The sequence below is a fragment of the Pseudomonas sp. DW-iso17 genome (assembly GCF_058725345.1).
This window is the reverse complement of record NZ_JBZXEA010000048.1, coordinates 1-110,230: the sequence shown is the minus strand read 5'-3', so window position 1 is coordinate 110,230 and position 110,230 is coordinate 1. Positions and strand designations below refer to the sequence as shown.

The following is a 110,230-nucleotide window of genomic DNA, read 5'->3' as shown; positions in this document are numbered from 1 at the left end:
GTGCCGGCACATAATGCCTGTCTTCGTAAGACAACTCAGCCATTTCGAGTAATGCCCGTGGCTGGCGACTGTTCAGGTGCAGGGCTTTTTCCAACTGCTGGCGAGCGCTGTCGCGCTGACCGAGGCGCATCGAGGTCACACCAAGGTTCTCGAACACCCGCGAACGCTGCGGGTAGAGAGTATCGGTGGCGGCTTGCTGGAAATAACGTGACGCCAGGTCATACCGTTTCTGCTCGAACAGGAAACTGCCGTAGTTATTCAGCAGCCGCGGATCGGCAGGGCGGGAGGCCAGGGCCTTGTGAAAATAGCGGTCGGCCAGCTCGGGCTCAGCCTGAGCCTGAAACACCAGGGCCAGCGCGGCGTTGGCATCGGCATCATCAGCGTCCAGCTCAAGGGCCTTTTTCAACGGCACCTTGGCCTGCTCGCTCATGCCTTGGCGCAGGTACCCCAAACCCAGTTGCACATAGGCAACCCGCGCCTCATCACGGCCTTTATCAGTGCGCAACGGGCTGTCATGGCCCGATGAAACGCAACCGGCCACGAGGCCGGTAAACAGTAAAAGCAGCGCAAGGCGCAAGGGCATAGAGATCCTCTCAGATTCGATTCACAGCGATTTGCGGCAAATCTTCAGCGGCGTTAAGTTCGCGCACGGCGATATAACGTTCACTGCGGCGGGTGCGGTCCATCACCTGCCCTACCAATTGGCCACAGGCGGCATCGATGTCTTCACCACGAGTGGTTCGCACAGTGACGTTATAGCCGGCCTGGTGCAGTTGATCCTGGAAACGACGGATGGCGTTGTTGCTCGGCCGCTCGTAACCAGAATGAGGAAACGGGTTGAACGGGATCAAGTTGATCTTGCACGGGGTGTCCTTGAGCAATTCGATCATCTCGACCGCGTGCTCCAGCTTGTCGTTGACGTCCTTGAGCATGGTGTACTCAATGGTCAGCACACGCTTCTCACCCAGGGTCGCCATATAACGCTGGCACGATTCGAGCAGCATCTTAAGCGGATACTTCTTGTTGATCGGCACCAATTGGTTACGCAATGCGTCATTAGGTGCGTGCAGCGACAACGCGAGGGAGACGTCGATGTGCTTGGCCAGCTCATCGATCATCGGTACCACGCCGGAGGTCGACAGGGTCACACGGCGCTTGGAGATGCCGTAGCCCAGGTCGTCCATCATCAAATGCATGGCCGCAATCACGTTGTCGAAATTCAGCAGCGGCTCACCCATGCCCATCATCACCACGTTGGTGATGGCACGGTCGACGGTCGCCGGGACGCTGCCAAAGGATTTGTTGGCAATCCACACTTGGCCGATGACTTCGGCGGCGGTGAGGTTGCTATTGAAGCCTTGCTTGCCGGTGGAGCAGAAACTGCAGTCCAGGGCACAGCCTGCCTGGGACGAAACGCACAATGTGCCGCGCTTGCCCTGGGGAATGTACACGGTCTCGACACAGCTACCGGACGCCACGCGCACCACCCATTTACGGGTACCGTCGCTGGAAATGTCCTCGCTGACCACTTCGGGACCACGCACCTCGGCAATGGCCTTGAGCTTGTCGCGCAGGGCCTTGCTGACGTTCGTCATGGCGTCGAAATCGTCGACGCCAAAGTGGTGAATCCACTTCATTACCTGACCGGCACGGAAACGCTTCTCCCCGATTGAGTCGAAGAATTTCTCCATTTCCGGCTGAGTCAGACCCAGCAGGTTGGTTTTAACAGTCGATGTAGTCATGGATTCACCCTCACTCTTTAAGCCGATGCTTAGCGAGCGGTTACTTCAGTAGCAGCGAAAAAGTACGAGATTTCGCGAGCCGCGGCAGCTTCGGAGTCCGAGCCGTGAACAGCGTTGGCGTCGATGGATTCAGCGAAGTCAGCACGGATGGTGCCGGCAGCAGCTTCTTTAGGGTTGGTAGCGCCCATCAGCTCACGGTTCAGAGCGATAGCGTTTTCGCCTTCCAGAACCTGAACAACAACAGGACCGGAGATCATGAAGGCAACCAGGTCGCCGAAGAAGCCACGAGCGCTGTGCTCAGCGTAGAAGCCTTCAGCTTCAGCCTTGGACAGTTGCTTGAGTTTCGAAGCTACAACCTTCAGGCCGGCTTTTTCGAAACGAGTGGTGATCTCGCCGATGACGTTTTTTGCAACAGCGTCAGGCTTGATGATGGAGAAAGTACGTTGAACAGCCATGGTGTAACTCCAGAAACGGTAATTTACGAAAAATTAAACCCGCGAATTATACGCGGGTTATTGGGTATTGCCTAACTGCGTAAAAAGGCGGCTCAGTCTGCTTCTTCGATCCACAGGCCTTGAATCGCCTCAAGGACCTTTTCGCCACCCCGGTCAGGGATGTCGTCAAAATCCGGCAGTGCCATTACGAGGTCGCGCAGCTTGACGAAGTTCACGGTAAGAGGATTGACCTCAGGATGAGCTTGCGCAAGTTGTATAGCGATTTCTTGTACATCAACCCATTTCAGGCTCATGACATTTCCTTGAATCAATGCGGCGCTTCGGCTGCATGGTTGAGCGAATATTTCGGGATTTCGACGGTGAGGTCTTCAGTCCCCACTTTCGCCTGACAACTCAGGCGCGACGTCGGCTCCAGGCCCCACGCCCGATCAAGATAGTCTTCTTCCAGGTCGTCAGCCTCATTGAGGCTGTCGAAACCTTTACGAATGACGCAGTGACACGTGGTGCAGGCATTCACGCCGCCACAAGCACTTTCGATCTCGATGTGGTTGTCATGGGCGACGTCAAGCAGGGACTTGCCGGTCTCAGCCTCCACGACCATGCCGTCAGGGCAATGTTCGGCGTGCGGTAGAAAAGTGACCTGCGGCATCAGTTATTCCTCAATTTCATTCAGGTTGCGGCCCGCCAGCGCGGCTTTAACCGTCTGATCCATACGGCGGGCAGCAAAGGCATCAGTGACTTGCGACAGGCGCTTGGTCTGTTGCTCGATGGCGTAACCATCGTTGCCTTTCATCAGTTCGGCCAGTTCCTGCATCTGCAGGTCAATGACCATGCGCTCTTCGGCATCCAGCAAGCGCTCGCCGTCGGCTTCAAGGGCGCCCTGCACCGCTTCGAGCAGGCGCTGGGCATCCACTTGTTGCTCGCGCAATACGCGGGCGACCTTGTCGTCACCGGCATACTGGAATGAATCCTTGAGCATCTTGGCGATTTCGCCATCGGTGAGGCCGTAGGACGGCTTGACCTGGATGCTGGCTTCAACGCCAGACGCCAGTTCGCGCGCAGCGACACTGAGCAGGCCATCGGCATCGACCTGGAAGGTCACGCGAATTTTCGCCGCGCCCGCGACCATCGCCGGAATGCCACGCAATTCAAAGCGCGCCAGGGAACGGCAGTCGCTGATCAGCTCGCGCTCACCTTGCAGCACATGAATCATCATGGCTGTCTGACCGTCTTTGTAGGTGGTGAAGTCCTGGGCGCGCGCGACGGGGATGGTGGTGTTACGCGGAATCACCTTCTCCATCAGGCCGCCCATGGTTTCCAGGCCTAGCGACAGCGGAATCACGTCGAGCAACAGCAATTCGCCGCCATCACGCTTGTTACCAGCCAGGGTATCGGCCTGGATGGCAGCGCCGATGGCGACGACTTGATCCGGGTCGATTTCGGTCAGTGGTTGGCGCCCAAAGGCTTCGGCTACCGCTTCACGCACGCGCGGAACGCGGGTGGAACCGCCCACCATGACCACTGCGCCAACGTCCTCCAACTCGATACCGGAATCACGCACAGCACGACGGCAGGCCTTGAGGCTGCGGGCGACCATCGGCTCGATCAGCGCATCAAAGGCTTCGCGAGTCAGTGGGGCCGACCAATTACCGTAGCAAACGTCAACAGAAGCAGCGTCAGTCAGCGCCTCTTTGGCCGCGCAGGCAGTTTGCAGCAGGTTGCGCTGCGCGCCTGGGTCCAGATCAGCCGACAAGCCGGCACTGCTGATGATCCAGCCAGCAATGGCGTGATCAAAATCATCGCCACCCAGGGCGCTGTCGCCGCCGGTCGCGAGCACTTCGAACACACCGCCGGTCAGGCGCAGGATCGAAATATCGAAGGTACCGCCGCCCAGGTCATAAATAGCGACCAGGCCTTCAGCGTGCTGATCGAGGCCGTAGGCCACAGCTGCCGCAGTCGGCTCGTTGAGCAAGCGCAGCACGTTCAGGCCGGCAAGTTTCGCCGCGTCCTTGGTGGCTTGACGCTGGGCGTCATCGAAATACGCCGGAACGGTGATAACCGCCCCTACCAGCTCACCACCCAAGGTATTTTCCGCACGCTGGCGCAGCACCTTGAGGATATCGGCCGACACTTCGACCGGGCTCTTGGGCCCCTGGACGGTGTCGATGAACGGCATATGGGACTCGCCGCCGACAAAGCGGTACGGCAGTTGGTCACCCAATTGCTTGACGTCGGACAACCCACGACCCATCAAGCGCTTGACCGACAACACCGTGTTCAAGGGGTCTGCGGACGCGGCGAGCTTGGCCGACTCGCCCACTTCAGTGCGATCTGCGTGATAACGCACAGCGGACGGCAGGATCACCTGCCCATCGGCGTCAGGCAGTGGCTCGGACAGGCCGCTGCGCAAGGCAGCAACCAGGGAATTGGTGGTGCCCAGGTCAATCCCGACCGCCAGGCGACGCTGGTGCGGTTGAGGGCTTTGGCCGGGTTCGGCGATTTGCAGTAGAGCCATGGTAATCAGGTCTTATCTGTCTATCAGGCGTGCATCACGGGCAGCACTGGGTTAATCGTCGAGGCGCTCTTCTAGCTGGCGCACTTCGTAGGTGAGCTTGTCGAGAAACTGCATGCGCCGCATCAGGCGTTCGGCCTGTTCGCGTTGCGCCGCATCATCCCAACAGGCTGCGAAGCTTTCGTTGAGCTCATCCTGGGCGGTTTTCAGACGACGCTTGAAGACCGCGACACCCGCCACATCGGCTTCGTCCTGCAGTTCTTCGAGTTCTTCACGCCATTGCATCTGCTGCATCAGGAAGTCCGGATCATGCACGGTGACTTCCATCGGCAACTCACCGCCCTTCATCGCCAGCAAATAGCGCGCGCGTTTGGGGGGGCTTTTGAGCGTCTGATAGGCTTCGTTGAGGCTGGCCGATTGCTCAAGGGCCAAGCGCTGCTCACGCTCGGAAGCGTCAGCGAAGCGGTCCGGATGCACCCCACGCGCCAATTCACGGTAGCGCGTGGCGAGCTGCTCAAGGTCCAGCCGAAAGCTCGGCTGCAGCTCGAATAAAGCGAAATGACAAGGAGTACCCACGAGTAGCCTCAGATGTTGAAGCTTTCGCCGCAGCCACATTCACCGCGCACGTTAGGGTTGTTGAACTTGAAACCTTCGTTCAACCCTTCCTTGACGAAATCGAGTTCGGTGCCGTCCAGGTAGGTCAGGCTCTTGGGGTCGATGATCACTTTCTCGCCGTGACTTTCGAACACTTGATCCTCTTCAACCACCTCGTCGACAAACTCCAGCACGTAGGCAAGGCCGGAACAGCCCGTGGTGCGTACACCCAGACGAATCCCCTCACCTTTACCGCGCCCATTCAGGGAGCGGCGAATGTGCTGCGCAGCCGCTTCTGTCATGCTGATAGCCATCGTTGACTCCTTACTCGTCGCCAAATGCTTAGATCAAGCCTTTCTTCTGCTTGTAGTCGCGAACAGCTGCCTTGATGGCATCTTCAGCGAGTACGGAGCAGTGGATTTTCACTGGCGGCAACGCCAGTTCTTCGGCCAGCTGGGTGTTGCTGATGGTGACAGCCTCATCCAGGGTCTTGCCTTTCATCCATTCGGTCGCCAGGGAGCTGGAGGCGATGGCCGAACCGCAGCCGTAAGTCTTGAATTTGGCGTCTTCGATAACACCGGCATCATTGACCTTGATCTGCAGGCGCATTACATCGCCGCACGCCGGGGCGCCGACCATGCCGGTGCCGACATCTGGATCTTCCGCGTTCATCTTGCCGACGTTGCGCGGGTTTTCGTAGTGGTCGATGACCTTTTCGCTGTAAGCCATGGTACTGAATCCTCACTCATCAGGGCCGCTCTGGAACCCTGTAGAAACGCCTGCGTTTTCCGCCACGTTCCTACAGAGCTTGGGTGGCGGCTTCTATAGTTAGTGTGCCGCCCACTCGATCTTGGAAATATCGACACCGTCTTTGTACATGTCCCACAGTGGCGACAGAACGCGCAGCTTGTTGACGGCTTCGCAGACCTTCTGCGCGGCGTAGTCGACTTGCTCTTCGGTGGTGAAGCGGCCGAACGTAAAGCGGATAGAGCTGTGGGCCAGTTCGTCGTTGCGGCCCAGGGCGCGCAGTACGTACGAAGGCTCAAGGGACGCCGAGGTGCAGGCCGAACCGGACGATACCGCCAGGTCCTTGAGCGCCATGATCAGCGACTCGCCTTCGACGTAGTTGAAGCTCAAATTCAGGTTGTGCGGTACACGAGCGGTCATGCTGCCGTTGATGTACAGCTCTTCAAGGTTTTCGACCTGCTTGTAGAAGCGATCGCTCAGGGCCTTGATGCGCACGTTTTCGGCAGCCATGTCTTCCTTGGCCACACGGAAAGCTTCGCCCATGCCGACGATCTGGTGGGTCGCCAGGGTGCCCGAACGCATGCCGCGCTCGTGACCGCCGCCATGCATGGTGGCCTCGATACGTACGCGCGGCTTGCGGCTTACGTAGAGAGCACCGATGCCTTTAGGGCCGTAAGTCTTGTGGGCCGAGAACGACATCAGGTCGACTTTCAGCTTGGACAGGTCGATATCGACCTTGCCAGTGGACTGAGCAGCGTCGACGTGGAGCAACACGCCCTTGGAGCGAGTCAGCTCGCCGATGGCGGCGATGTCGTTGATAGTGCCGATTTCGTTGTTCACGTGGATCACCGAAACCAGGATGGTGTCTTCACGCATCGCGGCTTCGATCATGGCCGGGGTGACGATACCGTCGGTGGTTGGCTCAAGGTAGGTAACCTCGAAACCTTCACGCTCCAGTTGGCGCATGGTGTCCAGGACAGCCTTGTGCTCAATCTTGGTGGTGATCAGGTGCTTGCCTTTGGTCGCGTAGAAATGCGCCGCGCCCTTGATAGCCAGGTTGTCGGACTCGGTGGCACCAGAGGTCCAGACGATTTCGCGCGGGTCGGCATTGACCAGGTCAGCGACTTGGCGACGAGCGTTCTCGACCGCTTCCTCGGCTTTCCAGCCGAATACGTGGGAACGGGAGGCCGGGTTGCCGAAGTTTCCGTCGACCAGCAGGCATTCGCTCATTTTTTGCGCGACACGCGGATCAACCGGGGTGGTCGCTGAGTAATCAAGGTAAATCGGCAATTTCATGGACTTTCTCCTAAATCAGGCTGGCTGGCGTGCCGTTAGCTCTTCGGCTGTCACTCGACGGCGGACGCTTCAATCTTGTCCAGACGCGGCGCCTTGGTGTTGCAACGGCGCTGGTCCTGACGCTGGGCTACTTCTTGCACCTCACGGCGAGTCACAAGATCAGCCAAGCTGATACCACTCAAAAACTCATGGATCTGCAGGCTCAAGTCACACCACAAGTGGTGCGTCAGGCAGGTGTCACCGGCATGGCAGTCACCCAAACCCTGGCATTTGGTGGCATCGACGGATTCGTTGACCGCGTCGATCACCTGGGCCACCTGAATGCCCTGCATGTCGCGGGACAACTGATAGCCACCACCCGGACCGCGAACGCTGGAAACCAGATTGCTACGGCGCAATTTGGCGAACAACTGCTCGAGATAGGACAGGGAAATGCCTTGGCGCTCGGAGATATCGGCCAGGGACACCGGCCCAGTTTGCGCGTGCAAGGCCAAGTCGAGCATGGCGGTCACCGCGTATCGGCCTTTTGTAGTCAGTCTCATGGACAAGTACCAAGGTGTTTCAGAATGGGAGCAAGTATGCGATTCCCGAGTATTTAAGTCAACTATAAGACCTAGTACTTTAGTCAGGAATACCCGTAAAAAGGGCGCGCGAATCATAGCAGGATGGGGTGGGATCGAACAGCGCAACCAGGCCTGCTGCAAGACCACCGAGCCAATGGAGATCAAATGTGGGAGCTGGCTTGCCTGCGATTGCGGTGGGCCAGCAACCTATAAGCAAGCTGATAGACAGCTATCGCAGGCAAGCCAGCTCCCACAAGAGTCCGCATTCAGCCCGCCTTGGTGGTAGCGGCCTCGTCCTTGATCTCAGCAAAATCCTCTTCACGCAGTTCAGGCAGGTCTTTGGCGCAGTACGGGCTGCCCAGCTCCTTCAGCGCCCCGCACATGCCCTCCAGCTTGCCATCCACCGCCTGCAGATGATCAAGCAATTGACCAATAGCACGAGCCACTGGATCGGGCATGTCTTCACTAACGCCATAGGCATCGAAACCAATCTTTTCGGCCATCGCCTTGCGCTTGGCCTCTTGCTCATCACCGTCTTGCGGCTTGACGATGATGCGGCCTGGAATACCCACAACCGTGGCACCCGGCGGCACAGCCTTGGTCACTACCGCGTTGGAGCCAACCTTCGCGCCCGCACCCACGGTAAACGGCCCGAGCACCTTGGCGCCCGCCCCTACTACCACCCCATCGCCCAGCGTTGGGTGGCGCTTACCCTTATTCCAGGTGGTGCCGCCCAGGGTCACGCCTTGATAGAGGGTGACGTCATCGCCGATCTCGGCTGTCTCGCCAATCACGATGCCCATGCCGTGATCGATAAAGAACCGACGGCCCACCTTGGCACCCGGGTGGATCTCGATACCGGTCAACCAGCGCCCGAAGTTCGATACCAGCCGCGCCAGCCATTTCCAGCCCATGCCCCACAGGGCGCCGGACAGGCGGTGGATCCAGATCGCGTGCATGCCCGGGTAGCAGGTCAGCACTTCAAAGGCATTGCGCGCCGCCGGGTCACGGTGGAAAACACTCTGGATATCTTCTCGCAAACGCTCGAACATTTTTAATCCTTCCGCTTAAGAAGCTCACCACGGGCCGCTTTCTGGGTTTCCGTGAGGATGCCACGCAATATGTTCATTTCAGCCCGGCTCACCGAGCTGCGGCCGTACAAACGACGCAGGCGCGCCATCAAGTGCCGTGGCTTTTCAGGGTCGAGGAATTCGATGGCGACCAGGGTTTGCTCCAGGTGCTCATAGAACCGTTCCAGCTCGTCCATGGTGGCCAACTCGCCACTTTTGGTCGATGCAACCTCTTCCTTTTCCACCTTGCTCGGCTGGCCGGCAGCGGCCAGCCAGGCCATGCGCACTTCGTAAGTCAGCACCTGCACCGCAGCCCCGAGGTTCAGCGAGCTGAACTCAGGGTCTGATGGGATATGCACGTGGTAATGACATCGCTGCAGCTCTTCGTTGGTCAGGCCGGAGTCCTCACGGCCGAATACCAAGGCGATTTCAGCACCGCCAGCAGCCTCCTCCACCACTTTAGTGCCGCATTCGCGCGGATCCAGCAGCGGCCAAGGGATACGACGGTCACGGGCGCTGGTGCCGAGCACCAGATTGCAGCCGACCAAGGCGTCCTCCAAGGTGGCGACCACCTGGGCATTTTCAAGCAAGTCATTGGCGCCGGACGCACGGGCATCCGCCTCGTGGTGCGGGAATACCCGCGGTTCGACCAGCACCAGGCGCGTCAGCCCCATGTTTTTCATGGCTCGCGCCACCCCGCCGATGTTGCCGGGATGACTGGTATTGACCAAGACGACACGAATGTTTTGCAGCAAGGGAGGCGCTCGCGGACACAGGAAAGGGGAGCAAATCTTACAGAACCGCCTAAGGTTATGCCATGAAAGCGAACGTCGTCCTTCACCTGAGGAAAGTTTCTGCTAGAATGCTCGGCTTTCTTTAACAACCTTAGGTGACCTATCCATGCAGCCCATGCTGAATATCGCGCTGCGCGCCGCCCGCAGCGCCAGTGAATTGATCTTCCGCTCCATCGAGCGCCTGGATACCATCAAGGTCGACGAAAAAGACGCCAAGGATTATGTATCCGAGGTGGATCGCGCCGCCGAACAGAAAATCATCGACGCTCTGCGCAAGGCCTACCCTACCCACGGTATCCTCGGTGAAGAAACCGGCCTGCACAAAGGCAGCGGTGAAGGCGAAGACTACCTGTGGATCATCGACCCACTGGATGGCACCACCAACTTCCTGCGCGGCATCCCGCACTTTGCCGTGAGCATCGCTTGCAAATACCGTGGCCGCCTGGAACACGCCGTCGTGCTGGACCCGGTTCGCCAGGAAGAATTCACCGCCAGCCGTGGTCGTGGCGCCCAACTGAACGGTCGTCGCCTGCGTGTCAGCGGCCGCACCAGCCTGGAAGGCGCTCTGCTGGGTACCGGCTTCCCATTCCGTGACGACCAGATGGACAATCTGGAAAACTACCTGGGTATGTTCCGCGCCCTGGTTGGCCAGACCGCCGGCATCCGCCGCGCCGGTGCAGCCAGCCTGGACCTGGCGTATGTAGCCGCCGGTCGCTTTGATGCGTTCTGGGAGTCGGGCCTGTCCGAATGGGACATGGCAGCAGGCGCCCTGCTGATTCAGGAAGCGGGCGGCCTGGTGAGCGACTTCACCGGTGGTCATGACTTCCTGGAGAAAGGCCACGTCGTGGCTGGCAACACCAAATGCTTCAAGGCAGTACTGACGGCGATCCAGCCGCACCTGCCGGCTTCGCTGAAGCGCTAAGCGAGCGAGCGAGCACAAAAAAAGCACCCCTCGGGGTGCTTTTTTTATGCCTGGGATTTAGCAAAAAACCAATTCCAACTGACTCAATACAAGCCAATGTGGGAGCTGGCTTGCCTGCGATAACAGCCTGCCAGCCAACTCACGGGTTACTGACCCACCGCCATCGCAGGCAAGCCAGCTCCCACACTTGAACCTTGCAAGGCTTGGGATTACTGCTGGTTCTGACCTAGGATCAGACGACCTTCCTTATCCACCGGGATCTGGCTGCCAGGGTCGCGCTCCATACGCACGGTACCTTCCTTGCCGTCCAGGTTGTAACGCACGTCATAACCGACCACCTTGTCACTGATGTCGTTAACGGTGTTACAGCGAGTTTGCGTAGTGGTGTAGGTATCGCGGTTCTGCATACCTTCCTGAACCTTGTTACCGGCGTAGCCACCACCGACCGCACCGGCCACGGTGGCCAGCTTCTTACCGTTACCGCCACCAATCTGGTTGCCCAGCAGGCCACCCGCAAGGGCGCCCACCACGGTACCGGCGATTTGATGTTGGTCCTGCACCGGACGCTGTCGGGTCACGGTGACGTCCTTGCAGACCTCACGCGGGGTTTTGATCTGGGTTTTCACCGGCTGTACCGCCAGTACTTGCGCATACTCAGGGCCGCTTTTTACCAGGCTGTAGGTGGCAACAGCGCCTCCGGCAGTCACACCGACAGCACCCAATACCGCACCAACCAGCAACGACTTGTTCACATGAACCTCCTGACCATCACAAGCGGACCGAAAGATCCGCGCTATACCCAGCCTTGGAGCAAAAAAAAAGGCGCGAGTTCAATACTCGCGCCTTTCTTGTAACAGCGGATCAACAAACGCCCATCAAGGACGGTCGTCGACCTCCTTGTCGGTAGCGGCAGGAGGGATCAAGTCTTCGCTGTTGAGGTTCAGCCAGATCAGCACCACGTTGGCGATGTAGATCGACGAGTAGGTACCCGCCAGAACGCCGATAAACAGCGCCAGGGAGAAGCCCCACAGGTTATCGCCACCGAAGATCATCAGCGCAGCAATCGCCAGCAAGGTGGAGATCGACGTCGCCATGGTCCGCAGCAGGGTCTGCGTGGTGGAGATATTGATGTTCTCGATCAACGTCGCCTTGCGCAGCACCCGGAAGTTCTCACGAACCCGGTCGAAGACCACGATGGTGTCGTTGAGCGAATAACCAATGATCGCCAGCACAGCTGCCAATACGGTCAGATCGAAGGTGATCTGGAAGTAGGCCAGGATACCCACGGTCACGATCACGTCGTGGATCAGCGACACAATGGCGCCGACACCGAACTTCCACTGAAAGCGGAATGCCAGGTAGATCATGATGCCGACCAGCGCCATCAGCATGCCGAGGCCGCCCTGATCGCGCAGTTCTTCACCCACTTGCGGGCCGACGAACTCGACGCGCTTGACCGACGCCGGGTTATCGCCGCCGACCTTCTGCAAGGCCTCGGCTACCTGATGACCCAGTTGCGGGTCTTCACCAGGCATGCGTACCAGCAGGTCGGTGGTGGCACCAAAGCTCTGCACCACGGCTTCGTGATAGCCGGCCTTGACCAGCTCGCTGCGCACCAGGGTAACGTCGGCCGGCTTCTCATAGGTCAGCTCGATGAGCGTACCGCCGGTGAAGTCCAGGCCGTAGTTCAGGCCCTTATGGAACCAGCTGAACAACGCCAGAACGGTAAGGAGCACGGTGACGCCGAACGCAATATTGCGAACGCCCATGAAGTTGATTGTACGTAACATGGCAGCCCCTTAAATCCACAACTTCTTGAAGTCACGCCCGCCAAAGATCAGGTTGACCATTGCGCGGGTCACCATGATGGCCGTGAACATCGAGGTAAAGATCCCGAGGGACATGGTCACCGCAAAACCTTTCACCGGGCCTGTGCCCATGGCGAAGAGAATCCCGCCGACCAACAGTGTGGTCAGGTTGGAGTCGAGGATCGCGGTAAATGCCCGGCCGAAGCCTTCGTTGATTGCACGCTGCACGGTCATACCGGCGGCGATCTCCTCACGAATCCGCGAGAAGATCAGCACGTTGGCGTCCACCGCCATACCCATGGTGAGTACGATACCGGCGATACCTGGCAGGGTCAGTGTGGCGCCCAGCAACGACATCAACGCCAGCAGCATCACCATGTTGCCCGCCAGGGCGACAGTGGCGATCACACCAAAGAAGCGGTAGATGGCGATGATGAACAGCGACACGAACAACATACCCCACAGCGCCGCATCGACACCTTTGGTGATGTTGTCGGCACCCAGGCTCGGGCCGATGGTACGCTCTTCAGCGAAGTACATCGGTGCAGCCAGGCCACCGGCACGCAGCAGCAACGCCAGCTCGGAAGACTCGCCCTGGCCGTTCAGGCCAGTGATACGGAACTGAGCACCCAGCGGCGACTGGATGGTCGCCAGGCTGATGATCTTCTTCTCTTCCTTGAAGGTCTGCACCGGCACGTCTTTCTCGACGCCATTGACCATTTGCTTGGTGTAGGTGGTCACCGGGCGCTGCTCGATGAAGATCACCGCCATGCTGCGACCAACGTTGCTGCGCGTGGCGCGGCTCATCAGTTCGCCGCCATGGCCATCCAGACGGATGTTCACTTCAGGCGTGCCGTGCTCGCCGAAACCGGCCTTGGCGTCGGTCACCTGGTCACCGGTGATGATCAAACCACGCTCGATCAGCGCTGGAGGGCGGTTGCCTTCGCGGAATTCGAATTCTTCGGAAGTGGTACGCGTAGCGCCTGGGTCTGCCGCGAGACGGAACTCCAGGTTGGCGGTCTTGCCGAGGATACGCTTGGCTTCAGCAGTGTCCTGTACGCCTGGCAGCTCAACCACGATGCGGTTGGCACCCTGGCGCTGCACGATCGGCTCTGCCACACCCAGCTCGTTGACGCGGTTACGGACCGTGGTCAGGTTCTGCTTGATGGAGTATTCGCGGATTTCAGCGATCTTGGCCGGGCTCATCGCCAGACGCAGTACCGCTTGGCCGTTCAGGTCGGCAGGCACGATGTCGAAGTCATTGAAGTTCTTGCGGATCAGCGCACGGGCCTGTTCGCGGGATGCTTCGTCAGCAAAGCCCAACTGGATGGCGCCATTGAGCTGCGGCAGGCTGCGATAACGCAGCTTCTCTTTGCGCAGGAGGCTCTTCACGTCGCCTTCGTAGACCTTCAGACGTGCGTCCAGGGCCTTGTCCATGTCGACTTCCAGCAGGAAGTGCACACCGCCGGACAAGTCCAGACCCAGCTTCATCGGGTGCGCGCCAATGCTGCGCAGCCATTGTGGCGTGGTCTGGGCCAGGTTGAGCGCGACAACGTAGTCGTCACCCATGGCCTTGCGTACGACATCTTTGGCCGGCAATTGGTCTTCTTGCTTGGTCAGGCGCAACAAGCCGCCTTTGGATCCAGCCGCCAAGGTTGCCGCTTTAACCTGGATACCCGCGTCGGTGAGCGCTTTGCTCGCACGGTCCAGGTCAGCCTGATTGACCTGCAGCGAAGTGCTGGCGCCAGAGATCTGGATCGCCGGGTCATCAGGATAGAGATTGGGAGCGGAATAAATAAAACCGATCGCCAGCACCGCCAGGATCAGTACGTATTTCCACAGAGGGTATTTGTTCAGCATCACGCCGCCCGCTTATAACGCGGGGCGCCTTGCGCGCCCCGTCGATTGGTAAAGGTTGTTACTCAGATCGCTTTGAGCGTGCCTTTAGGCAGCGTGGCGGCGATGGCGCCCTTCTGGAACTTCATTTCCACGGTGTCGGAGACTTCCAGTACCACGAAAGCATCGGAGACCTTGGTGATCTTGCCGGCGATACCGCCAGTGGTCACGACTTCGTCGCCTTTTTGCAGGCTGCCCAGCAGGTTTTTCTGCTCTTTGGCGCGCTTGGCCTGTGGACGCCAGATCATCAGGTAGAAGATGACCAGGAAGCCGACCAGGAAAATCCACTCGAAACCACCGCCCATAGGGCCGGCAGCAGCAGGCGCAGCGGCGTCAGCCATGGCGTTAGAGATAAAAAAGCTCATTTAGCACTCCAGTTGCAAATAGTGAATCTTAGGGTCGGAAAACTCAGTCCAAGGGCGGCACAGGGAGGCCACGCTTGGCATAGAAGGCATCGACGAAGGCGGCCAATGTACCCTGTTGAATAGCCTCGCGCAAACCAGCCATCAGGACTTGGTAATGACGCAAATTGTGGATGGTATTCAACATGCTACCCAGCATTTCCCCGCACTTGTCCAGATGGTGCAGATAAGCACGGGAGAAGTTCTGGCAGGTGTAGCAGTCACAGGTAGGATCCAGCGGCGAATCATCATGGCGATGGAACGCGTTACGGATCTTCAGCACGCCTGTATCGATGAACAGATGCCCATTGCGGGCATTACGGGTTGGCATCACGCAATCGAACATGTCCACACCGCGGCGCACACCCTCTACGAGATCTTCCGGTTTGCCAACGCCCATAAGGTAACGAGGTTTGTCTGCGGGCATCAGGCCCGGCAGGTAATCCAGCACCTTGATCATTTCATGCTTGGGCTCGCCCACCGACAAACCGCCTATGGCCAGGCCGTCGAAGCCGATCTTGTCGAGGCCTTCCAGCGAGCGTTTGCGCAGGCTTTCATGCATGCCGCCCTGGACAATACCGAACAGCGCCGCCGTGTTATCGCCATGGGCGTTCTTCGAACGCTGGGCCCAACGCAGCGACAGCTCCATGGAAATACGCGCCACGTCTTCATCGGCCGGGTACGGCGTGCACTCGTCGAAAATCATCACGATGTCCGAACCCAGATCGCGCTGTACCTGCATCGACTCTTCCGGGCCCATGAACACCTTGGCGCCGTCGACCGGCGAGGCAAAGGTCACGCCCTCTTCCTTGATCTTGCGCATGGCGCCCAAGCTGAACACCTGGAAACCACCGGAGTCGGTAAGGATCGGCCCTTGCCACTTCATGAAGTCATGCAGGTCGCCATGCTTCTTGATCACTTCCGTGCCCGGGCGCAGCCACAGGTGGAAGGTATTGCCGAGGATAATCTCGGCACCGGTGGCGACGATGTCGCGGGGCAACATGCCTTTGACGGTGCCGTAGGTGCCGACCGGCATGAAGGCCGGGGTCTCCACAGTGCCACGCGGGAAGGTCAGGCGACCACGACGGGCTTTGCCGTCCGTAGCGAGCAATTCAAACGACATACGACTCATAAGTTGTCCTCAGGGCCGCGCGGCGCCGGGTTACGGGTGATAAACATCGCATCACCGTAGCTGAAAAAACGGTACTCGTTAGCGATGGCGGCCTGGTAGGCAGCCATGGTTTCCGGGTAACCGGCAAATGCCGACACCAGCATCAACAGCGTGGATTCGGGCAAATGGAAGTTGGTGACCAGGCAATCGACCACATGAAAGGGTCGCCCTGGAAAAATGAAAATATCGGTGTCGCCACTGAACGGCTTGAGCACGCCATCACGCGCTGCACTCTCCAGCGAACGCACACTGGTGGTGCCCACGGCAACCACTCGACCGCCACGCGCCTTGCACGCCGCCACCGCATCCACCACGTCCTGGCTGACCTCCAGCCATTCGCTGTGCATATGGTGGTCTTCGATGTTATCCACACGCACCGGCTGAAACGTACCGGCCCCCACGTGCAGGGTTACATAGGCGGTGTCGACGCCCTTGGCGGCAATCGCATCCAGCAGTGGCTGGTCGAAATGCAGCCCGGCAGTCGGTGCGGCGACGGCGCCGAGGCGCTGTGAGTACACGGTCTGATAGCGCTCGCGGTCCGCGTCTTCGTCGGGGCGGTCTATATAAGGAGGCAACGGCATATGGCCGACGCGCTCCAACAGCGGCAACACTTCTTCGGCAAACTTGAGCTCGAACAAGGCATCGTGGCGCGCCACCATCTCGGCTTCGCCACCGCCCTCGATCAAGATGCTCGACCCCGGTTTGGGCGACTTGCTGGAGCGCACATGGGCCAGCACGCGGTGGCTGTCCAGCACCCGCTCCACCAGGATTTCCAGCTTGCCGCCGGACGCTTTCTGGCCAAACAGCCGCGCCGGGATCACCCGGGTGTTGTTGAAAACCATCAGATCGCCTGGGCGCAAATGCTCAAGCAAATCAGTGAATTGACGGTGTGCGAGGGCACCGCTGGGCCCGTCCAGGGTCAGCAGTCGACTGGCGCGACGCTCGGCCAAAGGGTGGCGAGCGATCAGCGAATCAGGGAGCTCAAAAGTAAAGTCAGCAACGCGCATGATGGGGTTCGTCTAGCAGGGCCGGGAAGTCTAGCGGAAATAGTGAAAATAGACCATGAAACGTGATTGACCAACGGTAATCTCATCTCTATACTTCGCCGCCATTGAGCCCTGATGGCGGAATTGGTAGACGCGGCGGATTCAAAATCCGTTTTCGAAAGGAGTGGGAGTTCGAGTCTCCCTCGGGGCACCATCTTAAAGAAAGACCTTGAAATTCAAGGTCTTTTTTTTCGCCTGCAAAAAAGTGCCAGGCGTGGCAGTGGAGGGAGCGGGACCATGGAGTTGACGCTTGAAGCGGTTGCGTTGTTCGCGTTGAAGCTGGTGCATGAGACTGACCACGGCAGCCCATTGCTGCGCGATGATCCCGTGATGGAGGGCTATGATCGCGAGGTGTTTGGGTTGTTGGTGCGCCAGGGAAACCTGGCCGAGATCCAGTTGAAGCTCGATGAGTGCATCACCCAGGCGTTGATTGCATTGGGTGGAGCGGACAGCGTTCTCGGGCGTGAATTGCAAAGGCTATCCACCGATGTGCAAAACATCGCTCGTCTTGATGAGTTGACCTGCCCGCTGACCGTACTAAAGAGCTATCTGAAAGATGTGCAATGAATCGGTAATCAGGGTAACGGCCAGGTAAACCATCAACACCGCCACCCCTGCATCCAGCCAGCGCCAGACCGCAGGCTTGCGAAACAATACCGTCAATCGCTGACAGCACAGCGCCAACACCACGAACCACACGAGTGATGCCGTCATGGCGCCTGTCGCGAACAGCGCCTGTTGACCCGCAGGTTTCGTGGCACCGATGGAACCAATCAACACCACGGTATCGAGCCAGGCGTAAGGGTTGGCAAAGCCGAGTATGACCGCCGAGCGCAACAGCCCTCTTTGCGAGTTGCCGCCTTGAGCGTCCGGCATGGACTGATCCCGGATGCAGGCCAACAGACGTTGGCCACCAAACCAAAGCAGATACGCAGCGCCGGACAACAGCAATAGTGCCATCACCTCAGGCCGGCTTCCCAACAACGAACCTAAACCCGTGACCCCGAAAGCGATCAGGAAAATATCGGCCATTACGCAAATAGCGACAACGCCCCAGATCGGCCCGCGACCGACACCTTGGCGGATCACCAAGGTGTCTTTCGGGCCAGGGGCGGCGAACAGTCCGATACCCAAGAGCAAACCTTCGATGTAAAGGGCATTGAAGTGAGGAAACATGGACTGTTCGAGCCCTCCAGGACTATTTAGCGCAGTTGAATCGGTTGATTACCGAAACCGGTATGACGAGCATTCACAGTACTGCCCAGGTCAATGGATTTCTGGCGGTAAAAGGTCGTCAGCAACTGATCCGGATTGGGATTTGCAAAGTAGATCAATGAGCTTCTGGCGACCGGTTTGCTGGGCGCAAGTACAGCATGGTAGGCGGCAGGCACGGCATGATCGGAGAGCTCTGTCAGCAAGGAACCCGCCAGCACCGCGACCTCGTTCTCCAGAAGGCGTACCGGCTCCAACGATCGTCCTTTCATCAAAACCAGCCCTTCGCGGGTAGGCTTGATAAACGAAAGCATATGCCCGTCTTCATGAGGATCCTGGGCATATTGACGAGAATGGTCTTTCGCCTGTGGACCATAGACACATAACTGGATGTACGATGCCGCGCGAAAGGGGGCCAAGGGGGCAACGCCAAATTCCTCGCAAATGCCATCCATAACTCCCTGGGCCAACTCGCTCATCTGTCGTTCAAAACTGCCGACTGCGACAACGAAAGTACTTCGGGTGAATTCGAAAGCGGTTCTTTTTGAAGCGTGCGCGGGCCAGTAACAAAACCGCTCGCACAGGTCCGGGTGCTCCTCGGCAAGGGAGTACTCGGCGCCAAAAGGGAAAAAACCATCCGTGTCCTGGGCAAAGGAAAACTCATCCTTGATGGCCTGGGGAATGGCCGAATAGCCATCAATGATCTTTTTGTAGTCCTGCAACATCGCATCAGGAATTTGCAGGATGCCAAAGCCTGATCGGGCAATGGATTCACAGCACGCTTTCATTGGACTCATAGCTATATCCACAGATAGATGTAAAGGAATGCAACACACACAAGGTTCGCAAGCATGTGAGAAACCGCGACACTGGATATGCCAACCAAACCGGGACCTATCCATGTCTTTCACAACGTCGCCAGCAAGACCAAAGTCTGAATCGCTATGTAACCGTGACGGCGGGCAGGTTGTCCTTTTTGGCTTACAAGATGACGACTTCCACTGGAAACGGGTTTGCAAAATATGAGCATCAAAACTGGCGATACTCTTCGAGCGCTTGTTGTACGACGCAGCCGAGAACTGGGAAAACCCCTGACTAACCTGGCTAAGGAGGCTGGCATCTCCAGAACCTACCTTTATGCATTGGCGGACGGTGCTTCAAAAGATCCGTCCGTACGTACCCTGATCAAATTAGCCAAAGCGCTACGTGTCTCCCCGCTGCTGCTGTTTCGCTACTTTGCCGACCTGACCGGTGCTCCAACTGATGCTTACTCAATGGCTATCACCAACCGGGCCATTGGCTTGCACGACCCATCTGACATTGCCGTATTCAATGCAGACGTGACCACGCCTGACCAGACCGTAGTGCTGCCCGGTGAAACCTTTCAGAAAACCTGGGAGATCCAGAACCTCGGGATTCGCCCCTGGCGCGGGCGGCGATTGGTGAGAGTGGACGTGGAGTACGTGATCGCCCGTCGAACCGCTTCGGGGGAGCCATTGGAAGTGGTGATGGATAGCCATCTGCGAAGCCTGAATAACGATATTCCGATAGCAGATACTTTGCCCGGCCAGCCAGTGCATATCACCGTGGAGTTCGGAGCCCCGAGGGAGACCAGTACCGTCACCTCAATCTGGCGTATCGAAGATGAACATGGGCAGCCTTGCTACGGGCCAGCATTCATCCTGCATGTGATTGTCAACGTCATGGCGCGCTGAAAGCAGCCTTACTTGCGCCCCTCTACCGCCATCCGCACCGCCAAACCCATCAACACCGACCCCATCAGCCAGCGCTGCAGCACCTGCCAACCAGGCCGGGTGACGAAGAACACCGCGATGGAACCCGCCATGCAGGCAATCACCGCGTTGACGCTCACGCTGATAAGAATCTGCAGGGAGCCCAGCGCCAGGGATTGCACCAGCACACTGCCATGACCGTTCGGGTCGATGAACTGGGGCAGCAACGACAAATACATCACCGCCACTTTGGGATTGAGCAAGTTGGTGACCAAGCCCATGGTCACCAACTTGCGCGGGCTGTCCTTGGGCAAGTCGCGCACCTGGAATGGCGAGCGCCCACCCGGCTTGACCGCCTGCCAGGCCAGATACACCAGATACAACGCCCCGCCGAGCCGCAGCGCGTCGTAGGCAAACGGCACAGCCATCACCAACGCCGTGATACCCAGCGCCGCGCACACCATGTACACCACAAACCCCAGCGCCACCCCGCCCAGGGAAATCAACCCGGCCGTGCGCCCCTGGCAGATGGAGCGGGAAATCAGGTAGATCATGTTCGGCCCGGGAGTCAGTACCATGCCGAGTGAAATCAGGCCGTAGGCGAGCAAGCTGGACATATCAGGCATGGATTGGCTCCTGGTTTTTTAGGCTGCCAGCGTGAAATCCTTCGCCGACGCGGTCGTGTTGAGCGTCATGCTAGGGGCTTGCAGGCCAGGGCGTTAGATACAGATCCGCAGGCAAAACGGCATACACCGACGGCACCACTTACCCAGGACAGGCACATGATCGACTTCAACAACAAAGGTTTCTTCAAGCTCAAGCAAAACAACGAATACGCCGAACGCGTAGCGGCCCTGCTGCTGGACGGCGAAGAAGTGGTCGACGCCTACAAGGCCATGCGCGACGGCGTCGTGTTCACCACCAAACGCATCATCGCGGTGAACGTGCAGGGGATTACCGGCAGCAAGAAGGATTTCACCTCATTGCCGTACAAGAACATCGTGGCGTACTCGGTGGAAACGTCCGGGACGTTTGACTTGGATTCGGAGTTGGAGATTTATTTTTCGTCGTTGGGGAAGGTGAAATTCGAGTTCACTGGCAAGACCTCGATCGTGGAAATCTCCCGGCTGATTTCCAAGCATCTGCTGAGTTGATCCGCAGGCACCCAAAAGACCTTGGTGTTTCAAGGTCTTTTTTATTGCGGCTCAGCTGACGTACACCGGGCTCATCCTGCTCACAGCATCATTTCATAGGGTCCCATTGCCTTGCTAGTCTGCACCAAGCCCTGCCGCATCAACATCTCAAGATAACTTCCCGCCTCCATCGCGGGCTTCTTCAACGCCCTCCTCTGCTTCTGCGCCGCTCCCAACACTGCCGCCTGATCCAAATCCCAGAGATCCGAAATAAAGTCATCCGGATGCATCGGTTCAATGTCATAGGCAGCCAATATATGAGGTGGAAAGTCGTTCAAATTGAAGGTCACGATGACCTCAGCTTTACTCCGAATTGCCGCCGCCAACACATGCCGGTCATCCGGGTCTGGTAAATCCAAACTCGAACACAGATCCTCATATCCCGTCACCAACGCGTCAGGTATAGCAATGTCCATTAGCGCCGACGTGCAGTCCACCTGAGCCGCCGTAAGATCGGGTCGGTTCTTAAGTACGTTGCGCTTCCACTCATCCTGAATCTGGCCAGTCCATCGCGCTCGATACAAACCAGACAAACCAAGCCACATGAGTAAGTCCCTAAGTGCCGCAGGATAGAGAACACAAGCATCGTACACCGCAGTAAAGGGCGAACACCTCATCCGTCATACCCCATTCCCAACTCTTGGGCCTGTTGAACCAGCGCTTCCATTGCCTCTTGGCTTTGCTCGTCACGCCGTTGCTTGAACGCCATCAAATCCGAAAAACGGACTCGCCGATGTCGGCCCGTTTTTGTAAAGGGGATGGCGCCTTCCTCCAGCATCTTGACCAAATGCGGGCGTGACACATTAAGCAGGTCGGCCGCCTCCTGCGAGGTCAACTCGGCATGAACCGGCACTACCTTGACGGCATTGCCCAGCGCCAATTCGCCCAGAATATCGACCAGCAGACGCAGTGCGGAGGTTGGTAGGACAAGCCTGTGTGGCTTGTCTTCTTTGTCGAAGATATCGATGCGCTGGGTTTCAAATTTGGTCGACAATAGGGACGCTAATTCACGCTGACCTTGCACTGCCGCCTCGACTTCTTTTTCCAGCGGAAGGATCGTTTTGGGAAGATTGTTGATGGTCATGATGCAACTCCGGCCTTACGCAATTCAGTTGAGGTCAACGCTAAACGAAACAAACGAAAATCGCAATATTCGAAACAATGCTGGCGACTCACGTACCAGTCAACTTTTCCCACATCAACTGACAAATTGAGCTGATATCGGTTTCTGACTCCCCCTCATAGGCTCACTCCCTCGCACAAGGAAGTGAATCGGTCATGTCAGAACGCTTTTATCCACCCACCGAACAAGCGTTACTCAAGCGACGAATCCTCACCCGGCAACCGTCGCGTGTGCCGTATTCGCCTACTATCGATTTTTTCGAGCCGTCCCCTGCCCAGCCACCTACACCAGCCCAACCTCCAAGCTGCGTTTTCATAAAACCATGCCAACTGCCTGACGGTATCGCTCATTACTCGAGCCCCACCGGTTTTGTCCCACTGGAACTGATCAAGGAGTACGGCCATGTAAGTCTGTTGGGCGGGCGCGAAGTGGACGCCCGGGGCGCGGTTGCCTTGCGCAAGATCAGTGGCAGCGCACTGCCAGCCGGCTTAGGGCAGTTGGCATTGCGTTCAGCGTTTTTGGAGTCGGCGGCGACAGTCAGCGCATCCGTCGCTGGTAGCCTGTTGACAGGGTTGGTAGCGCTGGCTTGGCCGTCGGATCTAAATGATAGCGCGCTCTACAACGAGGAACAGTTGCGTTCGCTGCAACGAGCGCGTTCGCAAATGCGGCTGCATATCGAGCAACGCGACGACGGCACGCTTAAGGGGTATGGGTTTTACACAGGTAACAATGCCGATTGGCAGATGATTGACGTGGTGCAGTTTCAAAACCGCAGCGGCCAGTTAATAGCAGATTTGAATAATGGCGTAGAGCTGATCTGGACGCCCTCCGTTGATCCAAATGACACCTTAGGTGTTCCGGCATTGGAGGCTGCGCCGCAAGCACCCGTGATCTGGATCTACCCACCGACTGAGACGGCGGCGCAGATTCTGGTTAACCCTATTTACCCACCGGCCTATCAGGATTTTATTCTGGTGTTTCCGGCGGGGTCGGGGGTTCGGCCGCTGTATGTGGTGGTAGGTGCCAAGTCTGGGGATCACAAGTACCACAAAGCGCCCGACACTGAACAAATAACTGGCTTTGAAAAACTGATAAAAGCAAAACCCAAGACTCCCAGACAAGGAGGCGCCGGGCTGAAAGAACGCTGGATTGAGGAAAAAGGTCGGAAGATCTATGAATGGGACTCTCAGCACGGAGAGCTGGAGGTTTATCTAGCGAGTGATGGGAGCCATATAGGTGCGTTCAACCACATAAGCGGCGAGCAGCTAAAAGGGCCAATCAGAAAACGAAACATCAAAAAATATCTGTGAGGGCTACATGGGACTAAAAATAAGGTTGGAATGGTTCGACAGAACTACAGAGAGGCTAAACGGAACGGAGAGTTCAGCGGACTGCGGAGATGACTACTCGGTGATTTCCACGCTCGGGTTGTTGAGCGCAGTGGACGTCAATAACGGCATGTTTGAATTGCGCAGGGAATGGCTATCAGTGATACAGCCGCACTTTTCTCACGAAATTGCTCTTTCAGAAAGTGACTACTTCATCGCATTTGATTACGAAGTTGCAAACGAGTAATGCAGACTCAAAGAATTCAGCCTGAGCTGTAGTAGATGAAAAAGCAAATGGTGCACAAGTGACCCGATCATCCATCATCAAAATAGACCTGACCCGCATTCAGAACCCCAAAGAGCTTCACGCCACGCTGGGCACTTCACTCAACTTCCCCACCTGGTATGGCCAGAACTGGGATGCTTTTTGGGACGCCATCACCGGCTTGGTAGAAATGCCCGAGACGCTTGAGTTTTCTGGTTGGGATATTTTTTCGGAGTGCCTACCTCACGATGCCAAGATGCTGCGGCAGTGCTTGGCTGAGCTCGCGACCCATTACCCGGACCTTGCGTCGCGGGTTCGCTACTGATGCCCGTCAGCCTGGGCGCCTCACTTGGGCTGGAATGTCGCTAAGTACGCCAGGATATTTTCAATCTTCTCCTGGTCACTGATCCCCCAGAAGATCATCCGCGTGCCACTCACCACCGACTTCGGGTCTTCAATGTAGGCCGCCAGTTTTTCCCGCGTCCACACCACGCCTGAGTTCTTCATCGCATCCGAATACTGATAGTCCGTGGTAGTACCGGCAGGCCGGCCAATGATGCCGTTCAGTTCCGGGCCAAAACCACCCCGCGCGCCTTCACCAATGCTGTGGCAGCCACCGCAGGTCTTGGTGAAGAGTTTGCCGCCCGCGTCGGCGTCGCCCGCAGCGAACGCGGGTGCGGCGATAACGGTCAGGACGAGGGTCAATAACACATACTTCATTCACGTATCCCTATCGGCTGTTGCCGTGGATTATGCCTGTTCGACCGGCCTTTCTCCCAGCCGCTGCACCAGACGCACCAGATAACCGTCCGGGTCTTGCACGATGAACTGGCGCTGCCCGGCCTCCACGTCACCGGCTCGGTACCAGGCATCTTCAACATCGCGGAACAATGGCCAGCCAATTTGCGCCAACCGTTGCAGGATAGGCGTCACGGCGGGCACATCGATTTGCAGGTTGATGCCGCGCCCGAACGGTGGCTGCAACGGTGCGGTCAGCCACTGGCCGGCGTCGGGGTCGTATTGTTCGAGCATGATTTGCGCGCCGTTAAGGTCAAGGTAGGCAAAGCCTTCTTCAGCGCGCTGGTAGGCGATGGTGAAGCCTAACTGTTCGACCCAGAACGCCAGGCTGACACTGAGGCGAGTGACGATCAGTTCCGGCACGAGCGGGTTACGGTTAAACATGGCATTCCTTGGGACGGCGGGGTGGCGTTCACCTTAACGGATTGTCGTGCCCATGGCTCACAAGCAGTCAAACGACCACCCATCGATTAAAAAACATCCAATCGAACCTATCCGGCCACCTTCCACTCCACCTTACTGAACCCCCTGATGGTGGAGTAAGGATCATGGCTCAGCCATCGATTTTGGTATTGGAAGACGACGAGATCATTCGGGCGTTGATGGTAGATGTGCTGGAAGACTTTGGTGCGGTGGTGACATCGTTTGCATCGGCAGACGAAGGGATGATTTACCTGGAGCGCGGCGATGACCCGGTGGATTTGATTGTCAGTGATATTCAAATGCCCGGCTTGCTCAATGGTTATGACTTGAGCCGTGTGGTCGCCCACCGCTGGCCTGAAGTACAAGTAGTGCTGACCTCAGGTAATACGAAAATCGCCGCCGAGTTGGGCAGTTCCGTGCGGTTTCTGCCCAAGCCCTGGAGTACCGACCACTTGCTTGAGTGCGTGCAGACAGCATTGACGCACTAGGGCCTGCCCCTGCGTGGATAGCAGCGCGATATCATTTCAACCGAACTTGAGGGCCAGTTCTGCGGTCATGTAAGGTGCAGGGAGCGACTTTTCTGATCCGCTGGTCAGCCTTTTCGTTTCTGCGTTCAGCTGACGACAATGAGTTGTGTAGAATCGTCGCCCATTTTCACGCGTCATTCATGGCCGACAGGCCCACAGTTCGAGCTCATTGAATGCATTCACAGGCCCATGACGTTAGTGCGCCCTCCTTGTTGGAAACGTTGCGCACGGGCACGGGCCTGCTGCATGTGGCGTTGGAACAGCGCCTGCCGTTTTTTTCCGAGCGCCTGGATGCCCAGTGGTATCGGCGCCTGCTGCAAGCGTACTACGGCTTTTATCAGCCGATGGAAGCGGCGCTGTATGACAGCGGTTTGATTCCCGATGGATATGAGCCTGTGTTGCGTGTGAAAACGCCAACACTGGTCCATGACCTGCACGCACTCGGCCTGACTGACCACGCCATCCATGCCCTGCCTCGCTGTACCCAACTCCCCGTATTAAACACGCCGGCTGCGTGTCTCGGCGCCCTGTATGTGCTGGAAGGCGCCACCCTGGGTGGCCAAGTGCTGCGCCGGGAAATGGCCCTGCGCCTGGATGTGAACGCCGACAACGGCGGTGCCTTTCTCAATGTATACGGCGCCGAGACCGGACGGCGCTGGAAAGATTTCCTCGATTATCTGAGCCGCCAGCCACTGGATACAGATGCCGCCGCGCGCGCGGTGATGGCGGCCCGTTCGACATTCAGCGGCTTTGAGCAATGGCTCGACAGCCAGGAGGTATTGCTATGAAACCCGAAGATTTTGAAGAGCTGCTTGCCAACTGCGCCGACGAACCCATTCGTTTTCCGGGGGCCATCCAGCCCCACGGCGTGCTGCTGACTTTGTCGGAACCTGGCCTGAACATTATTCAGGTAAGTGCCAACGTCGGTACGTTGTTCGGCCACGCCCCCGAGGCGCTGTTGGATCAACCGTTGCACAGATTGATTGGCGAGGAGTACGCCCAGGCCGTGCGAACCATGGCCGAGGACAGCGCATTCCTGGACTCGCCGCCCCTGCTGATCACCTTCAAGGGTGAGCAGTTCGAAGGCCTGTTGCATCGCCACCAGGGCGTGTTAGTGCTGGAATTCGAACCACGGCTCAAGGATTTCAAACCCCGAGCGCACAATGGCCGCACCAGCGATCTGGGCAAGATGCTGCACCGCCTGCAATCGGCAAAGACCTTGGAGGCGCTCTACGCCATCACCGTCAACGAAATCCAGGCCATGACCGGTTATGACCGGGTGCTCATCTATCGCTTCGAAGAGGAAGGCCATGGCCAGGTGATCGCGGAGGCCTCGGCGCCGTCAATGGAATTGTTCAACGGGCTGTTCTTCCCCGCGTCCGACATCCCCGAGCAGGCTCGGGAGCTGTATCGCACCAACTGGCTACGGATCATCCCGAATGCGTCCTACGAACCGGTACCGCTGGTGCCCAAATTGCGCCCGGACACCGGGCAGCCCCTGGACCTGAGCTTCGCCACCCTGCGCAGCGTGTCGCCGATTCACTGCCAGTACATGCAGAACATGGGCGTGTTGTCGTCCATGAGTATTTCGTTGATGAAGGGCGACAAACTCTGGGGCCTGATCAGCTGCGGCAACCGTGAGCCGCTGCTGGTACCTAATGACCTGCGCATGGCCTGCCAGACCATCGGCCAGGTGCTGTCATTGCAGATCAGTGCCATGGAGGCCCTGGAGCTGACCCGCCAGCGCGACGAGAAAGTCCAAGCGCTGGCGCTGCTGGACCTGGCGATGAAAGCCTCTGCCAATAACGTCTTCGACGGCCTGGCCCAACAAGGCCGAATGCTGATGGACCTGACCCTCTCCGGCGGCGTGGCGATCATCGAAGATAAACAACTGCACCGCTACGGCAATTGCCCGGAACCGGCGCAGATACGCGCGCTGCACAAGTGGTTGCAGGCCAACGGTGAACCGGTATTTTCCAGCCATAACCTGGCCTCGGTTTACCCGCCTGCCGCTGAGTTCCAGAGCGTGGCCAGCGGCGTGCTCGCCATGAGCTTGCCCAAGCCTGTGGATAACGGTGTGTTGTGGTTTCGCCCGGAAGTCAAAGAGAACATCCACTGGAGTGGCGACCCGCAGAAGCCGCTGAATCTGGAAACCTGCGACGCGGGCATGCGCCTTCGCCCACGCACCTCGTTTGAAATCTGGAAGGTGGAGATGGCCGGCATCTCCACCAAATGGAGCCATGGCGACCTGTTTGCCGCCAACGATTTGCGCCGCTCGGCCCTGGAGAACGACCTGTCCCGCCAAGTGCTGCGCGAGCAACAAGCGGTGCGTGCGCGGGACGAGCTGGTCGCGGTGGTTTCCCACGACCTGCGCAACCCCATGACCGTCATCTCCATGCTCTGCGGCATGATGCAAAAAGCCTTCAGCTCCGATGGTCCACACACCTCACGCCGTATCTCTTCCGCGATCGACACCATGCAACAGGCCGCCGGGCGCATGAATGTGTTGCTGGAAGATTTGCTCGACACCTCGAAGATCGAGGCCGGGCGCTATGTGGTCAAGCCGGTGGCGCTGGACGTCAGCCAGATCTTTGAAGAAGCGTATTCGTTGCTGGCCCCCCTGGCCTCGGAAAAAGGCATCGACCTGTCGTTCAATGTCGAGCCCGGCCTGCAGATCAAGGCCGACCCGGAGCGCTTGTTCCAGGTGCTGTCGAACCTGATCGGCAATGCGATCAAGTTCACCCCACGCCAAGGCAACATCGGCATCAGCGCCATGAGCAACGGTGAGGAGATTGTATTTTCGGTGCGAGACTCCGGTGAAGGCATTGCACCGGACGATTTGCCCCATGTGTTCGATCGCTATTGGACCCAGACTGAAAACAACCCCACCGGCAGCGGGTTGGGGCTGTATATCACCCAGGGGATTGTCCAGGCTCATGGTGGGCGCATCGAGGCCGAAAGTGAGTTGGGGTGCGGTAGTGAGTTCAGGTTTACGGTGCCAAAGCCTGCCTGAAACGCGCCCATTTTCTAAACCCAACATGCGGATACCTTTGGCCGGGAACGAACAACCCGGCCAATGCCACTGAAACGGTGCGCACTCAAAGGGAGTATTGGTGCGACAACAGTCCTCCAATTGAGTAAGGGGTTTACCGATGATCATTGGCAATTCGTTTGACAGCTTGAGCTATAACATCCAGCAAGGCATGAAAGCTAACCAGCCTTCAGCCAATCCCGCCCCCACCTCTTCGCCGATTGGCAGCCCCCCACAGGGGCAGGACACGCGACCAAAACCCAAAGATTCGGGTATGACCTCTCTCGGAGGAGGCAAACTGCTTTAAACCGTTAGGAGTCACCGGCAACGAGTGCAACGCAACGCGCTGCACTTGCGTTAACAAAACACTGACATCCTCTGCGTTATCCTTTCCAGTCCCACTTGGTATGAGCTGCATTCTTCATGGGTCAACCTGAAATCCTGCCTGCCGTGATCGCCGGCCCCTTGCTAAGACGCCTGGAACCACAGCGCCTGGTTATCTGGTTGGTGGGCAGTCGTGCCCTGCCCCTGTGCTTGCGGCTGCAATTACCCTCGGGCGAGGCGCTGGATATCCCGCTCGATGCAACGCACTGCCAAGTCGTGCCCGTCGGCCGCCATGCCGTTATCCACCTGATCGACATAGCCCTGAGCCACGCCCTGCCACAGGATGAAATCATCGGTTACGACCTGTTGATCGACGGCCTCGGCATTGCACAATGGGCACCGCACTTGCTGTATGGCGACGCGACTACGCCAAGCTTCGTGCTGCATAGCCGCATCCATCACTTGGTGCATGGCTCGTGCCGCAAACCCCACCATCGTGCCGACGAAGGCTTGCTGTGTGTCGACCGTCTGTTGGGGGACGCCCGCACACCGCTCGAACGCCCAGCCTTGCTGATGATGAATGGCGACCAGATCTACGCCGACGACGTCGCAGGGCCCATGCTGCGAGCCATTCACGGGCTGATTGCGCGCCTGGGCCTGTTCGATGAGTTTCTAGAGGGTGCGGTGGTGAGCGACAGCGCCAGCCTTTATGGGCATCGCGCCAGCTATTACCACCGGGCCGACCTGCTCCCTGCGCTGGACAGTAACGAGACCTTGCGCGAACGCTTTTTCGGCGGTGTGAAGAAACCCATCTTCACCAGCAGCACCGCCGACAATCACCTGGTGACCTTTGCCGAAGTGATCGCCATGTACCTGCTGGCCTGGTCGCCGGTACCCTGGACGCTGATCGCACCAGAACCGCCGCCGCTGAGTGCGCAAGAACAACAACGCTATGCCCGCGAACAGGTTCATATCGATCAGTTCCGCGACGGCCTGCCTGGGGTAGCGCGGGTGTTCGCGCACCTGTCGACGCTGATGATGTTCGACGATCACGACATCACTGACGATTGGAACCTCAGCGCCCAGTGGGAAGAAACCGCCTACGGCCACCCTTTCTCCAAGCGCATCATCGGCAATGCCTTGCTGGCGTATCTGTTATGCCAGGGCTGGGGCAACCAGCCCCAGGTGTTTGGCGAACTGCTGGACCAGACCCAGGCACTGACCGGCCGGGTACAGGCCAATCATCTCGAGGCGACGGCGCAAGACGCGTTGCTGGAGGCCTTGCTGAAATTCCAGCAGTGGCACTACGTATTGCCCACCACCCCGGCGCTGGTGGTACTCGACACCCGCACCCGACGCTGGCGCAGCGAGTTCACCCTCAAGCAACCTTCCGGCCTGCTGGACTGGGAAGCCTTGAGCGAACTGCAACAAGCGCTGCTGGACCATCCATCCGCCATCATCGTCTCGCCCGCGCCGGTCTTTGGCGTCAAGCTGATAGAGACGGTGCAAAAGGTCTTCAGCTGGTGCGGTTTTCCCCTGCTGGTGGACGCCGAGAACTGGATGGCCCACCGCGGCGCCGCCCAAGTGATTTTGAATATCTTCCGCCACTCACGCACGCCAGGTAACTACGTGATCCTTTCCGGTGACGTGCATTACTCGTTTGTCTACCAAGTGCTGATCCGCCACCGCAACGGCGGCCCCAAGATCTGGCAAATCACCAGCAGTGGCATCAAGAACGAGTTCCCGCCGCGCCTGCTGGAATGGTTCGATCGCCTCAACCGCTGGCTCTACTCCCCGCGCTCGCCCCTCAACTGGTTTACCCGCCGCCGCACCATGCAGGTGATGCCTTATATCCCAGAGCATGCCGAAGCGGGTGAGCGTTTGTGGAACTCGGCGGGCATTGGCCAGGTGTTTTTCAATGAGCAGGGCCAACCGCAGGCCATTTACCAGCACAACGCGGATGGAAGGCCTCGGACAAAGATGATGGCGCCAGAAAAATAGCGTTTCGCCACTCGTCATAAGCAGCACACCTGCCCTATTCAAAGCGCGCAAGCGCCGATGTACAGTAGCGCCAGCCACGGAGTATCGGCGTCAACCATGACTGGCCTTGGGCGCCAGCCCTCCGCAGGAAGCGCGCAGATGGACGATACATCCGGCAAAGAACCGCTACGCAATGAAGTGTCCGACCTTAACGTCGACCTGTTGCACGCCATCATGGAACTGGTCAGTGATGGCATCTGGGATTGGAACGCCAATACCGGCTTCGTCTACCGCAATCCCGGCTGGTACGAAATGCTTGGCTACTCCCACCACTCCCTGGAAAACAGCGTCTTCACCTGGGAGAACGTGATCCACCCCGAGGATTACCCTCGCGTGATGGCGGTGTTCGATGACTACATCAGCCAACGCGCCGCTCATTACCGGGCCGAATACCGTTGCCGAAAAGAAGACGGTACGTACCTCTGGATCGAGGACCGCGGCTACGTCATTGCCCGCAACCCCGACGGTTCCGTGGCGCGCATGGTCGGCGCACACCGCGATATCCATACGCGCAAATGCTCCATCGAACAGTTGCAAAAGCGCAACCAGTCTCTGGAAGCGCTGGTCGCGGAGCGCACCCTCGAGTTGTCGCGCGTCAACCAGCAACTGCAATTGCAACTGGACGAAAACCGCTCTTTGGCCGAGCGGGACGCCCTGACGCGCATCGCCAATCGGTATCGCCTGGAAAAGGTGCTGCTGGAGGAATGCGACCGCGCCGAACGCTTCCGCCTGCCCTTGGCACTGGTGGCCATGGATGTCGATGACTTCAAGCCGATCAATGACCAATATGGCCACGGCGTCGGCGACCAGACGCTGATACGGGTAGTGGAACACCTGGAAGCCTGCGTACGTAAAAGCGACTTGCTGGCGCGCTGGGGCGGCGACGAGTTTATGGTGGTGCTGCCCAAAAGCAGCCTGGACACGGCCAAAGAGTTGGCCGAAAGGATTCGCCATAAAATCAAGGCGGCGGCCCCCTTGGGCGCGTTGAACGTTACCCTGAGCCTGGGCGTAGTAGAGCGGCGCATGGGGGAATCGCCGGCGGCGCTGATGGCGCGGGCCGATCAAGCCTTGTACCGATCCAAGGCGGCGGGCAAGGATGGGGTGTCGGAATAGGCCGCAGCTCCTTCCAAGGTGGAATGACCCGGCAACTTTATTTCGTTTGCGGCAAGGCCAGGCGCGCGGCTTAGATAGCGCTGCGCCCACCACTGCCGAGTCCCCGAGTCATGAGCTACGCTAGCATCAGCCAGTCGATTTCCATCGTTCACCCCATCAGCCTGAGCCACGGTAAAAACGCCGAAGTCTGGGACACGGCGGGCAAGCGTTACATCGACTTTGTCGGCGGTATCGGCGTACTCAACCTGGGCCATTGCCACCCGGCCGTGGTGGCGGCCATTTGCGAGCAAGCCACCCGGCTAACCCATTACGCGTTCAACGCCGCACCGCATACGCCCTACATCGAGTTGATGCAACGTCTCAGCGCCTTTATCCCGGTGGGATACCCCGTCAGCGGCATGCTCACCAATAGCGGTGCCGAGGCGGCGGAAAACGCCCTGAAGATCGCCCGTGGTGCCACCGGGCGCACGGCGGTGATCGCCTTTGACGGCGCCTTCCACGGGCGCACCCTGGCGACCCTCAACCTCAACGGCAAGGTCGCGCCCTACAAGCAGAAGGTCGGTGTACTGCCCGGCCCTGTGTATCACCTGCCCTACCCCAGTACCGATAACGGCGTGTCCTGCGCCGAAGCGCTGAAGGCCATGGAGCGTCTGTTCAGCGTGGAGATCGACGTAACCGATGTGGCCTGCTTCATCATCGAGCCGGTACAGGGCGAAGGCGGTTTTCTCGCCCTGGACACTGAGTTCGCCCAGGCGCTGCGGCGCTTCTGCGACCAGCACAACATCCTGCTGATCATTGATGAAATCCAGTCGGGTTTTGGTCGCACCGGCCAGCGTTTCGCCTTCTCGCGCCTGGGCATCGAGCCGGACCTGCTGCTGCTCGGCAAAAGCATCGCCGGCGGCATGCCGCTGGGGGCGGTGGTCGGGCGCAAGGCGCTGATGGACAACCTGCCCAAAGGCGGCCTGGGCGGTACCTACTCGGGTAATCCCATCGCCTGTGGGGCGGCGCTGGCGACCCTTGAGGTGATGAGCGACACAAACCTGCACGCCTGGGGCGTCGCGCAGGCGGCCGCGATTGTGGGCCGCTATGAAGCCTGGCGCGCACAGCAACTGTCGCCCTACCTGGGCCGCCTCACCGGTGTCGGCGCGATGCGGGGCATTGAACTTGCCCATGCCGACGGCACACCCGCCCCCAAGCAACTGGCGCAACTGCTGGAGCTGGCGCGAGAGGCTGGCTTGTTGCTGATGCCCAGCGGCAAGTCGCGGCACATCGTGCGCTTGCTGGCCCCGCTGACCATTGAGCCTGAGGTGTTGGAGGAAGGTCTGGATATTCTCCAGGCGTGCCTCGAAGAACTGGACGATTAACATGTATCAACAGGTTCGACGCTGCTCCACTCAGTCGTTGAGCTTGTTCGTGAAGTCCGGGCGAGGTGGATGACCGTTGATAAGATTCCCGTTGTGGATATGTACGTATTTCTGTACGTTAAACCCACCCAACAAGGAGCCCCCATGGAAACTATCAACTACACCAACGCCCGAGCCCATCTGTCCGAAACGATGGACCGCGTCAACGATGATCACGTCCCACTTCTACTGACTCGACAAAAAGGCGAGCCCGTGGTGATGATCTCGTTATCAGAGTTCAATGCTCTGGAAGAGACGGCTTACCTGCTGCGCTCGCCTAAAAATGCCGAACGTCTCATTAACTCAGTCAACAGCTTACGAGCAGGCAAAGCCAAGCCAAGGCGGTTGATTGAAGAATGAAAATACTCTTTACCCCTGAAGGCTGGGACGACTACCTCTGGTTTCAACAGAACGACAAAGCCGGGCTCAAGCGCATCAATCTCTTGATCAAGGCCATACAAAGAGACCCGTTCGGCGGCGTGGGGAAGCCTGAACCCCTCAAACATAACCTGAGTGGTTTCTGGTCTCGACGAATCACCGCGGAGCATCGTTTGGTTTATGGCATCGAGGATGATGAAGTACAAATATTGATGTGCCGCTACCACTACTGAAATTATTCTGACGCCCCAGCCACCTTGACCTGATCCCCCCACCCGCTGAAAATGCCCGACGTTTTTTGTCTCTCCGCATACTACGCAGTGAAATTTTAATGTCTGATTCCTACACCGAAAAATCCGCCGAAGAATCCGTAGTCGCCCTGCACGCCAAAGCCGAATACGAAAACGCCATCAATCTTTCACAGCATGTGCCAGCCGCCAAGATCATCAGCGAGATGGTGCTGGACGCGTTTCACACCTCCAAGGAAAGCGACCAGATCCGCGAGCTGCGCGTTGCCATCCGCCAGGCCCACGATGCCTTCGATGATGACAAGGCCTATGAGCTGATGGGCCAGCTCAAGCAATTGAAAGACGCCGAAGCCGCAGACAACGCCGCCCTGGAACACCTGAGCAGTCAGTTCTCGATCAGCCGCATCCTGTCCAGCTTCAAGGACGACCCCGAGTTCCAGGAACTGGTCTATGGCCTGGCCCTCAAGGTGCTTAACCAGTCGCACCAGGCCATCAGCAACCCGAGCGCCGGCAAGGGCAAAGCTGCACGCACCAAGAAAGACACCGAAGTGTTTGTAATCAGCAAAGATGGCATCAGCGTCACCCTGCCGCTGCGCACGCCGCGCTCCAAGCTCAATGTGGACCGCGAAGCACTGGAGTTCCTGGGCTTCACCTTTGTAGGCGAAGGCAGCGAGGCGGAGCTTGCGAGCGAAACCTTCATCGACAACAGCGGCGCCGAGCAGCCGATCACGCGCAAGAGCATCGTGACCGCGCTGCAACAGCAAAGCGCCTTTGACGGCTACGCCATCGCCGCCCAGTAAGTGCCCAACACTACAAACTTCGCAGGGTCAAAAGAGCCTGCTCGACCTGGGCGAGAGTGATATGCCGGCCCACCGAGGCACGCACAAAGTGTGTGACGCCCAGGTCCTTAAGCAACAACGGAGTGTGAGCGGTGGTGCCTGCCCACAAGTTGAGCCCCAGCTCGCGGGCTTGGCCGACAAATGCCTTGGCCGGCAGGTTGTGCGGCACAAACGAGACAATTCCAGTCTGCTCGAACTGGTCGCACATTAGCGTCAACTGCGGCAGGCGCCGCAATTCCTTCGCCAGCAGCGCATAGGGCTCTGTACTCACCTGCCCGCCGCCGACCTGCACATACTCCTGCAGCGCCGTATGCATGCCCACCTGAGCCGAGAGGCTTTTTTCAGCAATTTCCAGCACCCGCGCACTGGCCACGTCCAGCCGGTTGACCTGGCCATCGGTGCTGGCGGCGTGCAAGTCGGCAAAATTGAGCTGCAATTGGCCAAGCAAGCGTGGCGACACGTAAGCAACCCCACTGCCACGGGGCCCGCAGAGAAACTTGCGGCCCGCACCTGTCAACAAATCACAATGGATATCCCGCACATCCAGCGGTAACTGCCCCAACGACTGGCAGGCATCCACCACATACAACGCATTCGCGTCCTTGAGCAACGCGCCCAGCGCTTCCACCGGATTGATCACCCCACAGCACGAAGGCAGGTGCGACACACTGACCAGGAACACATCATCGTCCAAATGACGCCGCACCCACTCCAGATCCAGCGGGCTGGTGGCCGTGGTGGGGATCACTTCGACGCGAATGTCACTCGATAACTTGAGGTAGTTGAAGAAGATCAGGTTGGCCGCGTACTCAGAAGTTGACACCCAGACCCGCTTGCCCCGGGGAAATTGCAGTTTGCCGAGGATGCTGGTCCAGGCTTCGGTGGCACTGCTGAAAAAACCAATCTGTGAAGGCTGAGCATTCAACAGCCCGGCCATCACTCGGTACAGGTCGACGTTGAGCAACTCTTCATAGGCAAGCTCGGCTTCATAGCTGCCTATCTGCGCTTCAATGGAGGTAAAACGCTGTATAGCATTGAGCGTGGCCGACGACATCAGGCCCGCACCGGCGGTGTTCAAATGCACCCTATTCATTTCATGCTTCCTTGTTCCACAAAACAGCCGATCCTTTCATCACGCCCACTGCCACTGCGAACAACAGCAATACCGTACCCGCCAGCAGCCACGGCGACGGCAGGGATGGCTGTGACATCAGCATGAACGCCAGCGGCGGTGTGATCATCACGCCGATATTCACCCCCGCCGAGTAATAGCCGAGGTTGCGGTCAACGGTGTGACGGCTGGAGATACTGCTGACGTAGTGGGTGATACCGGGGAACACAACCATCTCCCCCAGGCTCCAGAGCACGGTGGCGGCCAGCAACAATGCACCGATATGGCTGAAGCCCATCAGGAAAAACCCTACGCCGGCCATCAGGAAACCCGCCACCAGTGAGCGACTGCTCGACAGGTGCGACATGCGTTGGTTAATCGGCACTTCGAATAGAATCACCAGCAGTGCATTGATAAAAAAGATGATGCCGACGTAGTAGGCCGGCAACTCGGTGTAGTTGATGATGTAGGCCGACAGAAACGTTGGCGGCAGCGCATAGGCGATGTGCACCGGCAACGCTGCCAGCAGAATCACCAGCAAGCGCGAACGCTCGTGCATTGCGCTTTCCGGCAGCCCATTGCCTTTACTGGCAACGCCAGCCCCTTGTGTCACCGGCACCGTACGCCCAAACCACAGGCAGGCGATAAAGGCGACAAGGGACAACGCCGCGTTGAGGTAGAACACCGCATCGGCGTTACTCAGGAAAATCAGGCTGCCCAAGAGCGGCCCGATTGCCATGCCGATGTTGATCGCCAGGCGGTTGCAGGAGAACGCCACTTTGCGCGATTCGCTACTGCTGTGAGCCACTGTTTCGGAGAACGTGGCGGGGGTGAATGCTTCGTAGCAGCCCCCCCATAGAAACGACAGCACAAACAACACCACGGTGTTATCCACCGACGGAATGATCAGCAGCAGCACCGCATTGAGCAGTAACGAACCGAGGATCACCCGATTGGCAGAAAAACGCTTGATCACCCCGCCGATGATCAAGTCCACAAACAACGCACCCGCGCCATACACGCCCACCAGCAAACCTGCGGTGCCCGCCGATACGGCGTGCTGATGAATCAGGTACGCCGCATAGAAAGGGAACGCCATGGTGCCCATGCGGAACACCAAGGTGATCAGGAACAGCAACTGCAAGCGGGCATTGAGCCCACGTAAAGCGCGATAGGTGCCCATCATCAGCGGATCACATAGACGTGGTCTTTGTTCTGGCGAATCTGCTCGTAATCCTCGTCGATACTGCGCTGGCTCTCCGATACCAGAAACACCCGCAGAGGGCTGCTGAGCAGGTCCACGGTCTTTTTCATCAACTTACCGGCCTTGTATTTGACGCTCAGCTTATGCACCGAGGGCAGCGCCTCGATCAGTTGGATAGCTGAGTCGTTGAAGCCAGTGACCTCACCTTGCAGCGTAGTATCGGTGTTGATGACACAGGCTTCCTTGAGCTTTTGATAGCGCTTGCCGGCATAGTTTGCCTTGAACGCCTCACCATCGCAGTACGCCAGATAGGTGAGCTGCGCCTGGTTGCCGCCCAGGCTGATGTCGTGGAATCGGGGCTCCATGTTGCCGTTCAAGCGAGCACCGACTTCTACCAGCGCAGGGCCGGCTTCAGTGAGGATCACTTCCGAATGGGCTGGGCCGTTATTGATACCCAACGCCTTGAGCGCCTGCACGATGTAATCGACCAGTACGTTGGCCTCGGCACTGTCCGGCGCAATCAGAACGTCACGGTCATAGATGTTCTTGCCGCCACTGATTTCACGCTTCACATAACGCCAGATCCCACAGACGTAGGCCTGCCCATCACGGCTGACGGTATCGACGATATACTCCGGGCCCTTGAGGTAGGACTGGCAAAGAATTTCGGTGTTGGCCAGGCCGAAGATATCCAGGTTGGATATGACTTCCTCACAGGCGCGCTTGACGTCCTCGACGTTGTGGCAGATCGAGACGCCGTCTGTCGAAGCCGAGCTCAGCGGTTTGATCACGCACGGAAACACATGGCCGGCCTCTACCCAAGCCAGCAGTTGCTGGGGGTCCGAGGATTTGATCTGGCGGGCGGTCAACAGGCCCGCGGCCGCGACTTTATTGATCATCTCAAACTTGTCGCGGCGCGCACGTGACCCCGCGCTGCCGTTGGAAGTGGACAACTGCAGTTGTTCGCTCAAGTAGTCGGCAAATGGCACGCCTGGCTCCTGGCCAGCAATGACGGCGACTACGTTGAATTCGCGCAGGCGTTGCACGATCTCTTCAGCGTTGTCGTTGAACGCCAAATTGTGTTCGAACTCCGACAGATTCGGCCCGAGCATGCTCGGCATCAACTCTGGGGTACTCTGTACATGGATCAGGCTGAAGCCCGCATCCCGAAAATATTGCGGCAGGAAATTACCGCTCGAGTAGACATCCACCAATGCGACGTACTGCTTCATAAGAATGTCCTTTTTCAGTAATGAGTGGCGGTTTCAGAGGCCCGTGGCGAAGCCACGTCATCCAGCGCCAGGAAAATGTTCTGCGGAAACTCAGCCACACGGTGCAACAGGTGCAGGTACCAATTGATGCCATACACCGCCGACACGCGGGCCTTGACCTGACCCTGGTTTTTCACCTTCTGAATCAATTCAGGGCGCACACCGTGAAGCATCTCCAGCTCGCCTCGGTCGGCGATGCGGCTGGTGAGGATTTCTTCAACCAGCTGTGGGTCCTGGGTCGCGAAAGCGAACGGGCCACGGCCGCCATTGATTCGGTCCAGCAACCCCAGGTAACGCTCGTTGAGCGCATTGCCACGCGGTAAAGCAATCGCGGCAGGCTCAGCATAGACGCCTTTGACCAAGCGTACTTTGCAGCCAGTTTCCAGGACCGCCCCGAGGTCATCCGGGGTTCGATTCAATTGCGCCTGCAAGGTGATACCCACGTTGGGAAAGCGCCCGCTCAGTTGCAGGAAGATATCGAGGATCGAATCCGTCCATTGAGAACGCTCCATACTGATGATCACACCGATATCCTTATCGGCTGCATGGGTGAGGATCTTCGAGCAGTTCTCAATCGCCAGTTCGCGGGAAATGATGGTGCCGACGTTGGACAGGTCGAACCCCAACTGCGGGGGTTCTTCAAGCTTGGGATGCTGTGCAATCAAGTCGATGAGTTTCAGGTACTCATCGGTAGCCGCGGTGACCTCGGCTAATGTCGTCGCTTCCTCGCCAACGAACTCGACACCGGTGCGATAGCCTTTCTCCAGCAGGGCCCCAAGCTTATCAAGCATCTCCAGGCGATCTTCGGAGATGATGTAACGAAGAGCGGCGGGCCGCAGGAAATCGCGCAGCGTCTCGCTCTGCAGGAACAAATCGCGATAGGTTTTGTTTGCCGCCAGTTTCTTCAGGGCCAGGGTTGCCAGCAGGCTGTTGTCGGTCGTGTTCATGGCATTAAACCCCGTAGGACTGGTTGAGCATACGACGTGCGAAACTCGAATCGTCGGTGTGGTTGGCAATCTTGTGAGCGCGGAACTTGGACGCGTAACTGAGCAACGTTTCCTTGTGGCGGCTCTGCCGATCACGGGTAAAGATCCCGGCCCACAGGTTGTCCCAGCGCGCGTACTCAGGGTGAGTCATCAGCAGCTTATGAGCCTTGCGCATATTCCAGTGGGGAATGGACGGATGTAGGTGGTGCACGAGGTGGTAATTGTCGTCGTGGCGACCGAAAAAGAAGTTCTCCAAAACATTGCCTTTACGGTTGCGGGTCAGCAACAACTTGTCGGTCTCAACCGCCGGCATCGGATAATGCTCGGCCAACTCGATGATCCAGCCTACGGCTACGGCGGTGGTAAACAGCGGCACCAGCCAGAACAACACCCATTCAGCGACCACCCCGAACCAGGCGACCACAGCAAAAATTACCGCCCAATAAGCCCACATCATCATGCGTTCCTTGCGGATGCGCGGGTCTTGCCCCTGGACACGGTCCTTGACCACATACTTGATGTACTGAAGGGTTCTGTAGCCGGATAGCGCCATCACGACGTTCTTCAAGAAGAACTCGCGCTCGCTTTGTTGAAGGTCATACAGGCCGCACTTGAGATGGAAATTGTAGTCAGGGTCTTTTTCTGGATGCCCCAAGTGCACGTGGTGGTTCTTGATGTGCGAAGTGCTGTAGGACTGGTACAAGTGGAAGACCAGATACCCAGAAAGAAACGTACCGGCAAACCAGTTGATCGCACGGTTTTTTGCCAACACCTTGTGGGTTGACTCATGTAGTACGTTAGTCAAAGCACGTTGGGTGGTGCCGATTAGAAACAGCGAAACCGGGTAGAACCAATAGCTGACGCCCAACGACAGGTAAATGGCAAACGCAATAATTGCATAGTCCTTACCCAGTGCGATGGCCCAGTGATAGTTATCTTTTTTACACAAGTGTTTAAGCATCCCGAATGTTTCCCGGGAAATACCGGCAGCGTATTCGCTAGCAGGTTCTTTGTTTTTATCGACCAGCATAATCACTCCATAATTAAGCGGCGCGCTGCAGCACTCGATCCGCGCAGGGCGAAGATGATTTTTTGAGTGCTGCGCCTATTGTTTTTTTTGCCTGAGCTAGACTCATCGGCTGCAAAAAAACTAAAGCACCGCTTAACAGTGAACAAGCTGCCCTTTTAGACAGGTAGCGCCAAATCACGCGCGCACGCGCGCGCTCGCCGATGAAAATTCATCGGCGAGCGCGGTATTTTTACGAGGGAGGCCTGCCAATCAGGCCTGTTCGCGGATGTAGCCCAGTTGCAAGGCTTTACGGATTGCGGACTTGCCGTTGGTGACATTCAACTTGCTGAAGATATTCTTCATATGAAACTTTACCGTACGCGGGCTCATGGAGACCAAGAGCGCTATTTCGTTATAGGTCTTGCCCAGACTGGTCCAGGACAATACCTCTGTTTCGCGAGGCGTCAGCACGGTTTCCCGTACAACAGGGGCAAGCGAGGTTGCACCACTTTCCAGCGCCTCGTCGTAAACCGAGACCAGCAGCATCTGCAGTTCGCTTTTGTTGGCCAGCACTCTTTCGCGAAACTGTTGATGCTCTCCGAAACTGCACAGGTTGAGAATGGAATAAAAACCCTGGTTGCCATGCACAATAAAACTGGCGCCCTCGCCCACAGGCGCACACGGCCCCGGCACCGGCACCGCTTCTGCCGCAGGGGCCAGGATGTTTTCATCGCTCCAGAAAAACGGTTTTATGCGGCGCTTGGACAAGGACAACAAATGACCGCGTTGGTAAAAATCATCCGCCGCGTCACCGCGGTCCAGCGCATCGGGGTAATTGGTGATGATTTCCGCTTCGTCCAGCGTCGGCCCGCATTGATAAACCTCGAAATGCCCGAGGCCACGTCGACTCAGCTCGGCATCGAGCAATTGACGCACATCAGCGGGCTGAATGAGCGTGTTGTTATTGGCTTGACCATCGCTTCGCATGAATATCATCCCTGATGAGTGACAACGGGGTGAAGCTAGCGATCTGACGGAAGTGCTTCAATCCGGAAGCTTCTGATCAGAGCCGACCCACTCCGTAGGAAATTTCTCTAAACAGGGGAAAGAATGAAACACGCCTGACGGCCTTGTCCAGTGCTTCCGATGGCGAACCGACCGTGAGCAGCTATAGCGCCGCCTGATCAGACCACCTGCGTCGCAAAGGCCTCGCGAAAACGCTCCATCTCCCGCGAGTTGCCCACCGTCACCCGCACCCAATGCGGCCAGTCCTTCCATACCCGCCCAACCAACACATTCTGCGCCGCCAACTGCTCAATCACCTGCTCTGCCGGCCGCTTCACGTCGATCATGAAGCAGTTGCTGTGGGAGACGGTGCAGCTAAAGCCCCGGCCCTTGAGCCACGCGATTGTTTCATCGCGCAACCTGGCATTGAGCGCTTTGCGTTGGCCCACCAGTTGCGCGTCTTCCAGGCTGGCACGGGCGGCCAGCAAGCTGGCGCCGGCCGGGACGTTGTCGCCGCCAAACACCGCCAACCGCTCCAGCAACGCCGGGTGGCCGATCGCCAGGCCCAGGCGCGCACCGGCCATGCCGTAGATCTTGGAGAAGGTGCGCAGCACCAGCAGGTCGTCGTGGTCGTTGACCCAACTCACGCAACTGGGGGTATCGCAGAATTCGATATAAGCCTCGTCCACCACCAGCACGCTGCCCTTGGGTTTGTGCGCCAGGGCCCGCCGGATGGCATCGGTCGAGGTCAGGGTGCCGGTCGGGTTGTTGGGGTTACACAGGTACAACATGCCGGCCTGTGGGTCAGCCGCGAGCATGGCGGGCACATCATGGGCATGCTGGGCATCCAGGTTCACTTCATGCACCGGCGCCTTGATCGACTCGGCCGCCTGGCGCGGGACTTCGTAGGACGGCGTGGCCATCACCAGGCCGCGGGTCTGGCTGGCAAACGCCAGCACTGCGTAACGCAAGGCAGCCATCGAGCCGGCAAACACCCCGACGTTGTCTTCGGCTATACCCTGTTGTTGGGCGAACAGCGCGGCCAATGCGTACATATCGGGGTAAGGGTAACGTCCGGACGCTGCAATCGCGCGCTGCATTGCCTGGCGAGCCGCGTCTGAAGGGCCGTAGGGGCTTTCGTTGTAATTGAGCAGCACCTGGTCAGATTTTGTCGGCGCTGGGCTGGCGAGGGCCCATTTGAGCTGCCCCATCACAGGCAGGGCCGCGCCCAGCGCGAGAAGGGATCGACGACTGACACGCACCATGGTGACTACTCCTTGTAGAGGCGCGAGGGATTCGCGCAGGCCGTATAGAAGACTATGACGAGAAAGCCGTTGCCTGATTTACCACCAAGGCGTATCCCTGCACTCAGCACTTTATTGTTATAGCGGGCGCATGCAACACTTTCACTGCCGCGAACCTTCAAGAACGGGTTCTGCCGGCATGGACTGATGACTAAATGGAAGTGGTGAGCACTTGATACACAGACGGGAAAAAACCGAGCACTTGAAGAGCAACATCAAGTACTTGATCAAGAGTCGTGGCGAAACCCAGCTTTCGTTAAGCAGTGCCGCCGGCCTGACCAGGACCACCATCTACAACATCCTGGAAGGCAAGGTCGTTAACGTACAGCAGTCGACCATTCGCAAAATCTCGGACTTCTTCGGCGTCTCCTACGAAGAAATCGAGACCATCAGTTTTGAGGCCAAGGAAGTCATCGAGAGCAATGTTTCCCCACTGGGTAACAAGAACCCGGCGGCAGTGCCTGTGCTCAAGGAAAGCCTGCTCATGCAGAACCTGGGCAAGCGCATCGGTGAACTGGCCACGCTTCATCCGCTGACGTATTACTTCGGCAGCGCCTGCAACTTGATCGGCGTGCGCCTGGAGCACGGGATTCCGGGCCTCAATGAACCGGGGGACTTGCTGATCGTGCAGAAAGGCTCGTCGAGCGACGATAAAGAAAAGCTGGTGTACGACCGCGCCACCAAGAAGCTGTTCATCACCCTCGAACCCTGCGGGAACTCAGAGCGTTTGTGTGTCATCGGCGACATCCTTGAGGAGCGCTTCAATGACAACGTCTGAGGGCGCCGTGGAAAACAGCAAATACAAGTTACTGGGCTTTGAAAACGACAAACGCCTGGCGGTGATCATGGTGATCGCCACGGGCAAGGTCCTCAAGATCAAGCTGAGTGAAGTGCTCAGCAGTGAAATGATGGACAACTTCAACAAGATGGAAATCAAGAACCTGTACAAAAAGTTCTACTCCCAAGGCGGGACACTGACCGCCTACGATATAAACGACCGCAATGAAAACTCCTGGATGATCTACATCATCCTGAACTTGCTGCTGTTCACCTTCTATATCTTCACCAGCATTGCCGCGACCAAACCGATTTACCTGGAGTCGTTGGGCATCATCGTCACGCCGGGCACGTTCCTGTACCCACTGACCTTCTTGATCGTGGACTTGCTCAACGAGAATTTTGGCTTGCGCCTGGCCAGGCGAGCCATTCTGTTTGCGTTTGCCAGCAACGCGATGATCATCATCCTGCTGTATGGCTCCACGTTCCTGCCGGGGCTACCGGGCTGGAAGCTGGATGGGCCTTATACCGACGTGATCCTGCAAGTGTCGTCGGTGCTGGTGGCCTCTTCGGTGTCGTTCCTGGTGTCGGAGAATATAAATTCCTATTTGCTGTGCAAGATCAAGGAGCTGACCAACTCCAGGTACCTATACCTGCGGATATTCCTCAGTACGTTCTTTGCAGTGATTATCGACAGCTTCCTGTTCTGCTTTATCGCCTTCTACGGGGCGATGCAGACCAGCGACATACTCAGCATGATCTATGTACAGATCGCGATCAAAGTCGGCTTTGCGTTCTTCAACATCCTGCCTGCCTACGGGGCACGTTCATTGTTCAAGCGCTATCAATAATCCTGTAAGAGCGAGCTTGCTCGCGAAGAACCCGAGCGCGCCGCGTTCAACCCGATGCGCTGCGTTATCGTTGACGTTCTTCGCGAGCAAGCTCGCTCCTACAAGGGTTATTTCAGCTGCAACTTGTGCTTGAGGCTCTGCATGACAGTTGTCTTGTTCTGCAGGTAGTCATTCAAGCCCCGAGCGCGCAGGTTGCACGCGTCACACTCGCCACAGCCGGTACCGATGATGCCGTTGTAGCAAGTCAGCGTCTGCTCGCGCACCAGCTCCAGTTGCCCGTGGTAGTCGGCCAGGGCCCAGGTTTCGGCCTTGTTCAGCCACATCAACGGGGTGTCGAGGCGCACGTCGTATTCCATGCCCAGCTTGAGGGCCTGGTTGAGTGCTTTGACAAACTCATCCCGGCAATCGGGGTAGCCTGAGAAGTCGGTTTCGCACACACCGGTGATGACGGTCTCGGCCTTCACTTGGTAGGCGTAGATCGCAGCCAGGGTCAGGAACAGGATGTTGCGCCCCGGCACAAAGGTACTCGGCAGGCTTTCACCCGAGCTGTTCACGGTCGGTACCGGGATGTTGTCGCGCGTCAGGCTGCTGATCGCCAGCTCATTGAGCAGGGACACATCCATCACTTTGTGCACAGTGGCCCCCAACTGCTTGGCCAGCTTCTGGGCCACTTCGATTTCTGCCACATGGCGCTGGCCGTAATCAAAGGTAATGCAGTGCACTTCGTCATACAGCGGCAGGGCCTGGATCAGACAGGTGGTCGAATCCTGCCCGCCACTGAAGACCATCACGGCTTTTTTACTCATTGCATTGCTTCCTGCATTTGTAGAATTGGGATGTAGGAGTGCGCTCGCTCGCCAAAAACGTCAACGATAACGCAGCGTATCCGGTTTAGCGCAGCGCTCAATAAAAAACCCCGCACGACTTTCGAAGGCGGGGCTTTTTTACTGCAAGACCACTCAGTGGGCGTAGGTCAGCAACAGCTCTTTCGGCACTTGGAAATCCAGGGACATCATCACGCTGAGCGCGGTGATGGTGAAAATCGAGAACACGAACAGCTTGCGCGCCCAGACGGTGTCATCCACCGCCTTGTAGCCGGTCCAGGCCATGTACAACCAGTACATGCCCATGGCGGCGGCGACGGCGAGGTAGCTCATGCCGGCGTAGCCACTGAAGGTCAACATCAAGGTCGCCACGAGGAAGGCCAGGATGTAGAGCAGAATATGTTTCTTGGCCACCTGGATGCCACGCTTGACCGGCAATACCGGAATCGACGCAGCCAGGTAGTCATTGAAGCGGAAAATCGCGATGGCGTAGGAGTGCGGCATCTGCCACAGGCTGAACATCACCAGCAGCACCAGCGCGGCCATGTCGAAGCTATTGGTCACAGCCACATAACCAATCACCGGCGGCATCGCCCCCGACAGACTGCCCACCAGCGTGCCGTGAACCGACTTGCGCTTGAGGTACAGGCTGTAGAGACCGACGTAGATGACAAAGCCAATCACGGCAAACAGCGCCGCCAATGGGTTGGCCACCTTGTACAACAGGGCCACACCGGCAACACCCAGGACGGTCGCAAAGATCAGTGCCAGCTTCAGGGAAATAAGCCCCTGGACCAGCACGCGATTCTTGGTGCGCTCCATCTTGATATCGATGTCACGGTCGATGCAGTTGTTGAATACGCAACCGGAAGCAACCACCAGGGACGTACCGATCATTGCAGCCAGGAAGATGGCCAGATCGACATGTCCCTTGGAGGCCAGGAAGAAACCGCCCGCCACAGAAAGCACGTTACCGAAAATGATCCCCGGTTTGGTGATTTGGATAAAGTGCTTAAGCGACATCGGGTCTTACCTCACTTCGCCATCATGTAGGTGTGGATGCTGAACATGATCCACAGCGACAGACCAACCAGCAGAACGATCACCAGGCCTGCGAACACAAACGCGATCACGTTCTCGCGCTGCTCTTTGGAGCGGTCCAGGTGCAGGAAGTACACCAGGTGAACCAGAACCTGAATCACCGCGAACGCCAGGACGATCATCAAGGTGATCGACTTGGGCAAGGTTGGGTACATCACCAGGCCGAACGGGATCAGGGTCAGGATGACCGACAGGATGAAGCCGATGGCGTAAGACTTTACGCTGCCGTGGCTTGAATCGTGGCTGTCATGGGAGTGTGCATTAGCCATTACAGAGTCCCCATCAAGTAAACGACGGTGAATACGCAGATCCAGACCACGTCCAGGAAGTGCCAGAACAGGCTCAGGCAGCTCAGGCGGGTCTTGTTGGTGTTGGTCAGGCCGTGCTTATTGACCTGATACATCATCACTGCCATCCACAGCAGGCCAGCGGATACGTGCAGACCGTGGGTGCCGACCAGCGTGAAGAACGCCGACAGGAAACCGGAACGGTGCGGGCCGTAGCCTTCGGAGATCAGCAGGTGGAACTCGTTGATCTCCATGCCGATAAAGCCCAGGCCGAACAGGAAGGTCAGGCCCAGCCAGCTCAGTACGCCCTTCTTGTTGCCCTTGTAGAAGGCCAACATGGCGAAGCCGTAGGTGATCGAACTGAACAACAGCAAGGCGGTTTCGCCGAGCACGTAAGGCAGTTCGAAGATGTCGTGGCCCGACGGGCCACCCGCTACGTTGTTTACCAGTACCGCGTACACCGCGAAGATCGACGCAAACAAGATGCAGTCGGTCATCAGGTAGAGCCAGAAACCGTAGACGGTTATTGGCCCCGAGTCGTGGTGGTGGTCATCGTGCCCATGGTCATCGACATGGGCGTGTCCAGCATTGGTCACTAAGTTCGACATGGTTTAAGCCTGTTCCAACGAGGTTTCTACACGGTTGGCCGGGATCTTCTTCTCGGCTACCAGGCGAGCGTGCTGCTCGGCTTCGATGCGTTCGATCGTTTCGACCGGCACCATGTAGCCTTGATCATCACGGGCAGCGTGAATGATGAAGTAACCGATAGTGCCCACCAGGCTCGCGATTGCCAGCCACCAGATGTGCCAGATCATCGCGAAACCGAACACGGTCAACAGCGCACCCATCACCACGCCAGTGGCGGTGTTGTTTGGCATGTGGATCGGCTCGTAGTGCTTGGGCTTCTGGTACGCAGTACCGTCTTCCTTGGCTTCGGTGAACGCATCAATGGTGTTCGCAGTAGGGATCACGGCGAAGTTGTAGAACGGTGGTGGCGACGAGGTCGACCATTCCAGGGTGTGGCCGTTCCATGGGTCGCCGGATTCGCACATGTTCTGCTTGCGATCACGCACGCTGACATACAGCTGGATCAGCTGGCAGGCGATGCCCACAGCGATCATCACCGCACCGAACATGGCAACGTACAGGTACGGTACCCACTCAGGGTTGGTGGTGGCGTTCAGACGACGGGTCATGCCCATGAAGCCCAGTGCATAGAGCGGCATGAACGCGACGAAGAAGCCCGAGATCCAGAACCAGAACGCAGCCTTGCCCCAACCTTCGTGCAGCTTGAAGCCGAACGCTTTCGGGAAGTAGAAGCTGAAACCAGCGATGTAGCCGAATACCGCACCACCGATGATCACGTTGTGGAAGTGAGCGATCACGAACAGGCTGTTGTGCAGCACGAAGTCAGCACCCGGGATGGCCAGCAGTACGCCGGTCATGCCGCCGATGGCGAAGGTCACCATAAAGCCCAGGGTCCACAGAACCTGGCTGGTCATGCGCAGACGACCGTGGTAGATGGTGAACAGCCAGTTGAATAGCTTCACCCCCGTCGGGATGGAAATCAGCATCGTCGCCAGGCCGAAGAAGGCGTTGACGCTGGCCCCCGAGCCCATGGTGAAGAAGTGGTGCAGCCATACCATGAAGCCCAGTACGGAGATTGCGCCCGAGGCGTAGACCATCGAGTGGTGACCGAACAGGCGCTTGCCGGTAAAGGTCGAGATCACTTCGGAGAAGATACCGAACGCCGGCAGGATCAGGATGTACACCTCAGGGTGACCCCATGCCCAGAACAGGTTCACGTACATCATTGGATTGCCACCAAGTTCATTGGTGAAAATGTGGAAATCCAGGTAACGGTCAAGCGACAGCAGCGCCATGGTAGCGGCCAGGATCGGGAACGAAGCCACGATCAGCACGTTTGCCCAGGTGCAGGTCCAGGTGAAGATCGGCATGTCCATCAGTTTCATGCCAGGGGCGCGCATTTTCAGGACGGTGGCCAGGAAGTTGACCCCCGTCAATGTCGTCCCGAGCCCTGATAACTGTAGCGCCCAGATGTAGTAGTCCACACCCACGCCCGGACTGTATTGCAAGCCCGACAATGGCGGATACGCAACCCAGCCGGTCTTGGCGAATTCGCCGACGCCCAGGGAAACGTTGATCAGCACCACGCCGGAAACCAGCAGCCAGAAGCTCAGGGAGTTCAGGAACGGGTAGGCAACGTCACGCGCACCAATCTGCAGCGGCAAGGCAAGGTTCATCAAGCCGGTGAAGAATGGCATCGCCATGAAGATGATCATGATCACACCGTGAGCGGTGAAGATCTGGTCATAGTGTTCAGGTGGCAGGTAGCCAGGCGAACCCTCGGTGGCCATGGCCAACTGGGTACGCATCATGATGGCGTCGGCAAAACCACGCAGCAGCATGACCATGGCAACGATGACGTACATGACGCCGATTTTCTTGTGGTCGACCGAGGTCAACCACTCGGTCCACAAGTAGGACCACTTCTTGAAATAGGTGATACCCGCAACCAGCGCCAAACCACCCAGCGCGATCATGGCGATAGTCACCATTACGATCGGCTCGTGGAATGGGACCGCGTCCCAACTTAATTTACCAAACATCGTTTACTCCTCTGCCCCAGCAGTTGAATGCGCGCCCGTATCAGAACCTTCAACCACGGCCACTTCTTTCTTCTCGTGCTTGACCGGCTTGCCTGGCTTCATACCTTCGTACTTGTCGACGATTTTCTGAAACAGGTCCGGCTCATACGCGGAGTACAAGGCGACAGGGTTGTTCTGGCTCGGTTTGGTCAGAGCATCGTATTCAGCTTGATCAAGCTGTTTAGGTGCGGCCTTGACTGCAGCTACCCAGGCGTCGAAATCTTCCTGGCTTGTCGAGATCGCTTTGAATTTCATGCCGGTGAAGCCAGCGCCGCTGTAGTTGGCGGAGATGCCTTCCATTTCAGCTTTCTGGTTGGCGATCAGGTGCAGGCGGGTCTGCATGCCTGCCATCGCGTAGATCTGGCCACCCAGTGCTGGGATGAAGAACGAGTTCATCACGGCGTCGGAGGTGATCCGGAAATTAAGCGGGGTGTGCTCCGGGAAGCGGATCTCGTTGACAGTGGCGATACCCAGGTCCGGGTAGATGAACAGCCACTTCCAATCCAGCGCGACCACTTGGATGTTCACAGGCTTGACGTCGGACTCCAGCGGACGGTACGGGTCCAGCGCGTGGGTCGACTTATAGGTGATGTAACCCAGGGCGATGATGATGAGGATCGGAACCAGCCACACCGCGATCTCGATCTTGGTGGAGTGCGACCACTTCGGCGCGTAGGTAGCGCTGGTGTTGGACGCGCGGTATTTCCAGGCGAAGGCGAAGGTCATCACGATCACAGGCACCACAACCAGCAGCATCAGCAGGGTAGCGGTGATGATCAGGTTTCGTTCATCCAGACCGACCTGTCCTTTTGGGTCGAGCAAGGTCCACTTGCAGCCTCCCAGCATTAACATCATGCCAAGCAGCGGCAAAAAGCCTAGTAATCGGGGGTACCTGTTTTTACTCATCTCACGACCTCTAAAGCAGCTTGCGCAATGCAGTTGGGTTTTGATCGCCAACACTTCACCCTGCCAAGGGTTGGCATTTCTCTTCGATTGAATAAGAGCCTGCCCGACACGTCATGACTGTACGTTTCACGGACCTGCAGTGAGTTCTTATTCGATTTCGTGGCTAAAGGCCTTGTTACAGACCAATTCCATTTGGTGCGGATAGTTGAAAGGCTGCCGGAACCTGGGGTCGCATTGAGCCTTCCATCTGCTCCTCGACCGCTCCAATGCTCAAATATTGAACAGCACCGGACATTCAGTGCGGGCGATTGTAGTTAGCTAGCGATGTATAAACCATGTCTTATAAAGAAATAATTTTTATCGATTCCAGCAACAATCCTTCACCAAAGTTGCAAAGATTCGCGATCTTATCGTGTTCGATTCTCAACAAAAACCACAAAAATTGCCGTGTTATTGGGCACAGTGCCACTTCCCTTACGGCTTGTAAGGGCATGCGGATGCCGTCCAAGTCCCCATAAAACAAGGCATTCATAGAGGCAGCAGGGGTTGGAGCCGCACACAAATCGGGCCACTGCACGAACCACGAACTGACAGCACAATTTGTGCGCCGGGTGCAAATTAAAGGGCCGATTTGGCGGGTCAGAAACGTCCTGCGACAGCGTCCGTGTGACAACATGTCGCACGCTGCGCGCACCTTCCGTTGCCCCTCGTCACGGTGCTTTCACAAATCCCTACAAACAAAAACGCTCCGGCCTTCATTCAGAAGGAACGGAGCGTTTGGCAGCCGCGGCGACTCAGGCTTTGGGGTGACGGTTGCGATAGATGCACAGGGGCACCAGGATCGCCGTCAGCACGAATGCCACCAGTGCCCATTGGGCCAGGGACAGGCCGAGGATCGGTGGGTAGGGGGTGCTGCAGAAGCCGTCGACCTGGAAGCCCAGGGGAAACACCTTGGCCAGGGGCAGGTCGTCGACGATCGGCTGCAACACATCGATGCCGCAGCTGACCTGGGGGAAAAACTGGGTGTACACATGGTGGCCGGCCGCAGCCACGCCACCCAAGGCGCTGAGCACCACCCACCCTTCAAAGAACGTCAGCGCGCCCTTGGTGCGCATGGCGGCGCCGATGAACGCGAAGAGCGCAATCAGCAGCAAGGCGTAGCGCTGCAGAATGCACAGCGGGCACGGCGCTTCGCCCAGCACCACTTGCATGTACAGCGCCCCGCCAATCAGCGCCAGGCAGATGATGCCCAGCAACACCAGAAAGCGCCGCTCCCTGCCTAAACGCATGTCGTCAATCATCCCCGTCTTTCCCTTTCTCTGATTATGGTTGTGCCTGATGGCAACGAGTTTACACACAGGCAGTGGTTAAAACAGAGGGGGGTTAACAGCGGATTAATCGTGGCAAAAGTAATGATCGTGCGGACGCCATCGCGGGCAAGCCCGGCTCCCACATTGGAATGCAATCCTCTGTGGGAGCCGGGCTTGCCCGCGATGATGCCGATACGGTCAATTGGCCAAATTCTATTCCAACGCCGCCGCCGGGCCAAAGAACTCATAGCGCGCCTGCTTCTCCGGCACACCCAGCGCCTTGAGATGCCGCTTGATCGCCGCCATGAAGCCCTTGGGGCCCAAGAAGTAGGCATCAATATCACGCTGCTCAGGCAACCAGGCCGCCAGTTGCTCCTGATTGAGCATCCCGACCTTGTCTGCCGCCGGGCTGATGCCGTCATCCTCGGCGTAGCAGTAGAAACGCTTGAGCTGCGGATGCTTGGCCGCCAGGGTGTCCACCCAGTCACGGAATGCATGCACCCCGCCGTTACGGGCACAATGGATGAAATGCACCGGGCGCTCGGTTGCCAGGGCGGCTTCGAGCATCGGCAGTGTGGGCGTAATGCCTACCCCGCCGCTGATCAACACCAGCGGTTTATCACTGGCGGCCAGGGTGAACTCGCCCGACGGCGGGAATAGATCAATGGTCGCGCCGACGTGCATCTGGTCGTGCAGGTAATTGGAGACCCGCCCGCCCACTTCGCGCTTGACGCTGATGCGGTACAGCCCGGTGTCGGTGAGGGCCGACAGGGAATAGTTGCGGCGCACTTCTTCGCCATCGAGCACCAGTTTCAGGCCGATGTACTGGCCGGGGGCTGCGGCCAGGATCGGGCCGTTGTCCACCGGGGCGAAGTAGAAGGAGATGATCTCGTCGCTCTCCTCCACGCGCTTGACCAGCAGGAACGCCCGCGCACCCCGCCAGCCGCCGGGCGCCTGGGCTTTTTCGTCGTAGATGGCCGCTTCGGCGCCGATCAGAATGTCCGCCAACTGGCCGTAGGCCGCGCCCCAGGCACTCATGACCTCGGGGGTGGCAATCTCGCTGCCCAGCACTTCGGAAATAGCCCGCAGCAGGCAGGCCCCAACGATGGGGTAATGCTCCGGCAGAATCTGCAAGGCCACGTGCTTGTTGATGATCTTGGCCACCAGATCGCCCAGTTGGTCCAACTGGTCGATATGCCGCGCGTACATCAGCACGCCATTGGCCAGGGCGCGAGGCTGGTCACCACTGGCCTGGTGGGCCTGGTTGAACAGCGGACGGACTTCGGGATACTCGGACAGCATCATGCGGTAAAAATGGGTGATCAGTGCTTCACCGCCGCTTTCCAGCAGGGGCACAGTGGATTTAACAATGGCACGGTCTTGGGCACTCAGCATGGGAGACTCCTCGGTCTTTTTACTCATTACCCTTAGGTAGTCAGTATTCGTGCCAACTAATAAACCAATGTTTTTCAATAGCTTAAACATTATGTAGTCAGTATGACCTCCTACGCTTTATAGTCATATCGACTACAAGGAGTCATTATGACTGCAAAACCGCTGCTCACCGCCCTGCTGCCGCTGGTCGCCGATCTGTCCCGGGAACTGCCCGAAGGCGAGCGCTACCGCCGCCTGCTGCAAACCATGCGCGCCCTTTTGCCCTGCGATGCCGCCGCGCTGCTGCGGCTGGATGGCGAGTGGCTGGTGCCGCTGGCGGTGGATGGCTTGAGCCCTGACACATTGGGCCGACGTTTCAAGATCAGCGAACACCCGCGCTTTGAAATACTGCTGAGCAGCCCCGGCCCTACCCGCTTCGACAGCGACAGCCAATTGCCCGACCCCTATGACGGCCTGGTCGCCGGTTTACACGGCCACCTCGAAGTCCACGACTGCATGGGCTGCCCGCTGTTTATCGACGACCAGCCGTGGGGCCTGCTGACCCTTGACGCTCTCGACAACGAGCGCTTTGAACGGGTCGAACTGGACGCCCTGCAGGCCTTCGCCAGCCTGGCCGCGGCCACGGTCAATGTGGCTGAACGCATTGAGCGCCTGGCGCTGCGGGCCGAAGACGAGCACCAGCGCGCCGAAATCTATCGCCAGGCCAGCGGCCAGCAGCACAAGGAAATGATCGGCCAGAGCAAGGCGCATAAACGGCTGGTCGAGGAAATCAAGCTGGTAGGCGGCAGCGACCTGACCGTGCTGATCACCGGCGAAACCGGGGTCGGCAAGGAGCTGGTGGCCCAGGCGATCCATGCCGCGTCATCGCGTGCCGACAAGCCGATGATCAGCCTCAATTGCGCCGCACTGCCGGAAACCCTGGTAGAAAGCGAGCTGTTCGGCCATGTACGCGGCGCTTTCACCGGAGCGCTGAATGAGCGCCGAGGCAAGTTTGAACTGGCCAACGGCGGCACGTTGTTCCTGGACGAAGTCGGTGAACTGTCGTTGAGCGTACAGGCCAAGCTGCTGCGCGTGCTGCAAAGCGGCCAGTTGCAGCGCCTGGGTTCGGACAAGGAACACCAGGTGGACGTGCGCCTGATTGCCGCCACCAACCGCGACCTTGCCGAAGAAGTGCGCAATGGCCGCTACCGTGCCGATTTTTACCACCGCCTGAGCGTGTACCCGCTGCAAGTGCCGGCACTGCGTGAACGCGGGCGTGATGTGCTGCTGTTGGCTGGCTTCTTCCTTGAACAGAACCGTTCGCGCATGGGCCTGGGCAGCCTGCGCCTGACCGGCGATGCCCAGGCGGCGTTGCTGGCCTACAACTGGCCCGGCAATGTGCGCGAGCTGGAGCACTTGATCGGCCGCAGCGCGTTGAAAGCCCTGGGCAACTGCCGCGAGCGCCCGAAAATTCTCAGCCTGAGCGCCCTGGACCTGGACTTGCCCGACGTGAGTACGGCGGTGGCCGAACAAGCACCGGCCCAAGCCTTGCCCATGGTCAGCGGCGACCTGCGCCAGGCCACCGAGCACTACCAGCGCCAACTCATCAGCGCCTGCCTGGAACGCCATCAGCGCAACTGGGCCAGCGCCGCCCGCGAACTGGGCCTGGACCGCGCCAACCTGGGGCGCATGGCCAAGCGGCTAGGCCTCAAATAAAGCAGGCACCTCAGTCCAATGTGGGAGCTGGCTTGCCTGCGAAAGCGGTGGGTCAGTTAAAGATACATTGACTGGCACACCGCCTTCGCGGGCAAGCCCGCTCCCTCAGGGGATTCGTGGCAGGTGCTGCTTCTATCGGCAAGCCGGCTCCCACATTCAGGCTTGGCTAGCCTTGAGGCCCGCCAAGATGGACCGGGGTTTACGAAACACCAGCACATTCCCCAGCATCACCAGCACCAGCCCCATCAACGCCGGCGCCGTCCACTGGTAGCCCTCGGCCACGGCCGACACATTCAGCGCCACCACCGGAAACAGCACCGTGCAATACGCCGCCTTCTCCGGGCCCATGCGGCCCACCAGGGTGAGGTAAGCGGTAAAACCAATCACCGAACCCGGGATCACCAGGTACCACAGCGCACCGATATACCGCGCACTCCAGTCCATCTCGAAGGGAATGCCACGCACCGCGCAATAGGTCGCCAGCATCGCCGCCCCATAGGCCATGCCCCAGGCATTGGTGGTCAACGGCTTGAGCCCAGCCTTCTGTTGCAGGCTGGACAACAGGTTGCCCGCCGAGAAGCACAGGGTGCCCAGCAGGGCCAAGCCCAGGCCCAACAGGGTTTGCGGGCTAGCGGTATGCCCAACCAGCTCCGGCCAGAATAAAAAGCCCAGCCCCAGCAACCCAAGCGCCCCGCCCATCAACACGTTACGCGCCACCCGCTGGCCGAAAAACACCCGGGCATTGAGCGCGTTCCACAAGGTCGCCGTGGAGAACACCACGGCCACCAGGCCACTGGGGATCCACTGGCTGGCAGTGAGAAAGCACATGAAGTTGACGCAGAACAGGCACAGCCCTTGGGCCAGGCAGATCAGGTGCCCGCGCCGGTTCATCACCTGCAACTTGCGGCTGAGCAGCAACAGCGCAAACAGCACCAGCGCCGCCAGGCCGAAGCGATAGACAATCGACACGGGAATCGCCACCACGCCCAGCTGCCACTTGAGCGCAATCCAGGTGGTGCCCCAAATCAGCACCGTGAGTAAATACAGGAAGAGGTTCATAGCAGGCTCCGTCGTTTGAGCCACAGTGTTGCCTTCAACCACCCTGAGGTTCTTGCACATTCTTGCGCTTTTGTCGGGCGATGGGCTCACAGCGCCCGCCGCCGGGAGTAGGATGCAAGACGTCGGAGAACACACCATGCCAGAGCTGGAATCGCTGCACGTCTTTCAATCCCTCAACCGCTCGCCTCACGCACGCTTGGAAGCCTGCGCCGAGCTCGGTGACGGTTTGTCTGCGGCCGTGTGGAGCAACCACCACGATGCCCAGGACTACCAGGCGCCCAGCCATCACACCTTGTCCTGTTATATCGGCGGCGGCACGGGCACCTTTCGCCGTGACCGGCCAGGCACCAAGGGCGGCCCCGACAAATTGTGCATACTGCCGGCCGAGCACCAGTCGGCGTGGGTGATCAATGGCGAGATACGCCTGGCCCATGTGTATTTCAGCCCGGAGCAATTTGCCCTCGGCTGCGTCACCTTGCTGGACCGCGAGCCGCGGGAGTTGCAGTTGCGTGAGACGACCTTCCTTGAGGACGCCCGTCAGGCCCGACGCTTTCACCAGTTGATTAGCCTCAACTGGCTCGAACCCGGCGAGCGCCTGCTGACCAGCAGCCTGGCCCATGAACTGCTCAGCCACACCCTGCTCAACCAGGTCGGCGTGCGCGACGGCCTGCGCCTCAAAGGCGGGTTGGCGGCGCACCAACGGCGGCGTTTGGTGGAGTACATCGACCACCATGTTGAAGATCCCATCAGCCTCGGCCAGTTGGCGTCGATGTGCGCGCTGTCGGAATACCATTTCGCCCGGATGTTCCGTCAGAGCTTCGGCGTGCCGCCCCATCAATACCTGCTGGCACGCCGCCTGGCACGCGCGCAAACTTTGCTGCGCAACAGCTCGTTGCCCTTGGGTGAGGTCGCCTTGAGGTGCGGTTTTTCCAGCGCCAGCCATTTCAACCAACGCTTTCGCCAAGCCATGGGCGCCACCCCGGGTGAATATCGCCAGGCACTGCGCGCCTAGGCCATCAAGCCCAGCGTCTTGGCCTTGGCCACCGCCTGAGTGCGGCGCTCCACCCCGAGTTTGCTGTGGATGCGCCGTGCATGGGTCTTGACGGTGTGCAAGGAGATATACAGGCGGTCGGCGATTTCCAGATTGGAGTTGCCCAGGGCGATCAACTGCAACACTTCGAGTTCGCGCTGGCTCAGAGGGTTTTGCGTCGCACCGGCAGGCGTGACCTGAGGCTCCAGGCCCAGCTCACTCAATAGCCCGGGTGCACGCAAGCGCAGTTCGCGAATCGCCTGCTGTACCTGGCAACGAGCCGCCAGCGCCAGCCCGGCCTGCAATGCACGACGGGCCAACGCCGGGTCACCGAGTTGCCAGGTCACCTCACCCAACACCAGGTGCAGTTCGGTTTCCAGACACAGCATGCCGCGCTGCCGGGAGGTTTCGAGCAAGGCATTGAGCCGTGCGATAGGTTGCTCGGCACAGCCCAGCCTGACCTCGGCCAGCACCAGCAAATACTCCAGACGCGGGATCAGTTCCAGGGTCGCCGGCGGTGCCTGCTTGGCACTGGGCCCACGGAAATGGCGCAACACCCGGCGCACCGCTTGTACCGTCAATTCAGCCCGGCCCTGTTGTAGCCACAGGTGTCCGCTGACCAACAACAACACCGCGCGATACACCGTCTCCGGGACATGGCGCTGCTGCATCAGGCGCTCGGCGTCGCGCAATTGAATGAACGCCTGGGCGTAGTCGCCACGGTTGGCCGCCAGCAGCGCCAGGCCGAGATAGCCATATAGCACGCGCTTGTCCTGGCTTTGCAGGCACATGCTCAAGCCGGTCTCGAAACACTCGGCGGCCAGGGTGTCTTGGCCCTGACGCAAGGCCAGATGCCCACATCGCAGGACAATACGCCCCACCAACGGCCCGGCGGTGAGCCGTTGCCCGGCCAACATCGCTTGCACCGTTTCCAACAGGCTTTGTGCCCGGTACGGCGCGCCACGCTGTTCCAACAACTGGGCGTGATCCAACTCCAGCAGGGCCTCCAATACCAGCGAACCGTGGGCCCGGGCCAGGCATAGCGCTTCACGGTTCAAGCGTTGGGCGGCCTCCAACTCACCGCGCAGCAAGGCTTGCTGGGTCAGGCCCGACAGGCACATCAGCCGTGATGTCCAGGCGCTGTCAGGCAGCGCTTGCAGGGCTTCGAGAAAGTGCTCACGGGAGCGCTCGGCATCACCGCTCAAATGCAGCAACCACCCCCACTGCGCCTGCCAACGCGCCAGCAGGTAGCGCTGCGCGGCGGCCGTCGGTTGCGGGGCGAACCGGGCCAGTTGGTCGATGCACAAGGCGGCCTGTTCGAAGCGCCCGGCAAACAACAACGCGGCCGTAAGCAGCCCCACCAACTGCGCCGAACCCAACATCAACTCATCGCCATGCTGTTCATGCAGGCGCAACAGCAGCAGGGCATTTTGCTGGCGAAACAGATCCTCAAAACTGAAATACTGCAACAGGCTCACCGCCACTTCGTATTCCTGCGCCAGCAACGCCTGCTCGAACGCGGCCTGCCAGTCACCCTCGGCGCTGAACCATTGGCACGCGCGTCGGTGCCAGGAGCGTTTGGCCGGCCAGGGCTCATCGCGCAGCAGTCGCGCCAACGGTGGGAAAACGTGGAGCCAGTCGCTGGTGTCTTCCCAGGGCTGGATAAACGCACCCAGTGCCTGCAATTCGCGCAAATGCTCAGCGCCGTCACCACCACCGAACAAGTACTCACACAGGTTCAGGTTGAAACGCGGCAGATGGGCCAACACCCGCCAGGCCTCAGCCAATGGCGCCGACAAGGTGTTGAACAGCTCATGCTGCAGGTAATCGAGCAGGGTTTTGTCGGGGTGGCCGTCGCCCAACAAGGCGATACGCACACCGGCGCACCAACCGGCGCTGAACTGCATCAGGCTGTCGACGGTATGCCCCGGGGCGAGCAGTTGCTCGACTTCCTCGGCGCTGAAAAACAACTCGCTGCACTCCAGCAACTCATCGTCGAGCAACAGGCGTGGCCAATTGCACAACGGGCGCCGTCGCGCGCCCAGCCACCAGGTCAACTGCGGGCTGCCAGCGGCGAGCAAACGGTCCAGCAGCGCATCCAGCTCAGGCGCAGGTGAGCGACAGAAATCATCCAGAAACAACCACGTGGTGTGTGACCAACGGCCCAAGTCGAGCAATAACGTGGCTTCATCCACAAACGGCAAGCCAAGCTGCTGCGCCAGCCGTGCGCAGAATTCCAAGGGGCTGAGCGCGGCACCGTTGAGTGGCATCCACACCACCCGGCACCCCTTCGGCGCCTGCAACGCACACTCGGCGAGCAACGCGCTCTTGCCACTGCCACCCGGCGCGCACAGCAACCTTACCCGCGCCTGCGCCGTCAGCAGCGGCACAGTCAGCCGCGCACGCAACACATGGTGGGCGGACAGCCGTGGCATAAATCCAGAACGGTCCAGGCAGCGGGTCATGGCGGTCATTGCTGCATCCTGCTGTTTTTATTGTTGCGTCACCCTAGACCTGTGGTTGGCGGTTGTTGAAGAAGTATTCAGCGGGTTGATTGAAGACCATAAAAACCAAGGTATACGTCCTTCAGTGTGGGAGCTGGCTTGCCTGCGATGGCGGTGCAACAGCAATCGATGAGCGGCCTGGCCCACCGCTATCGCAGGCAAGCCAGCTCCCACATTTTCAACCTCATTTCAGTGTGGAATCAGCGAACGCCCGCCGACCTCAGTGCGGCCGGGGTGTAGTCCGCCGCCTTGGCTGCGAAACCGAACACGAAGCTGCTCTTCTCCTCGTTCTTCATGCCCAGCGCGATGTAGCGTCCGGCAATCAGGTCGTACAGGGTTTCCACGGTGTAGGCCGGCACCTGGTGGTCGTAGTAGAACTGCGAATGGCCTTCGGCAACGCGCCACAGTTGGCCGCGGCCGTCGTAGTGGTCCACCAGGGCGACTTGCCAGCTGTCTTCGTCGATGAACATATGGCGTTTGGCATAGATGTGCCGCTCGCTGGGCTTGACGGTGCCGACCACTTCCCACACGCGGTGCAGTTCATAACGGGTCAGGTCCTGGTTGATATGCCCGGCCCTGATGATGTCGTCGTACTTGAGGCTTGGCGAATCGAGCTTGTAGCTGTTGTAGGGAATGTACATCTCCTTCTTGCCCACCAGTTTCCAGTCATAACGGTCGGGCGCGCCGGAGAACATGTCGAAGTTGTCGGTGGTGCGCAGGCCGTCGGAGGCGGTGCCTGGGCCGTCGTAGGACACCTGCGGCGCGCGCCGCACCCGGCGCTGGCCGGCGTTGTAGATCCAGGCCAGGCGCGGTTCCTTCACCTGGTCGAGGGTTTCATGCACCAGCAGTACGTTGCCCGCCAGCCGCGCCGGGGCGGTGACCGATTGCTTGAAATAGCTGAGCACGTTGGCGGCCTTGGCCGGGTCGATATCCGGAATGGCTTGCGGCACCGCTACTTCTTCTTCGAAACGGATCGGCGTGTAGCTGCCATTGGTCTGGGGCGTGGCCTGAGTGATGATGCGCCGCAGGTTGCCGCCGTGGTAACGGGTGATGTGGTTCCACAGCACCTCCACGCCATTCTTCGGGATAGGGAACGCGTAGTAACGGTTGCCGGTAAAATTCTCCAGGCCGTTGCCATCGTTGATCGCCTTCACATTCACGGCGCTGCGCTTGATCGACTCGTAAATGTCCGCCGGCAAGTTGACCGTGCGGTGGCTGGTGTACACCGGAATCTTGTAGGTCTCGGGGTAGCGCTTGAACATCGCCACCTGGCCGTCGGAGAGCTTGTCCTTGTACTTGTCCACCGTGGCAGCGGTGATCACGAACAGTGGTTTTTCACTGGCGAAGGGGTCGGCGAGAAACCCCTTGCTGTCCACCGCGCCTGCATTCTTGGGGATGCCGCCGGTCCAGGCCGGAATCGAGCCATCGGCGTTGCCGGCTTTTTCCGCGCCGACCGGGGTCAGGGAAGTGCCGAGCTTGGCTGCTTCTTCGGGCGATACCGCCGCCATTACGTTGGCGGCCAATACGCTCAGGGCCAACATTGCAATCATCTTACGCATAGGGTCTTGTCCTTCTTTTAAGCCAGATCAGAAGTTCACGCCGAAGCTGAGGGCGAGGAAGTCGCGGTCGGTCAGGGTGTTGTAGTCACCGCCAAAAAAGTCGGTGTAGCTCAGGCTTGCGGTGTAGGTGCTGCGATAGTCCGCATCCACGCCGACGCTGATGGCCTTGGCGCCTTTGTTGAACAGGCCGTTGGGGCCGTAGCCCGCCACGTCGTGGGACCAGGACAGGTTGGGCTTGAGGTTCACACCGGCAATGGCGTTGTTGTAGTCAAGGATCGCCCGCGCCCGGTAGCCCCACGAGGTGGAGGTGACAAAACCGTCGGTGTCACCTTGAAAACCGTAGGCGCCGTACACCGAGTCTCGGCCGTAACGCAGTTTGGTTTTGTCTTCCAGGCCGGCGACGTGCACCACCGCCGCTTCGCCCACCAGGGTCAGGCGCTCGGCGCCCAGTACCTGGTCGAAGAACTGGGTCATGGTGCTCTGGATCTGGGTGATTTCCTTGCGGCGATAGCCTTTGTTGTCATCGCCGAAATTGCTGCGGATGGGTGAGGCGAGTTGGCCCGCAATGGGGTTGACCAGGGCCAGGGTCAGGTCAGTGGTGTTGAGCTGCACCGGCGCATTGGGCCGATAGCTGATTTCGCCGGTCCACGCCGTGCCCGTGGGCAAGGTGGTGGAGAAACTGGCGCCGAACAGGCGGATGTCTTCCGGGTAATCCAGGTAGTACTGGCCGCGGCCAAGCATGGTGCTTTGCGCCAAACCGCCCCCGGAACCGGGTGCCAGGGCGTTGGCGGTGTTGATGATGCGCCCGATGGTGGCCAGGTTGGTATTGGCGGTCAGGGTGCCGACGGTCGGTGTGCGGCTGTGGTAGTTCATAAAGTACAGGCCGTACTCAGTGTCATCACCCAGCCAACGCAGGGCCGCGCCGAACTGGCCGGAGTCACGCGCATCGCGGTCACCGGCACGCCGCACGATCACGCCTTCATTGGTCACGCCAAACCCTTGACCAAAGGCAGCGGCCACCGGTTGCAGCGGTCGGATCGCCGGGCTGCCCACGGTGTAGTTATTGGTGCAGCCATCCGCCGCTACGTCCCCGCCGAAAAAGGTGCCGCAGTTGTCGAGCACCGTCTGGTCCCATTCCAGTTGGTAGAAACCTTCCACTGTCAGTTGATTGGTCAGGCTCTGGGAGGCAAACAGCATGTTCACCGGGATCAAGCCTTCCTTGATCTCGGCACCGGGCCTGCGAAACGCCGACACGTCGATCGGGTTGATGCTGTTGATGGAGTTACCGATGAAGGTACTTTCGCCCCAACTGACCACCTGCTTGCCGGCGCGCACGGTGCCGGGCAGGTCGCCCAGGGAGTAGTTGTGGTAGACGAAGGCATCGAGGATCTGCGCACCGCTGGACTTGGCGCCTTCCTTGCGGTTGTGGTCGCTGATGGGCTTGAACTCGCGGTCTTCGTCCTTGAGCTCGAAGTCGTACCAATACTTGCCACGCACGAATACCCCGGTGTCGCCGTACTTCAACTCAAGGTCGTGCAGTCCCTTGAAGATCTTGGAGAAGGTCTCGCCCTTCTTGAAGTTGAGGCGCCCGTCATCCCCGGTGGACGCCTGGCCCGTCCCGCCATTGACCGTGCCGACCAGGCTTTTGTCGGCATCGCGCATGCCCCAACTGGCGCCGACCGATAGCGAGGAGTCGAATTGCCCTTCGATCTCGCCGATGTTGAACGAAACAGCCTGCGCCTGGGCACAGCAGCCCAGCGCAACCGCAGTGGCCAGCGCCTGTGGCGTGAAGATGGCGCGCATTATTGTTTTTGTCATGCGTCTTCCCCGGTGAGTGACAGAAGGCCCCACCCTACTGCCGCCCTTGAGGAGCGATAAGCGCACCAAGGAGGTATTCGTGTTGTCGCTCGAAAGGATGACGGGGTTCTCTGGCCGGGCGTTGGCTTGATGACATGCATGCGATGGATGAAGGGTTATCAGAAGGATCGATGGCGCCCTGTAATTATTGCCGATCTGGTAATAGTCCTTGTCCTGATTCGCTATTACTCATTTTGTTACAACCGACTATTCTTGCCTGGCTTTCAGGGCAAACAGCCCGCTCCCGCATTGGGGAGAAAAGCTGATTTATAACGGATTGATCCCGTAATCAGTCTGTTCCCGGTGTTCACTGACGTTGATTTGTCGCTCCTTGATCCAACGTCTTACTTCGGCCGCTGCCTATGCAGCGGCCTTTTTTATGCCTGCAATAAAACGGGGCGTCATCGACGCCCCGTGGGATTCATTGATTTACCGGCAATGATCAGAGGCTGAACTTCTGCAAGTTGGCCATCATTTCCTTCAGTGCCTCGATATTGTCCTTGGGGTGCGCAGCCCCTTCGAAATCGCAGATCTGCTGCCAGTGCGCGGCCACATCCTGCGGCGAAAAACCGGCCTCGGGATCAAAACCCACACCCAGGCTGCGCTCCCAACGGGTCTTGCCGATCCAGCCGCCACCCACTTCAAACAAGCCTGCGGTTTCTTCACAGGCGTCACTGCCCAGGTACACCACCAGCGGGCTGACCAGTTCCGGCTTGAGGCGCTCGAACACCTGCGGCGGGATCAGCCCTTCGGTCATGCGTGTGCCACCGGTGGGGGCAATCGCGTTGACCAGAATGTTGTTCTTGCGCCCTTCCAGCGCCAGGGTACGGGTCAAGCCATACAGGCCCAACTTGGCCATGCCGTAGTTGGACTGGCCGAAGTTGCCGTAAATGCCTGACGTCGACGCCGTGAAGATCACCCGGCCATAACCCTGCTCGCGCAAATGCGGCCAGGCGGCGCGGGTGACTTTGTAGGCGCCTTCGACATGCACCCGGTAAACCAGGTCCCAGTCGTTGTCGTCCATTTTGTGAAAGGTCTTGTCGCGCAGGATGCCGGCGTTGTTGACCACCACGTCGACCCGGCCGAAAACATCCAGGGCGTTCTGTACGATCTTGTCGCCGTCGGTGACGGAGTCATGGTTGGCCTCGGCAATACCGCCTGCCGCGCGGATCTGCGCCACCACCCGGTCGGCCGCCGAGGCGTTGGCGCCCTCGCCTTGGGTTGAGCCACCGAGGTCGTTGACCAGCACTTTGGCCCCGTGCTTGGCGAACAGCAGCGCATGGGCCTGGCCCAAGCCACCACCGGCGCCGGTGACGATCACGACCTTATCCTGGAACTGCACTGACTCACTCATACCGAACTCCGCTGGCGACAATGGGATAGGCAGAGTGTCACGCACGCAGCCTCTGGTCACAATAAAGACGGCCGGGGCTGAATGGTGCTTGATAAGGCAGCGGGATGATGCGCGGAATCAGGAATAGGCCGCGCGCGGTGAAGGCTGGCTGATGCGCTCACGAAACGCCTGGTAATGCTTGAGCACCTGGACCGGCGCCTCGATCTGCGGGTAGTGGCCGATATTGGCCAGCCTTATCGTGTCGGGCGCGGGCACCAGTTGGCGATAGCGCTCGACCATATGAGCCCCGGAAATCGGGTCTACTTCGCCGTCGATCACCCGCAGCGGCACTTCACCTCGCTGCATGGCCGTGAGCCAGCGCTCGCGCAGACGACGGCGCTGGGGGATGTAGGCGATGAGTTTGTGCAGGATACGCGGGCCGTCGTTGCAACTGATCAAACTCCAGAAATCATCCAGCACGCTTTCACTGGGCCGCGTCTGGGGGCCGAAGATCTGGTTGAAACTGCTGGCCAAGGCATTGCGCCCAAAGGCCCGACCGATCATCCAGCCCAACGGGCTGAGCAGCAGCTTTTGCACCAGCGCCGGCCGATGGGTTTCCGGAAACAGCCCGCCGTTGAGAAATACACAACTCGCCATCGGGAACCGGCCCTCGTAATGCCGAGCCAATAATTCCTGGGCGACACTGTCGCCGTAGTCATGAGCCAACACATGCACCGGCTGCTCTACGCGCAGGTGCTCAAGCAGCGCCTGTTGCAGATCGGCCTGTTCCAACAGGCAATAGTCGTGGTCCAAGGGTTTGGCCGAGTCGCCAAAGCCGAGCATGTCGCAGGCAATCACCAGATTGCGCTGGGCCAGGGGTTGCCACAGGTAGTGCCAGTCCCAACTGGCCGTGGGGAAACCATGAATCAGCAGCAACGGCTCGCCCTGCCCGGCCATCCAATACCGCACGGTGTGGCCACGAAAGACGAAGTCCTGGCCGCGCTTGCGCCAGGCTCTGAGCGGTATCTCGGCGAGTGGCATCAGCTTTTATACCCGGGGTCCTGGTGGTCCAATTTGCGTAGCAGCGCCGGCCAGGCCAGCGCACCACCCATACCTTGGGCGCTTTTTGTGACAGCTGCCACCATCGCCTTGGCACCGGCGAGAATCTGCGGCTCGATGGCGATCAACTCGGTGCCGCCGCTCTGGGCCAGCACCTGGATCTCGCAGGCGCGCTGGAAGGTGAACATCATCAGGAAGGTATCGGCGATGGTGCCGGCGCAGGTCAGCAGGCCGTGGTTATGCAGCATCAGGAAATTGTTCTGGCCCAAATCCGCTTGCAGGCGGGCCTTTTCCTCGTGATTGAGCGCCACGCCCTCATAGGCGTGATAGCCCAGGCTGGACAGTACAAACAGCGATTGCTGGCTGATGGGCAATACACCCTGCTTTTGCGCACACACCGCTACGCCCGCAGCAGTGTGAGTGTGCAGCACGCAGGTCACGTCGTGGCGCACTTCGTGGATGGCGCTGTGGATGGTGTAGCCCGCAGGGTTGATCTCGTAGGGGCTCTCCATTTGCTTATTGCCGGCCTGGTCAACCTTGACCAGGCTCGACGCGGTGATCTCGTGGAACATCAGCCCATAGGGGTTGATCAGGAAATCTTCAGTGCCCGGCACCTTGGCCGAAATATGCGTGAAGATCAGGTCATCCCAACCGTGCATGGCCACCAGGCGATAGCAGGCCGCGAGGTCCACGCGGGTTTGCCATTCGGCGGCGCTGACCTGGGCTTTGACGTTTTGTGGCGATGGAGCAGGGGCTAGGCTCATGGCAATGACCTCCTTGGCGCACTTCTTATGGTGTCTAAAGTGAGAGCCAGTCTAGTCAGACGCCGAGGCGCAAGGAGTTTCCTTGGCAGCCAGCTTGATGACTGAGCGAGTCAGTCAAGAGAATAGTACAAATACGTGTCAAACAAGCGCCGTCAATAACGGCGCTCCCTGGGGCTCAACCGCGCAGCGCGGTGATCAAATCGGCCAGCCAAGGCTCGGCGTCAGCTTCCGGGGTGACGCTTTCGCTGGCGTCCAGGCGCAGCATCGGCTGCACTTCGCGGATGCCCAGTTCGGCGAACAATTCGCGCATTTGTTCACCGCCGCCACAGAAAGTATCGCCATAGCTGGCGTCGCCCAGGCCGATGACCGCTCCCGGCAGGCCGCGCCAGGCGGCGGGCAGTTGGTCGCGGATGGTTGAGTACAGAGGCTGCAGATTGTCGGGCAACTCGCCCATGCCGGTGGTCGAGGTCACTGCCAGGAATGCATCGGGAGCAAAGGCCTGCACGTCTGCCAGCGTGGCACGTGCGTTGTGCCAGGCGTTGAAACCTGCGTCCTTGAGGATTTCTTCCGCGTGGCGAGCGACTTCTTCAGCCGTACCGTAGACCGAGCCGGAGAGGATGGCGACTTTCATCAATCTGATCCTGTGGTTGAGTGAAAGCGTGGGATATTAGCAGCCCGTGCCAATATTTCAGTGCGCACCGTGCAACATTCCAGACTTGCCATAAACTGGCAAGGTCAAAACCAGGCCATGGACCGCTCTATGATTAACGCCAAACTGTTGCAAATGGTCGTCAATGCGTCCAACGACGGAATCGTTGTTGCCGAGCGCGAAGGCAACGACAAACCGCTGATCTACGTCAACCCGGCCTTCGAACGGCTGACCGGCTATACCCTCGACGAGATCCTGTATCAGGACTGCCGCTTCCTGCAGTCGGGCGACCGCGACCAACCGGCCTTGATCGCCATCCGTGACGCGCTCGACAGCGGCGGCGCCTGCCGGGAGATCCTGCGCAACTTTCGCAAAGACGGCACGCCTTTCTGGAACGAGCTATCGCTTTCGACCGTGTACAACGAGGTCGACAAGCAAACGTATTTCGTCGGCGTGCAAAAAGACGTCACCACTCAAGTCAAAGCCCAACAGCGCGTCGCCCAGCTGGAAGCCCAGTTAGCCGAGCTCAAAAGTGAGCTCGCGGCACTCAAGGCGACGAGTGGATTTAACAAACTGTAAAAAACGCGGTCTTTAGAGCGATAATGGCTTTTTAATGCCTCAGCCTTGAGCCAGATCAATGCAACGCGACACGCTATTGACGCAGGACGAGCTGGATTTTATCCAGGACATGCAGCACAACCCGCAGCTCAACCTGCGGGATGCATGGTCGAGCCTGACGGTTAATGGCGGCGCACAGATTCGCGATTTGCTCACGCGGCTAGCGGCTCACGACCAGGTCACCATCCAGGCGCAGTTCGACAACCAGCAACTCACCTTCCCGTTGCACCTGGTGGAAGATGAGTTTCATGCCGTGCATTTGCGCCTGGGCGTACCGAGCATTTTTGAAGATGGGCCGATGATCCGCCCGTGGCGCCTGGCGCTTGAAACGCCGGTGGCGCTGGAAAACATCAAGGGCTACTCCAGCGCGCTGTGGGTGCACGAAGTGTCATTCAAAGGGGTGCTGGTAGAAGTGCGTGGCCGGGTCAAACCGCCAAAGACGTTTTCCCTGTGGTTCAGCCCTTCCGGCTACGAACGCATCGCCCTGCGCGGTACGCTGGAGCGGGAAACCGCCCGCGGCCTGTTCGCTTATCGCCTCAGCCAGAGCGATGCCGATGAGATCGAACGGTTACGCCAGTTCATCCTGCACCAGCATCGCCTGGTTCATCCTCACGTTCATGCCTGAGACTCCAGATGGCCGCTGAGCAGTTGCTGCAAGCGGCGCGGCATCAAGCGCCCGTCATTGCCCAGACAACCAATCGATGCCCCCTCCAGGCTGTGTTCTGCCAGCTCTGACGCCTCTCCAGCCAGCAGCAACGGGCAGTCGAGGGTGAAGGCCAGGCGATTGAGCCGCGACGCCAGCTCTGCGCCAGGGGCATGGTTGGAAAACAGCACCAGGGCTTGCGGCCGAGTGCGCTCACAGATCAGCGTCAACTCATCCAGTGGCTGGCCAACGCCCAGGACCTTGACCGCCAGTTTCTCGCTCGACATCAACAAGCCCGCCACCAGCAACTCCAGCTCACGGCACTCTCCGGCAATGGCTGACAGCAATACCCTGGGCGCTGGCGAGGCACAGGCCATTTGCAGGCACCGTGCGACACGCGAGCGCAGGAAATTATCGAAGAACAGCCACTCGCTGGCTTGGCCAAAGCGGCCTTGGTGACGTAACAACTGCTGCCACAGCGGGACCAGAATGTCCTGGAACACCACGGCCGTCGAATAGACGCTGAAGATCTGGCCGTACAACCGGTCGAGCTCACGATCATCAAAGGCACTGATGGCCTGCCGCAATTGCGCCTGCCATTGGCGCCACTCCAGTTCGGTATCGCTGCGTGACGCGGTAGCCGGTTCGTTGGGCTGTGGGTCGCGCGCCAAAAGCTTGCCGACTTTGCTCACCGCCACGCCACGTTCGATCCAGTCGAGGATGCGGTGCACGGTGTCGATATCGGTGCTTGAGTACAGCCTGTGCCCACTTTCGGTGCGTAAAGGCTGGATCAAACCGTAGCGACGCTCCCACGCCCGCAAGGTCACCGGGTTTACACCTGTGAGTCTTGCCACTTCACGAATCGGAAACAGCCCCTCGCAGTCAGAGTGGCTGTCGGCTGTCGTTTCGCGAAGAGGCGCAGTGATTTCGGGCATCAGCGGTCAAAAAACTTGTATGAATTTGAACACCATTTAACGCCGATTGAACTGCATGATTCAAGATCTACGGCGATCCATCCGAAGTTTCTGGCGTATTTGGGCAAATCCGGAATAATCCTTGCCTGTTCTTTTGCGTCGCTGCACCACCCCGCAGCCTCGTTCGTGCACAGCCTACCCGGCTCGGCGCACTTGCTGATTTGGAGATATACGATGTCTACCTCACCCGTCACCTTGATGGTTGCGCGCCGCGTGGCCAAAGGTCGCTACGAAGAACTGATGGCCTGGCTGCGTGAAGGCGAGCAATTGGCGACTGACTTCCCCGGTTACCTGGGTTCCGGCGTGCTGGCCCCGCCACCCCATGATGATGAGTTCCAGATCATCTTCCGCTTTGCCGATGAAAAAACCCTGCATGCCTGGGAATTCTCCGCGTCGCGCAGCGCGTGGCTGAGCCGAGGCAGCGAGCTGTTTGCCGACCCGTCGGAACACCGCGTCAGCGGTATCGATGGCTGGTTTGGCGCAGTGGGTGCCCGCCCGCCACGCTGGAAACAGGCGGTGGCCATCTGGTTGGCATTTTTCCCGGTATCGCTGCTGTTCAACTTCGGCCTGGGGCCGCTGCTCAGCGAGTTGGACCTGTTCAGCCGCGTACTGGTGAGCACCGCAGCGCTGACCCCGTTGATGGTTTATTTCTTTATACCGCTGTCGACCCATCTGTTGGCGAACTGGCTGCACCCTTCGCCCCCTCGCAAAGTCACTGAAGCCGCCGCTTGAGTACAGGGAGGCCGGCGCGCTGGTATAGTTTGAGCCTGCCAGCGACTTGAGCCTCCCATGAATGCAACCAACGCTCCGATCCTGATCACCGGTGCCGGCCAGCGTGTCGGCCTGCATTGTGCCGAGCGCCTGTTGGATGAAGGCCAAGCGGTGATGTTCAGCTACCGCAGCGAACGCCCCGGCGTGCAGGCGCTGCGTGAGCGCGGTGCCATCGGCGTGTTTGCCGATTTCTCCAGCGAAGCCGGAGTGCTGGCTTTCATTGCCGCAGTCAAAACCCATACTCAAAGCCTGCGAGCAATCATCCACAACGCTTCAGCCTGGGTCGCCGAAACCCCGGGCGACGAAAGCCGTGCCTTTATCGACATGTTCAGCGTGCACATGCTTGCGCCGTACCTGATCAACCTGCATTGTTCACCTTTGCTGCAACGCTCGACACCCGCCGATATCGTGCATATCAGCGACGACGTGGTGCGCAAGGGCAGCCGGCAGCACATCGCCTATTGCGCCACCAAGGCCGGGCTGGACAGCCTCACGTTATCGTTTGCCGCACAGTTCGCGCCGCTGATCAAGGTCAACGGCATCGCACCGGCGATGGTGATGTTCAACGAAGGCGATGACGCGGCCTATCGCGCCAAAGTCCTGGCCAAGTCGGCCCTGGGCATCGAGCCCGGGCCCGAGGTGATCTACCAGAGCGTGCGTTACCTGCTGGACAATCCCTATGTCACCGGTACCACCCTGACCGTCAACGGCGGGCGGCATATCAAGTAAGCCGTTTGCGAGGATGTTGTATGACCTTATCCCTGCCCCACCATTACCGCGAGATCCTCAAGGGCCTGGGCGAAGACCCGCAGCGCGAGGGCCTGCTCGACACGCCCAAGCGTGCCGCCAAGGCCATGCAGTACCTGTGTCATGGCTATGAGCAGAACCTGGAAGAAATCGTCAACGGCGCACTGTTCGCGTCCGACAATGACGAGATGGTGATCCTCAAGGACATCGAGTTGTATTCGTTGTGCGAGCATCACCTGCTGCCCTTCATCGGCAAGGCCCATGTGGCCTATATTCCGACCGGCAAGGTGCTGGGCCTGTCAAAACTGGCGCGCATTGTCGACATGTTCGCCCGGCGCCTGCAGATCCAGGAAAACCTCACGCGGCAAATCGCCGACGCCATCCAGGACGTGACCCAGGCCGCCGGCGTGGCGGTGGTGATCGAAGCCAAGCACATGTGCATGATGATGCGCGGCGTGGAGAAACAGAATTCAACCATGAACACCTCGGTGATGCTCGGCGCCTTTCGCGAGTCGAACACCACCCGCATGGAGTTCCTGCAACTGATTGGACGGAGCAAGTAGCAATGCCACAACTTCAACCAGGCATGGCGCGTATCCGGGTCAAGGACCTGTGCCTGCGCACCTTTATCGGCATCAACGAGGACGAAATCCTCAACAAACAGGATGTGCTGATCAACCTGACCATCCTGTATGCCGCCCAGGAAGCCGTGCGTGACAACGACATCGACCACGCCCTGAACTACCGCACCATCACCAAGGCCATCATCGCTCACGTCGAAGGCAATCGCTTTGCCCTGCTGGAGCGCCTGACCCAGGAACTGCTGGACCTGGTGATGAGCAACGAATCGGTGCTGTACGCCGAAGTCGAAGTGGACAAGCCCCACGCGCTGCGCTTTGCCGAGTCGGTTTCGATCACTCTGGCCGCCAGCCGCTGATACTAAGTGAGCCCTATGAACGACCAACAACGCCTCGAACTCGAAGCCGCCGCCTTTCGCCGATTGGTGGCCCACCTGGACAGCCGCAAGGATGTGCAGAATATCGACCTGATGAACCTCGCCGGCTTCTGCCGCAACTGCCTGTCCAAGTGGTACAAGGCCGAGGCCGACGAACGCCAGATCGAGGTCAGCCTCGATGAGGCCCGTGAAGTGGTGTACGGCATGCCGTACGCCGAGTGGAAAGCCCAATACCAGCAAGAAGCCAACGCCGACCAACAGGCCGCGTTTGCCAAAGGAAAGCCTCATGACTGATTTGAACACCCTGCGCGCCAGCCTCAACAGTGGCGAACACCTCTTTGCCGACACCCTGGCGTTCGTCGCGGCCGGTTACAACTACCAGCCGCAAGCTTTCACCAACGGCGGTGTGGAAAACGCTGCCGGACAGAACGAAGGTTCGTGCAAGACCCTGGGTTTGGCGCTGCTGGAAGGGTTGAGTGATAAGGAAGCACTGCTAGCGTTTGGTGAGCATTATCGGTCGGTGGTGGCGACGCCTGAGGGCAGTGACCATGGCAATATCCGAGCGTTGATTGCCCATGGGCTGGCCGCAGTGAAGTTTGCTGAACAGCCTCTGACTCGCCGCTGATTTAATAATCAACCCCGCTCAATGTGGGAACCGGGCTTGCCCGCGAGGGCGGTGGTGACTATCACACCGCTATCGCAGGCAAGCCAGCTCCCACATTTGTTTTGCGGTGTCTCGGCTAGATCGCAGGCATAAAAAAACCGGCTTTCGCCGGTTTTTTCAATTTCACAGGTTTAGAACGAAGCGTCCTTCAAACCGTCGAGGTAACGCTCGGCATCCAGGGCCGCCATGCAACCGGCGCCGGCCGAGGTGATGGCCTGGCGGTAGACGTGGTCTGCCACGTCGCCGGCAGCGAAGATACCTTCGATGTTGGTCGCGGTCGCATTGCCTTCACGGCCACCTTGCACCACCAGGTACCCGTCTTTGGCTTCCAGCACGCCTTCGAACAGCGAGGTGTTCGGGGTGTGGCCGATGGCGATGAACACACCGTCGACTTTCAGCTCGTCGAAGCTGCCGTCGTTGTTTTTCAGACGGGCACCGGTCACTCCCATGTTGTCGCCCAGGACTTCATCCAGGGTGGCGTTGAGCTTGAGGATGATCTTGCCTTCGGCGACACGGGCGTGCAGCTTGTCGATCAGGATCTTCTCGGCGCGGAAGGTCTCGCGGCGGTGAACCAGGGTCACGGTGCTGGCGATGTTGGCCAGGTACAGCGCCTCTTCCACAGCAGTGTTGCCACCGCCGACCACGGCAACCGGCTTGTTGCGGTAGAAGAAACCATCGCAAGTGGCGCAGGCCGAAACGCCCTTGCCCATGAACGCTTCTTCCGAAGGCAGGCCCAGGTAACGCGCACTGGCGCCGGTGGCGATGATCAGCGCGTCGCAGGTATACACACCGCTGTCACCGGTCAGGCTGTAAGGCTTTTTCGAGAAGTCGACCTTGTTGATATGGTCGAAGACAATCTCGGTTTCAAAGCGCTCGGCGTGCTCTTTCATCCGCTCCATCAGCACCGGGCCGGTCAAGCCGTGGACATCGCCAGGCCAGTTGTCGACTTCAGTAGTGGTGGTCAACTGACCGCCCGCCTGCATGCCGGTGATCAGCAGCGGCTTGAGATTGGCCCGGGCAGCGTAGACAGCGGCGCTGTAACCGGCAGGGCCGGAACCGAGAATAATCACTCGGGAATGACGGGTATCAGACATGACTCACTCCTACCGACCGCCCAAACCACAGGGCGGCGGGAATAAAAAAGGACCGCGAAGCACTTGGGGAAGGCTTTGACTCGCCAGGTCCTGAAAATAATGGGTGCAGCGTATCGAGGGGGGCAAGATTAAGGAAATACGCATTAACAATCCAGCTCATAGGTGTTCTCTATGTGCGCAATTAAGTTAATCGACACCTTTGTAACCCTGGATGTCGCCTACCTGCCCGCGCTTTCACAACAGGTGCAAAGCCGGTAAGGTCGGCGCGTTCGCCATTTTGCTCGGAGTATTCCATGCCCGCCCCTGCTCTTTCCGGCCCGCAATACCTGCGTGAAGGCCTCAAACTGGTGTTGAGCCCTGGCCTGCGCCTGTTCGTGTTGCTGCCGTTGGCGATCAACCTGGTGCTGTTCGTCGGGTTGATCTATTTCGCCGGCCATCAGTTCAGCCTGTGGGTCGATAGCTTGATGCCGACGCTGCCCCACTGGCTAGGCTTTTTGAATTACCTGTTGTGGCCGCTGTTTGTTGTGCTGGTGGTGCTGATGGTGTTTTTCACGTTCACCATGCTCGCCAATATCATCGCCGCGCCGTTCAACGGGTTTCTCGCCGAGAAGGTCGAGGTCGTGGTACGTGGCACCGACGACTTCCCGCCGTTCAGTTGGGCCGAACTGGCCGCCATGGTCCCACGCACCCTGGCGCGGGAGATGCGCAAGCTGGGTTACTTCCTGCCACGTGCCATCGGCCTGTTTATCCTGTCGTTCATCCCAGTGGTCAACCTGATCGCGGCGCCGTTGTGGCTGTTGTTTGGCGTGTGGATGATGGCGATCCAGTACATCGACTACCCGGCCGACAACCACAAGCTGGGCTGGAACGAAATGCTCGCCTGGCTGCGCCAGAAGCGCTGGCAGAGCATGAGCTTTGGCGGCATTGTTTACCTGGTGCTGCTGGTGCCGGTGGTCAACCTGTTAATGATGCCAGCGGCGGTGGCCGGGGCGACGTTGTTCTGGGTGCGTGAGCAAGGCGCCGAAGCGATGGCGCAGCAAGCGGTGGTCAAGTCATAAATCCATCATCGCACTGACACAATGGCGACATGGCCCACGCCGACACTGTGGGTCATGACGACAGCCTCGCTTCACATCACCCTCATTACCGAAACCTTCCCGCCGGAAATCAACGGGGTGGCCAATACCCTTGGCCGCCTGTGCGAGGGCTTGCGCTCACGCGGCCATCAGGTCGAGCTGGTGCGCCCACGTCAGAACACCGATAAGAGCCGATCAAGTGACGATCAACTGCTGCTGTGCCGCGGCTGGCCATTACCCGGTTACCCAGGGCTGCAATGGGGCCAATCGTCGATGCGAAAACTGCTCCGACGCTGGAGCCGGCAGCGCCCGGATGTGTTGTATATCGCCACGGAAGGGCCGCTGGGATTATCCGCTTTGCGGGCGGCTCGGCGGTTGGGAATCAGCGTCGTCAGCGGCTTTCATACCAACTTTCAGCAGTATTCGAACCAGTACGGCTTGAGCCTGCTCAGTCGCGTGGTCACCCATTACCTGCGCTGGTTTCACAACCGCTCGAGCCTGACCCTGGTACCGAGCGCCAGTCAGCGTCTGGAACTGGAGCGTCGGCATTTTGAGCGCTTGGGGATGTTGGCCAGAGGCGTCGACAGCCAACTGTTCCACCCCGCCAAACGCGACAGCACTCTGCGCGAACGCTGGGCATTGAATAATGAGCAAATCGCAGTACTGCATGTAGGACGACTGGCGCAGGAAAAGAACCTGGGACTGCTCAAGCGCTGTTTCGAGACCTTGCAAGACAGATACCCACTGCGTCAGATGAAACTGATCATCGTTGGTGATGGGCCGCAACGAGCCATGCTGGAGAAAGACCTTCCCGACGCCATTTTCTGCGGTGCTTTGCGCGGTGAAGAACTGGCTCGTCATTACGCATCCGGCGATGTGTTCCTGTTCCCCAGCCTGACCGAAACATTCGGTAATGTGGTTTTGGAGGCCATGGCTTCAGGACTGGGAGTTGTGGCCTACGACCAGGCAGCCGCCACCCAGCATATTCGTCATGGCTATAACGGGGTGCTGGCGATGCCGGGGGATGAAAATGCGTTTTGCGATGCCGCCAATTGGCTGCTGGAGGACGCAGAAGGTTTACGCCGTATGCGCCTCAATGCCCGTCAACACGCAAGCCGCCAAGGCTGGCCAGCGATTGTCGAGCAATTCGAGCATCAGTTACGTGGGGTGTGCGGGGAGAGTTTTGACCTTCCAACGCAACCTTACGTGCGCTGAACAATCGGTCAATGATCAAACGCATGGCCAGCCTGCTACCGGCCACTCAAGTTTTGCCTGGTATTTAAACCGGGAACCAACGGTTGCGTAACGCCAATCATAGAGACCTGCCGATCAAGCAGGCCCTTTGAATATGGAGATAATGAACAATGCCAATTTATGGAATGGGTGTACGCAATGGCGTCAACATGCCAACCGCGGAGTGGACACGCCAGCAACAATGGCTGGATCAATCCCGTGCAGAACCGCCAACCTACGGCCAGCCTGGGCACAAAGATGGGCTCAAGACTGATCATCACAAAGAGCTGAATAAGCGGCCAGAGTATTAATCACTAAAGCAACAGAACTCCCTGTGCCCCATCACAGGGAGTCCGAGTCCTTACACTAAGGTCGTCAACGCCTCACGACTGAAGGGCAGGATGTCGCCTTCACGCCCTTCGCGCACCTTCACCGCCCAATCCGGGTCCACCAGCAATGCACGGCCCACTGCCACGAGGTCGAACTCATCGTTGTTCAGGCGCTCCAGCAGTTTCTCCAGGCTGGCAGGCTGGGCGACTTTGTCGGTGTTGACCATGAACTGCAGGAACTCGCCATCCAGGCCCACGCTGCCCACCGTGATGGTTGGCTTGCCGGTGAGCTGACGCGTCCAGCCGGCCAGGTTGAGGTCCGAGCCTTCAAATTCCGGCTCCCAGAAACGACGGGTGGAACAGTGGAAAATATCCACGCCAGCGTCAGACAATGGCTTGAGGAACTCACCCAACGCTTCAGGGCTTTGTACCAGGCGCGCGGTGTAGTCCTGCTGCTTCCACTGGGAGAAACGCAAGATGATCGGAAAATCCGGGCCGACAGCGGCGCGGGTCGCCTGGATCAGTTCGATGGCAAAGCGCGAGCGGTTGGCCAGGCTGCCACCGTATTCGTCGGTGCGCTGGTTGCTGCCTTCCCAGAAAAACTGGTCGACGAGGTAGCCGTGGGCACCGTGGATTTCCACGCCGTCCATGCCGATCGCCTGGGCATCCTTGGCCGCTTGGGCGAAGGCGTTGATCACCTGCGTGATGTCCTGTTTGGTCATGCCGTGCACAACGACATTGCCGTCCTTGAGCTTTTCCATCGGGCCATAAGCCGGCACGCTGGCGTCAGGTTCAGTGCCGATACGGCGCACACTGCCCACATGCCACAGTTGCGGGACAATCTTGCCGCCTTCGGCGTGGACTGCATCGACCACTTTCTTCCAGCCGGCCAAGGCGGCTTCACCGTAAAAATGCGGCACGTTGGGGTAGCCGTTGGAGGCTGGGTGCCCGACCACGGTGCCTTCAGTGATGATCAAGCCCACACCGGCAGCGGCACGGCGACGGTAGTACTCAATGACTTTCGAGTTGGGTACGCCACCTGGGGAGAACGAGCGGGTCATGGGCGCCATGACCACGCGGGTCGACAATTGCAATGCACCGAGCTGGAAGGGTTTGAACAAGGCTTGGACGGGCATGGAGCGCTCCACGGCTGAGAAATTTATGACGTGGATAATATGGAGAGCAGAGCGTCTCTCAAAGTACTATTGATCTAAATGATTAAGGTATAGAAGCGCCCGAATACCTGTAGGCGTCAACTCAGGGCTTTTTCGATGGCCTGGATGATGGAGGGATCTTCTGGGGGCGTACGGGGCGAGAAACGCGCAAGTACCCGGCCATCCTTACCCAACAGGAATTTCTCGAAGTTCCAGGTGATATCCCCAGGAAACTCAGCGCCCTCGCCCGCCAGCAAGCGGTACAGCTGGTGCCGATCAGGGCCGTTGACCTCGATCTTGCTGCCCAGTGGAAAGGTCACGCCGTAGTTCAGGCTGCAGAACTGCTGAATCTCCTGCTCGGTGCCGGGCTCCTGGCCTGCAAACTGGTTGCATGGCAAGCCGAGCACTGTGAACCCTTGGCCCCTGTACTGCTGGTAGAGGTTTTCCAGCGCCGCGTATTGCGGGGTCAAACCACATTTGGACGCCACATTCACCACCAGCACGACTTGGCCCTTGAAAGGCGCCAGCGGTAGCGCTTGTCCGTCCAAGGCTTTGAGTTTCAGATCGTGGAAAGCACTCATGACGAACTCCAGATATCCCATGTTCTTTGCATTGCAGCCCTTCGGAGCTTACAACCCGAAAGGCTGCAATCATAGACGCCGGTGACGAAACTCGCCTGCAGGTTACTGAGCGGTCGGCCAGGGCAAAATCGGGATCGCCGTCACCGCATTCTGCGGGCTGCCTTCGATCAAGCGGTCGCTGTAGACCAGATACACCAGGGTGTTGCGCTTCTTGTCGAGGAAACGCACCACCTGCATGGTCTTGAACACCAGCGAGGTGCGCTCCTTGAACACTTCGTCGCCGTCCTTGAGTTCACCCTTGAAGTGGATCGGGCCCACCTGGCGGCAAGCGATCGAGGCCTCGGCACGGTCTTCGGCCAGACCCAGCCCGCCCTTTACCCCGCCGGTCTTGGCGCGGGACAAGTAGCACGTCACGCCATCGACCTTGGGGTCGTCAAACGCTTCAACCACAATCCGGTCGTTGGGGCCGACGAACTTGAACACTGTCGACACCTGGCCGACTTCTTCGGCCGAAGCCAGCAGCGGCATGGCCAACAGCAGGCCGAGCAATCCCTTTATCACGCGCATCGTGTATTTCCTATGGTTAAACCAGGATCAGGTTGTCGCGGTGAACCAGTTCCGGTTCTGCCATATAACCCAAGAGTCCGACAATGGCGTCGGAGGATTGTCCAATAATCTTCTGTGCTTCCAGGGCGCTGTAGTTGGCCAGGCCGCGCGCTATCTCACGACCGTCTGGCGCAACGCACACCACCATCTCGCCACGGCGGAAGCTGCCCTGTACCAACTTCACACCCACCGGCAGCAGGCTCTTGTTGCCCTGGGACAAGGCCGATACGGCTCCCGCGTCCAACACCAAGGTGCCACGGGTTTGCAGATGCCCGGCCAGCCACTGCTTGCGCGCGGCCAACATGCCGCGTTCCGGCGACAGCAGCGTACCAATGCGCTCACCGGCCTTGAGGCGATCCAGCACGCGCTCCAGGCGCCCGCCGACGATGATGGTGTGGGCACCGGAACGCGCGGCCAGGCGAGCGGCGCGCAGTTTGGTCTGCATGCCACCGCGGCCCAGGGCACCGCCGACACTGCCGGCGACCGCATCCAGCGCAGGGTCGTCGGCGCGGGCTTCGTAGATAAGCTGGGCATCGGGGTTGTTACGCGGGTCGGCGTCGAACATGCCATCGCGGTCGGTGAGGATCACCAACAGGTCGGCCTCTACCAGGTTAGCCACCAGGGCGGCCAGGGTGTCGTTGTCACCGAAGCGGATTTCGTCGGTGACCACGGTGTCGTTCTCGTTGATGACCGGGATGACCTTGAGTTCCACCAGCGCGCGCAAGGTGCTGCGGGCGTTGAGGTAGCGCTTGCGGTCGGACAGGTCGTCGTGGGTCAGCAGCACCTGCGCCGTGTGGCGACCGTGCTCGGCAAAGCTGGACTCCCAGGCTTGCACCAGGCCCATCTGGCCGATGGCGGCAGCGGCTTGCAGTTCGTGCATCGCGCTGGGTCGCGCGGTCCAGCCGAGGCGGCTCATCCCGGCGGCAACCGCTCCGGACGACACCAATACCAACTCAACGCCTGCTTCATGCAAGGCCACCATCTGCTCGACCCAGACGCTCATGGCTGCGCGGTCCAGACCCTTGCCATCCGCCGTCAACAGCGCACTGCCGATTTTCACGACCCAGCGCTGCGCACCTGTCACTTTGCTCCGCATCATCTTCAACCTTAGAGTGAGGGCCGCGCGACCCAGCGCTGCCCATAACGTTATACCCGGATACCAAAACGCCGCTCCAGGGAGCGGCGTTCAAGTTTATCGCAACGGATCAGTCACGCACGTAAATGATTTCCGGGCCATCTTCATCATCCACGTCTTCTTCGTCCCAATCATCGTCGCCGATGTCGTGGACTGACTTCACGCCGCTGCGGCGCAGGGCGCGCTGGTCGTCCAGGGCCTGCAACTGGGCACGGGCTTCGTCTTCGATCTGCTGGTCGAGTTCGGCGAGTTCGGCCTTGTACACCGGGTCGGCCGCCAGGCGGTCGGCACGGTCTTCCAGGTAACGCATGATGTCGCGCGTCAGGCGCTCGGTGCCTTCTTTGGCGATGGCCGAGATGACGTAGACCGGGCCTTCCCACTCCAGGCGATCAACGATCTCCTTGACGCGCTCTTCGTGCTCTTCTTCAAGGATCTGGTCGCACTTGTTCAGTACCAACCAGCGATCGCGCTCGGCCAGGGCCGGGCTGAACTTGGTCAGTTCGCTGACGATGACTTCGGCGGCATCGGCGGCACTGGTGTCATCCAGCGGTGCCATGTCGACGAGGTGCAGCAGCAAACGGGTACGGGACAAGTGCTTGAGGAAGCGAATACCCAGGCCCGCGCCGTCGGAAGCGCCTTCGATCAAGCCAGGAATGTCGGCGACTACGAAGCTTTTCCAGCGGTCTACGCTGACCACGCCCAGGTTTGGCACCAGGGTCGTGAACGGGTAGTCGGCCACTTTCGGCTTGGCGGCCGATACCGAACGAATGAAGGTACTTTTACCCGCGTTCGGCAGGCCCAGCAGGCCCACGTCCGCCAGTACTTTCATTTCCAGCTTCAGGTCGCGCTGCTCGCCCGGCTTGCCCGGCGTGGTCTGGCGTGGTGCACGGTTGGTACTGGACTTGAATCGGGTGTTACCCAAACCGTGCCAGCCGCCCTGCACAACCATCAGTTTCTGGCCGGCCTTGGTCAGGTCGCCAATCACTTCCTGGGTCGCGGAGTCGATGATCGTGGTGCCGACCGGTACGCGCAGTACCAGGTCTTCACCTTTTTTACCGGTGCAGTCGGTGCTGCCGCCGTTGGAGCCACGCTCGGCATCGAAGTGCCGGGTGTAACGGTAGTCGACCAGGGTGTTGAGGTTTTCGTCGGCCATCATGTAGATGGAACCGCCGTCACCGCCGTCACCGCCGTTCGGGCCACCGTTTTCGATGAATTTTTCGCGACGGAAACTCATGCAACCGTTACCGCCGTCGCCTGCTTTTACTCGGATGGAAACTTCATCAACGAACTTCATAACAAAACGCCTCTCGCCGCATGGACGAGCTTAAGAAACCAAGACATAAGACTCTTGCAAAAATGAGCGCAGCGACCTCAATCAGCGACCGCAAACCAGCGCCTGAGCTCATCACAGACAGCTTTGCAAGAGACTCACTCCACAAACGAAAAAGCCCCGTCGCAAGACAGGGCTTTTCCAGCGATCTCGCAATTAAGCTGCGACAACGCTCACGTAACGGCGGTTGAACGCGCCCTTTACTTCGAACTTGATCACGCCTTCGATTTTAGCGAAGAGGGTGTGATCTTTACCCATGCCAACACCGTAACCGGCGTGGAATTGGGTGCCGCGCTGACGCACGATGATGTTGCCCGGAATGATTTTCTGGCCGCCATACATCTTCACGCCAAGGCGTTTGGCTTCTGAGTCGCGACCGTTACGGGTACTACCACCAGCTTTTTTGTGTGCCATGAGTCAATTCTCCTAGTGAGGAATTAGGCTGAAATTAAGCCTGAATACCGGTGATTTTGATCTCGGTGTACCACTGGCGGTGGCCCATACGCTTCATGTGGTGCTTACGACGACGGAACTTGATGATGCGGACTTTATCGTGACGACCTTGGGAGATCACTTCAGCCACAACGGTAGCGCCAGCAACAACTGGAGCGCCGATGTTCACGTCATCGCCATTGGCGACCAACAGAACGCGATCAAAAGTAACGGATTCGCCAGTAGCGACTTCCAGTTTCTCGATCTTCAGGTATTCACCTGGGGCGACTTTGTATTGCTTGCCACCAGTAACAATTACTGCGTACGACATGGTATTTCTCCGATAATCCTGCTCACCCAGCGCTTTATAAGAAGAGGTATTGGCTGGCATGGCTGCATGGGATGGACGTCCCGAATGCAATTGCGTAAGGCAGGTGCTGCCCAGGAAGTTCAGGGTGCGCGATTGTACGCAAGCTATGGGAGGCTTGCAAGGGGCCGTCTATCGCGCCTTGACACCCGGGGGTCAGGGTCCTAGCATGCCGCGCAACCCTTCTGGAGCGACTGTCGCTGATGCAACCCCAAGCTTTCTACCGCGCGGTCGCGGACGATTTTAGCGCCGTCGACGGCATCATCAAACAGCAGCTGACGTCTAAAGTGCCGCTGGTCTCCAAAATTGGCGACTATATTACGTCGGCGGGCGGCAAACGCCTGCGTCCTTTATTAGTGTTGCTGTGCGGCAAGGCCCTGGGCCGCCAAGGCGATGACCTGCGCCTGCTGGCCGCCACGATCGAATTCCTGCACACCGCCACCTTGCTGCATGATGACGTGGTCGACATGTCCGGCATGCGCCGTGGTCGCGAGACTGCAAACGCGATGTGGGGCAATGCGCCCAGCGTGTTGGTGGGCGACTTCCTGTATTCGCGCTCGTTCGAAATGATGGTCGAGCTGGGCTCGATGCCGGTGATGAAGATTCTTTCACAGGCCACGCGCATCATCGCCGAAGGCGAAGTGTTGCAGCTGTCCAAGGTGCGCGACGCCAGCACCACCGAAGAAACCTATATGGAAGTAATTCGCGGCAAAACCGCGATGCTCTTCGAAGCCTCTACCCACAGTGCTGCCGCGCTGTGTGGCGCCACCGCCGAACAGGCCGAAGCCCTGCGTACCTTTGGTGATCACCTGGGCGTGGCGTTCCAACTGGTGGATGACCTGCTCGACTACAAGGGCGATGCCGAAACCCTGGGCAAGAACGTCGGTGACGACCTGGCCGAGGGCAAGCCGACCTTGCCGCTGATCTACACCATGCGCGAAGGCACGCCGGAACAGGCCGCCCTGGTGCGCAAGGCGATCCAGAAAGGCGGGATCGAAGACCTGGAAGCCATCCGTGCCGCTGTAGAAGCTTCGGGTTCCCTGAAGTACACCGCGCAACTGGCGCGTGACTACGTGGCGCGGGCGATCACATGCCTGCAAGCGCTGCCGGCCAGTGAATACCGGGATGCCCTGGTTGAGCTGAGTGAGTTTGCGGTCGCCCGTACTCACTGATTCCGCGCTGTTTAATGTGGGAGCTGGCTTGCCTGCGATGACTGGAGTGAACTCACTGCCGCTATCGCAGGCAAGCCAGCTCCCACATTAGGACGAGTCCAACCCCATCCGCGTTTAAAACCCTATATAATGTGCGACTTTTAGCCATCCCTGACTTTCTAGGAGCTTTAGTGAGCACGTTGCCTCCCTGCCCGAAATGCAATTCCGAATACACCTACGAAGACGGCGCCCAGCTGATCTGCCCGGAATGCGCCCATGAATGGTCCGCCACTGGCGAGGCCGAAGTGGCTGGTGATGAAACCGTGAAGAAAGACGCTGTGGGCAATGTCCTGCAGGACGGCGACACCATCACCGTGATCAAGGACCTCAAGGTCAAGGGCACTTCCCTGGTGGTCAAGGTCGGCACCAAGGTCAAGAACATCCGCCTGTGCGACGGCGACCACGATATCGACTGCAAGATCGACGGGATCGGCCCGATGAAACTCAAGTCCGAGTTCGTACGCAAAGTCTGATCCTGCTGCATTCCATCCCGCGCCCGCCGCGGGATGGCGTTTCGCCCTCTGCGTTGATCGAACGCAATACCCACACAGAAAAACCCAGAAACTGCCAATAGACGCTTGCTATTCTATGAATAAGAATTATTCTCATTGAAACCCATCAAGGAGAACGACCATGACTTATTTGATAGATGCCTGGCTGGATCGCCCCCACCCTTACCTGCGAATCCTGCATCGGGAAACCGGTGAAGTCTGTGCGGTGCTTGAGGAAGAAGCGCTGAACGAGCTACAGGACCAAGGCGATCTGGACGTGAATGGCCTGAGTTCCAGTGAGCCTGGGGTGCTGAAGGAGGTGGTAAGGAATCTGTTTCTGTTCTGCTATGCACGAGCGTTGCGCCCGGCGACCGACTTGAATGGCAAGTTCCATCCATGAAGAAACTGGCAAATGCCTGTTGGGGCGAACGCGTTCGTCCCAACAGGTAATCAGCAGGTCTTACAGAACGTCGAGCAGCTCGACGTCGAATACCAGAACGCTGTGCGGCGGGATGCTGCCAACGCCTTGAGCGCCGTAAGCCAGTTCGCTCGGCACGTACAGGCGCCATTTGCTGCCGGCATTCATCAGTTGCAGGGCTTCGGTCCAGCCGGCGATCACGCCACCCACCGGGAATTCCGCAGGTTGGCCGCGCTCGTAGGAGCTGTCGAACACAGTGCCGTCGATCAGGGTGCCGTGGTAGTGGGTGCGCACTTGGTCTTCACGGGTCGGCTTCGCGCCGGTACCGGCGGTCAGCACTTCAAATTGCAGGCCGGAAGCCAGGGTGGTGATGCCATCACGCTTGGCGTTTTCTGCCAGGAAAGCCAGGCCAGCGCCCGCAGCAGCTTCAGCCTTGGCAGCGGCTTCGGCTTGCATGATTTCGCGGATCACTTTGAAGCTGGCTGCCATTTGCTCTTGGTCAACACGGCTCGGCTGGCCTGCAAACGCGTCGGTCAGACCGGCCAGGATTGCGTCCAGGCTCACGCCCGGTGGCGGGTTGTCGCGCAGTTGGTCGCCCAACTGACGGCCGATACCGTAGCTGACGCGGGTTTCGTCGGTGGACAGATTAACTTCGGACATGAAGAGGCTCCGCTGTAGGACACCACGGTTTCCCGCGCTGCCCAGAACTAAAAGGGCCCGCAGACTAGCACACAAGAGCGGCCCATGATCAGCCCCACCCCGGCATCGCATTAGCGTGCCGATGACCCTTCGTCGCCCGGCAATAAAAGTATTTCAGAATTGTCCCTTGCCGCCGATACAGCCCTACACATCTTGGCTGGCTCAAACAACAACACACCGTCCAGCAGACAGACATCACTCTTCAAGGAGCTTTCGATGAACAGCTGGTTCGGTAACATCAGCGTCAATCTCAAACTCGGCCTGGGCTTCGGCCTGGTGTTGGTCCTCACTTCAGTCCTGGCGCTCACGGGCTGGACCAGCCTCGGCGGCTTGATCGACCGTAGCAATTGGATGAGCGATATCACCCAGCTCAACGCCTCGCTGACCAAGCTGCGCATCGTGCGCTTGCAATACATGCTGGCCAATGGCGACGAAGCCGTGGCGCAGAACGTACAGACCAGCCTCGATGCCTTCGCCGCTCAGCAACAGAAGCTGCTGGATAGCTTCAAGAGCCCGGAAAACCTCAAGCTGCTCAATGACCAGAAAGCCGTCATTACCGCCTACCGCCAGTCCTTGAACAAAATGCGCGAGGCCTACCGCAATGGCAACGCTGCGCGCGACGTCATGGGCGCCAAGGCCGATGTCGCCAACGCGCAAATCAATGCGCTGCAAACCAGTGTGCAACAGGCGCCGGATAGCCCGGAACGCTTCACGCAATTTCTGGCCGTGACCCAAGCCAAGAATGAGTTCCAGCAAGCTCGCTACGAAGTGCGCGGCTATACCAATAGTCCCAACGCAGAAACCGAAGCCCGCGCTGCGGCGCAACTGGAAAAAGCCGTCGCCGGTTTGAAGGACCTCAGCGCGGCGTTCGGTACCGGTCAGCAAAGCGCATTGTCGGCCCTGGAAACCGCCCTCGGTGCCTACCGCAGCGCCGTGCAGAGCTACAAGGCAGCCAACGCCAACATCGTCACCGCCCGCGCCGAAATGACCACCCAGGGCGCCGATATCGTGACCATCAGCGACAAGCTGTACGACATTCAACTGGAACGTCGCGACGCTGAAAGCACCCAGGCCCGCAGCCTGCAATTGATCAGCACCTTGCTGGCTTTGCTGGTTGGCGTAATTGCCGCCTGGGTCATCACCCGTCAGATCACCCGCCCGATCCAGGACACCCTGGCGGTGGTAGAGCGCATCGCTTCGGGTGACTTGAGCCACAACATCCAGGTAACCCGCCGTGATGAGCTGGGCGTGCTGCAACAAGGCATCCAGCGCATGGGCACGACCCTGCGCGAGTTGATCAGCGGCATCCGCGATGGCGTCACTCAGATCGCCAGCGCCGCCGAAGAGTTGTCAGCGGTGACCGAGCAGACCAGCGCCGGCGTGAACAGCCAGAAGATCGAGACCGATCAGGTCGCTACCGCCATGCATGAAATGACGGCCACTGTGCAAGAAGTCGCGCGCAATGCCGAGCAGGCTTCCCAAGCCGCTTCCGACGCCGACGGCCAAGCCCGCGAAGGCGATAAAGTGGTGGCTGAAGCCATCGCCCAGATCGAACGCCTGGCGGCCGAAGTGGCGCGCTCCACCGACGCCATGACGCACCTGCAACAAGAGAGCAACAAGATCGGCAGCGTGATGGACGTGATCAAGGCCGTGGCCGAACAGACCAACTTGCTGGCACTTAACGCCGCCATTGAAGCTGCGCGTGCCGGGGAAGCCGGCCGTGGCTTTGCCGTGGTCGCCGACGAAGTGCGTGGCCTGGCGCAACGTACACAGAAGTCCACCGAAGAAATCGAAGGCCTAGTGGCCGGCTTGCAGAACGGCACCCAACAAGTCGCCAGCGTGATGAACAACAGCCGCAGCCTCACCGACAGCAGTGTCGAACTGACGCGCAAGGCCGGGGTATCCCTGGAAAACATCACCCGCACCGTGTCGAATATCCAGTCGATGAACCAGCAGATTGCAGCGGCCGCCGAACAGCAAAGCGCCGTGGCGGAAGAGATCAGCCGCAGTATCGTGAATGTGCGGGATGTGTCCGAGCAGACCGCGACTGCCAGTGATGAGACGGCCAAGTCGAGTGTGGAACTGGCTCGATTGGGTAGCCAGTTACAGCAGATGGTCAGTCATTTCCGGGTGTAGCACCACAACCACTGTGGCGAGGGAGCTTGCTCCCGTTGGACTGCGTAGCAGTCCCGTTTTTTAGGGGCGCTTCGCACCCCAGCGGGAGCAAGCTCCCTCGCCACAGGTGCAAACTTAGACATACTCGGCCCTCCTAGAGTTGGGCCTTACCTCCAGCGCACTTACCGGAACACGTGAGCCTTTGGACGCGGGTCAATGCGTCCTTTGAGGTGGCCGGGCTAGTAGGCCTTCCGCATCAATCCGGCACGGATTACTAGCCCGTGGCGGTCAGTCCAGAATTCGCGCGCGTACCCGGCCCCCCAAAAGCGACAAACGCAGAACGGGGAAGATCCTAACCAACATTCCCGTCTAAGGTGTGTCTAACAGTGGTCAAATATCCAGTATCGCCGATAGATTCATTGCAAGCTTTTGCAGTCAAAATCAGGCAAGAGAAGATGCCTAAAGGATCCATGCCGGCCATCGTTCCGTCTTGCGTGACGACGTGACCGGCAGTTAGTATCCACCTGCGGGTCAATGCGTCCTTTGAGATAGCAAACCCCAGCCACTCACTGGGTTTGCAATAAAAAACCGCCCTACTAAGGCGGTTTTTTTTTGCCTGCCATTTACCCTTCAGACCTCGCTGTCCTCGACAAACACCAGCCGATTCCCAAACGGGTCACGGATACTCATCTCCCGCGAACCCCAGGGCGTGTCCTCAACCCCAGGCTTGGCATATCGGTACTCTTTGCCCAGCAACTGCTGCTGATACGCATCGACCCCTTGGGCCAGAATTCGCACCGCCGCCCCCGGCGAAGCATCACCATGATGCTCGGACAAATGCAGCACGCACTCCCCCAGCGAGACCTGAAGGTACAACGGGAAATTCGCCTCGAAACGATGCTGCCAATCGACCTTGAACCCCAGGAAGTCGACGTAGAATTCCAAGGCTTTGACCTCGACAAAAATCCGCAGAATGGGGACGACTTTTCCTAAGTGCATGGCGACAGCTCCGTATAAAAGAAGCCCCACTATAGAGCCGTAAACCCACCACGCAAATCCCCGCTACGCGCCAGGAACCGGCCTGCTCTCGCGCCGTTCGCCTGCCCATCGCGATAGCTCAATACGCCATTGACCCACACGCCATCAATCCCTTCAGCTGCGCGCTGCGGTGCGGTGAAATCCGCCACATCCCGCACCCGCAGGGGGTCGAACAACACCAGGTCAGCCCAGTAGCCTTCACGGATCTCGCCACGCTCGGCCAGCCCAAAGCGCGCCGCCGACAAGCCGGTCATCTTGTGCACCGCCGTGTGCAAAGGGAACAAGCCGACATCCCGACTGAAATGCCCGAGTACCCGTGGGAAGGCCCCCCACAAGCGGGGATGAGGAAACGGGTCTTCAGGCAAGCCGTCCGAGCCCACCATTGACAACGGATGCGCAAGGATGCGCCGAACGTCGGCTTCATCCATCCCGTAATACACCGCCCCTGCCGGCTGTAAACGGCGAGCGGCCTCCAACAGCGAAACGTTCCACTCGCCAGCGATGTCCTGCAAATCGCGCCCGCCCATGTGCGGGTGCGGTGTCGACCAGGTGATGGTGATGCGAAACGCGTCGGTGACCTGTTTGAGGTCCAGGGTCGAGGAACTGGCAGCATAGGGATAGCAATCACAGCCCACCGGATGATTTTCCGCTGCAGCTTGCAGAGCCGCCAACAACTGCGGACTGCGCCCCCAATTACCGGCACCCGCGCATTTAAGGTGGGAAATAATCACCGGCACCCTGGCATGTCGGCCGATCAGAAACGCCTCATCCATTGCCTCCAGTACCGGCTCGAACTCGCTGCGCAAATGCGTGGTGTACACCGCACCGTAGGCCGTCAGTTCTTCAACAAGCTGCAACACCTCATCAGTCTCGGCGTTGAATGCGCTGGCGTAGGCCAGGCCTGTGGATAACCCAAGGGCACCGGCCTCCAGGCTCTCTTGCAACTGCACGCGCATGGCCGCGATTTCATAGGGCGTGGCGGTGCGATGCAGGTCATCCATATGGTTGCTGCGCAGCGCCGTGTGGCCGATCAGGGCGGCAACGTTCACTGCCGGATCGGCGCCTTGCACTGCGTTGCGATAATCGCTGAACCGCGGATAACAGAACTGCTCACGCTTGCCCAATAAGTTCATTGGGTCCGGCGGGTCGCTGCGCAAACTCACCGGCGAGGCGCTGATGCCACAGTTGCCGACAATCACCGTGGTCACGCCTTGGCTGAGCTTGGGCAGCATCTGCGGCTGGCGGATCACCACCGTGTCATCGTGGGTGTGCACGTCGATAAAACCCGGCGCCAATACGCGGCCATGGGCGTCGATGACTTGCTCGGCCCGGGCTGTGGACAAGTCGCCAATCGTGCGGATGCGCCCTGCGTGCACGCCCACATCGGCGACATACCCTGGGGTGTTACTGCCATCGATGATCAGCGCCTGGCGAATCAGCGTGTCGTACGTCATATCAGTCTCCAAGCGGCAGGCTGTCAGGGCCGCCGCGGTAATCATCCAGGGCCAGCTTGATCCGGCGCAGGCGTTCCTGGTTGTCGTCCGGCAGGGCCAGCGCCAGCTCGGTGGCGAGCAGGTCGATGGCCAGCAGCATGCCGTAGCGGGCGGCGGTGGGTTTGTAGATAAAACTGGTTTCCGCCGGTTGCAGCGGCAGCAGGACATCCGCCAATTCGGCCAGGGGAGAGTCCGCGAGGGTGATGGCAATGATCCGTGCGTCGTAGTTGCGCGCCAGTTTCACCACATCCAGTAATTCAGGTGTGCGGCCGGTGAGGGAACAGACAATCAAGGCATGTTGCGGGCCCAGGGTCGCGGCCGTGACGCGCATCATCACCGGGTCATGGCAGGCCGCAATCGGGTAGCCCAGACGCACCAGGCGCACCTGCAATTCATCGCTGCACAGGCTGGAGGGGCCGCCCATGCCGAACGCATGAATCATCCGCGCCTTGCCCAGCAAACTGACCGCATCGACAAAGCTGTGCTGGTTAAAACCTGACAAATGCTGGCGCAGCGTCGCTTCGATATCGCCCAGAATTTGCCGATGAAAGGCCGACTGTTCCGGCAACCCCGCCGGGTCCAGGAAGCGGCTGCCCACACCACTGGCCTGGGCCAGCTGCAGGCGCAAATCGCGCAAGTCACGGCAGCCAACGCTGCGGGCAAAACGCGACAAGGTCGCGGTGCTGACCTCGGCCCGCTGGGACAACGCCTCCAGGCTGGCCGAGGCGGCAAAGCCCACATCTTCAAGCATCAACTTGGCGATACGCCCTTCGCCGGCGCTGAACGAGTCCTGGCGGGCGCGGATCTGGTAGAGGATGTCCATGCAGGCTCCGGTTATAGAATCAGGCTCATAACACCAGGGACAAGCCGTAGGTCAGACCGAAGGCGACCAGCGAAATCAGGGTCTCCAGTACGGTCCAGGTCTTGAAGGTCTGGATGACCGTCATATTGAAGTATTCCTTGATCAGCCAGAAGCCGCCGTCGTTAACGTGGGAAAAGATCACCGAGCCCGCACCAGTCGCCAGCACCAGCAATTCAGGGTGTGGATAACCCAGGCCCAAGGCGACCGGCGCGACCACCCCGGACGCGGTGGCCATGGCTACCGTGGCCGAGCCGGTGGCGACGCGCATCAACGCGGCGAACAGCCAGCCCATCACCAGCGGCGACAACTGGAACGCATGAGCCAGGCCAAGGATTTCATGAGTAACACCAGCGTCCACCAGGATGCGATTCAACCCACCGCCCGCGCCCACCAGCAAGGTAATGCTGGCGGTCGGCGCCAGGCATTCGTTGGTGAACTTGAGGATCGACTCGCGGTTGAAGCCCTGGGCCAGGCCCAAGGTCCAGAAACTCACCAGGGTCGCCACCAACAGGGCGATCACCGAGTTGCCGATAAACAACAGGAACTGGTTGAAACCGCTGCCCGGCGTAGAAATCACGTTGGCCCAGCCGCCGATCATCATCAACACCACCGGCAACAGGATGGTGCCCATGGTCAGCGCAAAGCTGGGCAGGCGCGTACGCGGTTCACGCTCGATGAACTGACGCTCCAGCGGGTTTTGCGCCGGCAACTGAATGTGCGGCACGATGAACTTGGCGTAGACGGGCCCGGCAATGATCGCCGTGGGGATGCCAATCAGGATCGCATACAGCACCGTTTGCCCGACCGAGGCGTTATAGGCCAGCACCGCCATCATTGCCGCCGGGTGCGGCGGCACCAACGCATGCACCACCGACAGGCCAGCGACCATCGGCAGCCCGACCATCAGGATCGACACGCCCACGCGCCGCGCCACGGTAAAAGCAATCGGCACCAGCAACACAAAGCCGACTTCGAAAAACAGCGGCAGCCCCACCAGGAACGCGATACACACCATCGCCCAGTGGGCATTGCGCTCACCGAAGCGGTTGATCAGCGTGCGCGCCACCTGCTCGGCGCCACCGGACTCGGCCATCATCTTGCCGAGCATGGTACCCAGCGCCACCACCAGGGCGATATGCCCCAGGGTCTTGCCGACACCCGCCTCGTACGAACCCATGATGGTGTCCGCCGGCATTCCGGCCATCAGCGCCAGGCCGATGGACACCAGGGTAATCACGATAAAGGGGTTGAGTCGGTAGCGTGCAATCAGCACGATCAATGCAATGATGGCGATGGCAGCGTATGCCAACAGCCCGAAGCCCGGTGATGCGGCCATGCGGTACTCCTCGGAAAGGGTCACGTCGAATTGGTTGTGAAACTCATAAATCATTCCCGAGGAGCATTTTCAATTTTTATGAAAGTAATTTTCGCCCACGGATAAGCGCTGTCGCTTGGGGATATGCCCGACGTGGGTGGATGAAAATTCGGAGGGTGTTCTTACATGAAGATCAGTGAAGGCGGAAACTCAAACGCCGCCCTTGAGTCATAGACTGCGCATCCATTGCCCAGGAACCCGCTCATGATTCGCACCACAATTGCCGCCAGCGTCCTGCTCTTGTGCAGCAGCGCTTATGCCGCCGACAACCCTGCCTTGAAAAAATGCATGGACAGCGCCAATACCACCGCCGACATGGTCAATTGCAACGCCAGGCAAACCAAGGTGCAGGACGACCGTCTGAACCGTGCCTACAAAACCGCCCTCGCCGCCCAGGAAGGCCCGCGCAAACAGCAACTGCAAGACGTGCAGCGCCTGTGGATCAAATACCGCGACGCCAATTGCGCCTACGCAGGCAGCGCCACCGGCGGCACGATTGATCAGGTAAACGGCTCAGGCTGCGTGCTGGACATGACCCAGACCCGCGCCCAGGAGCTGGAAGACCTGGTCGGGCCGTAATAACAACCTCGCTCCTACAGAAGAAGGCGTCAGTCGTGATGAACCTTGGCGCGCTTGAGCAGTTTTTTGCAGCGCTCGGATAAATGCAGTACCCGCAGGTGCTTGCCAGCCTTGGTGTAGCGCTCGCGCAGGGTCATCAGGGCGGCAATCGCCGAATAGTCGACAAAGCTCAGGTGACGGCAATCCAGCGTGACCTGAGCCGGGTCGTTGGCCGGATCGAACTGATTCAAAAACGGCGTGGTTGAGGCAAAGAACAACGTGCCGTGCAGCCGATAGAGCTTGCTGCCATCGGCCTCCAGGTGTTCATCGGCGTACAGTTCCCGCGCCTGCTGCCAGGCGAAGTTCAGCGCGGCGATGACGATACCGCACAGCACAGCGGTGGCCAGGTCGGTGAACACCGTAATGATCGTCACCGCCATGATCACCAGCACATCATTGAGCGGCACCTTGTTGATCACCCGTAGCGACGCCCAGGCGAAGGTCTGTTGCGACACCACGAACATCACGCCCACCAACGCCGCCAGCGGGATCCGCTCGATCAGTGGCGACAGAAATAGAATGAACAACAGAATCATCACCCCAGCAAACGCCCCGGAGAAACGCCCACGCCCGCCCGAGCTGAGGTTGATCACGGTTTGCCCGATCATCGCGCAACCACCCATGCCGCCAAACAGACCCGAGACCATATTCGCCGCGCCCAGGGCCACGCTTTCGCGGTCAGGATAACCACGGGTCTCAGTGATTTCGTCGGTGAGATTGAGGGTCAGCAAGGTTTCCAACAGGCCAACCATCGCCATCAAAAACGCGTAGGGCGCGATGATGCCGAGGGTTTCCAGGGTCCAGGGAATCTGCGGCAGCGCGAAGGTCGGCAAGCCACCGGCGATGTGCGCCATATCCCCCAAGGTACGGGTCGGCAAACCGAGCAGGTATACCGCCAGGCCCACACCCAGAATCGCCACCAGCGCGGGCGGCACGGCACGGGTCAGGCGCGGCAGCAGGTACACAATGGCCATGGTGACTGCCACCAGCCCGGCCATCACGTACAGCGGCGTGCCGCTGAGCCAGGTTTCGCCGCTCTTGAAATGCTCCAATTGCGCCAGCGCAATGATGATCGCCAGGCCGTTGACGAAGCCGAGCATTACCGAATGCGGCACCATGCGCACCAGCTTGCCCAGGCGCAACAGGCCGAAAGCGACCATGATCAACCCGCCCAACAATACCGTCGCCAGCAAATACTCCACACCGTGTTGCACCACCAGCGCGACGATCACCACCGCCATCGAACCGGCGGCGCCCGAGACCATGCCCGGCCGGCCGCCGAACAACGCGGTGAGGGTGCAAATGATGAAAGCACCGTAGAGGCCCATCAGCGGGTTGAGATGAGCCACCAAGGCAAAGGCGATGCATTCTGGCAGCAAGGCGAAAGACGTGGTGAGGCCGGCCAGGGCGTCGGCGCGCAGACGGGTGAGGTTCATGGAGTACCAGGGAGTTGCGGGGGATAAGGCGGGGAATGGTACGGAATTGCGTCGGGTGGGGCTAGTGAAGTGTCAGCTCCGAGGTACCGAGTCGCCTCTTTCGCAGGCAAGCCAGCTCCCACATTTGATAGGGGTCACACCTTAAAAATGTGGGAGCCGGGCTTGCCCGCGATGGCCACGCCGCGGTGCTAAGCGAACATCAAATCATCTCGTTGCGAATCCACTCCACCACCGACGTACGCTTCGGCGCCCAGCCCAACAGTTCACGAGCGTGTTTACCGCGCACGCGGCTGTTGGAGCCCAACCCGTAATTGGCCATTTCATACCCCCACTCGGCCTCAGCCTCGGCCAATGGCCAATCCTGTGGTTTGCCCAGGTTCAGCGCTTGGGCAATCGCCGTGGTCATGTCGATAAACGCCGCTTCGCTGCTTTCCACAAAGTAGAAAGTACCCGGAACGTTTTTGGTCAGCGCCAGCAGATACAGGGCGACCACGTCTTCAATATGCACGTTGGACCAGATGTTCTGCCCGCTGCCCACATGGCGCACTACTCCGCTTTTGCGCGCCTGCTTGAGCAAGCGCGGCAATTGCACACTGTCACGCTTCACGCCCAGGCTGTGGCCGTAGATCAGGGTGTTGCAGATCACCGCCGAATTGATGCCGTCAGCGGCCGCCGCGAGGATCAGGTTGTCGATAGCCACGCGGGCAGCCTTGTCGACGGTCGGCTCAGGCAGATTGCTTTCGAAGTAGATGACCTCACTGGCCTTGCCGCCCGACGCATCACCGACAATGCTCGACCCGCTGGTATGCAGGAACGGCTTGTTCGAGCCTTTCAAGGCGGCCAGCAAGGTTTCCACAGCGGCGCGATGGTCGCTGCTGGCAGCATTGATCACCGCATCGGCCTTCTGTGCCTGCTCGGTCAATACGGCTGCGTCGTCGAGGGTGCCGATCACCGGCGTAATGCCCAGGGCGGTCATTTCGGCGGCTTGTTCGGCGCTGCGCACCAAGCCGGTGACGTCATGGCCAGCGTTGACCAGGCCGGTGGCGATCGAACCGCCGATAAACCCTGCTGCACCGGTAACGAATACATTCATGGAGGTTGCTCCTGACTGGGTAAGTGATGCGCCCAGTATCCAGCTCCCACTGCTGCCGAATAAGCCCGTGCGGCCCAATTCACTCTTGCGCTCAGGTCACGAATCAGCGCGCATAGCGCGCCAGCTTGGCCTGAATAAAGTCCAGGAAACACTGGATGCGTAGTGCCAATTGCGAGTTGCGATAGAACACCGCGTGGATCGGCTGGCGATAACCGCTGTTGGACGCCTCCAGCATGGGCACCAGGCGGCCGGCGTCGATGTCAGCGACGGTCATGAAATTCGACAGGCAACAAATGCCCTGCCCCTGCAGCGCCAACTGGCGCAGGGTTTCGCCACTGGATGCACTGACGCCGGGCTGAATCAGCCAGCGGTCACCTTCGCCGTGACGCAGCGGCCAGTGGTTGAGGGTCTCGGTGTGGGTGAAGCCCAGTAAGGTGTGATCAGCCAACTCGGCAACGGTTGTCGGCGTGCCGTACTGCTTGAGGTAGTCGGGGCTGGCCAGGATATGCAGCGGCGTGCTGCCCAGGGAGCGCGCATGCAGGGTCGAGTCAGCCAGGGCGCCGATACGAATAGCGATGTCAGTGCTTTGCTCCAGTAGGTCGATGATCAAGTCATCGCTGTTGAGCTCCAGCTGGATATCCGGGTAGAGGCTGCGAAATTCAGCGATGTACGGCACGATCCCATGCAGCATGAACGGCACGGCGGCGTTGATACGCAGGCGCCCGGCCGGCTTTTTCTGGCGCGAGGACAGGCGCTCTTCCAGCTCATCCATCTGCGCCAGGATCAGCTTGGCCTGCTCGAAGAAGTACTTGCCCTCCTCGGTCAGGTCCATGCGTCGCGTGGTGCGGTTGATCAGCGTGGTATCGAGCTTGGCTTCCAGGCGCGACAGCGTGCGGCTGACCGCAGACGGCGTTTGCCCGACCTTTTCGGCGGCGGCAGAAATCGAGCCGCATTCAATCACGCTGACGAAGATCTGTAGCTCATCGGAACGGGCTTTCACGGGCAGTCCTTCATTAACGGCTGAAAAATGCCCGCTCATTATTAACCAGCCAGCAACAAATGGCCTCCCAACAACGCCATGCCGGTAAAAAATCCACGTTTGAACCACACGGCACTGATACGCCGACGCACCACCTGGCCCAGCCACATCCCCAGCAAGGCCGGCACCAGCGCCAACACCGACGCCCCCATTTCACCCCCGCCCAGCACACCGCGCCAAGCCAGCCCGGCGGCAAGTGCCAACGTCGATACGGTGAACGACAGCCCCAGCGCCTGCACCAACTGGTCACGGCTCAAGCCCAGCGCCTGCAGGTACGGCACCGCAGGGATCACGAAGACACCGGTGGCCGAGGTAATGATGCCGGTGATCACCCCGCACATGGGGCCCAGCCAGCGCTCGGTTCGGGGCGCGACCTTGAAGGTCGGCAGGAATAACCCGCTCAGCGCATACACCAGTAAAGCCGCGCCCAGGGCACGCACCACCCAAGGTCCGCTACCCATGCCTAGCCACAAGGTGCCCAACCCGGTGCCGAGGAAAATCAGCAACAGCATCGGCCACAGGCGTTTGAGCAAGGCACCCAAGTGCCCGCCAAAGGACAGTTGCCACAGGTTGGTCACCGTCGAAGGAATGATCAGCAATACCGCAGCCTGCGCCGGCAGCATAGCCAGGCCAAGCATGCCCATGGCTACAGTGGGCAAGCCCAGGCCGATGACGCCCTTCACCGTACCGGCCAGCAGGAAGGTAGTGATGACCAGCGCTGTCAGTGCGGGACCGAGGTTTTGGTAGAAGGAGAGGAAGGTATTCATGCATCGATTGTGCAGGGCTGGAGAGTGGCTGAAAATTCGCCATATACTGAGGTAGCCTCTTGTTTTGCGTAAGGCTGACGACGCTATCGCAGGCAAGCCAGCTCCCACATTTGGAATTGTGAATACATTCAAGGGTGGGAGCTGGCTTGCCTGCGATGAGGCCCTTCCAGTCACTGGGAAACTTCATGCACTTTGACCTCATCGACCTGCGCCTCTACCTGCACATCCTGGACACCGGCAATATCACCGCTGGCGCGGCCCGCAGCCACCTGTCCCTGGCTGCCGCCAGCGCACGCATCCGAGCCATGGAGTCTTCACTGGGCATCGCGTTTCTCGAGCGCGGCCGCCGTGGCGTAACCCCAACACCCGCGGGCAAAGCCCTGGCCCGGCATGCTCGCCTGCTGTTGCAGCAGGCCGACCATCTGCAGCAAGACCTGGCCGAATACGCCAATGGCGTCAAAGGCCAGGTACGCCTGCTGTGCAACACCACCGCCCTCAGCGAATACCTGCCGGAGCTGCTCGCGCAGTTTTTGCGCGAGCATCCCAACCTCGATATCGACCTGCAAGAGTTGCCCAGCCTGCGCATCACCCACGCCTTGCGCCAGGGCACCGCCGACCTGGGGATTATTTCCGATGCGGTAGACACCCACGGCTTGCAGACCCTGGCGTTTCGCGACGACCCGCTGGTGCTGATCATGCCCCTGGACCACCCGTTGACCAACCCGAGTTTTATCGAGAGCCTGCAATACGACTACGTGGGCCTGGGGGCGAACAGCGCGTTGGCGGTTTACCTGGAAGAACAGGCACTGCACGCTGGCTTTCGCTTGCAGACGCGCATTCGCGCCGACGGTTTTGAGGGGTTGATTCGCATGGTCGTCGGCGGTGCGGGCCTGGGCATCGTGCCTCAGGCCGCCTTGGACCGCTGGCCGTCAGAACGCCGTTTCAAGGCCCACCTCCTGCAAGAGGAGTGGGCCTGCCGCACGTTGCTGTTATGCGCACGCTCGTTCGAGCAACTGCCGGGTTATGCCAGGGCTTTGTTCGAGGCCTTGGCCCTGCCCTTGCGGAAGAACCCGTAATACACAGCCGACAGAATCAGCAGGAACGGCACGCCAAACACCAGTGTCATCTTGAAGGCGTCGGTGAAATAGGTGGTGATCATCACCGCCCCCATCAGCACCAACCCCAGCAACGTGCTGTAGGGAAACAGGCGCAACTGGAACGACAACTTCGCCCCGCCATGACGCTTGCGATAGCGGCGGAAAAACAGGTGAGTGAGGAAGATCATGAACCAGGTGAAGATTGCGCCGAACATCGAGATCGCCATCATCAGGGTGAACGAGCTTTCCGGGTACACCACGTTGAGCAACGTCGCCAGGGCAATGCCCGAGCTGGACAGCAGCAATGCGTTGAGCGGGATGCCGTTCTTGCTCAACGCGCCCATGGATTTGGGCGCAAAACCAGCGCGCGACAGGCTGAACATCATGCGCGTGGTGATGTAGAGCTGACTGTTCATGGCCGACAGCGCCGCGATCAGGATCACGAAATTCATCACCCCGGTGGCACCGGGAATGCCGATAGTCTGCATCACTGTGACAAACGGGCTCTGGGCCTGGCCGGCCTGGTTCCACGGTACGATGGCGAGCATCAGCGCCAGGGTCAGCAGATAGAACACCACCAGCCGCACGATGGTAGCGCGGAAGGCTTTCTTCACTGCCTGCTCCGGGTCGGCAGCTTCACCGGCGGCCACGGCGATCATCTCGACACTGAGGTAGCTGAAGATCGACACGATCACCGCGATCCACATGCCACTCAAGCCATGGGGGAAAAAGCCGTCGTGGGCCGTGTAGTTCTGCACGCCGTAGTCGGGGTTATCAGAGCCGAACACCACATACACTGCCAGTATGATGAAACCGACAATAGCGCTGATCTTGATCGTCGAGAACCAGTATTCGAAGTTGCCGAAGGTCTTCACGCTGATCGCGTTGAGCAGGATCAGCACACTGGAAAACGACACGATCCACACCCACTCCGGCACGTTGGCAAACCAGTACTTCATGTACATCGCCACCGCCGTGACCTCGGCCCCCACCGCCAGCACAATCGCCGCCCAGTAGGCATACCGCACCAGGAACCCGGCCAACGGGCTGATGTAGAACTCGGCATAGGCGCCAAAGGAGCCGGAGGTGGAATGGGCCACCGTCATCTCCGCCAGGCAGCCCATCAGCAGCAAGGTAATCAATGCGCCGATGGCGTAGCTCACCAGCACGCTCGGCCCGGCATAACCGATGGCGTAGGCGCTGCCCATGAACAGCCCGGTGCCGATGGCGCCACCGATGGCGATCATGCTCATCTGGCCGGAAGTGAGCTGGCGCCTCAGGCCCAGTTCACGGTGGGTAATCTCTGCAAAGCCGTTGTCTGGCGTGGTCACGGGTGTGCCCCTTTATTATTGTGATGGTGGCTGACGCTGAACCTGTGGGAGCTGGCTTGCCTGCGATAACGGTAGTGAATGCACCGACGCTATCGCAGGCAAGCCAGCTCCCACATTTGATCTGTGTTGCCCTTAAGTAACGCTGTTGCGGACTTTGAATTGCGGCTGGTCCCAGGTGGCGTTGTCGAGAATTTCACCGAGAGTTTCCACGGCGTCCCACACCTCGGTAAAGCTGGTGTACAGCGGCGTGAAACCAAAGCGCATGATCCGCGGTTCACGGTAATCGCCGATCACGCCTCGGGCGATCAAGGCCTGGATCACGGCGTAACCTTCGGGGTGTTCAAAGCTGACGTGGCTGCCGCGCCGGGCGTGTTCACGCGGGGTGATCAGCTCCAGGCCGTGGGGGGCGCAACGGCTTTCGACCAACGCAATGAACAGGTCAGTCAAGGCCAGGGACTTAGTCCGCAGCCGCGCCATGTCGGTCTGGGCAAAAATATCCAGGCCGCATTCCACCATGGCCAGCGAGGTAATCGGTTGGGTACCGCAGAGGTAGCGGGCAATGCCGGCGCTGGGGGCGTAGGTGGACTCCATGGCGAACTGGCGGGTATGCCCGAACCAACCCGACAACGGCTGGCGCACCACATCCACCAACGCCGGGTTGACCCACACAAACGCCTGGGAGCCCGGGCCGCCGTTGAGGTATTTGTAGGTGCAGCCAATCGCATAATCCGCGCCGGCATGGTGCAGATCGACAGGCACCGCGCCCGCCGAATGCGCCAGGTCCCAGATGCTCAGCGCGCCGCACTCGTGGCTCAGTGCGGTCAGCGCCGCCATGTCGTACATATAGCCGGTCTTGTAGTTGACGTGGGTGAGCATCACCACCGCCACGTCCGCATCAATGGCCTGGGGCAGTTCGGCCGGGCTGTTCACCAGGCGCAGGGAATAGCCTTGTTGCAGCAATTCGGCCAAGCCTTCGGCGATGTACAAGTCGGTGGGAAAGTTGCTCGCTTCGCTGACGATGACCTTGCGCGCAGGTGTACGTTGGCGCTGCACACTCAAGGCGGCGCTGAGCACTTTGAACAGGTTGATCGAGGTGGTGTCGGTGATCACTACCTCGCCGTCACGCGCACCAATCAATGGCGCCAGGCGATTGCCCAGGCGCTGGGACAACTGCGCCCAGCCAGCGCTGTTCCAGCTACGAATCAAGCCGTTGCCCCACTCCTCGGCGATCACCTGTTGTGCGCGTTCCAGCGCCGCCACCGGGCGAGCGCCGAGGGAGTTGCCGTCGAGGTAGATCACGCCCTCGGGCAAGGCGAATTGGGCACGCAGGGGGGCCAAAGGGTCCTGTGCGTCGAGGGCTTGGCAATGGCTTCGAGTGGTCATGGGTCGTCCTGGTTTTTATAGGTGAGGATGGACCAAATAATGAACGAACTTTTAGAGAATTTTCGTGCAAAGTGGTGGGTAAACGGCTATTTAAGCTGTAGGAAATTCGAATTTAACCTCCAAACACGCGGATATCTTCCAAGCATGATTCTCGACGCCACCGACCTGCGCCTCCTGCATTTCCTGCAACAGGATGGCCGCATCAGCAACCAGGAATTGGCGGAAAAAGTCGCGCTGTCGCCGTCTGCATGCCTGCGCCGTTTGCGCCTGCTGGAGAGCGAGGGAATCATCAGCGGCTACCGCGCGGTATTGAACGCCGAGCAGTTGGGGATCGAGCTGGAAGCCATCGTGCACCTGTCGTTGCGCCAGGATGTGGAGGACTGGCATGAGACGTTCATCAAGAAGGTGCAAGGCTGGCCAGAGGTGGCGAGCGCCTATGTGATCACCGGCGCCAGCAACTATGTGCTGCGGGTGCAGGCGCGTAACCTCAAGCACTTTTCGGACTTTATCGTGAACCACCTGAACCGCACGGCGGGGGTGATGGATATCCGTTCGGAGATAGTGCTGCAGAAGATCAAGGACCGGGATGAGGTGTTGGACCTGGTCGTGCGCAAATAACACAAACACCCCAAAACCAATGTGGGAGCTGGCTTGCCTGCGATAGCGGTAGTGAATGTTCCACCGCTATCGCAGGCAAGCCAGCTCCCACAGTTGACCGAGTTGATCAGTCTTCCAGAGCACGCACTCGTTGCATGCGCTGCTGTTCTATTGGCGCATCCGCCACCTGCAACTCAAAGTCAAAATCAATCTGCGCAAACCGTCCTTGCACGCCAAATTCCCGCGCCAGTTGCGGATCGTCGCTGAAGCGGATCTCGGCAATCAGTTCATCGCGGGTGGCATAGGCGAAGTCATCGTGCAGGTACGGGTCATCCGACAGGTTGATCTGCGTGGTCAGGTGCCGGTGCCCAGGCGCCGAGATGAAGAAGTGGATATGCGCCGGCCGTTGCCCGTGGCGCCCCAATTGGTCGAGCAACTGTTGCGTCGGCCCGCTCGGCGGGCAACCGTAGCCCGAAGGTACGATGCTGCGAAAACGGTAGTTGCCCTGGGCGTCGGTCTCGATACGGCGACGCAGGTTGAATTCAGATTGATTCGGGTCGAACCACGAGTAAGTGCCGCCGGTATTGGCCTGCCACACATCGACAATCGCCCCCGCCAATGGCTTGCCTGCGGTATCGCGCACTTGCCCGCGCATGAACAACGGCACCGCGTCGTCCTGACCATCATCCAGCCGTGCTTCGTATTGGGACAGCGGCGCGCCGGCCACATACAACGGGCCTTCGATGGTGCGCGGTGTACCGCCGGACTTGCCTGCCTGCTCATCGGCGGCGTCCATCAACAGGTCCAGATAATGCTCCAGGCCCAGGCCGGCAGCGAGCAGACCGGCCTCCTGGTTTTTGCCCAGTTCATTGAGGTAGTTGACCGCCTTCCAGAATTCTTCCGGGGTCACTTCCAGGTCTTCGATGATGTTCACGGTGTCGCGCAGGATCCGGTAAATCAGCGCCTTGGTACGTGGGTTGCCCGCGTCATTGAGGTTGCCGCTGGCTTCTTCGAGAAACTGTTGGGCGTGGGCAGTCTGGGACAGGCGGATGGACATGGTGCATTCCTCATCTTGTAGTTATAGGTGCAAGCCGGCTCAGCGGTCGTCCGCATGGATCGACGACGGATGGCGGCACAGCGCGTTCACTTCGATGGCCATGTAGGGGAACAACGGCAGTTGCATCAGCAGGTCGTGCAGGTCCTGGACGCTGTCGACATCGAACACGCTGTAGTTGGCGTAATGCCCGGCGATGCGCCACAGGTGGCGCCATTTGCCCTCTTGTTGCAGGCGCTGCGCCAAGGCTTTCTCCTCGGCCTTGAGGCTGGCGGCACGCTCGGGGTGCATATCGACGGGCAGGTTCACGGTCATTTTTACGTGGAACAACATGGCAGAGGCCTCTTAGTGTTTGTCACGGCGAAAGAACGCCAGGCGCTCTTCATCGAGCGTCAGACCCAGGCCCGGCGCAGTGGACACATGCAGCTGGAAATCGCGGTACACCGGTGGCTCGGTGAGGATGTCTTCGGTGAGCAACAGCGGGCCGAACAATTCGGTGCCCCACGCCAGGGTGTTCAGCGTGAGAAAGGCATGGGCCGAGGCCAGGGTGCCAATGCCGCCTTCGAGCATGGTGCCGCCGTACAGGCCGATGCCAGCCGCTTCGGCAATCGCCGCCGTGCGCAATACAGCGCGAGGGCCACCGTTCTTGGCGATCTTGAGGGCGAACACCGTGGCCGCGCCTTCACGGGCCAGGTTAAAGGCGTCTTCCACACATTCGATAGATTCATCGGCCATGATCGGCACCGGGCTCGACAGGTTGAGCCGGGCCATGCCGCCACGGTTGTTGCGCGAGATCGGTTGTTCGATCAGATCGATACCGTGGTCGCCGAGCACCTTGCATGCCCGCAGGGCCACGGCCTCATCCCAGGCCTGGTTGACGTCGACGCGCACACTGGCGCGCTCGCCCAGGGCTTTTTTGATCGCGATCACATGGGCCAGGTCGCGGTTGACCTCGCCTGCGCCGATCTTCAATTTGAAGAGACGGTGACGGCGCAGGTCGAGCATTTTCTCGGCCTCGTTGATGTCCTGTTCGGTATTACCGCTGGCCAGGGTCCAGGCCACCGGCAACGCATCACGCACACGCCCGCCCAGCAGCTCGCTGACCGGCAGCCCGAGGCGTTTGCCGAGCGCGTCGAGCAAGGCGCTTTCGATACCGGACTTGGCAAAGGTGTTGCCACGAATACTGCGTTCCAGGCGCAACATGGCCGCATTGACGTTGCTCGCGTCCTGACCGATCAATAGCGGCGCAAAGTGGCGGTCGATATTGATTTTGATGCTGTCGGGGCTTTCATTGCCGTAGCTCAGGCCGCCAATGGTGGTGGCTTCGCCGATGCCTTCAATGCCGTCGGCGCAACGCAGGCGGATGATCACCAGGGTCTGGTTTTGCATGGTGTGCATCGCCAGCTTGTGCGGGCGAATGGTGGGCAGATCAACAATAAGCGTGTCGATCGATTCGATGGCGCAAATCGGCATGGCAATACCCGTTGGGTTCTTTATAGATTTGCGTCGATTCTGTGCCGCATTTTTTTGGGGTTCCAATATAGAATTGGTCTGGTGCAATACCCTCAAGGTATGAAAGGAGTCGATATGGAACTGCGTCACTTGCGCTATTTCCAGGTGCTGGGCGAAACCCTTAACTTCACCCGGGCTGCCGAACGCCTGCACATCGCCCAGCCGCCCTTGAGCCGGCAGATCCAGCAGCTGGAGGATGAACTGGGGGTGGTGCTGCTGGAGCGCAGTCGGCCTTTGCGCCTGACCGAAGCCGGGCGTTTTTTCTATGAGCACGCCAATGTACTGCTCGAACAACTGGACAAGGTCTGCGACACCACTCGGCGCATCGGCCAAGGCGAGAAAACCTGGCTGGGCATCGGCTTTGCGCCGTCGACCTTGTATGGCGTGCTGCCGGAGCTGATTCGGCGCCTGCGCACCCACGACGCCCTGGAGCTGGAGCTGGGTTTGTCGGAAATGACCACCTTGCAGCAGGTCGAAGCGCTCAAGGCTGGCCGCATTGACGTGGGCTTCGGGCGTATTCGCATCGACGACCCGGCCATTGTCCAGCGCGTACTGGTGGAAGACCGCCTGGTGGCGGTGCTGCCCAGCGGTCACCCGTTGCTGGGCGCTCCGGCCACCCTCGCCCAATTGGCCGGCGAACCCTTCGTGCTCTACCCCGGCAACCCGCGCCCCAGCTATGCCGACCATGTGATCGCGCTGTTCGACGCCCATGGCTTGAGCGTGAAGGTGGCGCAGTGGACCAACGAATTGCAGACCGCTATCGGCCTGGTGGGCGCCGGTATGGGCGTGACGCTGGTGCCGGCGTCGGTGCAGGTGCTGCATCGGGCGGATATTGGCTATACGCCGGTGGTGGAGGCGACGGCGAGTTCGCCGATCATCCTCAGCCGGCGGGTGAATGACCGGTCGCCGGGGCTGACTCATTGCCTGCAACTGGTTGAGGAGTTGATCTGAGATCCTCCAGGCACCCCATACTCCATGTGGGAGCAGGCAAGCCAGCTCCCACCTGTTGATCCTCACCCGAGTTCAAGTAATGCGCAGGCGCTTGCGTTGCAATGTCTGGCTGGGCGACTCATCGAACAGCTTGCGGTATTCCGCCGAAAACCGCCCCAGGTGCGTAAACCCCCAGCCCAGGGCGATTTCAGAAATAGTGCGCATTGAGCCCTGCTCCAGAATTTCCTGGCGCACCGCCCCCAGCCGATGCTTCTTCAGATACGCCATGGGCGACAGTGCGAAGTACTTGCGAAACGCATCGAACAGTTTGAACCGCGACACGCCCGCCGCCGCTTCCAGGTCTTCCAGGTGCAGCACTTCACGGGCGTTGTCGTGGATGAATTGCCGCGCACGGATCAAGTAGTGCGGCAGTTTTACCCCCAACACGTCGCGCAACTCTTCAGAGTAGTTATTCGGTTGGGCCAGGATCAGCCCCTTGATCAGCGAGCTTTCCAGGTCACGGGTAAACGCCGCCTGCTCGTACAACTCGCTGCTGCATTCCAGTTCGGCGATGAAGTATCGCGCCATGCGCCACCACGAGGCCGGTGCTCCGTCCACAGCATCCATCACCGACTCAAACCGCAGCGGTGCATCGATGGGCCGTTGCAGCAAACCTTCCAGTGACTCGCTCATCGCCGCGCGGGTGATCACCACCTGCAACTTGCGGCAGTCACCGGAAATCGCCAGCACCTGATGCTCATTGGGTGAAATGATCACGCCCTGGTCGCGGTTGGAACTGAGGCGCTCACCGTTCTTGCTCAGCTCCTGCTCGCCCACCAGCGGCAGGCTCAAGCTGTAGCTGCGAAAGTGCTCGGCGTCTTCGATGTCGATGGTCACATCGGTACCGTATTCGATCACGCCCAGAGTGGTGGCGCGGGACTTGAACACGTTGGCGCTGTGGTGAAAGCGCAGGCGCTCGGGGGTGGCCGTCGCCAGGCGATGGGGCCCGCAGATGCCGGACATCCAGCTGCGCGCGCCTTCCAGGTCGAAGCGTTGAATATGAATATCGCGTGTCTGGCTACTCATCAGGGTGCACCCACGGCGGTTAGGCATTTGCGCGCTCTGGCGGCGCGTCGTTGAACCTCGACAGCAAGTTCCAGGCCACGCCAGCAGCGTGGCCACTGGGTGGATAGTAACGGTCGACTATGTGGATAAATCCCAGGGCTTTACGACCATCGCCCACCATCACAGTAGCGCATGCCGTCACCTGCGCGCACCGCCATGGGTATTTGCTGCCCAACTTTGCGGCCTGCGTTCCCCCATTAAGCGGATAGCCCGCCACCGCATCGCAGCCGCTTAATGGCTCACCGTTTAGCCATGATCAAAAGGTGCCTCCCATGAGTGGTGCAAGAACCGTCGAGCAGTGGAAATCCTTTATCGAAAGTTGCCTGGACTTTCGCCCGGCGGATGAAGTGTTCCGCATCGCCCGCGACATGTTCACCGAGCCCGAGCTGTTCGACCTGGAGATGGAACTGATCTTCGAGAAGAACTGGATCTACGCCTGCCACGAAAGCGAACTGGCCCATAACCACGACTTCGTGACGATGCGCGCCGGGCGCCAGCCGATGATCATCACCCGCGACGGCGAAGGCCGGCTCAACGCGCTGATCAACGCCTGCCAGCATCGCGGCACTACCCTCACCCGCGTGGGCAAGGGCAACCAGTCCACCTTCACCTGCCCGTTCCACGCCTGGTGCTACAAGAGCGATGGCCGACTGGTGAAGGTCAAGGCGCCGGGGGAATACCCGGAAGGTTTCGACAAGGCCACCCGCGGCCTGAAAAAAGCGCGCATCGACAGCTACAAGGGCTTTGTGTTTATCAGCCTGGACGTGAACGGCACTAACAGCCTGGAAGATTTCCTCGGCGACGCCAAAGTGTTCTTCGACATGATGGTGGCGCAATCGGCCACCGGTGAGCTGGAAGTGCTGCCGGGCAAGTCCGCCTACACCTACGACGGCAACTGGAAGCTGCAAAACGAAAACGGCCTGGACGGTTATCACGTCAGCACCGTGCACTACAACTACGTGGCCACCGTGCAGCATCGCCAGCAGGTCAACACCGAAAACGGCGCGGGTTCCAGCACGACGCTGGACTACAGCAAGCTCGGCGCCGGCGACGCAAATACCGACGACGGCTGGTTCGCCTTCAACAATGGCCACAGTGTGTTGTTCAGCGACATGCCCAACCCCAGCGTGCGCTCCGGCTACGCCACCATCATGCCGCGCCTGGTAGAAGAACACGGCCAGCAGAAGGCCGAGTGGATGATGCACCGCCTGCGCAACCTGAATATCTACCCCAGCCTGTTCTTTCTCGACCAGATCAGCTCGCAGTTGCGCATCATCCGCCCGGTGGCCTGGAACAAGACCGAGATCATCAGCCAGTGCCTGGGGGTCAAGGGTGAGTCCGACGCCGACCGCGAAAACCGGATTCGCCAGTTCGAGGACTTCTTCAACGTCTCGGGCATGGGCACGCCCGATGACCTGGTGGAGTTTCGCGAAGCCCAGCGCGGTTTCCAGGGCCGCCTGGAGCGCTGGAGCGATATCTCACGAGGCAGCCATCGCTGGGAGACTGGGCCGACGCCCAACAGCGAAGCCATTGGCATCCAACCAGCCATGACCGGCACCGAGTTCACCCACGAAGGTTTGTACGTCAACCAACATCGCAACTGGCAGCAGTTCCTGCTCCAGGGCCTGGAGCGACAAGCGCTGACACTGCGGGAGGTGAAGTGATGAATGCGCAATTGCAGTACCAGATCGAGCAGTTTTTCTACCGCAAATCCGAACTGTGCGACGCCCAGGACTGGGATGCCTATGTGCAGTTGTTCGACCCGCAGAGCGAATTCCACCTACCGCAATGGGATTCCGAACACGTCTACACCCAAGACCCCAAGCGCGAGATGTCGTTGATCTACTACGCCAACCGCTCGGGCCTGGAGGACCGTGTGTTCCGCCTGCGCACCGGCAAAGCCGCCTCTGCCACGCCGATGCCGCGCACCTTGCACCTGATCAATAACGTACGCATTGCCGAACAAAGTGACGGCACCTTGGAGGTGCGCTTGAACTGGCACACGCTGTTTTATCGGCTGGCTACTTCCGAGCAGTTCTATGGGCACGCAACCTATCGCCTCAAGCCCGAGGGCGAAAGCTGGCTGATCACGCGCAAGCACGCCCTGCTGCTCAACGACACCATCAACTCGGTGCTGGATTTCTATCACCTTTAAAACCAGCCCCCCCTGTGGCGAGGGAGCTTGCTCCCGCTGGAGTGCGCAGCGCTCCCAGTTTTTTGGGGCAGCTTCGCAGCCCAGCGGGAGCAAGCTCCCTCGCCACAGGGGCACGCGTGGAGTTCATCAATGAATCACAAAGTGGCCTTCAGCTTTGCCGATGGCAAGACCCTGTTCTTCCCGGTGGGCGCCCATGAAATCCTGTTGGACGCGGCCCTGCGCAACGGCATCAAGATCCCGCTCGATTGCCGCGAAGGTGTGTGCGGCACCTGCCAAGGGCGTTGCGAATCCGGTGAGTACACCCAGGACTACGTCGACGAGGAAGCGCTCTCCAGCCTCGACCTGCAACAGCGCAAGATGCTCAGTTGCCAGACTCGGGTGAAGTCCGACGCCACCTTTTATTTCGACTTTGATTCGAGCCTGTGCAACGCCCCCGGGCCCGTGCAGGTACGCGGCACGGTGAGCGCGGTGCAGCAGGTCTCGACCAGCACCGCCATCTTGCAGGTGCAACTGGACCAGCCACTGGATTTTTTGCCGGGCCAATATGCGCGTCTGTCGGTGCCCGGCACCGATAGCTGGCGCTCCTACTCCTTCGCCAACCGGCCGGGTAATCAGTTGCAGTTCCTGGTACGCCTGCTGCCCGACGGAGTCATGAGCAACTACCTGCGTGAACGCTGCCAGGTGGGTGATGAAATGCTGATGGAGGCGCCCTTGGGTGCGTTTTATCTGCGGCATGTCACCCAACCGCTGGTACTGGTGGCGGGCGGCACAGGGTTGTCGGCGTTGTTGGGCATGCTCGATGAACTGGCCGTCAATGGCTGCACGCAACCTGTGCATCTGTATTACGGCGTTCGCGGCGCCGAAGACTTATGTGAAGCGGCACGTATCCAAGCCTACGCGACGAAAATCCCGAACTTTCGCTACACCGAAGTGCTGAGCGACGCCTCAGTCGAGTGGACGGGCAAACGCGGCTACCTGACCGAACATTTCGACCTGGCCGAATTGCGGGACAGATCGGCGGATATGTACGTGTGCGGCCCCCCTCCAATGGTCGAATCCATCCAACAATGGCTGGCGGATCAGACACTTGATGGCGTTCAGTTGTATTACGAAAAGTTTACGCAGAGTAATATCTGACCCTCAGCAGTTCTGAGGGGCCGATGCGGCGTGCAATCACCCTTGAGAAAAACAAGTAGAAGGGAATGTTAATGGCGGATGACATGGTTAACCCGGTGGGCCTCAAGCGCGGCCTGAAGAACCGGCACATTCAGCTGATCGCCTTGGGAGGTGCGATTGGTACAGGCTTGTTCCTCGGCTCGGCCGGGGTGCTCAAGTCGGCGGGGCCGTCGATGATCCTGGGTTATGCGGTGGCCGGGTTTATCGCGTTCCTGATCATGCGCCAGCTCGGCGAGATGATCGTCGAAGAGCCGGTGGCCGGGTCCTTCAGCCACTTCGCACATAAATACTGGGGCGGTTACGCGGGCTTCCTGGCGGGCTGGAACTATTGGGTGCTCTACGTGCTGGTGGGCATGGCCGAACTGACGGCCGTCGGCAAGTACATCCAGTTCTGGTGGCCGGAGATTCCAACCTGGGTCAGCGCGCTGGTGTTCTTCGTCGCGGTGAACCTGATCAACACTCTGAACGTGAAGTTCTTCGGTGAAGCCGAATTCTGGTTTGCGATCATCAAGGTGGTGGCGATTGTCGGCATGATCGTGCTCGGCTGCTACCTGCTGTTCAGCGGCACCGGCGGCCCGCAAGCCTCGGTCAGCAACCTGTGGAGCCACGGTGGGTTCTTCCCCAATGGCGGCATGGGGCTGTTGATGTCCATGGCCTTCATCATGTTCTCGTTCGGTGGCCTGGAACTGGTCGGCATCACCGCCGCCGAAGCCAGCGAACCACGCAAGGTGATCCCCAAAGCGATCAACCAGGTGGTGTACCGCATTCTGATTTTCTACGTCGGTGCGCTGACCGTGCTGTTGTCGCTGTACCCGTGGGATCAACTGCTGCAAACCCTCGGCGCGTCAGGCGATGCCTACAGCGGCAGCCCGTTTGTGCAGATCTTCTCGCTGATCGGCAACGACACCGCCGCCCACATCCTCAACTTCGTGGTGCTGACCGCGGCGTTGTCGGTGTACAACAGCGGCGTGTACTGCAACAGCCGCATGCTGTTCGGCCTGGCCGAACAAGGGGATGCGCCCAAGGCGCTGATGAAGCTCAACAAACAAGGCGTGCCGCTGCGGGCCCTGGCGATTTCGGCGCTGGTGACCATGCTGTGCGTGGTGGTCAACTACGTGGCGCCGCACAGTGCACTGGAGTTGCTGTTCGCGCTGGTGGTTGCTTCGTTGATGATCAACTGGGCATTGATCAGCCTGACCCATATCAAGTTCCGCAAGGCCATGGGCGAGCAAGGCGTGACGCCGTCGTTCAAGACCTTCTGGTTCCCGTTCAGCAACTACCTGTGCCTGGCGTTCATGGTGATGATCATTGGCGTGATGCTGGCGATTCCGGGGATTCGCGAGTCGGTGTATGCGATGCCGGTGTGGGTGGGGATTATCTACATCGCCTATCGGTTTCGGATCAGAAGCGGGAAGGTTGCCGTGGCGCAGTAACCCCTGTGGGAGCGGGCTTGCCCGCGATTGCGGCGTGTCAGCCAATGGATGAGCCGACTGATACACCGCCATCGCAGCGATGCGGCGACCCGACAAGCCAGCTCCCACAATTGACTGTATTTCACCTAGAAAAAAGCCCCGGTAATCCGGGGCTTTTTTATTAGAGCGTGGAACGTACTCGCCAGAGTTCAGGGAACAGTACCGTGTCGAGCATCTTGCGCAGGTACCCCACGCCTTCAGTACCACCAGTACCCGGCTGAAAGCCGATGATGCGCTCCACCGTGGTGACATGCCGGAAGCGCCACTGGCGGAACGAATCTTCCAGGTCGATAAACTTCTCGGCCAACTGATACAAATCCCAGTAACGGCTCGGGTCGCGATATACCTCGCGCCAGGCCGCTTCCACCGAGTCATCGTGCACCGTGGCGGCGGTCGGGTCGCGCTCGGCGCGTTTGGGATCAATCGCCAACCCCGCCTTGACCATCAGGTTTACGGCCTCGTCATACAACGATCTGAGGGGTGGAAATCGTTAGTAACTCCTGTACAGTCCGCGCCACCT

At 59.3% G+C, this 110,230-nt stretch carries 115 protein-coding genes, 1 tRNA gene and 2 pseudogenes (1 of these 118 cut by a window edge); 44 read left to right on the top strand and 74 right to left on the bottom strand.

Annotation, left to right across the window (positions count from 1 at the left end):
• The 13 genes from pilW to trmJ form a co-directional block, all read right to left on the bottom strand.
• Window positions 1–583, bottom strand: partial view of a type IV pilus biogenesis/stability protein PilW gene (pilW, locus tag AC4PS6_RS28190; protein WP_014719819.1) — the 5' portion only. The gene continues 176 nt to the left of window position 1, outside the view; the window shows 583 of its 759 coding nt (coding positions 1–583); the start codon lies at window positions 581–583; its stop codon lies off the left edge, out of view.
• A 10-nt stretch (window positions 584–593) separates the two neighbouring features.
• Window positions 594–1,742, bottom strand: coding sequence for a dual-specificity RNA methyltransferase RlmN (gene rlmN, locus AC4PS6_RS28185; RefSeq protein ID WP_003194014.1), 1,149 nt, complete (start codon window positions 1,740–1,742; stop codon window positions 594–596).
• Window positions 1,743–1,771: 29 nt separating this feature from the next.
• Complete coding sequence (gene ndk / locus AC4PS6_RS28180) at window positions 1,772–2,197, bottom strand: nucleoside-diphosphate kinase (RefSeq protein WP_003175956.1); 426 nt, start codon at window positions 2,195–2,197, stop codon at window positions 1,772–1,774.
• Window positions 2,198–2,289: 92 nt separating this feature from the next.
• Entirely contained in the window at window positions 2,290–2,490 is a 201-nt protein-coding gene (gene iscX / locus AC4PS6_RS28175; protein WP_014719820.1) for a Fe-S cluster assembly protein IscX, read from the bottom strand.
• Window positions 2,491–2,504: 14 nt separating this feature from the next.
• Window positions 2,505–2,846: an ISC system 2Fe-2S type ferredoxin gene (gene fdx / locus AC4PS6_RS28170; protein WP_019817222.1), complete on the bottom strand. Its 342-nt coding sequence runs from the start codon at window positions 2,844–2,846 to the stop codon at window positions 2,505–2,507.
• A gap of 3 nt (window positions 2,847–2,849) precedes the next feature.
• Complete coding sequence (gene hscA / locus AC4PS6_RS28165) at window positions 2,850–4,712, bottom strand: Fe-S protein assembly chaperone HscA (protein WP_014719821.1); 1,863 nt, start codon at window positions 4,710–4,712, stop codon at window positions 2,850–2,852.
• A gap of 51 nt (window positions 4,713–4,763) precedes the next feature.
• Window positions 4,764–5,285, bottom strand: a complete 522-nt coding sequence (gene hscB / locus AC4PS6_RS28160; protein ID WP_014719822.1) for a co-chaperone HscB — start codon at window positions 5,283–5,285, stop codon at window positions 4,764–4,766.
• An 8-nt stretch (window positions 5,286–5,293) separates the two neighbouring features.
• Window positions 5,294–5,617 (bottom strand): iron-sulfur cluster assembly protein IscA, encoded by a 324-nt coding sequence (gene iscA / locus AC4PS6_RS28155; protein WP_003209680.1) that lies wholly within the window; start codon window positions 5,615–5,617, stop codon window positions 5,294–5,296.
• A gap of 28 nt (window positions 5,618–5,645) precedes the next feature.
• Window positions 5,646–6,032, bottom strand: a complete 387-nt coding sequence (gene iscU, locus AC4PS6_RS28150; protein ID WP_003175965.1) for a Fe-S cluster assembly scaffold IscU — start codon at window positions 6,030–6,032, stop codon at window positions 5,646–5,648.
• Between the two features lie 99 nt (window positions 6,033–6,131).
• Window positions 6,132–7,346, bottom strand: a complete 1,215-nt coding sequence (locus AC4PS6_RS28145; RefSeq protein WP_003194019.1) for an IscS subfamily cysteine desulfurase — start codon at window positions 7,344–7,346, stop codon at window positions 6,132–6,134.
• A gap of 50 nt (window positions 7,347–7,396) precedes the next feature.
• Entirely contained in the window at window positions 7,397–7,888 is a 492-nt protein-coding gene (iscR, locus tag AC4PS6_RS28140; RefSeq protein WP_003194020.1) for a Fe-S cluster assembly transcriptional regulator IscR, read from the bottom strand.
• Window positions 7,889–8,175: 287 nt separating this feature from the next.
• Window positions 8,176–8,961: a serine O-acetyltransferase gene (gene cysE / locus AC4PS6_RS28135; protein ID WP_014719823.1), complete on the bottom strand. Its 786-nt coding sequence runs from the start codon at window positions 8,959–8,961 to the stop codon at window positions 8,176–8,178.
• Window positions 8,962–8,963: 2 nt separating this feature from the next.
• Window positions 8,964–9,734 carry a tRNA (cytosine(32)/uridine(32)-2'-O)-methyltransferase TrmJ gene (trmJ, locus tag AC4PS6_RS28130; RefSeq protein WP_014719824.1) on the bottom strand — a complete coding sequence of 257 codons (771 nt, stop codon included), beginning with the start codon at window positions 9,732–9,734 and terminating at the stop codon, window positions 8,964–8,966.
• Between the two features lie 145 nt (window positions 9,735–9,879).
• Here trmJ and suhB point away from each other — a divergent pair, with 145 nt between their 5' ends.
• Complete coding sequence (gene suhB / locus AC4PS6_RS28125; protein ID WP_005791195.1) at window positions 9,880–10,695, top strand: type III secretion system regulator SuhB; 816 nt, start codon at window positions 9,880–9,882, stop codon at window positions 10,693–10,695.
• A 209-nt stretch (window positions 10,696–10,904) separates the two neighbouring features.
• Here the strand turns inward: suhB and AC4PS6_RS28120 are convergent, their stop codons facing one another.
• From AC4PS6_RS28120 to queA, 6 genes are all read right to left on the bottom strand, one after another.
• The gene (locus AC4PS6_RS28120; protein WP_003194023.1) at window positions 10,905–11,447 is read right to left on the bottom strand and encodes a glycine zipper 2TM domain-containing protein; all 543 of its coding nucleotides are present in this window, start codon (window positions 11,445–11,447) and stop codon (window positions 10,905–10,907) included.
• Between the two features lie 123 nt (window positions 11,448–11,570).
• On the bottom strand, window positions 11,571–12,485 hold the full coding sequence (secF, locus tag AC4PS6_RS28115) for a protein translocase subunit SecF (protein ID WP_014719825.1): 915 nt from the start codon (window positions 12,483–12,485) through the stop codon (window positions 11,571–11,573).
• A gap of 9 nt (window positions 12,486–12,494) precedes the next feature.
• Entirely contained in the window at window positions 12,495–14,363 is a 1,869-nt protein-coding gene (secD, locus tag AC4PS6_RS28110) for a protein translocase subunit SecD (RefSeq protein ID WP_336827163.1), read from the bottom strand.
• A 62-nt stretch (window positions 14,364–14,425) separates the two neighbouring features.
• Complete coding sequence (gene yajC, locus AC4PS6_RS28105; protein WP_003175975.1) at window positions 14,426–14,764, bottom strand: preprotein translocase subunit YajC; 339 nt, start codon at window positions 14,762–14,764, stop codon at window positions 14,426–14,428.
• A gap of 43 nt (window positions 14,765–14,807) precedes the next feature.
• Complete coding sequence (tgt, locus tag AC4PS6_RS28100) at window positions 14,808–15,923, bottom strand: tRNA guanosine(34) transglycosylase Tgt (RefSeq protein ID WP_032803964.1); 1,116 nt, start codon at window positions 15,921–15,923, stop codon at window positions 14,808–14,810.
• Window positions 15,924–15,928: 5 nt separating this feature from the next.
• Window positions 15,929–16,978, bottom strand: a complete 1,050-nt coding sequence (queA, locus tag AC4PS6_RS28095; protein WP_003194027.1) for a tRNA preQ1(34) S-adenosylmethionine ribosyltransferase-isomerase QueA — start codon at window positions 16,976–16,978, stop codon at window positions 15,929–15,931.
• 108 nt (window positions 16,979–17,086) lie between these two features.
• Between queA and AC4PS6_RS28090 the strand changes: the two genes are divergently transcribed.
• Together AC4PS6_RS28090 and AC4PS6_RS28085 are read left to right on the top strand one after the other, a co-directional pair.
• Window positions 17,087–17,171, top strand: a tRNA-Leu gene (locus AC4PS6_RS28090).
• Between the two features lie 83 nt (window positions 17,172–17,254).
• Window positions 17,255–17,584, top strand: a complete 330-nt coding sequence (locus AC4PS6_RS28085; RefSeq protein WP_020302001.1) for a hypothetical protein — start codon at window positions 17,255–17,257, stop codon at window positions 17,582–17,584.
• On the opposite strand, the gene AC4PS6_RS28080 is transcribed toward AC4PS6_RS28085, so the two are convergent.
• Entirely contained in the window at window positions 17,555–18,193 is a 639-nt protein-coding gene (locus AC4PS6_RS28080) for a LysE/ArgO family amino acid transporter (RefSeq protein WP_020302002.1), read from the bottom strand. The genes AC4PS6_RS28085 and AC4PS6_RS28080 overlap by 30 nt on opposite strands.
• Before the next feature lie 26 nt (window positions 18,194–18,219).
• A complete protein-coding gene (locus AC4PS6_RS28075; protein WP_038451451.1) occupies window positions 18,220–19,026 on the bottom strand; it encodes a 2OG-Fe(II) oxygenase family protein in 807 nt (268 codons plus the stop codon).
• Between the two features lie 225 nt (window positions 19,027–19,251).
• On the opposite strand from AC4PS6_RS28075, the gene AC4PS6_RS28070 reads away from it, so the two are divergent.
• Window positions 19,252–19,944 carry an NBR1-Ig-like domain-containing protein gene (locus tag AC4PS6_RS28070; protein WP_073453346.1) on the top strand — a complete coding sequence of 231 codons (693 nt, stop codon included), beginning with the start codon at window positions 19,252–19,254 and terminating at the stop codon, window positions 19,942–19,944.
• A gap of 8 nt (window positions 19,945–19,952) precedes the next feature.
• Here AC4PS6_RS28070 and AC4PS6_RS28065 read toward each other — a convergent pair whose 3' ends face one another.
• Window positions 19,953–20,588 (bottom strand): LysE family translocator, encoded by a 636-nt coding sequence (locus AC4PS6_RS28065; RefSeq protein ID WP_054922017.1) that lies wholly within the window; start codon window positions 20,586–20,588, stop codon window positions 19,953–19,955.
• A 156-nt stretch (window positions 20,589–20,744) separates the two neighbouring features.
• On the opposite strand from AC4PS6_RS28065, the gene AC4PS6_RS28060 reads away from it, so the two are divergent.
• Entirely contained in the window at window positions 20,745–21,116 is a 372-nt protein-coding gene (locus tag AC4PS6_RS28060; RefSeq protein WP_014719840.1) for a PH domain-containing protein, read from the top strand.
• Between the two features lie 80 nt (window positions 21,117–21,196).
• Here the strand turns inward: AC4PS6_RS28060 and AC4PS6_RS28055 are convergent, their stop codons facing one another.
• Window positions 21,197–21,772 (bottom strand): PIN domain-containing protein, encoded by a 576-nt coding sequence (locus AC4PS6_RS28055; RefSeq protein ID WP_020302006.1) that lies wholly within the window; start codon window positions 21,770–21,772, stop codon window positions 21,197–21,199.
• Window positions 21,769–22,239: a helix-turn-helix domain-containing protein gene (locus AC4PS6_RS28050; RefSeq protein ID WP_014719842.1), complete on the bottom strand. Its 471-nt coding sequence runs from the start codon at window positions 22,237–22,239 to the stop codon at window positions 21,769–21,771. Before AC4PS6_RS28050 ends, AC4PS6_RS28055 begins: the two co-directional genes overlap by 4 nt.
• Before the next feature lie 194 nt (window positions 22,240–22,433).
• Here AC4PS6_RS28050 and AC4PS6_RS28045 point away from each other — a divergent pair, with 194 nt between their 5' ends.
• Genes AC4PS6_RS28045 through AC4PS6_RS28035 form a run of 3 tightly spaced genes read left to right on the top strand, consistent with a single transcriptional unit; the run spans window position 22,434 to window position 24,196 of the window.
• Window positions 22,434–23,588, top strand: coding sequence for an S-type pyocin domain-containing protein (locus AC4PS6_RS28045; RefSeq protein ID WP_492181067.1), 1,155 nt, complete (start codon window positions 22,434–22,436; stop codon window positions 23,586–23,588).
• Between the two features lie 7 nt (window positions 23,589–23,595).
• Window positions 23,596–23,853: a colicin E3-like toxin immunity protein gene (locus AC4PS6_RS28040; RefSeq protein ID WP_020302007.1), complete on the top strand. Its 258-nt coding sequence runs from the start codon at window positions 23,596–23,598 to the stop codon at window positions 23,851–23,853.
• A gap of 58 nt (window positions 23,854–23,911) precedes the next feature.
• Window positions 23,912–24,196 carry a barstar family protein gene (locus AC4PS6_RS28035; RefSeq protein WP_014719845.1) on the top strand — a complete coding sequence of 95 codons (285 nt, stop codon included), beginning with the start codon at window positions 23,912–23,914 and terminating at the stop codon, window positions 24,194–24,196.
• A 20-nt stretch (window positions 24,197–24,216) separates the two neighbouring features.
• Here the strand turns inward: AC4PS6_RS28035 and AC4PS6_RS28030 are convergent, their stop codons facing one another.
• The gene (locus AC4PS6_RS28030; protein WP_019817492.1) at window positions 24,217–24,591 is read right to left on the bottom strand and encodes a c-type cytochrome; all 375 of its coding nucleotides are present in this window, start codon (window positions 24,589–24,591) and stop codon (window positions 24,217–24,219) included.
• Between the two features lie 30 nt (window positions 24,592–24,621).
• Complete coding sequence (locus tag AC4PS6_RS28025) at window positions 24,622–25,053, bottom strand: bleomycin resistance protein (RefSeq protein ID WP_102665959.1); 432 nt, start codon at window positions 25,051–25,053, stop codon at window positions 24,622–24,624.
• Between the two features lie 164 nt (window positions 25,054–25,217).
• Between AC4PS6_RS28025 and AC4PS6_RS28020 the strand changes: the two genes are divergently transcribed.
• The 9 genes from AC4PS6_RS28020 (at window position 25,218) to AC4PS6_RS27980 (ending at window position 34,956) form a co-directional block, all read left to right on the top strand.
• Complete coding sequence (locus tag AC4PS6_RS28020) at window positions 25,218–25,580, top strand: response regulator (protein ID WP_003194033.1); 363 nt, start codon at window positions 25,218–25,220, stop codon at window positions 25,578–25,580.
• A 212-nt stretch (window positions 25,581–25,792) separates the two neighbouring features.
• A complete protein-coding gene (locus AC4PS6_RS28015) occupies window positions 25,793–26,407 on the top strand; it encodes a biliverdin-producing heme oxygenase (RefSeq protein ID WP_003194034.1) in 615 nt (204 codons plus the stop codon).
• Window positions 26,404–28,632: an ATP-binding protein gene (locus AC4PS6_RS28010; RefSeq protein WP_014719849.1), complete on the top strand. Its 2,229-nt coding sequence runs from the start codon at window positions 26,404–26,406 to the stop codon at window positions 28,630–28,632. Before AC4PS6_RS28015 ends, AC4PS6_RS28010 begins: the two co-directional genes overlap by 4 nt.
• Window positions 28,633–29,073: 441 nt before the next feature.
• Window positions 29,074–30,975, top strand: a complete 1,902-nt coding sequence (locus AC4PS6_RS28005) for an alkaline phosphatase D family protein (protein WP_014719850.1) — start codon at window positions 29,074–29,076, stop codon at window positions 30,973–30,975.
• Between the two features lie 138 nt (window positions 30,976–31,113).
• Entirely contained in the window at window positions 31,114–32,127 is a 1,014-nt protein-coding gene (locus AC4PS6_RS28000) for a sensor domain-containing diguanylate cyclase (protein ID WP_019817488.1), read from the top strand.
• 110 nt (window positions 32,128–32,237) lie between these two features.
• On the top strand, window positions 32,238–33,491 hold the full coding sequence (locus tag AC4PS6_RS27995; protein WP_336827160.1) for a 2-aminoadipate transaminase: 1,254 nt from the start codon (window positions 32,238–32,240) through the stop codon (window positions 33,489–33,491).
• A gap of 144 nt (window positions 33,492–33,635) precedes the next feature.
• Window positions 33,636–33,890: a type II toxin-antitoxin system Phd/YefM family antitoxin gene (locus AC4PS6_RS27990; RefSeq protein WP_003194039.1), complete on the top strand. Its 255-nt coding sequence runs from the start codon at window positions 33,636–33,638 to the stop codon at window positions 33,888–33,890.
• Window positions 33,887–34,141 (top strand): Txe/YoeB family addiction module toxin, encoded by a 255-nt coding sequence (locus AC4PS6_RS27985; protein WP_014719853.1) that lies wholly within the window; start codon window positions 33,887–33,889, stop codon window positions 34,139–34,141. Before AC4PS6_RS27990 ends, AC4PS6_RS27985 begins: the two co-directional genes overlap by 4 nt.
• Before the next feature lie 98 nt (window positions 34,142–34,239).
• On the top strand, window positions 34,240–34,956 hold the full coding sequence (locus AC4PS6_RS27980) for a hypothetical protein (RefSeq protein WP_201914312.1): 717 nt from the start codon (window positions 34,240–34,242) through the stop codon (window positions 34,954–34,956).
• Window positions 34,957–34,966: 10 nt separating this feature from the next.
• On the opposite strand, the gene AC4PS6_RS27975 is transcribed toward AC4PS6_RS27980, so the two are convergent.
• The 7 genes from AC4PS6_RS27975 to ptaA form a co-directional block, all read right to left on the bottom strand.
• Window positions 34,967–36,088, bottom strand: a complete 1,122-nt coding sequence (locus AC4PS6_RS27975) for an aminotransferase class V-fold PLP-dependent enzyme (protein WP_014719855.1) — start codon at window positions 36,086–36,088, stop codon at window positions 34,967–34,969.
• Between the two features lies 1 nt (window position 36,089).
• Window positions 36,090–37,292: an MFS transporter gene (locus AC4PS6_RS27970; protein ID WP_019817486.1), complete on the bottom strand. Its 1,203-nt coding sequence runs from the start codon at window positions 37,290–37,292 to the stop codon at window positions 36,090–36,092.
• Entirely contained in the window at window positions 37,292–38,542 is a 1,251-nt protein-coding gene (locus tag AC4PS6_RS27965; protein WP_014719857.1) for an ATP-grasp domain-containing protein, read from the bottom strand. The genes AC4PS6_RS27970 and AC4PS6_RS27965 overlap by 1 nt, the downstream gene beginning before the upstream one ends.
• Window positions 38,543–38,556: 14 nt before the next feature.
• A complete protein-coding gene (locus tag AC4PS6_RS27960) occupies window positions 38,557–39,528 on the bottom strand; it encodes a proline dehydrogenase family protein (RefSeq protein ID WP_020302012.1) in 972 nt (323 codons plus the stop codon).
• 4 nt (window positions 39,529–39,532) lie between these two features.
• The gene (locus AC4PS6_RS27955) at window positions 39,533–40,597 is read right to left on the bottom strand and encodes a fatty acid desaturase family protein (protein ID WP_020302013.1); all 1,065 of its coding nucleotides are present in this window, start codon (window positions 40,595–40,597) and stop codon (window positions 39,533–39,535) included.
• 249 nt (window positions 40,598–40,846) lie between these two features.
• Window positions 40,847–41,563: a helix-turn-helix transcriptional regulator gene (locus AC4PS6_RS27950; protein ID WP_020302014.1), complete on the bottom strand. Its 717-nt coding sequence runs from the start codon at window positions 41,561–41,563 to the stop codon at window positions 40,847–40,849.
• Between the two features lie 197 nt (window positions 41,564–41,760).
• Window positions 41,761–42,846: a pyoverdine biosynthesis transaminase PtaA gene (ptaA, locus tag AC4PS6_RS27945; RefSeq protein WP_014719861.1), complete on the bottom strand. Its 1,086-nt coding sequence runs from the start codon at window positions 42,844–42,846 to the stop codon at window positions 41,761–41,763.
• Window positions 42,847–43,057: 211 nt separating this feature from the next.
• Between ptaA and AC4PS6_RS27940 the strand changes: the two genes are divergently transcribed.
• Both AC4PS6_RS27940 and AC4PS6_RS27935 read left to right on the top strand, forming a co-directional pair.
• Complete coding sequence (locus AC4PS6_RS27940; protein ID WP_003194047.1) at window positions 43,058–43,663, top strand: helix-turn-helix transcriptional regulator; 606 nt, start codon at window positions 43,058–43,060, stop codon at window positions 43,661–43,663.
• Window positions 43,650–44,513, top strand: coding sequence for a queuosine precursor transporter (locus tag AC4PS6_RS27935; RefSeq protein ID WP_014719862.1), 864 nt, complete (start codon window positions 43,650–43,652; stop codon window positions 44,511–44,513). The genes AC4PS6_RS27940 and AC4PS6_RS27935 overlap by 14 nt, the downstream gene beginning before the upstream one ends.
• Window positions 44,514–44,620: 107 nt before the next feature.
• Here AC4PS6_RS27935 and queC read toward each other — a convergent pair whose 3' ends face one another.
• From queC to hmpA, 8 genes are all read right to left on the bottom strand, one after another.
• Entirely contained in the window at window positions 44,621–45,319 is a 699-nt protein-coding gene (gene queC, locus AC4PS6_RS27930) for a 7-cyano-7-deazaguanine synthase QueC (RefSeq protein WP_014719863.1), read from the bottom strand.
• Window positions 45,320–45,472: 153 nt separating this feature from the next.
• A complete protein-coding gene (cyoE, locus tag AC4PS6_RS27925; RefSeq protein WP_019817484.1) occupies window positions 45,473–46,360 on the bottom strand; it encodes a heme o synthase in 888 nt (295 codons plus the stop codon).
• Window positions 46,361–46,371: 11 nt separating this feature from the next.
• Window positions 46,372–46,707: a cytochrome o ubiquinol oxidase subunit IV gene (gene cyoD, locus AC4PS6_RS27920; protein ID WP_003194051.1), complete on the bottom strand. Its 336-nt coding sequence runs from the start codon at window positions 46,705–46,707 to the stop codon at window positions 46,372–46,374.
• The gene (locus tag AC4PS6_RS27915; protein WP_003194052.1) at window positions 46,707–47,333 is read right to left on the bottom strand and encodes a cytochrome o ubiquinol oxidase subunit III; all 627 of its coding nucleotides are present in this window, start codon (window positions 47,331–47,333) and stop codon (window positions 46,707–46,709) included. Before AC4PS6_RS27915 ends, cyoD begins: the two co-directional genes overlap by 1 nt.
• Before the next feature lie 3 nt (window positions 47,334–47,336).
• Entirely contained in the window at window positions 47,337–49,355 is a 2,019-nt protein-coding gene (gene cyoB, locus AC4PS6_RS27910) for a cytochrome o ubiquinol oxidase subunit I (protein ID WP_003194053.1), read from the bottom strand.
• Between the two features lie 3 nt (window positions 49,356–49,358).
• Entirely contained in the window at window positions 49,359–50,300 is a 942-nt protein-coding gene (gene cyoA, locus AC4PS6_RS27905; protein WP_003194054.1) for a ubiquinol oxidase subunit II, read from the bottom strand.
• A 794-nt stretch (window positions 50,301–51,094) separates the two neighbouring features.
• On the bottom strand, window positions 51,095–51,601 hold the full coding sequence (locus tag AC4PS6_RS27900; RefSeq protein ID WP_014719865.1) for a disulfide bond formation protein B: 507 nt from the start codon (window positions 51,599–51,601) through the stop codon (window positions 51,095–51,097).
• A gap of 222 nt (window positions 51,602–51,823) precedes the next feature.
• Window positions 51,824–53,005 carry an NO-inducible flavohemoprotein gene (hmpA, locus tag AC4PS6_RS27895; RefSeq protein ID WP_122300877.1) on the bottom strand — a complete coding sequence of 394 codons (1,182 nt, stop codon included), beginning with the start codon at window positions 53,003–53,005 and terminating at the stop codon, window positions 51,824–51,826.
• Window positions 53,006–53,152: 147 nt separating this feature from the next.
• Between hmpA and norR the strand changes: the two genes are divergently transcribed.
• The gene (gene norR, locus AC4PS6_RS27890) at window positions 53,153–54,700 is read left to right on the top strand and encodes a nitric oxide reductase transcriptional regulator NorR (RefSeq protein WP_032902541.1); all 1,548 of its coding nucleotides are present in this window, start codon (window positions 53,153–53,155) and stop codon (window positions 54,698–54,700) included.
• A 156-nt stretch (window positions 54,701–54,856) separates the two neighbouring features.
• Here norR and AC4PS6_RS27885 read toward each other — a convergent pair whose 3' ends face one another.
• Window positions 54,857–55,759 carry a DMT family transporter gene (locus AC4PS6_RS27885; RefSeq protein WP_020302018.1) on the bottom strand — a complete coding sequence of 301 codons (903 nt, stop codon included), beginning with the start codon at window positions 55,757–55,759 and terminating at the stop codon, window positions 54,857–54,859.
• Window positions 55,760–55,895: 136 nt separating this feature from the next.
• On the opposite strand from AC4PS6_RS27885, the gene AC4PS6_RS27880 reads away from it, so the two are divergent.
• The gene (locus AC4PS6_RS27880; protein ID WP_020302019.1) at window positions 55,896–56,771 is read left to right on the top strand and encodes a helix-turn-helix domain-containing protein; all 876 of its coding nucleotides are present in this window, start codon (window positions 55,896–55,898) and stop codon (window positions 56,769–56,771) included.
• Here AC4PS6_RS27880 and AC4PS6_RS27875 read toward each other — a convergent pair.
• The 7 genes from AC4PS6_RS27875 to AC4PS6_RS27845 form a co-directional block, all read right to left on the bottom strand.
• The gene (locus tag AC4PS6_RS27875) at window positions 56,768–59,263 is read right to left on the bottom strand and encodes a helix-turn-helix transcriptional regulator (protein WP_032902539.1); all 2,496 of its coding nucleotides are present in this window, start codon (window positions 59,261–59,263) and stop codon (window positions 56,768–56,770) included. The two genes, AC4PS6_RS27880 and AC4PS6_RS27875, sit on opposite strands and share 4 nt — an antisense overlap.
• A 230-nt stretch (window positions 59,264–59,493) precedes the next feature.
• Window positions 59,494–60,852, bottom strand: coding sequence for a DUF1329 domain-containing protein (locus AC4PS6_RS27870; RefSeq protein WP_336827158.1), 1,359 nt, complete (start codon window positions 60,850–60,852; stop codon window positions 59,494–59,496).
• A gap of 27 nt (window positions 60,853–60,879) precedes the next feature.
• Complete coding sequence (locus AC4PS6_RS27865; protein WP_014719872.1) at window positions 60,880–62,670, bottom strand: DUF1302 domain-containing protein; 1,791 nt, start codon at window positions 62,668–62,670, stop codon at window positions 60,880–60,882.
• A 481-nt stretch (window positions 62,671–63,151) separates the two neighbouring features.
• Window positions 63,152–64,063: an SDR family oxidoreductase gene (locus tag AC4PS6_RS27860; RefSeq protein WP_073453361.1), complete on the bottom strand. Its 912-nt coding sequence runs from the start codon at window positions 64,061–64,063 to the stop codon at window positions 63,152–63,154.
• Window positions 64,064–64,180: 117 nt separating this feature from the next.
• Window positions 64,181–65,083, bottom strand: coding sequence for an alpha/beta fold hydrolase (locus tag AC4PS6_RS27855; protein ID WP_032902535.1), 903 nt, complete (start codon window positions 65,081–65,083; stop codon window positions 64,181–64,183).
• Window positions 65,083–65,865 carry a class II aldolase/adducin family protein gene (locus AC4PS6_RS27850; protein WP_014719875.1) on the bottom strand — a complete coding sequence of 261 codons (783 nt, stop codon included), beginning with the start codon at window positions 65,863–65,865 and terminating at the stop codon, window positions 65,083–65,085. Before AC4PS6_RS27850 ends, AC4PS6_RS27855 begins: the two co-directional genes overlap by 1 nt.
• 175 nt (window positions 65,866–66,040) lie before the next feature.
• Window positions 66,041–66,496 carry a flavodoxin gene (locus tag AC4PS6_RS27845; protein ID WP_014719876.1) on the bottom strand — a complete coding sequence of 152 codons (456 nt, stop codon included), beginning with the start codon at window positions 66,494–66,496 and terminating at the stop codon, window positions 66,041–66,043.
• A gap of 129 nt (window positions 66,497–66,625) precedes the next feature.
• Here AC4PS6_RS27845 and AC4PS6_RS27840 point away from each other — a divergent pair, with 129 nt between their 5' ends.
• Entirely contained in the window at window positions 66,626–67,093 is a 468-nt protein-coding gene (locus AC4PS6_RS27840) for a PAS domain-containing protein (protein WP_020302025.1), read from the top strand.
• A gap of 58 nt (window positions 67,094–67,151) precedes the next feature.
• Window positions 67,152–67,757, top strand: a complete 606-nt coding sequence (locus tag AC4PS6_RS27835; protein WP_020302026.1) for a hypothetical protein — start codon at window positions 67,152–67,154, stop codon at window positions 67,755–67,757.
• Here AC4PS6_RS27835 and AC4PS6_RS27830 read toward each other — a convergent pair.
• On the bottom strand, window positions 67,748–68,710 hold the full coding sequence (locus AC4PS6_RS27830; RefSeq protein WP_032902534.1) for a MerR family transcriptional regulator: 963 nt from the start codon (window positions 68,708–68,710) through the stop codon (window positions 67,748–67,750). The two genes, AC4PS6_RS27835 and AC4PS6_RS27830, sit on opposite strands and share 10 nt — an antisense overlap.
• Before the next feature lie 213 nt (window positions 68,711–68,923).
• Between AC4PS6_RS27830 and AC4PS6_RS27825 the strand changes: the two genes are divergently transcribed.
• Genes AC4PS6_RS27825 through AC4PS6_RS27800 form a run of 6 tightly spaced genes read left to right on the top strand, consistent with a single transcriptional unit; the run spans window position 68,924 to window position 71,847 of the window.
• Complete coding sequence (locus AC4PS6_RS27825; protein ID WP_336827156.1) at window positions 68,924–69,481, top strand: putative antibiotic biosynthesis monooxygenase; 558 nt, start codon at window positions 68,924–68,926, stop codon at window positions 69,479–69,481.
• Between the two features lie 57 nt (window positions 69,482–69,538).
• Window positions 69,539–70,249 (top strand): dihydromonapterin reductase, encoded by a 711-nt coding sequence (gene folM / locus AC4PS6_RS27820; RefSeq protein ID WP_133634300.1) that lies wholly within the window; start codon window positions 69,539–69,541, stop codon window positions 70,247–70,249.
• 20 nt (window positions 70,250–70,269) lie between these two features.
• Window positions 70,270–70,830 carry a GTP cyclohydrolase I FolE gene (folE, locus tag AC4PS6_RS27815; protein ID WP_003194072.1) on the top strand — a complete coding sequence of 187 codons (561 nt, stop codon included), beginning with the start codon at window positions 70,270–70,272 and terminating at the stop codon, window positions 70,828–70,830.
• 2 nt (window positions 70,831–70,832) lie between these two features.
• The gene (folX, locus tag AC4PS6_RS27810; protein WP_003194073.1) at window positions 70,833–71,204 is read left to right on the top strand and encodes a dihydroneopterin triphosphate 2'-epimerase; all 372 of its coding nucleotides are present in this window, start codon (window positions 70,833–70,835) and stop codon (window positions 71,202–71,204) included.
• A gap of 15 nt (window positions 71,205–71,219) precedes the next feature.
• Entirely contained in the window at window positions 71,220–71,516 is a 297-nt protein-coding gene (locus AC4PS6_RS27805) for a DUF1244 domain-containing protein (RefSeq protein WP_014719882.1), read from the top strand.
• The gene (locus tag AC4PS6_RS27800; protein WP_014719883.1) at window positions 71,509–71,847 is read left to right on the top strand and encodes a HopJ type III effector protein; all 339 of its coding nucleotides are present in this window, start codon (window positions 71,509–71,511) and stop codon (window positions 71,845–71,847) included. Before AC4PS6_RS27805 ends, AC4PS6_RS27800 begins: the two co-directional genes overlap by 8 nt.
• Window positions 71,848–72,017: 170 nt before the next feature.
• On the opposite strand, the gene trxB is transcribed toward AC4PS6_RS27800, so the two are convergent.
• Window positions 72,018–72,980: a thioredoxin-disulfide reductase gene (trxB, locus tag AC4PS6_RS27795; protein ID WP_003194076.1), complete on the bottom strand. Its 963-nt coding sequence runs from the start codon at window positions 72,978–72,980 to the stop codon at window positions 72,018–72,020.
• A gap of 293 nt (window positions 72,981–73,273) precedes the next feature.
• Between trxB and cysZ the strand changes: the two genes are divergently transcribed.
• Complete coding sequence (cysZ, locus tag AC4PS6_RS27790; protein WP_003194077.1) at window positions 73,274–74,038, top strand: sulfate transporter CysZ; 765 nt, start codon at window positions 73,274–73,276, stop codon at window positions 74,036–74,038.
• Between the two features lie 54 nt (window positions 74,039–74,092).
• Entirely contained in the window at window positions 74,093–75,271 is a 1,179-nt protein-coding gene (locus AC4PS6_RS27785) for a glycosyltransferase family 4 protein (RefSeq protein WP_019817477.1), read from the top strand.
• Between the two features lie 379 nt (window positions 75,272–75,650).
• Here the strand turns inward: AC4PS6_RS27785 and AC4PS6_RS27780 are convergent, their stop codons facing one another.
• From AC4PS6_RS27780 to rplU, 7 genes are all read right to left on the bottom strand, one after another.
• Window positions 75,651–76,754 carry an NADH:flavin oxidoreductase gene (locus tag AC4PS6_RS27780; protein WP_014719887.1) on the bottom strand — a complete coding sequence of 368 codons (1,104 nt, stop codon included), beginning with the start codon at window positions 76,752–76,754 and terminating at the stop codon, window positions 75,651–75,653.
• 116 nt (window positions 76,755–76,870) lie between these two features.
• A complete protein-coding gene (locus AC4PS6_RS27775) occupies window positions 76,871–77,353 on the bottom strand; it encodes a glutathione peroxidase (protein WP_058410972.1) in 483 nt (160 codons plus the stop codon).
• A 102-nt stretch (window positions 77,354–77,455) separates the two neighbouring features.
• Window positions 77,456–77,920 carry a CreA family protein gene (locus AC4PS6_RS27770; protein WP_014719889.1) on the bottom strand — a complete coding sequence of 155 codons (465 nt, stop codon included), beginning with the start codon at window positions 77,918–77,920 and terminating at the stop codon, window positions 77,456–77,458.
• A gap of 16 nt (window positions 77,921–77,936) precedes the next feature.
• Window positions 77,937–79,055 carry a glutamate 5-kinase gene (proB, locus tag AC4PS6_RS27765; RefSeq protein WP_019817476.1) on the bottom strand — a complete coding sequence of 373 codons (1,119 nt, stop codon included), beginning with the start codon at window positions 79,053–79,055 and terminating at the stop codon, window positions 77,937–77,939.
• 109 nt (window positions 79,056–79,164) lie between these two features.
• Window positions 79,165–80,388 carry an Obg family GTPase CgtA gene (cgtA, locus tag AC4PS6_RS27760; RefSeq protein ID WP_003194084.1) on the bottom strand — a complete coding sequence of 408 codons (1,224 nt, stop codon included), beginning with the start codon at window positions 80,386–80,388 and terminating at the stop codon, window positions 79,165–79,167.
• A 192-nt stretch (window positions 80,389–80,580) separates the two neighbouring features.
• Window positions 80,581–80,838, bottom strand: coding sequence for a 50S ribosomal protein L27 (gene rpmA / locus AC4PS6_RS27755; RefSeq protein ID WP_003176049.1), 258 nt, complete (start codon window positions 80,836–80,838; stop codon window positions 80,581–80,583).
• A 34-nt stretch (window positions 80,839–80,872) separates the two neighbouring features.
• Window positions 80,873–81,187 carry a 50S ribosomal protein L21 gene (gene rplU, locus AC4PS6_RS27750; protein WP_007950961.1) on the bottom strand — a complete coding sequence of 105 codons (315 nt, stop codon included), beginning with the start codon at window positions 81,185–81,187 and terminating at the stop codon, window positions 80,873–80,875.
• Between the two features lie 239 nt (window positions 81,188–81,426).
• On the opposite strand from rplU, the gene AC4PS6_RS27745 reads away from it, so the two are divergent.
• The 3 genes from AC4PS6_RS27745 to AC4PS6_RS27735 all read left to right on the top strand — a co-directional run bounded on the left by AC4PS6_RS27745 (window position 81,427) and on the right by AC4PS6_RS27735 (window position 83,325).
• A complete protein-coding gene (locus AC4PS6_RS27745; protein ID WP_336827155.1) occupies window positions 81,427–82,395 on the top strand; it encodes a polyprenyl synthetase family protein in 969 nt (322 codons plus the stop codon).
• Between the two features lie 170 nt (window positions 82,396–82,565).
• A complete protein-coding gene (locus AC4PS6_RS27740; protein ID WP_014719892.1) occupies window positions 82,566–82,907 on the top strand; it encodes a zinc ribbon domain-containing protein YjdM in 342 nt (113 codons plus the stop codon).
• A gap of 160 nt (window positions 82,908–83,067) precedes the next feature.
• Window positions 83,068–83,325: a PA4570 family protein gene (locus tag AC4PS6_RS27735; protein WP_005791321.1), complete on the top strand. Its 258-nt coding sequence runs from the start codon at window positions 83,068–83,070 to the stop codon at window positions 83,323–83,325.
• Between the two features lie 60 nt (window positions 83,326–83,385).
• Here AC4PS6_RS27735 and bamJ read toward each other — a convergent pair whose 3' ends face one another.
• Entirely contained in the window at window positions 83,386–84,003 is a 618-nt protein-coding gene (gene bamJ, locus AC4PS6_RS27730; RefSeq protein ID WP_014719893.1) for a BamJ family beta-barrel-assembly machinery protein, read from the bottom strand.
• Window positions 84,004–84,258: 255 nt separating this feature from the next.
• Here bamJ and AC4PS6_RS27725 point away from each other — a divergent pair.
• Together AC4PS6_RS27725 and AC4PS6_RS27720 are read left to right on the top strand one after the other, a co-directional pair.
• Window positions 84,259–85,323: pseudogene (locus AC4PS6_RS27725) on the top strand (methyl-accepting chemotaxis protein); the annotation flags it as partial.
• Window positions 85,315–86,178, top strand: coding sequence for a methyl-accepting chemotaxis protein (locus AC4PS6_RS27720; protein WP_370706066.1), 864 nt, complete (start codon window positions 85,315–85,317; stop codon window positions 86,176–86,178). The pseudogene AC4PS6_RS27725 and the gene AC4PS6_RS27720, both read left to right, overlap by 9 nt.
• Before the next feature lie 609 nt (window positions 86,179–86,787).
• Here the strand turns inward: AC4PS6_RS27720 and AC4PS6_RS27715 are convergent.
• From AC4PS6_RS27715 to AC4PS6_RS27700, 4 genes are read right to left on the bottom strand one after another with little or no spacing between them, the layout of a single operon-like run.
• Window positions 86,788–87,156 carry a glyoxalase superfamily protein gene (locus AC4PS6_RS27715; RefSeq protein WP_336827153.1) on the bottom strand — a complete coding sequence of 123 codons (369 nt, stop codon included), beginning with the start codon at window positions 87,154–87,156 and terminating at the stop codon, window positions 86,788–86,790.
• A gap of 29 nt (window positions 87,157–87,185) precedes the next feature.
• Entirely contained in the window at window positions 87,186–88,649 is a 1,464-nt protein-coding gene (locus AC4PS6_RS27710; protein ID WP_020302506.1) for an N-acyl-D-amino-acid deacylase family protein, read from the bottom strand.
• Window position 88,650: 1 nt separating this feature from the next.
• On the bottom strand, window positions 88,651–89,511 hold the full coding sequence (locus AC4PS6_RS27705; protein WP_014719896.1) for a MurR/RpiR family transcriptional regulator: 861 nt from the start codon (window positions 89,509–89,511) through the stop codon (window positions 88,651–88,653).
• A 25-nt stretch (window positions 89,512–89,536) separates the two neighbouring features.
• The gene (locus tag AC4PS6_RS27700; protein WP_336827152.1) at window positions 89,537–90,940 is read right to left on the bottom strand and encodes a GntT/GntP/DsdX family permease; all 1,404 of its coding nucleotides are present in this window, start codon (window positions 90,938–90,940) and stop codon (window positions 89,537–89,539) included.
• A gap of 189 nt (window positions 90,941–91,129) precedes the next feature.
• On the opposite strand from AC4PS6_RS27700, the gene AC4PS6_RS27695 reads away from it, so the two are divergent.
• A complete protein-coding gene (locus tag AC4PS6_RS27695) occupies window positions 91,130–91,504 on the top strand; it encodes a lysozyme inhibitor LprI family protein (RefSeq protein ID WP_032902520.1) in 375 nt (124 codons plus the stop codon).
• A 29-nt stretch (window positions 91,505–91,533) separates the two neighbouring features.
• On the opposite strand, the gene AC4PS6_RS27690 is transcribed toward AC4PS6_RS27695, so the two are convergent.
• The 4 genes from AC4PS6_RS27690 to AC4PS6_RS27675 all read right to left on the bottom strand — a co-directional run bounded on the left by AC4PS6_RS27690 (window position 91,534) and on the right by AC4PS6_RS27675 (window position 95,878).
• Entirely contained in the window at window positions 91,534–92,979 is a 1,446-nt protein-coding gene (locus AC4PS6_RS27690) for a SulP family inorganic anion transporter (RefSeq protein WP_032902518.1), read from the bottom strand.
• Between the two features lie 199 nt (window positions 92,980–93,178).
• Window positions 93,179–94,072 carry an NAD-dependent epimerase/dehydratase family protein gene (locus AC4PS6_RS27685; RefSeq protein ID WP_336827151.1) on the bottom strand — a complete coding sequence of 298 codons (894 nt, stop codon included), beginning with the start codon at window positions 94,070–94,072 and terminating at the stop codon, window positions 93,179–93,181.
• Between the two features lie 103 nt (window positions 94,073–94,175).
• Window positions 94,176–95,072: a LysR substrate-binding domain-containing protein gene (locus AC4PS6_RS27680; protein ID WP_336827150.1), complete on the bottom strand. Its 897-nt coding sequence runs from the start codon at window positions 95,070–95,072 to the stop codon at window positions 94,176–94,178.
• Between the two features lie 41 nt (window positions 95,073–95,113).
• A complete protein-coding gene (locus AC4PS6_RS27675; RefSeq protein ID WP_014719902.1) occupies window positions 95,114–95,878 on the bottom strand; it encodes a sulfite exporter TauE/SafE family protein in 765 nt (254 codons plus the stop codon).
• Between the two features lie 185 nt (window positions 95,879–96,063).
• Between AC4PS6_RS27675 and AC4PS6_RS27670 the strand changes: the two genes are divergently transcribed.
• Window positions 96,064–96,954, top strand: coding sequence for a LysR family transcriptional regulator (locus AC4PS6_RS27670; protein ID WP_336827149.1), 891 nt, complete (start codon window positions 96,064–96,066; stop codon window positions 96,952–96,954).
• Here AC4PS6_RS27670 and AC4PS6_RS27665 read toward each other — a convergent pair.
• Window positions 96,900–98,306: an amino acid permease gene (locus AC4PS6_RS27665; RefSeq protein ID WP_336827148.1), complete on the bottom strand. Its 1,407-nt coding sequence runs from the start codon at window positions 98,304–98,306 to the stop codon at window positions 96,900–96,902. The two genes, AC4PS6_RS27670 and AC4PS6_RS27665, sit on opposite strands and share 55 nt — an antisense overlap.
• Window positions 98,307–98,438: 132 nt before the next feature.
• A complete protein-coding gene (gene kynU / locus AC4PS6_RS27660; RefSeq protein WP_020302513.1) occupies window positions 98,439–99,689 on the bottom strand; it encodes a kynureninase in 1,251 nt (416 codons plus the stop codon).
• A 144-nt stretch (window positions 99,690–99,833) separates the two neighbouring features.
• On the opposite strand from kynU, the gene AC4PS6_RS27655 reads away from it, so the two are divergent.
• A complete protein-coding gene (locus AC4PS6_RS27655; RefSeq protein WP_003176072.1) occupies window positions 99,834–100,307 on the top strand; it encodes an Lrp/AsnC family transcriptional regulator in 474 nt (157 codons plus the stop codon).
• A 106-nt stretch (window positions 100,308–100,413) separates the two neighbouring features.
• On the opposite strand, the gene catA is transcribed toward AC4PS6_RS27655, so the two are convergent.
• The 3 genes from catA to AC4PS6_RS27640 are packed head-to-tail and all read right to left on the bottom strand — an operon-like array spanning window position 100,414 to window position 102,813.
• Window positions 100,414–101,343, bottom strand: coding sequence for a catechol 1,2-dioxygenase (gene catA, locus AC4PS6_RS27650; protein ID WP_020302514.1), 930 nt, complete (start codon window positions 101,341–101,343; stop codon window positions 100,414–100,416).
• A 39-nt stretch (window positions 101,344–101,382) separates the two neighbouring features.
• Window positions 101,383–101,673, bottom strand: coding sequence for a muconolactone Delta-isomerase (gene catC, locus AC4PS6_RS27645; RefSeq protein WP_034115972.1), 291 nt, complete (start codon window positions 101,671–101,673; stop codon window positions 101,383–101,385).
• Window positions 101,674–101,685: 12 nt separating this feature from the next.
• Complete coding sequence (locus AC4PS6_RS27640; RefSeq protein ID WP_014719907.1) at window positions 101,686–102,813, bottom strand: muconate cycloisomerase family protein; 1,128 nt, start codon at window positions 102,811–102,813, stop codon at window positions 101,686–101,688.
• A 114-nt stretch (window positions 102,814–102,927) separates the two neighbouring features.
• Between AC4PS6_RS27640 and AC4PS6_RS27635 the strand changes: the two genes are divergently transcribed.
• Entirely contained in the window at window positions 102,928–103,803 is an 876-nt protein-coding gene (locus tag AC4PS6_RS27635) for a LysR family transcriptional regulator (protein WP_073453383.1), read from the top strand.
• 72 nt (window positions 103,804–103,875) lie between these two features.
• On the opposite strand, the gene AC4PS6_RS27630 is transcribed toward AC4PS6_RS27635, so the two are convergent.
• Window positions 103,876–104,868 carry an AraC family transcriptional regulator gene (locus AC4PS6_RS27630; protein ID WP_103452054.1) on the bottom strand — a complete coding sequence of 331 codons (993 nt, stop codon included), beginning with the start codon at window positions 104,866–104,868 and terminating at the stop codon, window positions 103,876–103,878.
• 311 nt (window positions 104,869–105,179) lie between these two features.
• Between AC4PS6_RS27630 and antA the strand changes: the two genes are divergently transcribed.
• From antA to AC4PS6_RS27610, 4 genes are all read left to right on the top strand, one after another.
• Window positions 105,180–106,571, top strand: a complete 1,392-nt coding sequence (antA, locus tag AC4PS6_RS27625) for an anthranilate 1,2-dioxygenase large subunit (RefSeq protein WP_020302518.1) — start codon at window positions 105,180–105,182, stop codon at window positions 106,569–106,571.
• Window positions 106,571–107,062, top strand: a complete 492-nt coding sequence (antB, locus tag AC4PS6_RS27620; protein ID WP_032902508.1) for an anthranilate 1,2-dioxygenase small subunit — start codon at window positions 106,571–106,573, stop codon at window positions 107,060–107,062. The genes antA and antB overlap by 1 nt, the downstream gene beginning before the upstream one ends.
• A 129-nt stretch (window positions 107,063–107,191) precedes the next feature.
• The gene (gene antC, locus AC4PS6_RS27615; protein ID WP_201914291.1) at window positions 107,192–108,199 is read left to right on the top strand and encodes an anthranilate 1,2-dioxygenase electron transfer component AntC; all 1,008 of its coding nucleotides are present in this window, start codon (window positions 107,192–107,194) and stop codon (window positions 108,197–108,199) included.
• 71 nt (window positions 108,200–108,270) lie between these two features.
• Window positions 108,271–109,671, top strand: a complete 1,401-nt coding sequence (locus AC4PS6_RS27610; protein ID WP_336827146.1) for an amino acid permease — start codon at window positions 108,271–108,273, stop codon at window positions 109,669–109,671.
• A 160-nt stretch (window positions 109,672–109,831) separates the two neighbouring features.
• Here AC4PS6_RS27610 and AC4PS6_RS27605 read toward each other — a convergent pair.
• Window positions 109,832–110,182 (bottom strand): annotated as a pseudogene (locus AC4PS6_RS27605) (tryptophan 2,3-dioxygenase family protein); the annotation flags it as partial.
• Window positions 110,183–110,230: the final 48 nt, after the last annotated feature.

What these genes read in the sequence shown, in the direction of transcription:
- AC4PS6_RS28000 (WP_019817488.1), top strand. Translation starts at nt 31,114, where the DNA reads ATGGACGATACATCCGGCAAAGAACCGCTACGCAATGAAGTGTCCGAC.
- AC4PS6_RS27685 (WP_336827151.1), bottom strand. Translation starts at nt 94,072, where the DNA reads ATGAATGTATTCGTTACCGGTGCAGCAGGGTTTATCGGCGGTTCGATC.
- AC4PS6_RS28015 (WP_003194034.1), top strand. Translation starts at nt 25,793, where the DNA reads ATGCATTCACAGGCCCATGACGTTAGTGCGCCCTCCTTGTTGGAAACG.
- AC4PS6_RS27840 (WP_020302025.1), top strand. Translation starts at nt 66,626, where the DNA reads ATGATTAACGCCAAACTGTTGCAAATGGTCGTCAATGCGTCCAACGAC.
- yajC (WP_003175975.1), bottom strand. Translation starts at nt 14,764, where the DNA reads ATGAGCTTTTTTATCTCTAACGCCATGGCTGACGCCGCTGCGCCTGCT.
- cgtA (WP_003194084.1), bottom strand. Translation starts at nt 80,388, where the DNA reads ATGAAGTTCGTTGATGAAGTTTCCATCCGAGTAAAAGCAGGCGACGGC.
- kynU (WP_020302513.1), bottom strand. Translation starts at nt 99,689, where the DNA reads ATGACCACTCGAAGCCATTGCCAAGCCCTCGACGCACAGGACCCTTTG.
- AC4PS6_RS27870 (WP_336827158.1), bottom strand. Translation starts at nt 60,852, where the DNA reads ATGCGTAAGATGATTGCAATGTTGGCCCTGAGCGTATTGGCCGCCAAC.
- AC4PS6_RS27640 (WP_014719907.1), bottom strand. Translation starts at nt 102,813, where the DNA reads ATGCCGATTTGCGCCATCGAATCGATCGACACGCTTATTGTTGATCTG.
- cyoA (WP_003194054.1), bottom strand. Translation starts at nt 50,300, where the DNA reads ATGAGTAAAAACAGGTACCCCCGATTACTAGGCTTTTTGCCGCTGCTT.
- AC4PS6_RS27845 (WP_014719876.1), bottom strand. Translation starts at nt 66,496, where the DNA reads ATGAAAGTCGCCATCCTCTCCGGCTCGGTCTACGGTACGGCTGAAGAA.
- iscX (WP_014719820.1), bottom strand. Translation starts at nt 2,490, where the DNA reads ATGAGCCTGAAATGGGTTGATGTACAAGAAATCGCTATACAACTTGCG.
- AC4PS6_RS27825 (WP_336827156.1), top strand. Translation starts at nt 68,924, where the DNA reads ATGTCTACCTCACCCGTCACCTTGATGGTTGCGCGCCGCGTGGCCAAA.
- AC4PS6_RS27655 (WP_003176072.1), top strand. Translation starts at nt 99,834, where the DNA reads ATGATTCTCGACGCCACCGACCTGCGCCTCCTGCATTTCCTGCAACAG.
- catC (WP_034115972.1), bottom strand. Translation starts at nt 101,673, where the DNA reads ATGTTGTTCCACGTAAAAATGACCGTGAACCTGCCCGTCGATATGCAC.
- AC4PS6_RS27785 (WP_019817477.1), top strand. Translation starts at nt 74,093, where the DNA reads ATGACGACAGCCTCGCTTCACATCACCCTCATTACCGAAACCTTCCCG.
- AC4PS6_RS27735 (WP_005791321.1), top strand. Translation starts at nt 83,068, where the DNA reads ATGACTTATTTGATAGATGCCTGGCTGGATCGCCCCCACCCTTACCTG.
- AC4PS6_RS27695 (WP_032902520.1), top strand. Translation starts at nt 91,130, where the DNA reads ATGATTCGCACCACAATTGCCGCCAGCGTCCTGCTCTTGTGCAGCAGC.
- AC4PS6_RS27770 (WP_014719889.1), bottom strand. Translation starts at nt 77,920, where the DNA reads ATGCGCGTGATAAAGGGATTGCTCGGCCTGCTGTTGGCCATGCCGCTG.
- AC4PS6_RS28040 (WP_020302007.1), top strand. Translation starts at nt 23,596, where the DNA reads ATGGGACTAAAAATAAGGTTGGAATGGTTCGACAGAACTACAGAGAGG.
- folE (WP_003194072.1), top strand. Translation starts at nt 70,270, where the DNA reads ATGACCTTATCCCTGCCCCACCATTACCGCGAGATCCTCAAGGGCCTG.
- AC4PS6_RS27865 (WP_014719872.1), bottom strand. Translation starts at nt 62,670, where the DNA reads ATGACAAAAACAATAATGCGCGCCATCTTCACGCCACAGGCGCTGGCC.
- cyoB (WP_003194053.1), bottom strand. Translation starts at nt 49,355, where the DNA reads ATGTTTGGTAAATTAAGTTGGGACGCGGTCCCATTCCACGAGCCGATC.
- queC (WP_014719863.1), bottom strand. Translation starts at nt 45,319, where the DNA reads ATGAGTAAAAAAGCCGTGATGGTCTTCAGTGGCGGGCAGGATTCGACC.
- AC4PS6_RS27715 (WP_336827153.1), bottom strand. Translation starts at nt 87,156, where the DNA reads ATGCACTTAGGAAAAGTCGTCCCCATTCTGCGGATTTTTGTCGAGGTC.
- AC4PS6_RS27830 (WP_032902534.1), bottom strand. Translation starts at nt 68,710, where the DNA reads ATGCCCGAAATCACTGCGCCTCTTCGCGAAACGACAGCCGACAGCCAC.
- AC4PS6_RS27915 (WP_003194052.1), bottom strand. Translation starts at nt 47,333, where the DNA reads ATGTCGAACTTAGTGACCAATGCTGGACACGCCCATGTCGATGACCAT.
- AC4PS6_RS27850 (WP_014719875.1), bottom strand. Translation starts at nt 65,865, where the DNA reads ATGAGCCTAGCCCCTGCTCCATCGCCACAAAACGTCAAAGCCCAGGTC.
- ndk (WP_003175956.1), bottom strand. Translation starts at nt 2,197, where the DNA reads ATGGCTGTTCAACGTACTTTCTCCATCATCAAGCCTGACGCTGTTGCA.
- AC4PS6_RS27805 (WP_014719882.1), top strand. Translation starts at nt 71,220, where the DNA reads ATGAACGACCAACAACGCCTCGAACTCGAAGCCGCCGCCTTTCGCCGA.
- AC4PS6_RS27780 (WP_014719887.1), bottom strand. Translation starts at nt 76,754, where the DNA reads ATGCCCGTCCAAGCCTTGTTCAAACCCTTCCAGCTCGGTGCATTGCAA.
- antC (WP_201914291.1), top strand. Translation starts at nt 107,192, where the DNA reads ATGAATCACAAAGTGGCCTTCAGCTTTGCCGATGGCAAGACCCTGTTC.
- AC4PS6_RS28145 (WP_003194019.1), bottom strand. Translation starts at nt 7,346, where the DNA reads ATGAAATTGCCGATTTACCTTGATTACTCAGCGACCACCCCGGTTGAT.
- AC4PS6_RS28010 (WP_014719849.1), top strand. Translation starts at nt 26,404, where the DNA reads ATGAAACCCGAAGATTTTGAAGAGCTGCTTGCCAACTGCGCCGACGAA.
- AC4PS6_RS27800 (WP_014719883.1), top strand. Translation starts at nt 71,509, where the DNA reads ATGACTGATTTGAACACCCTGCGCGCCAGCCTCAACAGTGGCGAACAC.
- AC4PS6_RS27985 (WP_014719853.1), top strand. Translation starts at nt 33,887, where the DNA reads ATGAAAATACTCTTTACCCCTGAAGGCTGGGACGACTACCTCTGGTTT.
- AC4PS6_RS27670 (WP_336827149.1), top strand. Translation starts at nt 96,064, where the DNA reads ATGCACTTTGACCTCATCGACCTGCGCCTCTACCTGCACATCCTGGAC.
- AC4PS6_RS28075 (WP_038451451.1), bottom strand. Translation starts at nt 19,026, where the DNA reads ATGAGTCCAATGAAAGCGTGCTGTGAATCCATTGCCCGATCAGGCTTT.
- AC4PS6_RS27610 (WP_336827146.1), top strand. Translation starts at nt 108,271, where the DNA reads ATGGCGGATGACATGGTTAACCCGGTGGGCCTCAAGCGCGGCCTGAAG.
- antA (WP_020302518.1), top strand. Translation starts at nt 105,180, where the DNA reads ATGAGTGGTGCAAGAACCGTCGAGCAGTGGAAATCCTTTATCGAAAGT.
- rpmA (WP_003176049.1), bottom strand. Translation starts at nt 80,838, where the DNA reads ATGGCACACAAAAAAGCTGGTGGTAGTACCCGTAACGGTCGCGACTCA.
- AC4PS6_RS27935 (WP_014719862.1), top strand. Translation starts at nt 43,650, where the DNA reads ATGACAACGTCTGAGGGCGCCGTGGAAAACAGCAAATACAAGTTACTG.
- fdx (WP_019817222.1), bottom strand. Translation starts at nt 2,846, where the DNA reads ATGCCGCAGGTCACTTTTCTACCGCACGCCGAACATTGCCCTGACGGC.
- AC4PS6_RS27980 (WP_201914312.1), top strand. Translation starts at nt 34,240, where the DNA reads ATGTCTGATTCCTACACCGAAAAATCCGCCGAAGAATCCGTAGTCGCC.
- AC4PS6_RS27965 (WP_014719857.1), bottom strand. Translation starts at nt 38,542, where the DNA reads ATGAAGCAGTACGTCGCATTGGTGGATGTCTACTCGAGCGGTAATTTC.
- antB (WP_032902508.1), top strand. Translation starts at nt 106,571, where the DNA reads ATGAATGCGCAATTGCAGTACCAGATCGAGCAGTTTTTCTACCGCAAA.
- AC4PS6_RS27835 (WP_020302026.1), top strand. Translation starts at nt 67,152, where the DNA reads ATGCAACGCGACACGCTATTGACGCAGGACGAGCTGGATTTTATCCAG.
- AC4PS6_RS27900 (WP_014719865.1), bottom strand. Translation starts at nt 51,601, where the DNA reads ATGATTGACGACATGCGTTTAGGCAGGGAGCGGCGCTTTCTGGTGTTG.
- AC4PS6_RS28070 (WP_073453346.1), top strand. Translation starts at nt 19,252, where the DNA reads ATGAGCATCAAAACTGGCGATACTCTTCGAGCGCTTGTTGTACGACGC.
- AC4PS6_RS28055 (WP_020302006.1), bottom strand. Translation starts at nt 21,772, where the DNA reads ATGAGGTGTTCGCCCTTTACTGCGGTGTACGATGCTTGTGTTCTCTAT.
- AC4PS6_RS27635 (WP_073453383.1), top strand. Translation starts at nt 102,928, where the DNA reads ATGGAACTGCGTCACTTGCGCTATTTCCAGGTGCTGGGCGAAACCCTT.
- AC4PS6_RS27630 (WP_103452054.1), bottom strand. Translation starts at nt 104,868, where the DNA reads ATGAGTAGCCAGACACGCGATATTCATATTCAACGCTTCGACCTGGAA.
- AC4PS6_RS27960 (WP_020302012.1), bottom strand. Translation starts at nt 39,528, where the DNA reads ATGAACACGACCGACAACAGCCTGCTGGCAACCCTGGCCCTGAAGAAA.
- AC4PS6_RS27955 (WP_020302013.1), bottom strand. Translation starts at nt 40,597, where the DNA reads ATGCTGGTCGATAAAAACAAAGAACCTGCTAGCGAATACGCTGCCGGT.
- AC4PS6_RS28030 (WP_019817492.1), bottom strand. Translation starts at nt 24,591, where the DNA reads ATGAAGTATGTGTTATTGACCCTCGTCCTGACCGTTATCGCCGCACCC.
- bamJ (WP_014719893.1), bottom strand. Translation starts at nt 84,003, where the DNA reads ATGTCCGAAGTTAATCTGTCCACCGACGAAACCCGCGTCAGCTACGGT.
- AC4PS6_RS27950 (WP_020302014.1), bottom strand. Translation starts at nt 41,563, where the DNA reads ATGCGAAGCGATGGTCAAGCCAATAACAACACGCTCATTCAGCCCGCT.
- AC4PS6_RS27860 (WP_073453361.1), bottom strand. Translation starts at nt 64,063, where the DNA reads ATGAGTGAGTCAGTGCAGTTCCAGGATAAGGTCGTGATCGTCACCGGC.
- norR (WP_032902541.1), top strand. Translation starts at nt 53,153, where the DNA reads ATGACTGCAAAACCGCTGCTCACCGCCCTGCTGCCGCTGGTCGCCGAT.
- AC4PS6_RS27875 (WP_032902539.1), bottom strand. Translation starts at nt 59,263, where the DNA reads ATGACCGCCATGACCCGCTGCCTGGACCGTTCTGGATTTATGCCACGG.
- AC4PS6_RS27720 (WP_370706066.1), top strand. Translation starts at nt 85,315, where the DNA reads ATGGGCACGACCCTGCGCGAGTTGATCAGCGGCATCCGCGATGGCGTC.
- iscA (WP_003209680.1), bottom strand. Translation starts at nt 5,617, where the DNA reads ATGGCTATCAGCATGACAGAAGCGGCTGCGCAGCACATTCGCCGCTCC.
- AC4PS6_RS27710 (WP_020302506.1), bottom strand. Translation starts at nt 88,649, where the DNA reads ATGACGTACGACACGCTGATTCGCCAGGCGCTGATCATCGATGGCAGT.
- AC4PS6_RS27700 (WP_336827152.1), bottom strand. Translation starts at nt 90,940, where the DNA reads ATGATTTATGAGTTTCACAACCAATTCGACGTGACCCTTTCCGAGGAG.
- AC4PS6_RS27855 (WP_032902535.1), bottom strand. Translation starts at nt 65,083, where the DNA reads ATGCCACTCGCCGAGATACCGCTCAGAGCCTGGCGCAAGCGCGGCCAG.
- rlmN (WP_003194014.1), bottom strand. Translation starts at nt 1,742, where the DNA reads ATGACTACATCGACTGTTAAAACCAACCTGCTGGGTCTGACTCAGCCG.
- hmpA (WP_122300877.1), bottom strand. Translation starts at nt 53,005, where the DNA reads ATGCTGAGTGCCCAAGACCGTGCCATTGTTAAATCCACTGTGCCCCTG.
- iscR (WP_003194020.1), bottom strand. Translation starts at nt 7,888, where the DNA reads ATGAGACTGACTACAAAAGGCCGATACGCGGTGACCGCCATGCTCGAC.
- AC4PS6_RS27885 (WP_020302018.1), bottom strand. Translation starts at nt 55,759, where the DNA reads ATGAACCTCTTCCTGTATTTACTCACGGTGCTGATTTGGGGCACCACC.
- cyoE (WP_019817484.1), bottom strand. Translation starts at nt 46,360, where the DNA reads ATGTCGCTTAAGCACTTTATCCAAATCACCAAACCGGGGATCATTTTC.
- AC4PS6_RS28025 (WP_102665959.1), bottom strand. Translation starts at nt 25,053, where the DNA reads ATGTTTAACCGTAACCCGCTCGTGCCGGAACTGATCGTCACTCGCCTC.
- secD (WP_336827163.1), bottom strand. Translation starts at nt 14,363, where the DNA reads ATGCTGAACAAATACCCTCTGTGGAAATACGTACTGATCCTGGCGGTG.
- tgt (WP_032803964.1), bottom strand. Translation starts at nt 15,923, where the DNA reads ATGTCGTTTGAATTGCTCGCTACGGACGGCAAAGCCCGTCGTGGTCGC.
- folX (WP_003194073.1), top strand. Translation starts at nt 70,833, where the DNA reads ATGCCACAACTTCAACCAGGCATGGCGCGTATCCGGGTCAAGGACCTG.
- AC4PS6_RS28060 (WP_014719840.1), top strand. Translation starts at nt 20,745, where the DNA reads ATGATCGACTTCAACAACAAAGGTTTCTTCAAGCTCAAGCAAAACAAC.
- AC4PS6_RS28085 (WP_020302001.1), top strand. Translation starts at nt 17,255, where the DNA reads ATGGAGTTGACGCTTGAAGCGGTTGCGTTGTTCGCGTTGAAGCTGGTG.
- cysZ (WP_003194077.1), top strand. Translation starts at nt 73,274, where the DNA reads ATGCCCGCCCCTGCTCTTTCCGGCCCGCAATACCTGCGTGAAGGCCTC.
- AC4PS6_RS27970 (WP_019817486.1), bottom strand. Translation starts at nt 37,292, where the DNA reads ATGATGGGCACCTATCGCGCTTTACGTGGGCTCAATGCCCGCTTGCAG.
- AC4PS6_RS28045 (WP_492181067.1), top strand. Translation starts at nt 22,434, where the DNA reads ATGTCAGAACGCTTTTATCCACCCACCGAACAAGCGTTACTCAAGCGA.
- AC4PS6_RS28065 (WP_054922017.1), bottom strand. Translation starts at nt 20,588, where the DNA reads ATGCCTGATATGTCCAGCTTGCTCGCCTACGGCCTGATTTCACTCGGC.
- proB (WP_019817476.1), bottom strand. Translation starts at nt 79,055, where the DNA reads ATGCGGAGCAAAGTGACAGGTGCGCAGCGCTGGGTCGTGAAAATCGGC.
- AC4PS6_RS27975 (WP_014719855.1), bottom strand. Translation starts at nt 36,088, where the DNA reads ATGAATAGGGTGCATTTGAACACCGCCGGTGCGGGCCTGATGTCGTCG.
- catA (WP_020302514.1), bottom strand. Translation starts at nt 101,343, where the DNA reads ATGTCCATCCGCCTGTCCCAGACTGCCCACGCCCAACAGTTTCTCGAA.
- AC4PS6_RS27880 (WP_020302019.1), top strand. Translation starts at nt 55,896, where the DNA reads ATGCCAGAGCTGGAATCGCTGCACGTCTTTCAATCCCTCAACCGCTCG.
- AC4PS6_RS27705 (WP_014719896.1), bottom strand. Translation starts at nt 89,511, where the DNA reads ATGGACATCCTCTACCAGATCCGCGCCCGCCAGGACTCGTTCAGCGCC.
- iscU (WP_003175965.1), bottom strand. Translation starts at nt 6,032, where the DNA reads ATGGCTTACAGCGAAAAGGTCATCGACCACTACGAAAACCCGCGCAAC.
- AC4PS6_RS27675 (WP_014719902.1), bottom strand. Translation starts at nt 95,878, where the DNA reads ATGAATACCTTCCTCTCCTTCTACCAAAACCTCGGTCCCGCACTGACA.
- rplU (WP_007950961.1), bottom strand. Translation starts at nt 81,187, where the DNA reads ATGTCGTACGCAGTAATTGTTACTGGTGGCAAGCAATACAAAGTCGCC.
- cyoD (WP_003194051.1), bottom strand. Translation starts at nt 46,707, where the DNA reads ATGGCTAATGCACACTCCCATGACAGCCACGATTCAAGCCACGGCAGC.
- secF (WP_014719825.1), bottom strand. Translation starts at nt 12,485, where the DNA reads ATGTTACGTACAATCAACTTCATGGGCGTTCGCAATATTGCGTTCGGC.
- ptaA (WP_014719861.1), bottom strand. Translation starts at nt 42,846, where the DNA reads ATGGTGCGTGTCAGTCGTCGATCCCTTCTCGCGCTGGGCGCGGCCCTG.
- queA (WP_003194027.1), bottom strand. Translation starts at nt 16,978, where the DNA reads ATGCGCGTTGCTGACTTTACTTTTGAGCTCCCTGATTCGCTGATCGCT.
- AC4PS6_RS28005 (WP_014719850.1), top strand. Translation starts at nt 29,074, where the DNA reads ATGGGTCAACCTGAAATCCTGCCTGCCGTGATCGCCGGCCCCTTGCTA.
- AC4PS6_RS27995 (WP_336827160.1), top strand. Translation starts at nt 32,238, where the DNA reads ATGAGCTACGCTAGCATCAGCCAGTCGATTTCCATCGTTCACCCCATC.
- hscA (WP_014719821.1), bottom strand. Translation starts at nt 4,712, where the DNA reads ATGGCTCTACTGCAAATCGCCGAACCCGGCCAAAGCCCTCAACCGCAC.
- AC4PS6_RS28080 (WP_020302002.1), bottom strand. Translation starts at nt 18,193, where the DNA reads ATGTTTCCTCACTTCAATGCCCTTTACATCGAAGGTTTGCTCTTGGGT.
- AC4PS6_RS28050 (WP_014719842.1), bottom strand. Translation starts at nt 22,239, where the DNA reads ATGACCATCAACAATCTTCCCAAAACGATCCTTCCGCTGGAAAAAGAA.
- trxB (WP_003194076.1), bottom strand. Translation starts at nt 72,980, where the DNA reads ATGTCTGATACCCGTCATTCCCGAGTGATTATTCTCGGTTCCGGCCCT.
- AC4PS6_RS27990 (WP_003194039.1), top strand. Translation starts at nt 33,636, where the DNA reads ATGGAAACTATCAACTACACCAACGCCCGAGCCCATCTGTCCGAAACG.
- AC4PS6_RS27745 (WP_336827155.1), top strand. Translation starts at nt 81,427, where the DNA reads ATGCAACCCCAAGCTTTCTACCGCGCGGTCGCGGACGATTTTAGCGCC.
- suhB (WP_005791195.1), top strand. Translation starts at nt 9,880, where the DNA reads ATGCAGCCCATGCTGAATATCGCGCTGCGCGCCGCCCGCAGCGCCAGT.
- AC4PS6_RS28020 (WP_003194033.1), top strand. Translation starts at nt 25,218, where the DNA reads ATGGCTCAGCCATCGATTTTGGTATTGGAAGACGACGAGATCATTCGG.
- folM (WP_133634300.1), top strand. Translation starts at nt 69,539, where the DNA reads ATGAATGCAACCAACGCTCCGATCCTGATCACCGGTGCCGGCCAGCGT.
- cysE (WP_014719823.1), bottom strand. Translation starts at nt 8,961, where the DNA reads ATGTTCGAGCGTTTGCGAGAAGATATCCAGAGTGTTTTCCACCGTGAC.
- AC4PS6_RS27775 (WP_058410972.1), bottom strand. Translation starts at nt 77,353, where the DNA reads ATGAGTGCTTTCCACGATCTGAAACTCAAAGCCTTGGACGGACAAGCG.
- AC4PS6_RS27690 (WP_032902518.1), bottom strand. Translation starts at nt 92,979, where the DNA reads ATGAACCTCACCCGTCTGCGCGCCGACGCCCTGGCCGGCCTCACCACG.